The organism is Pseudomonas sp. CFBP13528, from assembly GCF_005233615.1.
GTDB classification, from domain to species: domain Bacteria; phylum Pseudomonadota; class Gammaproteobacteria; order Pseudomonadales; family Pseudomonadaceae; genus Aquipseudomonas; species Aquipseudomonas fluorescens_AM.
Genome location: NZ_QGAJ01000006.1, coordinates 173,015 through 284,781 on the forward strand (window position 1 = coordinate 173,015; position 111,767 = coordinate 284,781).

Genomic DNA, 111,767 nt, shown 5'->3' on the forward strand with positions numbered 1-111,767 from the left:
AGGCCTGGACATCGGCACGCGCGCGTTCCTGCCGCACCTGCCGAACAACCTGGGCGGCGCCCGCGTGGCCGACCTTGGCTGCGGCAACGGCGTACTGGCAATTGCCAGCGCGCTGCAAAATCCTGACGCGCAGTACACCCTGGTGGACGAGTCCTTCATGGCGGTGCAGTCAGCCGCCGAAAACTGGCAGGCCGCGCTGGGCGGACGGGATGTCATCGTGCGCGCCGATGACGGCCTTGCCGGCCAGGACCCGCAGTCGTTGGACGTGGTGCTGTGCAATCCGCCGTTCCACCAGCAGCAGGTGGTGGGCGACTTTCTCGCCTGGCGCATGTTCCAGCAGGCGCGCGAGGCGCTGGTGGTGGGTGGCGCGCTGTATATCGTCGGTAACCGTCACCTGGGTTATCACAGCAAATTGGCGCGCCTGTTTCGCGGCGTCGAACAAGTGGCGGCCACACCCAAGTTCGTCATTCTCAAGGCGCGCAAATAAAAAAAAGCCCCACCCTTCCAGTAAGAAGAGCAGGACTCAAAAAAACCGGGCCGCAAGGCCCGGATAGGGATGTCAGTGCGTGGTCAGCCCGGCCGCGTTCATGAACATGCGCATCAGGCTGGCGACGATAAACAAGGCCAGCACACTGCCGGTCCAGATCATCGCCAGCCATCCAAGGCGCCGCCACAGCGGCTGTTTCTCGGCCTGTTCGATATCGTGCAACGAAGGTTTGCCCGCCATGCTGCGACCCTCCTAGTGATAACCGTCTTCATGGGTGACCTTGCCGCGGAACACGTAGTAGCTCCAGAAGGTGTAGCCCAGGATGAACGGAATGATGAACAAGGTGCCCACCAGCATGAAGCCCTGGCTTTGCGGCGGCGCGGCGGCGTCCCAGATCGAGACTGACGGTGGAATGATGTTCGGCCACAGGCTGATCCCCAGGCCGCTGTAACCCAGGAAGATCAATACCAGCGTCAGCAGGAACGGCGTGTAGTGCGCCCGGCGTGCCACGGCGCGGAACAAACCGTACATCGTCACCAGCACCAGCAGCGGCACGGGCAGGAACCAGAACAGATTCGGCAGGGTGAACCAGCGCGCGGCGATGTCCGAATGGGTCAGCGGCGTCCACAGGCTGACGATACCGATTACCGCCAACACCACGAAGGCCAGCGGGCGCGCCAGGTTGTGCATCTGTTCCTGCAACTTGCCTTCGGTCTTCATGATCAGCCAGGTGCAGCCGAGCAAGGCATACGCCACGATCAACGCCACGCCACAGAACATCGTGAACGGGGTCAGCCAGTCCAGCGAGCCGCCGGCGAACTGGCGGTTGACCACCGGAATGCCATCGATGAACGCCCCCAACGCCACGCCCTGGAAGAACGTGGCCGTCAGCGAGCCGCCGATAAACGCCTTGTCCCACAAGTGACGCTTATGGTCCTTGGCCTTGAAGCGGAACTCGAAGGCCACGCCACGAAAGATCAGCCCGATCAACATCAGGATCAGCGGCAGGTACAACGCCGACAACACCACCGAGTAGGCCAGCGGGAATGCACCGAACAAGCCCGCGCCGCCCAATACCAGCCACGTTTCGTTACCGTCCCACACGGGCGCCACGGTGTTCATCATGACGTCGCGGTCGGTCTTGCCCTTCACGAACGGAAACAGGATGCCGATGCCCAGGTCGAAGCCGTCCATCACCACGTACATCATGATGCCGAAGATGATGATCACGGCCCAGATCAGCGGAAGATCAATGCCCATCTCAATGCCCCTTGTGCTGGATGTCGTCGTGGTCGTTGTCGGTGCCATCATCGGCAGCGGACAACGGACGCGCCGGGGTACGTTTCTGGCCAGGTCCACCCTGGGTCGGCTCGGTGACCTCGTAAACCACAGGCCCTTTGCGCACCAGACGCATCATGTAACCCAGGCCCGCGCCGAACAGCGCGAAGTACACCACCACGAACAGCACCAGGGTGATGGTCATCTGCGCCAGGCTATGCCCGGAAGAGGCATCCGCCGTGCGCATCAGCCCGTAGACCACCCACGGCTGGCGACCGATTTCGGTGGTGAACCAGCCGGCGAGAATCGCGATCAGACCGGACGGGCCCATCCACAACGCCAGGTACAGGAACGGCTTGGACGTGTACATCTTGTCGCCACGGCGCAGCCACAGGCTGAACAGGCCCGTGAAGATCATCAGGAAACCCAGGCCGACCATGACCCGGAACGACCAGAACACCACGGTCGAATTGGGACGGTCTTCAGGCGGGAAGTCCTTGAGCGCCGGCACCTGTTTATCCAGCGAGTGGGTCAGGATCAGGCTGCCCAGGTAGGGGATTTCCACCGCATACTTGGTTTTTTCGGCCTTCATGTCCGGCCAGCCGAACAGGATCAGCGGCGTGGGTTCATTGCCGATGTTTTCCCAGTGACCTTCAATCGCGGCGATTTTGGCCGGTTGGTGCTTCAGGGTATTGAGGCCGTGGAAGTCGCCGATCACCGCCTGAATGGGCGCAACGATCAAGGCCATCCACATCGCCATCGAGAGCATTTTGCGGATCGCCGGGTTGTCCTTGCCGCGCAGCAAATGCCAGGCCGCCGACGAACCGACGAAGAACGCGGTGGCCACGAAGGCAGCGGTGGCCATGTGCGCCAGGCGGTAGGGGAATGAGGGGTTGAAGACCACGGCGAACCAATCGGTGGGGATCACGCGGCCATCGACGATTTCAAAGCCTTGCGGCGTCTGCATCCAGCTATTGGAGGAGAGAATCCAGAACGTCGAGATCAGCGTACCGATCGCCACCATCACGGTGGAGAAGAAGTGCAGGTTGCGCCCCACCTTGTTCCAGCCAAACAGCATTACCCCCAGGAAACCGGCTTCGAGGAAGAACGCGGTGAGTACTTCATACGTCAGCAGCGGCCCGGTGACGGCGCCGGCGAAGTCCGAAAAACGGCTCCAGTTGGTGCCGAACTGGTAAGCCATGACCAGGCCGGAGACCACGCCCATGCCGAAGTTGACGGCAAAGATCTTCGACCAGAAATGGTAGAGGTCACGGTAGGTGTCGTTGCGGGTCTTGAGCCACAAGCCCTCCAGCACCGCAAGGTAACTGGCCAGGCCGATGGTGATCGCCGGGAACAGGATGTGAAACGAGATGGTGAACGCAAATTGAATTCGGGCGAGATCTAGCGCCTCCAAACCGAACATAAGTCTTCCTCTGTCAGGTAATACCGGCTGCGGGCTGGGAGCCTGCACCCACTGCCCCCACGGATATGGAGTGTGGCGAATTTCAATTCGTTTCTTTTTTTACCCGTCACGCAGGGAGTCTGGCCTTTCGGCCACCAGAGCAATCCCGGAGCGGGCGTTGATCTGGATCAAGCATCGTTGAAAGAGTAGTCCCATTTTCGATGGGCAGTTGTGTGGTGTTTTGCCGCGTGACAGCTTGCCTCACCGAGGTTATTGCAACTCTTTGTTACAACATAATGCTAATCTCGACGCTCCCTTCGGCACCGACCTGTACGCCCAATGCCTAGTGAACCCGCGTTGCTGTTACGTCACCACCGCCCTTTCATCGCGTTCTGGCTGGCGCGGATCTTTACCGCCAGCGGTTTCCAGATGCTGACCGTGGCCATCGGCTGGAACCTCTATCAACTGACCGGCAATGTGCTGGACCTGGGATTGGTCGGCCTGGTGGAGTTCGTGCCGCGCGTGTTGTTCATGCTGCACACCGGGCATGTGGCCGATCGCTATGAGCGACGCAAAGTCGCCGCCATCTGCCAGACCGTCCAGGCGCTGATTGCCCTGTCCCTGGCCATCGGCGGGCTGACCGGCAACGTGACCCGCGAGATGATCTTCGTCCTCGCCTTCCTGCTTGGCGCCGCGCGTTCATTCGAAATGCCCACCACCCAGGCAATGCTGCCGAGTATCGTGCCCAGCGCGCTGTTCCCTCGGGCCGTGGCGTCGTCGCAATCGGCCCAGCAATTGGCGACCATCGTCGCCCCGGCCCTCGGCGGCTTGCTCTATGCGTTCGGCAGCGTCTGGGTGTACGGCCCGACCGTGGTGCTGTACCTGATCGCCTGCGGGCTGACCTTGAACCTGCCGGCCCGCCAGACGCCGCTGAACAAAGGCAAGGCCACCCTCGACTCGCTGCTCGCCGGGATTCGCTTTATCCGCAGCCGGCCGGACATCCTCGGCGCCATTTCCCTGGACCTGTTTGCCGTGCTGCTGGGCGGCGCCACCGCGCTATTGCCGGTGTTCGCCAAGGACATCCTGTTGACCGGCCCCTGGGGCCTGGGCCTGTTGCGCTCGGCACCGGCGGTGGGGGCGCTGCTGATGTCACTGTGGCTGGCGCGTTTTTCGGTGGACCGCAAGGTCGGTCGCGTCATGTTCACCGCGGTCGGCGTGTTCGGCGTGGCGACCATCGCGTTCGGGCTGTCGACCTCGTTCTGGTTCTCCCTGGCGGTGCTGGTGGTGCTCGGCGCGGCGGACATGATCAGCATGGTGATCCGGGCTTCGTTCGTGCAACTGGAAACGCCGGATGAAATGCGCGGCCGGGTGAGTGCGGTCAACGGCTTGTTTATCGGTGCATCCAATCAATTGGGTGAGTTCGAATCGGGCATCACCGCGCACTGGTTCGGCACTGTGCCTGCGGTGGTCATGGGCGGGATTGGCACGCTGGTGGTGACCGGGGTGTGGATCAAGCTGTTCCCGACCCTGGCCAATCGCGACCGTATGCATGTTCCGGTGGAAGAGCCTGTGTTGAAAACCACCGCCTGACCCGCGATGACAATAAGGTCAAATGTGGGAGGGGGCTTGCCCCCGATAGCGGTAGATCAGTCGCATCAGCGTCGACTGACACGCCGTCATCGGGGGCAAGCCCCCTCCCACATGGGTTACGCGCTGTCTTTTAGAGCACCTTGTCCAGGGTGATCGGAAACTCCCGGACCCGTTTGCCAGTGGCATGATAGATGGCATTCGCCACCGCCGCCGCCACCCCGACAATGCCGATCTCTCCTACGCCCTTGGACCCCAGCGCGTTGACGATCTCGTCGTGTTCTTCGACAAACAGCACGTCAATCTCGCCGATATCGGCATTCACCGGGATGTGGTACTCGGCCAGGCTGTGGTTCATGTAGCGCCCCAGTTGATGGTCGACCTGGGTCTCTTCATGCAGCGCCATGCCTATGCCCCACACCACACCGCCGAGGATCTGGCTGCGCGCCATTTTCGGATTGACCACACGCCCGGCCGCAATGGCGCTGACCACGCGGCTGACCTTGATGGTGCCCAGGTCCTCGTCCACGCGCACTTCGACGAATACCGCCGAATGGGTGGCGCTGGCATAGCCCTCGCGCTTCTTATCGGGCTCGCTGTCTATCTGCACCTCCAGCGCGTCCTCACCGCTGTCCTTGACCAACTGGGCCAACGACACACTCACGTCACCGGTATGCAACTGGCCCTCTTCGAAGCGAACGGACTGGGCGTCCTTGAACACCGGGTAAACCTGCCGGGCGGTTTCCAGCAGTTTGGCATTGAGGGCTTCACAGGCCTGCTGCACGGCAGTACCGACGGACGACACGGTAAACGAGCCGCCCTGCAATGGGGCTGTGGGCAAGGACGAATCGCCCAGCAGGAAGCTGATATCGGCCATCGCCACGCCGCTGGCCTGGGCTGCGATCTGGGTCATCACAGTGTAGGTGCCGGTACCGATATCGGTGGTGGCGCTGCTGACGGTGAGTTTGCCGTCGCTGTCGATGCGCGCCTTGGCACTGGCTTTCATCTGCATGGCTTCCCACACCCCGCCGGCCATGCCCCAGCCGATCAACTGGCGGCCGTCGCGCATGCTGCGCGGTTCGGGGTTGCGCTGGCTCCAGCCGAAACGCTCGGCGCCTTCGCTGTAACATTCGCGCAGGGCTTTGCTCGACCAGGGTTTGTCCTCGTTCTGGTTACGCTCGGCGTAGTTGATCAGGCGCAGTTGCACCGGGTCGATGGCCAGGGCACAGGCCAGTTCATCCATGGCGCATTCCAGGCCGATCACGCCCAGGGCCGCGCCTGGAGCACGCATGTCCAGTGGGGTGAATACATCCAGCGGCACCAGGTTGTAGGTCAACTGCACGTTATCGCAGTGGTAGAGCATGCCGCTCCATTCCACCACGTGTTCGCTGAAATCCTCGAAGCGTGAAGTCTGGCCGATTGCGGTATGCCCCAGGGCCAGCAGGCGCCCGTTGGCGGCGGCGCCCATCTGCAAGCGCTGCAAGGTGCGAGGGCGGTAGCCGAAGGTGAACATCTGCTGGCGGGTCAGGGTGACGCGTACCGAACGCTTCAGTGCCAGTGATGCCATCACAGCCAGCGGCAATTGGTACTGCGGGCGCAGGCCCGAACCAAAGGCACCGCCGACAAACGCGGCAAAGATGCGCACCTGGCTTTTATCCAGGCCGAACACTTTCTGTACATAGGCCTGGCAATTCTGCGGCCCCTGGGTCTTGTCGTGGATATGCAACGTGCCGTCCGGTTGGTACAGCACGGTGCTGGCGTGGGGTTCCATCGGGTTATGGTGTTCGATGGGCGTGCTGTAGTGCAGATCGAGGCTGATGGCGGCGCCAGCCCATTCGGCCTGGAAGTTGCCACGCGGGCCGGGCGGGGTCTGCGGCGAAGGGTGGGCCGATTCCTGCTGGGTGATCAGGTCCGTTTCGAAGTCTTCGCGCGCGTACTCAATCTCCACCAGCGAGCCGGCATGCCGCGCCAGCTCCAGGTTATCGGCGATCACCAGCGCCAGCGGCTGTCCGCTGTAGAGCACGCGGTCGTTGTACAGCGGGCGAAAGGGCGAGCCGTCGGCGGCATCCGCATCGGCGAAGGCATCGTCGTAGCTGGCGATCCGGGGGCGATTGAGGTGATCGATGACGTCCACCACGCCTGGCAGCGCCAGGGCCTTGGAGGCATCGATGCGGATGACCCGGCCTTTGGCGATGGTGCTCGATACCACGCTGCCATGCAGCAGGCCGTCCTCGGGAAATTCCCCGGCATAGCGTGCTTTGCCGGTGACCTTGAGCAGACCGTCGACACGGTCCAGGGGTTTGCCGATGGCACTCATGGCTGTTCTCCCGCGACCGCAGCGTCGCTCAGTGCTCGAATGATTGCGCGGCGCGCCAGCTTGATCTTGAAGCCGTTGTGTTGCAGCGGCTCGGCATCTTGCAGCAGGGCATCGGCGGCGTTACTGAAGGTTTCGCGGCTGACTGGGCGGCCGATCAGCGAAGCTTCCACCGCACGGTCACGCCAGGGCTTGTGGGCCACACCGCCCAGGGCCAGGCGGGCGTCGATGATCTCGTCGCCGTCCAGCTCCAGGGCAGCGGCAACCGACACCAGCGCAAACGCGTAGGACGCACGGTCGCGGATCTTCAGGTAGTGACTGTGGCGAGCCAGGTTATCGGCAGGCAATTCCACGGCCGTGATCAGTTCGTCATCGGCCAATTGGTTGTCCCGTTGCGGCGCATCACCCGGCAGACGGTGGAAGTCGGCAAACTCGATGACCCGCGCCCCGCCGCGCCCTTGCACATGCACCCGCGCCTCCAGCGCTGCCAGGGCCACGCACATGTCCGAGGGGTGGGTGGCGACGCATTGCTCACTGGCGCCAAGGATCGCGTGGATGCGATTCAAGCCGGTGCGTGCCGGACAGCCGCTGCCGGGCTCACGCTTGTTGCACGGCACCGTGGCGTCATAGAAATAGTAGCAGCGGGTGCGCTGCAGCAGGTTGCCACCGGTACTGGCCATGTTGCGCAGTTGCGGCGAGGCCCCGGCCAGGATGGCCTGGGACAGCAACGGGTAACGCTGCTCGATCAGCGGGTGCCAGGCCAGGTCGGCATTGCTGACCAGCGCGCCGATACGCAGGCCGCCCTCAGCGGTTTCTTCGATGGCGCGCAGCGGCAATCCGGTGATATCGATCAGGTGCTCGGGGCGGCTGATATTCTCTTTCATCAAGTCCAGCAGGTTGGTGCCGCCGGCAATGAAGCGTGACGCCGCGCTGCTCAGGTGGACCGCCTCGTGCACATCGGCCGGCTTGCTGTAATGGAACGGATTCATTGCTCACCTCCCCGGTTGCCGCACGCCGGCAGCGCCTCTTCAATGGCGTCGCGGATATTGCTGTAGGCGCCGCAGCGGCACAGGTTGCCGCTCATCAGTTCCTGGATCTGCGCACTGTCGTGGGCGCGGCCTTCGTTGGCCAGGCCGACCGCCGAGCAGATCTGGCCGGGGGTGCAGTAGCCGCACTGGAAGGCATCGTGCTTGATAAAGGCTTGCTGCATCGGGTGCAGTTGGTCGCCATCGGCCAGGCCTTCGATGGTGGTCAGCTCGGCGCCGTCGCACATCACGGCCAGGGTCAGGCAGGCGTTTACGCGTTTGCCGTCACGCAAGACGGTGCAGGCGCCGCACTGGCCGTGGTCACAGCCCTTTTTGCTGCCGACCAGGTCCAGTTGTTCGCGCAGCAGGTCCAGCAAGGTGGTCCAGGGCAGCACACTCAATTGGCGATCCTGGCCATTGAGGGTCAAGCGTATCGGGTGGGCAACGTACGGCTGGGCCGCCGCGCCATTGGGGGTCGCGCTCATAAACACCTCACGGGTTGGTCTACATCCGCGGCGTTCAGGAAAATCGCCGTCTCAGGGGTACGACTTCCCGGGGTTTTGAGCGTTCAAGATGATTGATCAGTGGATATTGAGCTGGGTTCTCAGGGTGTTTTGCGGGGGATTGATTGACGTATTGGTGAATTCGAACCAACCCTGGGCCTGCACGTTAAGGTCGAACACATAGATGTAGCCCATCAGCGTGCCTGCCCCGTTGCAGGCCTGACTGATGTTTCCCACCTGGCACACCGCCGTGCGTTGCCCGTTCAACTCTGCGCCGTTGAAGCGGCCCATCGGGCTATTGCCCAGGCCGACTTCCATCACTGAGACTTTGGTGGGCCCGCGGTGCTCGCACATCTGAGTGGTCTGCACGCGCTCCGGGATGGCCTCGCTGCACTTCGCCGACTCGACCTTGAACACCCGCACCTCGCTCAAGGCCGGTGCAGTCGCGCCCCACGCCGGTGCTGCGCCCAGCCACAGGCTGATACTGGCGATCAGCGCTAGACTCCACACGTTGGCTTTTTTCATGCTGTCGATGACCTGCTGTTGAACGTCGGCGCAGTATGCCTCAAGGCCATGCGCCATACAGCCTCGGCTGCTGGTATGATGCGCCGCTTTTTCCGATCCTCTCTGAAACCACAGGCGCTTGGCGCAGTTTGTGCTTTGACTTAGAGGTCAACAAATCACGACGCAAGATAGCGTCACAGGGAGCCGGCATGCTGGAAAAGCTGTTTCAACTCAAAGCCCACAACACCAATGTGCGCACCGAGATTCTCGCGGGTATCACCACATTCCTGGCCATGGCCTACATCCTGTTCGTCAACCCGAGCATCCTCGGCGAAACCGGCATGGACAAAGGCGCAGTGTTTGTCGCGACCTGCCTGGCGGCGGCCATCGGTTCCACCGTGATGGGCCTGATCGCCAACTACCCGATCGCCCTGGCACCGGGCATGGGCCTCAACGCCTTCTTTACCTATACCGTGGTGCTGCACATGGGCCACACCTGGCAGGTTGCGCTGGGGGCGGTATTCATTTCGGCGGTGCTGTTCTTCCTGCTGTCGATCTTCCGTATCCGTGAGTGGATCATCAACAGCATACCCCTGCCCCTGCGCTCGGCGATTGCCGCCGGTATCGGCCTGTTCCTGGCGCTGATCGCCCTGCACAACGCGGGTATCGTGGTCGCCAATCCGGCCACACTGGTGGGCCTGGGCGACCTGAAACAACCGGCGCCGATCCTGGCGACCCTGGGCTTCGTGCTGATCGTCGCGCTGGAAGCCCTGGCAGTGCGCGGCGCCGTGCTGATCGGCATTCTGGCGGTGACCATTGTTTCGATCCTGCTGGGCGTCACCCCGTTCGGCGGCGTGACCTCCATGCCACCGTCCCTGGCCCCGACCTTCCTGCAGCTGGACATCAAGGGCGCGCTGGATATCGGCCTGGTCAGCGTGATCTTTGCCTTCCTGTTCGTCGACCTGTTCGACAACTCCGGCACCCTGATCGGCGTCGCCAAGCGCGCCGGCCTGATGGGCAAGGACGGCCATATGCCGAAAATGGGCCGTGCGCTGATCGCCGACAGTACAGCAGCCATGGCCGGCTCGCTGCTGGGCACCTCGACCACCACCAGCTACATCGAATCCGCCGCCGGCGTGAGCGCCGGTGGCCGTACCGGCTTGACCGCCATCGTGGTTGCGCTCCTGTTCCTGCTGGCGTTGTTCTTCTCGCCCCTGGCGGCCAGCGTACCGGCCTTCGCCACCGCGCCGGCGCTGCTGTTCGTGGCGGTGTTGATGACGTCCGGCCTGGCCGAAATCGACTGGGATGACATTACCGTGGCAGCGCCGGTGGTGATCACCGCCCTGGCGATGCCGTTCACTTACTCCATCGCCAACGGCATCGCCTTCGGTTTCATCGCCTGGACCGCCATCAAGCTGCTTTCGGGCCGCTACCGTGAGCTGAACCCGGCACTGGTGATTCTGTCGATTCTGTTCGTGATCAAGCTGGGCTGGTTCAACGCATGACTTTCGACGCCGCACACTACACCGTTCAACTGCAAGACAAGGTCACGCGTTTGCGTGACCTGCTGGCACCCTTCGACGCGCCCGAACCGCAGGTCTTCGACTCGCCGCTGCAGAACTTCCGCCTGCGCGCCGAGTTCCGCCTGTGGCGCGAAGGCGGGGAACGCCACTACGCGATGTTCGCCCAGGACGACAAGCGCACGCCGATCCTCATTGAAGAGTTTCCCATTGCCAGCCAACGCATCAACCAATTGATGCCGCAGCTCAAGGCCGCCTGGCAAGCCAGCGCCGCCCTGAGCCACAAGCTGTTCCAGGTGGAGTTCCTGACCACCCTGGCCGGCGACGCGATGATCACCCTGTGCTATCACCGCCCGCTGGACGAGCACTGGCACGCCGCCGCCAACCAACTGGCGACTGAGCTGGACGTGAGCATCATCGGCCGCTCCAAGGGCAAGCGCGATGTGATCGGCCGCGATTACGTGGTGGAGAAACTCGAGGTCGGTGGCCGCACGTTCAGCTACCGCCAGCCCGAAGGCGCCTTCACCCAGCCCAACGGCATGGTGAACCAGAAGATGCTCAATTGGGCGTACGAGGCCCTGGGCGATCGCCCGGACGACTTGCTGGAGCTGTACTGCGGCAACGGCAATTTCACTCTGCCGTTGGCGACCCGCGTGCGTAAGGTGCTGGCCACCGAAATCAGCAAGACGTCGGTCAATGCGGCACTGAGCAACCTCGATGAAAATGCCGTGGATAACGTCACCCTGGTGCGCCTTTCCGCCGAAGAGCTCACCGAGGCGCTGAATGAAGTGCGACCGTTCCGCCGCCTGCATGGCATCGACCTGAAGAGCTACGAATTCGGCAGCGTATTCGTCGACCCGCCCCGCGCCGGCATGGACCCGGACACCTGCGAACTGACCCGGCGTTTCGACAACATCCTGTATATCTCCTGCAACCCGCAGACGCTGGCGGCGAACATTGCGCAACTGCATGACACGCACCGGATCACCCGGTGTGCAATGTTTGACCAGTTTCCGTGGACGCATCATATGGAATCGGGTGTATTGCTGACCCGTCGATAAATCTGTCAGGCATCATCAACTCCGAAGCTGGAATTCATGTATCCGGCGTGTCGCCCGGATCCAGAACGTCCTTGCGCGGCCGGCCGCCCTTCTTGCCATTGGCCCGGGCGGCAGCTGATTTGGCGGCGCTGCGTTTGCGACCGTTTCGCGAGGCTACCAGGCTTGTAGCGAGGTCCATCAGAGGCTGGCTTGTGGCGATAAGACCCGTGATCGAAACGTCCAGGTCCCGGGCCTCACAGCAAAGCGCCTTGCCGCCGAAACCCACTTCCAACTGCTGAAAGTCCTGCGGGGAAAACCCCGCGAACTCCGGTAGACCGGCTACCGGCAACATGACACGGCTGCCATCGCTGAAGCCAATGGAGATGCAGTCGTCTTGATAGCGCACGTTGCTGGCATTGGCATACAGACGCTTCAGTTTGCGCCCACGGGCTATTGCCTTGTCGACATCGGCATCGCTGAGAGGCACATAGGGTGTGACTTTGGCTGTTACGATTTTTTTCATAATTCAATCTCCACAAACCCCGGTGCCCTGACCAGGCTCAAAACTGTTTTTTGCCCTACGACATCGTGCCGGGCACGTGCGATCACATAAACGCCCCGCTGAATGATCAACCCCGGCAACAACTCACTGGTTTCCCAATCCCAGGAATGGTTCTCCAGGCAAACCGTTTGCAGGTTTTCCCACCAGATCCTGCGTGCCCGCGCCAAGTAGTGCCGCTGCATTATTGCCTCGCGTAATGCCTTCAAGATCGCTGTGGGTGGTCGGCAGCGTTCAGGGTTTACATCCCACAGCTCCACGTCCCCATCCAGGAAACTGAAACGAAAACGTGCATCCCATGCCCTTCCCCTGACATGCACATGAGGCGGGCAATGCTCATCCCTGAGAAATACCGAAATTACATATCCCTTGTAAGTGCCTACTCTCATCGTAACCCATCCGTTAGGTTGTTTTCCGCCAGGTAACAATTTTCCCGTGTCACCCGACCACCGGCTTCATGCTCACGAAGCTGCGTCAAAGATTAGTAATGCCGAACAAACCGGCGAACGCCGGGTTGTAACCACTCATGCCAACGGTTGGGAGACTCCGTCCGCGCTCGCAAATCGTGTTCACTCTGCAATCCGGCGTAACACTTCAGCAGAAGCTGCCGTGCTGATTAACGGTTCGATAATCGAACACATCTACCGCCATTCATTGACCAAACTAACCATTCGGTACATTTTATCTCCACAACCAATAAAAACTGTGGAGACCCCTCTATGCCGCCTATCGTGCTGGTGCTCAACGGCCCCAATCTGAACCTGCTCGGCACCCGCGAGCCCGCCACTTACGGTCACGAAACCCTGGCTGACATCGCCGCCCTGTGTGGCCGCAGCGCCGAAAAGCTCGGGCTGAGCATTGAGTTTCGCCAAACCAACCATGAAGGCGAGTTGCTCGACTGGATTCACGCGGCCCGCGCCCGTTGCGCCGGGATCGTGATCAATCCAGCGGCCTGGACCCACACCTCGGTAGCGATTCGCGATGCGCTGGTGGCCAGCGAAGTGCCGGTGATCGAAGTGCATTTATCCAACGTGCATGCCCGTGAGGCGTTTCGTCATCACTCCTTTGTCTCGCCCATCGCCAAGGCGGTACTGGCCGGGTTTGGTAGCCATGGCTACCACTTGGCCCTGGAGCATTTCAGCCACTCGTTGAAAGGATGCGCCTGATGAAACCCCGCGTTCTCGCCGGCCTGATCGGCGCCGGCATCCAGGCCTCGCGCACGCCCGCCCTGCATGAACAGGAAGGTGACGCCCAGGGCTTGCGCTATTTGTATCGCCTGATCGATCTGGAGGTGCAGCGCCTGGACAGCCATGCCCTGCCCGACCTGCTGCGTGCCGCTGAACAGATGCACTTCACCGGCCTGAACATTACTTACCCGTGCAAGCAAGCAATCCTGCCGTTGCTGGATGAATTGTCCGACGAGGCCAGGGGCATTGGCGCGGTTAACACGGTGGTGTTCAAAGACGGCAAGCGCATCGGCCATAACACCGATTGCCTGGGCTTCGCCGAAGGTTTTCGGCGCAACTTCAATGATGTGCCACGCCAGCGCGTGGTGCAGATGGGCGCCGGCGGTGCGGGCGCGGCCGTGGCGCACGCGCTGCTGGCCGAGGGCGTGGAACAGCTGAGCATTTTCGACGTGGACACCGCCCGTTCCCGCGAGCTTGTGGATAACCTCGCCCGGCGTTTTGGCGAAGGTCGCGCCCAGGTCGGCGGCCACTTGGCCAACGCCGTGACCGAGGCGCAGGGTCTGGTCAATACCACGCCGATGGGCATGGCCAAGCTGCCCGGCACACCCGTGCCGGCCGAGTGGCTACACGCCGGGCTGTGGGTGGCGGAAATCGTGTATTTCCCGCTGCAAACCCAATTGCTGCGTGACGCCCGCGCCCTGGGTTGCCGTACCCTGGATGGCGGCAATATGGCGGTGTTTCAGGCAGTAAAGGCGTTTGAGTTGTTCAGTGGCGCCGCGGCGGATGCAGACCGGATGCTGGCGCACTTCCAGAGCATGAATAGCCAGCAGTAGAAACCGGAGCAAAAATGTGGGAGGGGGCTTGCCCCCGATAGCGGTGTATCAGTGGCACATGCTCATCTGACAGACCGCAATCGGGGGCAAGCCCCCTCCCACATTGATTGCACTCAGCCCTGAAATGGCGGTGCTTCAGGCGGTGAAAGCATTTGAGATTATTCAGTGGCGCGGCGGCGGATGCAGACCGGATGCTGGCGCACTTCCAGAGCATGAATAGCCAGCAGTAGAAACCGGAGCAAAAATGTGGGAGGGGGCTTGCCCCCGATAGCGGTGTATCAGTGGCACATGCTCAACTGACAGACCGCAATCGGGGGCAAGCCCCCTCCCACATTGATTGCACTCAGCCCTGAAATCACGTGTTCTCAGGCCTGAAGGTAGCGCAACACCGATTCGCAGATCATCGCGCGATGCCGCTGCTTGATCGCCTCATCCGACAGTTCGATCTGAAAAATCTCGCTGAACGTATGGCGGTTGGATACGCGGTAAAAACTGAACGAGTTGATCAACAGGTGGACATCCAGGGGCTCCAACCCTTCACGAAACAGTCCCATCTCAGCGCCTCGACGCAAGGTCTCACCGAGACTCTCGAGGATTTTGCTGTTCATGTCCTTGATCGTACTGGTGCGTTTCACATACTCGGCGTTGTGGATATTTTCGATGCTGACGATGCGCACGAAATCCACGTTCTGGTCATGGTGGTCGAAGGTGAACTCCACCAGCCGGCGAATCGCTTCGCGCGGTTCCAGGGCCGTGAGGTTCATGCGGGTTTCAGTGTTGCGGATATCGCCGTAGAGCTTCTCCAGCACCTCGACGTAGAGCTGCTCCTTGCTGCCGAAGTAGTAATAGATCATGCGCTTGGAGGTGTGGATGCGCTCGGCAATGGCGTCCACGCGGGCGCCGGACAGGCCTTGCTGAACAAACTCGACAACGGCTTCCTGGAGAATATTCTCGCGGGTCTTTTCCGGATTGTTCTTGCGACTCTTGCGCGGTGCGTCTGACACGGCAGAGAGGTCGGGAGTCAGGGTCATGGTGCGCTCACGGCGTTTTTATGCAGGCCCGATTATGGGCCGAGGCGCTCCCCGAAGGAAGCACCCCGACTGCCGTTATAAACGTGCCTGGCGCACCGCACCGCTGCGCGACTTGGCCATTGCCGCCAGACGCACGGCCACGTTGGCCGCGCCATAGCCGGCATAGCCGTTCTTGCGCTGGATGATCTCAAAGAAAAACCGGCCCTCGAAGGCTTCGGTGTAGACGTGAAACAGCTCACCGCCCTGGGCGTCGCGGTCGTACAGCACGTTGTAGTACGCCAATTCGCTGAGAAACTCATCGTCGAAATCAAAGCGTGCGGCCAGGTCGTCATAGTAATTGAGCGGGATGTCCAACAGCGGCACGCCGGCCTCCTTGGCCCGGCGCACTTCGGCGAAAATATCCGCGCAATCGAAGGCAATGTGGTGCACGCCCGAGCCGCGGTAGCTCGATAACGCGTGGGAAATGGCAGTATTGCGGTTCTCGGAAATATTCAGCGGCAGGCGAATCGAACTGCAGCGGCTGCGCAATGCGCGGCTTTTGACCAGACCATAGGGATCGGGCAGCACCACTTCGTCGTCGGCTTCAAAATCCAGCAGGCTCTTGTAGAACAATACCCAGCTGTCGAGGCTGTCGGCCGGCAGGGCCATGGCCATATGATCGATGCGCAGCAAGCCGCCGCTGGCGGCAGTCGCGGGCTGCAGGTTGAAATCGGTGTCGTAGAGCCCGCCTTCGCTTCGGTCCACCAGGTAGATCAGGCTGCCATCCGGCGCACGCACGGCGGCCAGCTCGAGTTCGTTGGGCCCAACCAGGCCGCGATAGCGCTGGCCTTTGTAGGCCACCGCTCGCTCCAATGCCTTGGCACTGTCGTTGACCCGCATCGCCATGGCGCACAACGACGGCCCATGGGCCTCGAAAAAATTGTGAGCAAAGGAATAGGGCTCGCAATTGAGGATCAGGTTGATATCGCCCTGACGCAACAGGCTCACATTCTTGGAGCGATGCTGGCCGGCCTTGGCAAAGCCCAGGCGCTCCAACCAATGCGTGAGCTTGGCGCCAAGGCTTTCATCCACGGCAAACTCGAGGAACTCGATGCCATCGTATTCGCTGGCCGCCGGCGTCTCGAACAGGATATCCACGGGCGCGGCAGGTTGTTGCGCGGCCAGGCGCTGACGGGTTTTCTCTTCCAGGTACAGCAACGAGCGCAAACCATCCGCCGCGTTGGCCCGCGTCGGTGCGGCGCGAAAGCCGTCGTTGAAAATCTCCAGGGACAAAGGCCCGGTGTAGCCACTCTGGATGATCGGCGCAAGAAAGCCTGCCAGATCGAATTCGCCCTGGCCGGGGAAGCAGCGAAAATGCCGGCTCCACTCGAGTACATCCATGGCCAGGATCGGCGCGTCGGCCATTTGTACGAAGAAGATTTTGTCGCCGGGGATCTCGGCGATGGCACTCGGATCGCCCTTGAGGGACAAGGTGTGGAAACTGTCGAGCAAAACGCCCAGGCTTGGGTGATTCACCTGGCGCACCAGGTTCCACACCTGTTGCCAGGTGTTCACATGCTTGCCCCAGGCCAGCGCTTCGTAGCCGATTCTCAAGCCACGGCGGCCCGCGTGTTCGGCCAGCAGGCTGAGGTCATCGAGCAGGATGCGTTCATCGCCCACGCAATCGGCCGAGGCGTTACTGCACACCAACACCAGGTCGGTGCCCAGCTCCTGCATCAAATCGAACTTGCGCTCGGCGCGCTCCAGGTTACGGGCCAGGCGGTCACGGCGGCAGCCTTCAAAGTCGCGGAACGGCTGGAACAAAGTGATGGCGATACCGAGGTCGGCGCACATCTGTCTAACTTCGCGCGGGCTGCCGTCGTAATACAATAGGTCGTTCTCGAAAATCTCAACGCCATCAAACCCGGCGGCGGCAATGGCTTCGAGCTTTTCCGGCAGGGTGCCGCTCAACGACACGGTAGCGATGGAACGTTGCATGGGTCACTCCCGGCAATTGTTGTTTATGGCAAATTATTCGCCCCCAGCCTACACGCGGCAATTAAAATGTACGAACCGGTTAGTTTTTGGTGCGATTATCGAACACTATGCCCCTTTGGCGAATTGACGACTTTTTAACCACTGCGCACCATCGACCTTGCATCAAGACCCAGATCTCACCATAAAAATTTCAAAAACGGGTACGACCTCATGCCTCTGCAAAATCCCGCCCTGGCCACGCGCCCCGGCACACCGCACGCCGGCATCGGCGACAAGATCCGCGGCGCCCTGGCCGTGGGTAAAACCCGCTGGGGCATGCTGGCCCTGGTGTTCTTCGCTACCACCCTCAACTACATCGACCGCGCCGCCCTGGGCGTGATGCAACCGATTCTGGCCAAGGAAATGAGCTGGACGGCGATGGACTACGCCAACATCAACTTCTGGTTCCAGGTCGGCTACGCCATCGGCTTTGTGCTGCAGGGCCGGTTGATCGACCGGGTTGGCGTCAAGCGCGTGTTTTTCTGCGCGGTACTGCTGTGGAGCCTGGCCACCGGTGCCCACGGCCTGGCCACTTCGGCGCTCGGTTTCATGGTCTGCCGGTTCATCCTCGGGCTGACCGAAGCGGCCAACTACCCTGCCTGTGTGAAAACCACGCGCCTTTGGTTCCCCGCTGGCGAACGCGCAGTGGCTACAGGCATTTTCAACGCCGGCACCAACGTCGGCGCCATGATGACGCCCATGCTGCTGCCGTTGATCCTGCACGTGTGGGGCTGGCAGGCGGCGTTCCTGTGCATGTCCGCGCTCGGTGGTATCTGGCTGGTGCTTTGGGGCTTGAAGTACTACAACCCGGAAGACCATCCCAGCGTTAAACAATCGGAATTGGACTACGTGCAACAGGAAGTCGAGCCGGAACAACCCCGCGTGCCGTTCAGCCGCATCCTGCGCATGCGCGGCACTTGGGCCTTCGCCCTGGCCTACTCGCTGACCGCCCCGGTGTTCTGGTTCTACCTGTACTGGCTGCCGCCGTTCCTGAACCAGCAATACAACCTGGGCATCAACGTGACGCAGATGGGCATTCCGCTGATCATCATCTACCTCACCGCCGACTTCGGCAGTGTGGGCGGCGGCATCCTGTCCTCGTTCCTGATCGGGCGCGGGATGAACTCGATCAAGGCACGGCTGCTGTCGATGCTGTTGTTCGCCTGCTGCATCGTCGGCGTGATCATGGCGGCCGGCTCCAGCCAGTTGTGGGTCGCGGTGTTCGCCATCTCCCTGGCCATCGGCGCGCACCAGGCCTGGACCGCCAACATCTGGAGCCTGGTGATGGACTACACGCCCAAGCACATGATGAGCACGGTGTTCGGTTTCGGCGGCATGTGCGCGGCCATCGGCGGCATGTTCATGACCCAGATCGTCGGCCACATCCTCACCGTGACCCACAACAACTACACCGTGTTGTTCACCCTGATCCCGGCGATGTATTTCATTGCGCTGACCTGGATGTACTTCATGGCGCCGCGCAAGATTCCTACGGTAGACGTTTAATTTACCGACGCCGCTGCTGCCAGGCAGCGGCCAACCCACTCATGCAGATCACCCCGATGCCGACCACGGTGGTCGTGTCGGGGGTATGGCTGAACACCAGCCAACCCAACAACCCCGCAAACACGATCTGGCAATAGCCGAACGGCGCCAGCAAGGCCGGCGCCGCGAAGCGGAACGCCTGGGTGAGCATCAAGTGCGCGGTCATCCCACAGGTGCCCAGCGCCAGCATCATCACGCCATGCCACAGGGTGGGCACCTGCCAGAAGAACGGCACCATCGCACTCATCACCAAGGTGTTGCACAGGCCGGCGAAAAAGTTGCTGGTGGTGGGACTGTCGTATTGGCTGAGAATGCGCGTGAGCAGTTGGTAGAAACAGAAGAACAACGCCGAGCACAGCGGCAGCAGCACCGCCGGTGTGAACAACTCACCGCCCGGATGAATGATGATCACCACGCCGACAAACCCGCAGATCACCGCCAGCCATTGGCCACGTGTGACGTGCTCGCCGAGCAAGGGCACCGAGAGCGCCGTCACCAGGATCGGCGCGAGGAAGTTCACCGCCGTGGCTTCCGCCAACGGGATGTAATGCAGCGCCGTGGTGAAGAACAGGCTGGTGCCCAACAGGCACAACGCCCGCACCACCTGCATGCCCGGGCGTTTGCTGCGCAGCACGCGCAGGCCCGATTGCGGCAGGAAAATCCCCGCCATCAACAAGGTGTGCACCATGTAACGCGCCCAGACCACCATCACGATCGGGTAGAACCCGGCCAGGTATTTGGACAAGGCGTCGTGGCTGGAGAACAGAAACGTTGCCAGCACAATCAGCAGAATGCCTTTGAAGGGATGGTTGACGCCGGAAAGCGGGGTACTGACAGTCATTGATTTCTCTTGTATGTCGAGCGGAACGCGATAGCACTCAACCTAGTAATCTAGCAGCCGGGCCTGTGTCTGCCCCAAGAGCATAACCAAACACCGGGCGAACAGCGCACTAAATCAGTGGATTTGAGTCCAACGCTGCACGCACGCCCCAGCGTTGCACACTTTTTAACCAAGGCCCTGCCGATATGAAAAAAATCCTGTTTGCCCTGTCTGCCCTCGCCCTGCTCTCTGCCTGTGACAAGACCCCCAAGGAAGCACCAAAGCCTGCACCCGCTTCCGTGCAAGCAACCCTGGTGCCCGAGACCCCGCCAACCGATAAATGGGTGGGCAAGTGGATCGGCGTCGAAGGCTTGAACCTGAACATCGCCAAGGACGACAGCATCGGCCGCGGTCATTACCTCCTGACCATGCAATATGGCCTGGATGCCGATGCTTCCGGCACATTCAAGGGCCAGGCAACCGACGAAGGCATCGCCTTCACTCGCCCCGACGGCCCCCAGTTGCTGCGTGCCGGGGACGGTGCCGCCACGGGCCTGAAGTGGCTGGCAGATAAAAAAGACTGCCTGATTGTGGCTGCCGGCGAAGGCTATTGCCGCTAACTACGACCATACTCCATCCATATTTTTGCCGGACCGTTAACAAGAGGATTGCCCCATGCTATGGAAAAAAGGCCGACGCAGCGACAACGTGGTCGATGCCCGCGATGACAGCGGCGGCGGTGGCGGTGGTATGCGCTTCGGTGGCGGCAAGGGCCTGAGCCTCACCGCTATCGTGCTGATCGTCGGCATCGGCTGGCTCACCGGCCAGGACCCGATGCAGATCCTCGGCCAGTTGACCGGCCAGATGGAGCAGGCGCCGTCGGTCAGCACGCAGCCACAGTCGCGCCAGGCGCCGCCGGCCAACGATGAGCAGGCCGACTTTGTCCGCGCCGTGCTGGGCGATACCGAAGACACCTGGGGCCAGGTATTCCAGGAAAACGGCCTGGCCTACAAGAACCCGAAACTGATCCTGTTCCGTGGCCGGGTGAACTCCGCCTGCGGGGGCGCCACCGCGGCCAGCGGCCCGTTCTATTGCCCGGCGGATCAGCAGGTGTACCTGGACCTGGATTTCTTCCGGGAAATGTCGCAACGCTTCCAGGCCGCCGGCGATTTCGCCCAGGCGTATGTGATCGCCCACGAAGTCGGGCATCACGTGCAAACCCTGCTCGGCATCTCGTCCAAGATCCAGGCCGCGCGCGAGCAAGGTCGACCCATGCAAGGCGACGGTGGCTTGCTGGTACGCCAGGAACTGCAAGCCGACTGCTTTGCCGGCGTGTGGGCCAACCGCGCCCAAAAACGCCTGAACTGGCTGGAGCCCGGTGATATCGAAGAAGCCCTGAACGCGGCCAATGCCATCGGCGACGACCGCCTGCAGCAACAGGGCCAGGGGCGCGTAGTGCCGGACTCGTTCACCCACGGTACCTCGGCCCAGCGCGTGCGCTGGTTCAAGACCGGCTTCGCCCAGGGGCAGATCGCCCAGTGCGATACCTTTAATGCCAAGAGTCTCTAAATGAATAAACGATTGGGGTTGCTGCTGGGTGTGTTGGTGTCCGGTTGCACCCTGGCGGCCGAACACGGCGTCAAGGTGGTCAGCCCCGATCGTTTTCATCTGGAGGCCGGCGACCTCAGCCTCGGCTTGAGCCAGGATTGGCGCCAGCCGCTGCCCAAGGTCACTCGTGCGCTGATCATCGTGCATGGCCGCCTGCGCAATGCGCAGACCTACCTGCAAAGCGGCATCGACGCCGCCAACCATGCCGGGGTTGGCGGCAACACGCTGGTGATCGCGCCGCAGTTTCTCAATCAGTTGGATGTGAAGCGTAACCACTTGGGCGATCAGGTGTTGCATTGGAAGGGTAACGACTGGATGGCCGGCGAACCGTCAATCGGCCCGGGCCAGATCAGCTCGTTTGCCGCCCTCGACCAGATCATCAAGCACCTGGGCAGCCGCACACTGTTCCCGGCGCTCAAGGAAATCGTGGTCGCCGGGCATTCCGGCGGTGGCCAGGTGGTGCAGCGTTTCGCTGTCACCGGCCACACTCACCCGATGCTGGAGGCCGAGGGCATCAGCCTGCGTTATGTGGTCGCCAACCCATCGTCCTATGCCTACTTCAGCCCGCAGCGGCCGGTGCCGTTCGAAATAGCCGATTGTCCAGGTTTCAATGACTGGAAATACGGCATGCAAAAGCTGCCGGCCTACGCCGGCGACCACGGTGCCGAACAGTTGGAGCGGGCCTACGTATCACGCGATATCACCTACCTGCTGGGCCAGCAGGACACCGACCCCAACCACCCAGCGCTGGATAAAAGCTGCGAAGCCCAAACCCAGGGCGCGTATCGGCTGATTCGCGGGCACAACTATTTTGACTACCTCAAGCGGCGGCATCCGCAGCTGGGTCACAGGTTGGTGGAAGTGCCAGGGGTTGGGCATGACGGGGATAAGATGTTGACTTCGCCGCAGGGAGAAAAGGTGTTGTTTGCACCATAATCACTGAAGAAACCCAATCAAAATGTGGGAGGGGGCTTGCCCCCGATGGCGGTGTGTCAGTCAGCACATGTTTAGCTGACAGCCCGCTATCGGGGGCAAGCCCCCTCCCACAGTTGATCTCTATTGCCTGGGCTAAATCATTCGGCGCAGCGCCGAACAGTCCTCGGCATGCCAATCCGCCAACTCCGGCCAGGGGTTCTGCGGCAGGTTCACCAACACGGTCCTGGTCCCCGCTGCCCGGCCACAGTCCAGGTCAAAACGATAATCCCCCACCATCACCATCTCGCGGGGTGCCACGTCCCAGGCCGCCGCCAGTTTCAACAAGCCACCCGGGTCAGGCTTGGGCGGCGCGTCCTCACGCCCCAGCACATCCTCAATGGCAAAGCAGTCCGCCAGGCCAATCGCCTCCAGGGTGATATGGGCCAGCTCCTGGGCATTGCGCGTCAGAATTCCCAGGCGATAACCGCGTGCGGCCAGCTCGCGCACCAGTTCAACCGCACCTTGCGCTGCCACCGAGCCCAGCGCCAGCTCGCGCTCATGCTCCAGCAGCCACGCATGCTTGGCTGCCGCGATGTCCGCCGGCAACGCGGCAAGGTGCGTGAGAATGTCATCTTCGGCAGGAATCTCCAGCGCCACCCGAATGGCCGCGAAATCATGCACCGCCACCGTGAGGGTGCCGTCCATGTCGAACACCCAATGCCGGACGTCGGCCAGGCTCATGCCCAGTCCTTGCGATGGCGAATCAAGCCTTCCTGGGTCACCGAGGCCACCAGTTGCCCGGCGCGGTTGTACACGCTGCCACGGGAAAACCCACGGGAATTGCCGGCCCAGGGGCTGTCCATGGCATACAGCAACCAATCATCGGCGCGCAGGTCGGCGTGAAACCACAGCGCGTGGTCGAGGCTGGCGACTTGCATGTCTTTCTGCCACACGGTCTTGCCGTGGGGCAGCAGCGAGGTGGTCAGCAGGCCGAAGTCCGAGGCGTAGGCCAGCAGGTATTTATGCAATGCCGGCGCATCGGCCAGGGCGCCGTCGGCGCGAAACCACACGTACTTGACCGGGTCGGACGGCTGCGGGTTGAACGGGTCCTTTTCGGTGACCGGGCGCACTTCGATGGGCTTGGGGCACAGCAGCTTGTCGCGCATGTGCTCGGGGATCAGGTGCGCGCGCTGCTGAGTCAGCTCCAGCTCCGATGGCAGGTTCTCCGGGCCGACCACCACGGGCATGGTGGTCTGGTGCTCGAAGCCTTCTTCGTCGTACTGGAACGAGGTCGTGCAGGTGAAGATCGGATGGCCCTTCTGAATCGCGGTGACGCGGCGCGTACTGAAACTGCCGCCATCGCGCACGCGGTCCACCGAATACACCACCGGCAACGCCGCGTCTCCAGGGCGCAGGAAATAACCGTGCAGGGAATGTACGTGACGCGCTTCTTCTACCGTCTGGCTGGCCGCCGACAGCGACTGGCCAAGCACCTGGCCACCGAACAGTTGGCGAAAACCCAGGTCCTGGCTGCGGCCGCGAAAGAGGTTTTCCTCGATCGGCTCCAGGGTCAGCAAGTCCACCAGATCTTCCAATACTTGGCTCATTGAAACTCTCCTCAAAGCAAAACGGTATCTACCTGTAGGAGCGAGCTTGCTCGCGAAAATCGTTAACGATGACGCAGCGCTCTTGGTTTACCGCAGCGCGCTTGCGTCCTTCGCGAGCAATCTCGCTCCTACAGGTTTCTATTAAGTATGACCGCCTGCTTATCCGTGCAGCGTGTCCAACCATTGGGCGCGGGTGATGCGGTACAACACATGGGCGCGCAGTGGGTCATCGGCTGCGACTTTGGGGTGTTGAAAATCTGCCTGCGGATCGTAATGCATACCGATGGCCTGCATGACTTTTTGTGAAGGCAAATTGCCTTCGGTGGTAAAGGCGACGATTTCATCCAGGCTCAAACGATCAAAACCACAACGCAATGCGGTCCATGCTGCCTCGCTGGCATAACCCAGGCCCCAATGTTCGCGGGCCAGGCGCCAGCCGATTTCCACCGCCGGGGTGAAGCTTTCCTCAAAACTGACGTTCTGCAGCCCGGTAAGGCCGATGAATTCGCCGGTGTCCTTGCGCTGCAACGCCCAAAAGCCAAAGCCATATTCGGCAAAATGGCCGCGAATCCGCCCGATCAGTGCGGCGCTTTCCAGGTGGCTCAACCTGGCCGGGAAATAGCGCATCACCTGCGGGTCGGCGCACATCTGCGCAAAGGCCGGCAGGTCGCTGTCACGCCATGGGCGCATGACCAGGCGTGCACTTTCCAATTCCAGTATCGGCTCCATGGTTCCCCCTCCCTTGCCATGTGCGTGAGTGTACAGCGCTGGTAAGATCCGACGCAGATTCCCGTCAGAAAATCCCATGCCCTTGCCATTGATCTACCACGATGACTACAGCCCCGAGTTCCCGGCAGACCACCGGTTCCCCATGGACAAGTTTCGCCTGTTGCGCGACCACCTGGTGGACAGCGGCCTGACCGAGGACAGCCAGTTGCTGCGTCCGCAACTGTGCCCGGGGGAGATTCTGGGCCTGGCCCACGATCCCGGGTATATCGAACGCTATATGAGCGGCGAGTTGTCTCGCGAGGACCAACGGCGCCTCGGCCTGCCGTGGAGCGAAGCCCTGGCGCGCCGCACCGTGCGCGCGGTGGGCGGCTCGATCCTGGCGGCGGAGCAGGCGCTGGAACACGGCCTGGCCTGCCATCTCGCCGGCGGCACCCATCACGCCCATTACGATTACCCGGCGGGCTTTTGCATCTTCAATGACCTGGCAGTGATCAGCCATTACCTGCTGGCCAGCGGCCGGGTCAATCGGGTGCTGATCTTTGATTGCGACGTGCACCAGGGCGACGGCACCGCACGCATCCTGCATGACACGCCGGATGCCATCACCGTATCGCTGCACTGTGAAAAGAACTTTCCGGCGCGCAAGGCCCAGAGCGACTGGGACATTCCATTGCCGATGGGCATGGGCGACGACGACTACCTCAAAGTGGTCGACGACGCGCTCAATTACCTGCTGCCGCTCTACCAGCCGGACCTGGTGCTGTACGACGCGGGCGTGGATGTACACAAGGACGACGCGCTCGGTTACCTCAAGCTGACGGATGCCGGCGTTGCCGCCCGCGATGAAAGCGTGATGCGTCACTGCCTGGGCCGCGATATTCCAGTGATGGGCGTGATCGGTGGCGGCTACAGCAAGGACCGCCCTGCCCTGGCCCGCCGCCACGGCATCCTGCATCACAGTGCGCAGCGTGTGTGGACGTCATCAGGTTGTCATTGATATGTGTGCGTTACCCACAATGCCTGTGGAATCACCTGTGGATAACTTGAGTGTAACGGCCTGCAAGCAAGTAACCGTATGGCGTGTAGGAAAGTGTACATTTTTTGATCAGGCAGGCGTGCCGTCGTCGGGTAGAATGCTCGGCCTATTCACACCACCGTAGCCTTGCCCATGCCTCAGTCTTCTCCCCCCTCTGTCTCCATTATCGGCGGCGGCCCTGCCGGGCTGATGGCCGCCGAAGTCTTGAGCCAGGCGGGCGTACGGGTGGCGCTGTACGACGGCATGCCTTCGGTGGGACGCAAGTTCCTGCTGGCCGGCGTCGGCGGCATGAATATCACCCACTCCGAAGCCTACCCGGCGTTCCTTGCGCGCTATGCCGAACGCGCACCGCACATGGCGCCGTTGCTGCGCCGCTTCGGGGCCGAGGCGTTATGCGAGTGGATTCACGGCCTGGGCATTCAAACCTTTGTCGGCACCTCCGGCCGCGTATTTCCTACGGACATGAAGGCCGCGCCGTTGCTGCGTGCCTGGCTCAAGCGTCTGCGTGATCAAGGTGTGGTTATCCACACCCGGCATCGCTGGGTGGGCTGGAATGCCGAGGGTGATCTGCTTATCCACAGCCCGGACGGCGAAAAAGTTGTCCACAGCGATGCCGTGCTGTTGGCCCTGGGCGGCGGCAGTTGGTCCCGCCTGGGCTCCGATGGGGCCTGGCTGAATCTGCTGGAAGGCCAAGGCGTGCCTTACGTTCGCCTGCAACCGAGCAACTGCGGGTTTGAGGTGTCAGCCTGGAGCAACCTGATGGTCAGCAAATTCGCCGGGGCGCCGTTGAAAAATGTCGCCATTGGACTGGGGGACGATAAGCCTCGACTGGGGGAATGTGTCGTGACGTCCACTGGCATCGAAGGCAGCCTGATCTATGCGCTGTCGGCGCCGATTCGAGAAACGATCAACCGTGACGGCGCCGCCACCGTGCATATCGATCTGCTGCCGAGCAAGCCGCTGCACAAGGTGCAGGCTGCGCTGGCAAAGCCACGTGGATCGCGGTCGATGAGCAAGCATTTGCACAGTCAGCTGGGGTTGGATGGCGTGAAAGCGGCGTTGTTACGCGAGCTGACGCCCGCTGAACACTTCGCCGATCCGGCGCAGTTGGCAGTCGATATCAAGGCGTTGCCGCTGACATTGGTCAAGACGCGGCCCATCGACGAAGCCATCAGCACGGCCGGTGGTGTGCCGTTTGAAGCACTGGATGAGCGGTTGATGCTCAAGCAATTGCCTGGGGTGTTTTGTGCCGGGGAAATGCTGGATTGGGAGGCGCCGACCGGGGGGTATCTGCTGACGGGGTGTTTTGCCAGTGGCAGGGCGGCTGGGCTTGGGCTGTTGGAATGGCTTAACAGCTGAGAGGTGGGGTGGATTCAAGGCCGCCATCGGGGGCAAGCCCCCTCCCACATTTCGAATGTGTTCACAAATCAAAGTGTGGGAGGGGGCTTGCCCCCGATGAGGCCATCAGCCCCACCGCAAAATCACTTCTTCTTACGCGGTCCGGTGTTGAAAACCGGCACCTTGCGCACCGGCTTGATCGACGGTTCCGCCGGCGCCACGTCACCGCTGTCCACCCATTTACCCAGATTGCGCTTACCGCCGCCGCCCGATGTCTTGGGCTTCTTCGGCTTTTTCGGCTTCTTCACCACCTGCCCACTGGCATCGGTATCCGGCACGCGATGCTCGGGTACGAAATCCGCTTCCATTTTGCGGGTCAGGGTCTGGCGCGTGAGCATCTCGATCGCCGACAGCATGTTCACTTCATCGGCACACACCAGCGAAATCGCCTCGCCGGTGTTGCCCGCACGGCCGGTACGGCCGATACGGTGGATGTAGTCTTCGGCGACGATCGGCAGGTCGAAGTTGACCACCAGCGGCAGGTCTTCGATATCCAGGCCACGGGCCGCCACGTCGGTGGCCACCAGGATCTGCACTTCGCTGGCCTTGAAGCGGTCCAGTGCACGTTGCCGGGTCGCCTGGGGTTTGTCGCCATGGATGCCGTCGGCATTGATGCCCAGGCCCTGCAACTTGTCCACCAGCGCGTCCACGCCATTGCGGGTTTTGGCGAAGACCAGCACCTGCTTCCAGCGACCCTTGCGCATCAGGTGCACGAACAGTTCCGGCTTGCGCTTTTTATCCACCGGCACCACCCACTGCTGCACGGTGTTGGCGGCGACGTTGCGCGGGTTGACTTGGATACTCAGCGGGTCATTGAGCATTTGCCCGGCGAGCAGGCGGATGTCATCGGAAAACGTGGCTGAGAACAGCAGGGTCTGGCGTTTTTTCGGCAGCATGCGGTAGATGTTCGCCAGCTCTTCGGAGAAGCCCAGGTCGAGCATGCGGTCGGCTTCATCCAGCACCAGGGTTTGCAGCTGGTTGAGTTTCAGCGCGTTCTGGCGGAACAGATCGATCAGGCGCCCAGGGGTGGCGACCAGGATGTCGACACCCTTGCGCAGCTTCATCATCTGCGGGTTGATGCTGACGCCGCCGTACACCGCGTAAGTGGTCAGCGGCAGGTGCTGGGCGTATTCGGCGACGCTGGCGTGAACCTGCTCGGCCAGCTCGCGAGTGGGGCACAGGATCAGCGCACGCGCCGAGTTGGCGGCGACTTTCGGCCCTTCCATCGTCAGCAATTGCAGCAGCGGCAAGGCAAAGCCGGCGGTCTTGCCGGTGCCGGTCTGGGCGGCGGCCATCAGGTCGCGACCGGCCAGCACCGCCGGAATGGCTTGCGCCTGCACCGGCGTCGGGGTCTGGTAGCCAAGCGTCTCAAGGGCGCGCAGCAAGGGTTCGATCAGGCCAAGGGTGGCGAAAGTCATGTAGTTACCGTAGGAAAAATTCAGCGCAAGGTCGCAATTGCGCCGCAGTTTACCTTATTTCCGGCTTCGGCTTACGCCACTGCGGCAAGCTGATCAGCAACACCGCACTGATGATCACCAGCATCGCCAGGGCCTCTTCCAGGCCAATGCTCTCACCGACGAACACAATCCCCAGCAACACCGCCACCGCCGGATTCACATAGGCATAACTGGTCGCGGCCGCCGGGCGCACGTGCTTGAGCAGGTACATGTAGGCGTTGAAGGCGATGATCGAACCGAACACCGTCAGGTAGGCCAGAGCCAGCCAGCCTTCCAGCGGCGGCATGGCCTGCAGATGTTCGCCGGACAGCGTGCTGACGATCAGCAGCGCCACGCCGGCCACCAGCATTTCCGCGGCACTGGCCATGGCGCCCTGGGGCAGCGGCAAGTGTCGGCTCCATACCGAACCGAAGGCCCAGGAAGCCGCCGCCATCAACAGCAACACCGCCCCCAATGGGCTCGATTGCAGGGTACTGCCCATATTGAGCATGGCGATGCCAATAATCCCCAGAATCACCCCGGCCCATTCCAGCCGCGTATTACGCGCGCCCCAGAAAAAACCACACAGCAGGGTGAACAGCGGCACGGTCGCCACCGCCAATGCGGCCACGCCGGACGACACGCCCATATGCTCCGCCACGCTGACGCCGCCATTGCCTACGGTGAGCAGCAAAATGCCGATCATCCCGGCCGCCTTCCACTGCGGCCACGTCGGCGCCGGCACCCCGCGCCACCGCAGATAGCCATACATCAACACGCCCGCGGTGCAAAACCGAATCCCCGCCAGCAACAGCGGTGGCCAGTACTCCACGCCGATGCGGATCACCAGGTAAGTGGAACCCCAGATCACATACAACGCAAAAAAGGCGGCGATCAACGGTAAGGGAAAACGACGTGGGCCAGGCATTGGGCGGCTCTATGGCAGGAGTTGGGAGGCTTATTCTAGAAACGAAGGCGGATAAACATAAGTTACAAAACCTGTTTAAAGCGCCCATACACTTTTCAAAGCATGGTTATGAAGGCTATAAACCGTGCTTTCGAAAGCCAGGCGTAACCGGAGCCTTATCATGGACAAATACGACCGCATGCTCCTCAGCGCCCTGCTCGAAGACGGGCGCGCTTCCTACGCACAATTGGCCCGTACGGTGAACCTGTCCGCCCCTGCCGTGGCCGAGCGCGTGGCCAAACTGGAGGCCAGCGGAGTGATCACCGGCTACCAGGCCAAGGTAGACCTGTCCAAAGTCGGCCTGCCGATTCAATGCGTGATTGAATTACGGCTGACCAATCACGGCAGTCAAAAGGTCTACGACGCCCTGGCGCAAATTCCCGAGCTGACCGAATGCCATCGGGTCACCGGCGATCCGTGCGTGATCATGCAGGCGGCGGTGGGCACCATGCCGCAGTTGGAAGACCTGATTAATCGAGTGGCGAAGTTCGGGTTCAGCAAGACGTCGATTATTTTGTCCAGCGCAATAGAGCGGCGGGTGCCGTTGGGGCAGTTGGAGGCCAATGGGAAAAGTGGTGGCTGACCCGCCGCCATCGGGGGCAAGCCCCTCCCACACTTGATGTGTGAACACCTTCAAAATGTGGGAGGGGGCTTGCCGCCGATGGCGTCAGTGGCCGCGCTGAAGATCAAATCGACTACCTGCTTGATGGTTGTAATGTGATCCCAATCGTCCTGAGTCGCTTGCAGCTTGAACTGCCACTTGATCTGCATGACGAAGCAGGTCAAGTCATCATCAATGATGTCGAAGTCATGGATGAAATCGGTTTGCTCCGTCACATCGCTTTGGTCGATGAAACCGATGATATCCACGAACAGCTGAATTACTTTTTCGCTGATTTCGGCTCGGGTCAGGCTACCTTCCATTTCTCGCTTCATAGGCACACTTACCAATACTGACTAGATCAAAGACTGCAAGCCCGGCAGCAACGGAGGGTATGCCTCGCCCAATGACGCCAAATACCCGGACCGTACCAAACGTTGCTTTTGCCATTCTGGCCATGGTGGGTTGCCTGATCAATGTACGAGGAAAAAAGCGCATTCCGATCAGGCTAGCCAGGTTCGTGGTTTTGCTGGAGCCGACGTGAACCCACGCACCCACCGCAATTTTGCTTATCGGTATGCCCGCCGCGCCCGTGACAACTGTTGCTGCCGTGAGGCCGTAGTGTTGCTGTGTACATTTCCACAGTTCATCAAACGTCGTATCGGGCACAGCGGGGTCAGCGTGAATCGGCTTGAGTAACTGGTAATGAGGGCCATGACGCCAACCTGGCGAACTCGGCAACACCATGACTGCCGGGCAGCTTGTCATTGTGTTGCCCACATGAAACGCCATGCTTGAACTTGACCCCAGATCAATGCCATTTGATTCGAGTTCGAACTTGCTTCGAATGATCGCCGTATGAAGATCGCTTTCCTGCATGACTGTAATCCCTGTGCGTGAATGACAGACGGAATGGTAGGTCGCAGTAAGACGCGATAGATGAACGAAGGAGAAAACCAGAAAGGTCCTAGGCTACAACCGGATTCGGCCTACCAACCATTCAGAGCTCAAGGGAAAGCGATCTCAAACCGCCGGAATTTCAGTGGCCAGCAAGACCGATCCCTTTCATTTGCGGGACGTTTCCGAGAGAATCCCACAGCCTTGTTTCCGTCGGATTCGGTAGCTAGTCTCGCCCTGTCATCGAATGTTCGGTGACCGGACGTGCAAGTCCGATGGCAAGCAAGATCATAAATAAACCTACAGCCGATATGCCTGTTATGGCGGCTGTGCGTGGGAGGCCTTCGGGCCTGCTGGGTTTGGATCCTTGCCCCGGTCTTGCACACCTACGCACAGTTGCCACCCAAATTCGCGTGCAAGCGAACGGTGTCAACTTCTTCCAGCAAGGAGTTTCACCATGGTCAAAGTCACCCCCGACCCACCCAAGTCCAAACCCGACTTCCTCAGCGAAGACGCCCTGCTCCACCGTCGTGCCATCGACTACTACCTCAAGGCATCCGCCCCGGACGCGCCCATTTTTATCCTGAATGACAACCTGAGCTTCGAAGAGGCCCTGGCCCATGCGGCGGATTTGTTGCATTGCGCGGTGGAGACGGCCCACGCGTCGGGTGAGGTAATGAAGGCGCCGCAGCGGGCGGTGATGCATTTGGTGGAGATGGCGAAGGGGGTGGTGGATCAGGCGTTGGAGTGCACACAGCCTCGATAGGCGACGCATCACCCAATGTGGGAGGGGGCTTGCCCCCGATGGCAGTGTGTCAGTCAGCTTATCTGCAGCTGACCCACCGCTATCGGGGGCAAGCCCCCTCCCACATTTGGATCTTTGGTGTTCTTGAGACTGTGGCGGGTTCAGAACCCGCGATGTTTCTTCAGGTGCTCATTGATCTTCGCCGCCGGCACTTTCTGCAAGGTGCACAGCAAGTCGTGGGACAGTTCGCGCAGGCCGTGGGTCTGGCGCAGTTCCCGCGCCAGGTGCGCCGTCAGGTTGGCTGCCATCTCGGCATCCGCCAGCGCCCGGTGAGCCTGGCCGGTATGGGGCAGCTGGGCGTAGCTGTTAAGGGTGCCGAGTTTGTGATTGGGCGCCGCCGGCATGAGGCGGCGGGCCAGCAGCAGGGAGCAGGCGAATTTCTGCAGGCGGGTGCGGCGGATCAGGCCCAGTTCAAAGTCCCAGAACTTCTGGTCGAACGCGGCGTTGTGGGCCATCAGCGGCGTGGTGCCGACGAACTCATTGACCTCATTCATCACCCGCTCGGCCGGTGGCGCGTTGCGCAGCATGGCGTTGCTGATGCCGGTGAGTTGTTCGATGAAACCGGGCACGCGTACGCCGGCATTCATCAGGCTCTGGTAGCGGTCGACAATGTGCCCGCGCTCAAGGATGACCACACCAATTTCCGTGGCCCGGCAGTGGCTGCTCGGGGTAATGCCGGTGGTTTCAAAGTCGATGACCGCTATACGTTCCAAACCTGTTCCAACTCCGTGTGACAATTTAGTGAGCCGCCGCGCTTATTTGAGCAGCAGCGCGCCTTCGATCGGTACGTAGCGGCTGGCGGCGCGTATCAGTGAGTTGGCCGTCAGCCCCGGCACGCCGTAGGCCACCGCTTGCACGCCATGCTTGTGGATGATGCGCTCGAGCAACATGTCGAAATCCCCGTCGCCGGAAGCCAGCACCACTTCATCGACGTGGTCGGCGGCGTCCATGATGTCGAGGGTGATGCCCACGTCCCAGTCGCCCTTGGCCGAACCGTCGCTGCGCTGGATGTAAGGCTTGAGTTTTACCGTAAAGCCCAGGTTGCGCAGGATTTGCTGGAACTGCTGCTGCTTGCTGTCGCCACGGTCGATGGCGTAGGCGTAGGCCTCGACGATCTGCCCATGGGCACTGATATCAGCCCACAGCGCAGCGTAGTTGAAGTGGCAGCCATAGGCCTGGCGAACGGTGTAATAGAGGTTTTGCACATCGGCGAACACTGCAATTTTCTTCACCGCACATCCTCAATGACCGCCAGGCGCCAGCGCCCGGAAAGGTTGCCAGTATGCCAGCCATGGGGAGGTTTCCGGGAAAAAATCAGACCGGGGCGACGCAGCGCCCCGGGTCAAGTGGGTCAGACGAAGGAATCGTCGTCGCCAAAGGCGGAGGAATCGTCGGCATAATCGCTGTCGGCGAAGCTATCGGTGTTGTTGGCGCCCCAGTTGTCATTCCCGGCGAACTTCTGGTCATCGTTGCCCCAGCCACCTTGATCACTGGCCGGCGCCGGTTGTTCGATGATCTCTTCCACCACCTGCGGCTGCTGGTTGTGGTGGAACAGGCTGCTGATGCCCTCGGCGAGCAATACACCACCGGCCACGCCGGCCGCCGTTTTCATCGCGCCACCGAGGAACCCGCTGCCGGCTGGCGCGGCGGCGGCCGGTTGTTGCGGCGGTTGATAATTCTGCTGCGGCGCCGGCGGGTTGAACGATGGCCGCGCCGGTTCACGCCAGCCGCCGCCCGAATTACCCGGCGCAGGCTGCGCCTCGCGCGAACCGCCGCCAAAGATGCTCGACAGGAAGCCACCACCGCCGCTGGCCGGGGCCGGTTGCGTGGACTTGGCGCGCTGCAATTCTTCCTGCAATTGCTGGATCTGCTGGGCCTGCTGCTTGTTCTGCGCATCCAGGCTTTGCAGCGCGTGTTCCTGCACCAGGAGCGACTGGGTCATGTAGTAGCCGGCGGCCGGTTGGCGAGTCATGTGTTCCTTGATCCGCGCTTCGGCCTGGGCGTCGCGGGGGGCTGAATCCGTCTCGGCTTGCTGCAACCGTGAAAACAGTCCATCGATCAGGGTTTGTTCTTCGCTGTTCATGGCGACCTCGTTAGATTGCCGGTAAAAATCAGGGTCCCGCCTGACATCAGGCAAGGTACGCCCTAGTTATGGGGCTGTTACCAATTGTTTCAATGGTCTTTACTCAAGGTTTACGTTTGCTTGCCCAGGCCGGCTATCGGTTAAAGTGTGTCCCTGCTTTTCGGCCTGTGATGACTCTGATGAATCCGTTAGACGTGCTGCGCGACTCCTTCCGCTTTACCCTGCGCAACCTGGGCGCCATCGTCCAGCTGTGCCTGCCGCTGGTGATCCTCGAAGCCCTGTTGCAACAGGTGCTCGACCATACGCTGGGCCCGGATGCCTTCAGCGGTTACAGCGTGGTGGTGGGATTACTGGTGTATCCGTTGTACACCGGCGCCCTGATCCTGTTCCTCGACGCGCGCACCCGTGGCGAATCGCCACGCACCCGGGATGTGTGGGCCATGGCCCTGGCCATGTGGCCGCGCTTCGCTTTGCTGACTGCCATGAGCACGTTGTTGATTCTGCTCGGGCTGTCGCTGTACTTCCTGCCGGGCCTGTGGCTGATGGTGGTGCTGGCGTTTGCCGAATACTTGCTGGTATTGCGCGGCATGTCGGCGCTTGAAGCGATGAAGGAAAGCCTGCGCCTGACCCGTGGGCATTTCTGGCGCATCCTGGTGTGCCTGCTGTGCGTGATGACCCCGCTGTGGCTGCTCAAGGGCGCCAGCGTGGCGGCGTATCCCGAACCCGCGCCGCTGCTGGGGCTGTTGATGGACAGCGCCCACAGTTTCCTGCAACTGTTTACCAGCGTGGTGCTGTTCCGTTTATTCATGTTGATCGGTGGCGACGCCGACGCGCGGTGATATGCTCCGTGCCTCTTCTGAAACGCACATAAGCCGAGCCGATGACCCGTTTATTGCGCATCACCGTGTTGAGCCTGCTACTGATTGCAGGCCTGTTGGCGGCACTGATCTACAGCCTGACCTGGCGCCCGGCCGACAAGGAGATCCTGCCGGTCAGTTGCGTGGCGCCGCGTGCGCCGACCCTGCTGCCGGGGCAGGCGCTCAAGGTGATGACCTGGAACGTGCAGTACCTGGCCGGCAAGAACTACGTGTTCTGGTACGACACCCCCGACGGCAGCGGCCCGGATGAACGGCCCACGGTTGAAGACATGGCCTTCAGCCTCGATGAAGTGGCGCGGGTGATCCGCGACGAACAGCCCGACATCCTGCTGTTGCAGGAAATCGACGAAGGCGCCAAGCCCTCCCATTACCAGGATCAGCTCGCGCTGTTGCAGGAGCGGCTGGTCGACCTTTACCCGTGCAGCACCCAGGCATTCGACTGGAAAGCCGATTTTGTGCCCAGCCTGCCCATCTTCGGCAGCGTCGGGCGCAAGCTGGCCACCCTCAGCCGCTACCAGATCGAGCACGCCGAGCGCCTGCAACTGCCCACGGCGGATGCCAACTTCATCAGCCGCCAGTTCCAGCCCAGGCCCGCCTTGTTGCTGACGTACCTGCCACTGAGCGACGGTGGCCAATTGGCGGTGCTCAACACACGCCTGGACGGCGGCATGCCTGGGCGCAGTGCGGTGCAGGAGCAGGTGAAGGCCACCGCGAAGTTACTGGATAAACTGGAAGGCCGTGGCACGCCCTGGTTGATCGGCGGGGATTTCAATCTGCTGCCGCTGGGCCAATTCCTGCGCCTGGATGCGCAAAAACGCGGCCAGTATTCGCCGGACAGTGAGTTGCACCTGTTGTGGGACAAATACCCGATGATCCCGAGCAACAGTGAATCCAGTGGCATCGACCGCAAGCAATGGCTGACGCACTTTCCCAATGACCCAAGCCTCGAGGGGCCGGATCGTACGCTCGACTACCTGTTCTACAGCGCACGGATCAAGCGGGTCGAGGCCAAGGTCAGGCAGGAAGACACCTTGCGCATCTCCAACCATTTACCGGTCATCGCCCGCTTCCTGCTGCCCGCCGCGCAATAAAATGTGGGGCTTGCTCCCGATGGCAGTGTGTCAGTCAGTACAGCTGTTACTGGTACACCGCTATCGGGGGCAAGCCCCCTCCCACAGGGGATTTCCAGGGTGGCTACTTTCGGGGTTTGATCCTGGCGGTCGCTTCGGCCACCAGGGGGTCATCCGGCCAGTAATGCTTGGCTGCCCGCCGCGCAATAAAATGTGGGAGGGGGCTTGCCCCCGATGGCAGTGTGTCAGTCAGTACAGCTGTTACTGGTACACCGCTATCGGGGGCAAGCCCCCTCCCACAGGGGATTTCCATGGCGGCTACTTTCGGGGTTTGATCCTGGCGGTCGCTTCGGCCACCAGGGGGTCATCCGGCCAGTAATGCTTGGGGTAACGCCCCTTCAAATCCTTCTTCACCTCGGCATAGGTACTGCGCCAGAAGTTAGCCAAGTCCTGCGTCACCTGCACCGGCCGCCGCGCAGGCGACAGCAGGTGCAACTTGACCACTTGGCGCCCGCCGGCAATGCGTGGCGTATCCGCCAGCCCGAACAACTCCTGCAAGCGCACCGCCAGGATCGGCGGGTGTTCGCTGTAGTCCAGGCGCACTGATGAACCCGACGGCACTTTCACATGCTGCGGCGCCAGTTCTTCCAGGCGCTGGGGCAGCGGCCAGGGCAGCAGGTTATGCAGGTAGCTGGAAATATCCAGGTTGGCGAAATGGCTCAGGCGCGAGACTTTGCCCAGGTAGGGCATCAGCCAGTGTTCCAGGCCGGCAAGCAAAGCGCTGTCGCTGACGTCGGGCCATTCGCTGGTTTTGCCGGCCTCCAGCTGGCGCAGCAACAGCACGCGCGCCTGCCATTGGCGCAGTTCCGGGGTCCAGGGCAACAGCTCCAGGCCTTTGCGCCGCACCAGGTTGACCAGCGCCTGACTGCGGGCGGCCTCGTCAAGACCGGTGAGTGGTTCACGGCTGAGCACCAGTTCACCGACTTTGCGTTGGCGTTCGGCGCGCAGCACGCCTTCGCGCTCGTCCCAATCGAGTTGGTCGACGTTGCGCACTTGCTCGGCAAGCACCGTGTCGAACAGCGCCGGGTCGAAATCCGCCGCCAGGTAGATGCGTTCTTCGCGCTGGCCCTGACGGCTGCCCAGGTCGGCGATCACCAGCCAGGCTTGTTTCATCAAGCTGTCGGCTTCGGCAAACAGCGCGGCGCGCCCATTGGCCAAACGGTATTCGGCGCCACCGGGACGACGCTGTTGGGCGACGCGGTCCGGATAGGCCAACGCCAGCAGGGCGCCGAGCCAGCGAGGGTGGTCGGGTTCGGCCACCGGCTGGGTGGCCTTGCCTCTCAGATAGCCGCGATATTGCCGCGCCAACTGCCTGGCCCGCTGTACCCCGCCCTGGGTACCACGGGCTCGCTCTTCACCGGACAACAGCGCCAGGCGACTGTGCAAGTCGGCACCGCCGCCGCGCAGGATATCGCGCTCGCCCAACAAGGCGGCGACGTCACACGCCATGGCCGCAAGCCCCAGGTCCTGCCCGCGCAACAGCAAATGGGCGATACGCGGGTGGGCCGGCAATTCGGCCATTTTCTGGCCGTGGGCGGTGAGCTTGTCCTTATTCAACGCGCCCAGGCGCACCAGCAAATCCTGGGCCTGAGCGTAAGCGGCGGTCGGTGGCACATCGAGCCACACCAGTTGTGCGGGCGTGACGCCCCAGCGCGCCAATTGCAAGGCCAGGCCGGCGAGGTCGGCGGCGAGAATTTCCGCACTGCCGTAGGCGGCCAGCCCGTCATGCTGGTCCTCGGACCACAAGCGATAACACACCCCCGGCTCCAGGCGCCCTGCCCGGCCGGCACGCTGGGTGGCGCTGGCGCGGGAAATACGTTGGGTGTCGAGCCGAGTCATGCCGCTGCCGGGGTCGAAACGCGGCACCCGCGCCAGCCCGGCGTCGATCACCACGCGCACGCCGTTGATGGTCAGGCTGGTCTCGGCAATGTTGGTAGCCAGCACCACTTTGCGTTGACCGGCGGGCGCAGGGTCGATGGCGGCGCGTTGGGCATTGAGGTCGAGCTCACCGTGCAGCGGGCACAGCAGCACGTTGGGCTGATGACCCAAGGCGTCGGACAGTTGCTGATGGACCCGGCGAATCTCCGCCTGCCCCGGCAGGAACACCAGCACGCTGCCGGACTCGTCATGCAGGGCTTCAAGGATCGTGTTCACCACCCGCGGCTCGATGAATTCCCCAGCCTGGTACGGCCGCCCCCAGCGCATCTGCACCGGGTACATGCGCCCTTCGCTGCGCAGGATCGGCGCATCATCCAGCAGGCCGGCCAGGCGCTCGCCTTCGAGGGTGGCGGACATCAGCAGGATTTTCAGCGGTTGGTCATCGCGAAACAGGTCGCGGCCGTTGAGGCTCAGGGCCAGCGCCAGGTCGGCATCGAGGCTGCGCTCATGAAATTCGTCGAAGATCAGCAGGCCCACGCCGTCCAGCGCCGGGTCGTCCTGCAGGCGACGGGTGAGGATGCCTTCGGTGACCACTTCGATACGCGTGTTGGGGCCAACTTTGCTGTCGAGGCGGATGCGGTAGCCAACGGTCTCACCGACCTTTTCACCCAACTCGCTGGCCAGGCGTTCGGCAGCAGCGCGCGCGGCCAGGCGCCGGGGTTCGAGCATCAGGATGGTTTGCCCGGCGAGCCAGGGCTCATTCAACAAGGCCAGGGGCACGCGCGTGGTTTTACCGGCGCCGGGCGGCGCTTCCAGCACGGCTTCATGGCGAATCGCCAAGGCGTCACGCAGGGCGGGTAAAACATCATCAATCGGCAACGAATTCATACTGGCTCCAAAGCAGAGCGGCGAGTATAACGGCGAACTGCCGGAGGCTGACGCGGGTCTCAAAAACACCCACTGTCTGGACTGTGAATGCAGTCGAGTGTGGGAGCATCGGCGTCTGGCAGAACTGGCTTATAGTCACCCTTAAATATGTTCAGGAGACTTTTTCATGCGTATCGCTTCCCGTGTCATCGGCGGCGTCTTGGCCGTCACGCTGCTGAGCCAACTCACCGCCTGCGGTTCGATTTTCTACCCGGATCGGCGCGGCCAGATCGACGGCAAGATCGACCCGGCGATTGCCGTGCTCGATGCAGTCGGCCTGCTGTTCTACGTGATCCCGGGCCTGATCGCGTTCGGCGTCGACTTCGCCACGGGGGCGATCTACTTCGAACCGGGCAAGACCGCCCAGGTCGCGCCGGAAAAACTGCACGAAGCCATCGGCGCCGACGGCAAGGTCGATAACGCCAAGCTGCAAAGCATCATCCAGACGGAAACCGGCCGCACCTTGCCGCTGGACGACCCGCGCCTGATCCAGTTCAAGGGCAGCGTGCACCAACTGGCGTCCCTGGGCCTGCAACCCGCCGCATAAGGACAGTTCATGACCAGCAGTCCCGAACACGCCAGGCTTCTGCGCCTGGCCACCCGCGCCTCGGTGGGCGTGGCCTGTGTGTTGATCGTCACCAAGGCCATCGCCTGGTGGTTCAGTGGTTCGGTGGCCATGCTCGCCGGGTTGACCGACTCGCTGCTCGATGGCGTGACCTCGCTGCTCAACCTGCTGGCGGTGCACTACGCCCTGCGCCCTGCCGATGATGATCACCGTTACGGTCACGGCAAGGCGGAGTCCCTGTCGGGCATGGCCCAGGCGCTGTTTATCGGCGCCAGTGCAGTGTTGATCGCCCTCCAGGCCTATCAACGCCTGCAGCACCCTGAACCCGTGGGCGCGCCCTGGCTGAGCATTGGCGTGATCGTGTTCTCACTGGTGCTGACCGTAGCGTTGTTGATGCTGCAACACCGGGTGATCCGCGAAACCGGCTCCAACGCCGTGCGCGCCGATTCGCTGCATTACCGCTCCGACCTGATGCTCAACGGCAGCATCCTGGTGGCCTTGGTGCTCGCCGGTTTCGGCTGGCATCAGGTGGACGCCTGGTTCGGCCTGGGGATCGCCGCTTACATCCTGTGGAGCGCCATTCAGATCGCCCGGGAAAGCTTTGCCGTGCTGATGGACGAGGAGCTGCCGGCCGATATCAGCCAGCACATGCTGGACCTGGCCCGTGGCGTACCCGGCGTACTGGGTGCCCATGACTTGCGCACGCGGGTGTCGGGCAACCACTGGTTCGTGCAGTTGCACCTGGAGCTGCCGGGAGAATTGACGTTGTCCGTGGCCCACGGCATCAGCGACCAGGCCGCCGACGCCATTCACCGAGCCTACCCGAAGGCCGAAGTGCTGGTGCATGCGGATCCTGCGGATCAGCTATAAGTCTCAAGCTGCAAGCTGCAAGCCTCAAGCCTCAAGCCTCAAGCTTGTAGCTTGTAGCTTAAAACCCTACTACTGAACCTGATAACCACGACTGCTCAAGCAGTTACCCTGGGCCTGGCGGTAGGTTTGCACCACCGCCGGGTCGGGGGCGTAGGTAGCGGTCTGCGGGTCAAAGCCGCTTTGCTGCGCGGCCCAGCGATAACAGTCGTAACCGTCCTGCTGTACCTGAGCCGGGGATTGCCCGTTGGCAGGATAGGCCACCACGTTATAGCCATTGCCTTGTGGCGCAGGCTGAGGCGCCGGCACCTGCGCCGGCGGTTCCACTACCACGTATTGCTGGGTGTTCTGTTCGTAGGCGTAGTAGGCGCCAGCCGCGAGGAACAATAGCGAACCGCCCACCCAGACTTCACGGGCGTAGTCCGGCAAATACTGCACCCGGATGCCATACGGTGGCCTTACCACCACATAACGAGGGCCTTGTGGACGGTACCAGTAACCGCCGGAGAAAAAGTAATCCTGGCCGCGATACGGCACACGGTAATTGCGCTCCGGGAAACGGTCGACGATATAGCCGGGGCGATACTGCGGGCCCGGGCCCCAGCCGTTGCCATGCCCATCGGGGCGGCCAGGCCAGCGGTTATCCCAGCGGTTATCACTGGGATGTCCATTGTAGCCGGGGCGCGAACCGGGACCGCCGGCCTCCCAGTGCCGGTTGTCGTCGTTACGCCGGGGAATGTCGCGGTAGTAACCCTGGCGCGGCTCCTGGGTCTGGCGCACGGTATCGGGCCGGCCCTGGATCGGCAGGTTACTGGATGGCTGCGGCTGCGGTCGCCCCGGTTCATTGACCGGCGGGCGCCCTTGCCATTGGCCGCCGCCATTGTGGCCGCCGCGATCAACCTGCGGGGCCTGCGGGCGTGGCTGATTGTTTTCCGGGCGACCTCCCCCCTCAGGCCCCCGCTCATGCTGGCCACCGCCCTGCGGCCGCGGCCCTTGGCCCGGTGAGTTATCGCGCTCGTCGCCCATTACCTGCGTGCCGACGCTGACCACCAGCAAACCAACACCTGCCATACGCCAGATGCGCTTCATGCTTTTCCTCACTGCGGGTTAGGGCTTGTTCATGAGACTGGGAAAGCCTCGCCCGGTTCTGAGACAGGTTATCAGTCACGAGCACTATTTTCTTGAACGCAAAAGAAAAGGGGTGACCCGTCGGCCACCCCTTGAGAATTTCGTCCTGGCTCAACGCTTTTGACGTTGGCTCACCTCACGCCGTCTGGTGGACAGTGTGCAGCCTGGAGGCCGGCTCAACCCTGCTGGGGTGGCGGCCGCAGCGCGCCTGATTGGGCGGGCTGCAGTGGACTGTTGTCCAGGCGGTGATTCTGTTGATAACGATACAGGCACACGTCCGACGGATGATTGCGAAGATTGCGTCAATAAACAGTGCTTGCGCAATTTTTAACCCTTCATGGATAATTCACCGCAATAGTTACGACAAAGGCCAACCCAATGAGCAAGCTTGACCGATACGACCTGAGTATTTTGGCGGAATTGCAGCGTGACGCGCGGATCTCCAACCAGGAGCTGGCCGAGCGTATCGGCCTGTCGCCTTCGCCCTGCTCGCGCCGGGTCAAGCAATTGGAAGACGATGGCTACATCGCCCGGCAGGTCGCGTTGCTCGACCGCAAGATGCTCGGCCTGAGCCTGACCGCCTATGTGCTGATCGGCATGGACCGGCATACGCCGGAACGTTTCGAGAATTTCGAAGCGGCCATCCGTACCTTGCCCCAGGTACTGGAATGCAGCCTGGTGACCGGGATGGACGCCGACTATCAGTTGAAGGTGGTGGTGCCGGACATGGATCACTACCAGAAGCTGCTGCTGGGGCACCTGACCCGGATTGAAGGCGTGACCAGCGTGCGTTCCAGCTTTGTGTTGAACCAGGTGCTCAACAGCACCGAACTGCCATTGACCCACCTGCGTACCTGAGAACAACGAAGTTCGAGGGGCTTGCTTGTTGTAGGAGCGAGCTTGCCCGCGAAAAACTCACAGGCGCCGCGTTCATTCAGAAAGCACGCGGTATCGTTGACGTTTTTCGCGAGCAAGCTCGCTCCTACATTTGGATTGTGTTTCGACCCAGGTCAATGTGTGTCTGTGACGCTGCCGTATACTTCCCGCCTGCCTTTGTAGGAAGCGCCCATGAACAACATCGATCCCGCCCTGTTCGAAGAATGGATGATGACCGGCCTGGTCACTGTCCTGATTATTTTCATGGGTTTTATCGTCTGGGACCTGGCGAAGAAATCCAAGGCCGGGCGCTTTGGCTCGTTCATCCTGTTTTTCGTGCTGGGCCTGGGCGTAGCGGCGTTCATCATCAAAAGCGTGGTGATCGGCCTGATCGAGTCCGGCGCCTTATAAACGCGCCGGTACTGCCCTCCACTGGCCCTGATCAAGGCCTTCGATAGACCAGTCGCCTATACGCACCCGCACCAGGCGCAACGTCGGCAAGCCCACGGCCGCAGTCATGCGTCGCACCTGGCGATTGCGCCCTTCACGTATCACCAATTCCAACCAATGCGTGGGCACGCTTTTGCGAAAGCGCACGGGCGGGTTGCGCGGCCATAATTCGGGCTCGTCCAACTGCCGGGCCTCAGCGGGCAAGGTCATGCCGTCGTTAAGCTCCACGCCCTCGCGCAGACGTTGCAGTTGTTCTTCGGTCGGTTCGCCTTCGACTTGCACCCAGTAGGTTTTCGCCAGCTTGTGTCTGGGGTCGGCAATGCGCGCCTGCAACTGGCCGTCGTTGGTCAACAGCAACAGGCCTTCGCTGTCACGGTCCAGGCGGCCGGCCGGGTAGATACCGGGGATATCGATAAAATCCTTGAGGGTCGCGCGCCCGCCGTCGTCACTGAACTGGGTCAGCACATCGAAAGGCTTGTTGAACAGGATCAGCTTTGGCTCGGCCGGCGGCGCCTTGGCGACACGGCGCGGGCCTGCATGCGGGGGTTTCACGCCGGGGCGGCGTGCATCGGGACGGGTGGGACGGGACATGGCAAAGGAACATCTAACGGTCAGGACTCACAATGCTAGTGGCCTGACCGCTAAATGACCATCCCAACCGCTTAGCGGAACGGCGGCTCGTCGAAGCTGCGCAGTTTGCGCGAGTGCAGCGAGTTGAGTTCGGTGCGCAGCAGGTCGACGGCTTCGATGCCAATCTTCAAGTGCTGGCTGACGGCGCGCTCGTAGAACGCGTTGGCCGAACCCGGCAACTTGATCTCGCTGTGCAGCGGTTTGTCCGACACACACAACAACGTGCCATACGGCACACGCAGACGGTAACCCTGGGCGGCGATGGTGCCGCTTTCCATGTCCACCGCCACGGCGCGGGACAGGTTGATCAGCGGTCGTTCCTGGGCCCAGCGCAGTTCCCAGTTGCGATCGTCGTAGGTCAATACGGTGCCGGTGCGCAGGCGTTTTTTCAGCTCTTCGCCTTTTTCGCCGGTGACGTGCGCCGCCGCTTGCTGAAGCGCCAGTTGCACCTCGGCCAGGGCCGGGATCGGGATGTTCGGCGGTACCACGCGGTCGAGAATCCCGTCGCGGCGCATATAGGCGTGGGCCAGTACGTAGTCGCCGATGGTCTGGGATTGGCGCAGCCCGCCGCAGTGCCCGATCATCAGCCAGCAGTGCGGGCGCAGCACGGCCAGGTGGTCGGTGATGTTCTTGGCGTTGGACGGGCCCACGCCGATATTCACCAGGGTCACGCCATGGCCGTCAGTGGCCTGCAGGTGATAGGCCGGCATCTGGTAGCGGTGCCAGACCACACCGGCAGCAATCGCCGAGGCTTCGCCGTGGTCCATGCTCTTGTCGATCACTACGTTGCCCGGCAGCACCATGCGGATAAAGCGAGGGTCACTGCGCAGTTGCTCCAGGCCATGCAGGATGAACTGGTCAACGTAGCGATGGTAGTTGGTCAACAGAATCCACGGTTGCACATGGCGCCAGTCGCTGCCGGTGTAGTGCACCAGGCGGCGCAGGGAGAAGTCCACACGCGCCGCGTCGAACAGGGCCAGGGGCAGCGGGTCGGTGTTTTCCCAGTCATAGAGACCGTCGGCGATGCCATCGGTGGCGGCGGACAAGTCGGTGCTGGGGAACACGCGGGCGAGCGTCGCGGCGGTCACGCCGGAACCGGCCAGTTCGTCGCCCTGCTCCACCACGTACGGGTACGGAATGTTCTGCTGGCTGACGCCCACTTCCACCGTCACAGTGAAGTCGTGCATCAGCGGCACCAGTTGCTCCAGCAGGTACTTACGGAACGCAGCCGGATGGGTGACGGTAACGCTGTAGGTCCCCGGCAATTGCACCTTGGCATAGGCCCGGGTGGTCTGTGGGACTTCGCCGTGGCAGTGGTAGGTCAGGCGCAGTTCCGGGTAGCGAAACAGCGCGCGTTGCTCGGCGTCGGGTTCGACGCGGTCCTTGAGGTATTGCTTGAGGGCTTGATTGAGCGCGCCAGTCGCACGCTCATGCAGGGCCGCCAGCCGATCCACGGCTTCTTCAGCGGTTTGAACGACAACAAAAGCTTCGGTCACGGTAAGCATCCTGTGTTCTGGACTTGCAGGCCTTTATCTTGCCTGTATCCAGGCTCCACTGAAACAGTCGGATTGGAATGCTGTTGATAATGTGGGAGGGGGCTTGCCGCCGATGGCTGAGTATCAGCCACCAGATGCAGTGGCTGACACACTGCTATCGGGGGCAAGCCCCCTCCCACACTTGACCGCGTTCATTCAAGGAAATGGCGGGGTTGAACGGGCTACAAGCGCTTCCACATCCACCCCTCGCGGCAAGGCGCCGTAGACCCGGCCCGATGACTCACCCAACCGACTGGCCACAAACCCATCGCTGACCGCCGCATTGCCGGCCTCCAGCAACAACTTGGCCTGCAACGCCAGGGCGATATCCTCGGTGAGCTGACGGGCGCGGTATTGGATATCCTGGGTGTCCATGAACGCTGACTTCAACCGCTCGATATGGCGCGCCAGTCGGGGGTCGCCATGCCCGTCGCCCAGCTCGACAAACAACGCTTCCAACACACCGGGTTCCTTGGACAATGCCCGCAGCACGTCCAGGCATTGCACGTTGCCGGAACCTTCCCACGTCGAATTCACCGGTGCCTCACGGTACAGACGCGGCAGGATGCTGTCCTCGACATAGCCGGCGCCGCCCATGCATTCGGCGGCTTCATTGATCATCGCCGGCGCCCGTTTGCAGATCCAATACTTGCCCACCGCCGTCACCAGCCGGGCGAATTTGGCCTCCCGTTCATCGTCCAAGTGATCCAGCGCGCGGCCCATGCGCAGGCTCAAGGCCAACGCCGCCTCACTTTCCAGGGCCAGGTCGGCGAGCACGTTCTGCATCAGCGGCTGTTCGCTCAGCACGCGGCCGCCGACCGAGCGATGGGCGCAGTGATGGCTGGCCTGGGTCAATGCCTGGCGCATCAGCGCGCTGGAGCCGACCATGCAATCGAAGCGGGTCATGGCGACCATCTCGATGATGGTCGGCACACCGCGCCCCTCTTCACCGATCATCCAGGCCAGGGCGCCGCGAAACTCCACCTCACTGGAGGCATTGGAGCAGTTGCCGAGTTTGTTTTTCAACCGCTGGATGTAGAACTCGTTGCGCGTGTCATCCGGGCGATGCCGGGGCAGCAGGAAACAGGTCAGGCCCTTGTCGGTCTGGGCCAGGGTGAGGAACCCGTCACACATCGGCGCCGAGCAGAACCATTTGTGGCCGACCAGTTCATAGGCCTGCCCCGGACCGCCCGCGCCCACCGGGTAGGCGCGGGTGGTGTTGGCGCGCACGTCGGTGCCGCCCTGTTTTTCGGTCATGGCCATGCCGATTGTGGCGCCGTCTTTGTGGGCAATGCCGATGTTGCGCGGGTCGTATTGGGTCGAGAGGATCTTCGGCAGCCAGATGTCCGCCAGGTCTGGCTGCAACTGCAGGGCCGGGACGCAGGCGAAGGTCATGGTCAGCGGGCAGCCGCTGCCGGCTTCGGCCTGGGTGTGCAAATAGGTCATGGCCGCGCGCGCCACGTGGGCGCCGGATTGCGGATGGGCCCACGGCAGCGAGGGCAGGCCGTGTTCGACGGCGGTGCGCATCAGTTCGTGGTAGGCGGGGTGAAACTCCACCAGGTCAATCCGGTGACCATAACGGTCATGGCTGCTGAACACCGGCTTGTTCTGATTGGCCAGGAAGCCGGCCTCCATCAGCGGCCCGCCGGCCAATGCACCATAGGCATCGATACGCGATTCGGCCCAGCCGGCGCCAAAGCGACGCGACCACTCTTGCAGGGGCAGATCGATGCGATACAGGTTGGTGCCGTCCAGGGACGGTGGCTGGTTGGTGACGTCGTGGGTTTCGGCAAACCGGTGCAGGTTCATGACGGGCCTCCTGGAAAAAGACCACGTGATATCGAGGCCTGATTTTCAGTTAAGCACGTCTGCGAGGTTAAAAAAGTGGCATACGTGCCGAACTCTCGGCGCTTTCGCCCTCTGGCGGACACAGTACGAGACGCTCCAACACGGCCTGCAACGCCTCGAACCGTACCGGCTTGGCCAAGTGCTCGCTCATGCCGATGCCATGGCAGCGCTCGCGGTCTGTGACATTAGGTGCAGTGCTCATGCCGATCACCGCCAACTCACCGCAGCCCGGCAAGGCACGAATCTGACAGCACAACGAGAAGCCGCCCTCAGGCACATCCAGCACCACCGCATCAAACCTGTTCTCATGCAAAGCCGTCAGTGCAGCCGGACCACCATCCACGGCTTTGACCCGGTAACCCAGTTTGAGCAGCATGCCCCGCACCGCCAGTTGCACCACACTGTTGTCGTCCACCAGCAGCACCGTGCAATCCTGCGGCGCGCGTTGCACAGGGAGCGACTGCCCGGCCGGCTTGGGCGCAGGCGGCATCGGCTTGACGTCCACTTCCAGTTGGAAGCGACTGCCCCGGCGTGGTTCCGAATGATGGGTGAGACGCCCGCCCACCAGCTCGATCAACTGTCGGCAAATCGCCAGGCCGATGCCCAGCCCGCCGTATTCACGGGTCATCGAACCGTCGAGCTGGAAGAAGCGCTGGTACAGCGTGGCTTCGTCGAGGAAGGCGAAGCCGATACCGGTGTCGGTCACGATAAAGCTCAGGTGCAAGCTGCCATCGGCTTGGGGGATGCCCACCACACGCAAGCGCACCGCGCCGTGGTGGGTGAACTTGAAGGCGTTGTCCAGCAGGCAATCCAGGCACTGGATCAGTTTGTCGGCGTCGCCGATCACGCGGTCCGGCACCGCATCGGCGACGTCAATGGAAAACTCCAGGCCCTTGGCCTGGGCACTGGGAATGAACTGTTGGCGCAAGGTTTCAAGCGCGCCGCGCAGGCCGAACGCCTGGGGTCGAGCAACCAGGCGGCCGGCCTGCAATTCCGTCAGGGTGAGAATGCCATTGACCATGCGCATCATGTCCCGCGCCGAACCGGCGGCGGTTTGCTGGTACTGCGCCAGGTCGTCGCCCAGGGATTCGGTTTGCATCAGTTCAAGGGAGCCGATCACGCCGTTCATCGGCGTGCGTAACTCATGGGTCAAGGTGGCGAGGAATTCATCCTTGAGCCGGTTGCTGCGGGCCAGTTGCTGGTTGAGCACTTCGAGCTTCTGGCTGGCGTCGAACAGGATCTGCGCCTGCTGCTCGCGCATACCGTTGATGCGGTCGGCCAGGGCCAGGGACAGCAGCGCGACTTCAATGGCCGAGCCGATCTGGCTGGCATACATCGTGAGGAATACGTTGGGCAAGTAGCCCAGCACCATCAGCGTATTGACCACGCCTCCGAGCAAAAACGCCGACCAGGCGATGATGAAATACCGCGCCATGCGCTGGCCGCAATACCAGGCTTTGATCGCGGTCACGAAGATGGTTACGGTGAATACCAATGCCAGGCCGGTGGCCAGACGCAGGGCCACCGCGTAGCTGGTCAGCAGCGCCAGCGCCATGACCAGCCCGCCGCAGGCCGCCAGCGCCAGCAGGATGCGGTCGAGCCAGCGGCTGTGCTGCGCGGTGTGCAGGAAACTGCGCGCGAACAGGCTGCCGAACAAGGCGGCCGCGCCGATCAGAAACGGCACCGCCGCATTCGCCCACCATGGATTGTTCGGCCAGAAGTATTCCACGGCCACGCCGTTGACCGACAGTTGATACAGGCCGAACGAGGCAATGTAGAGAATGTAATAGAGGTAGCTGGTGTCGCGCACGCTCAAATAAATGAACAGGTTGTAAATCAGCATGCCCAGCAACACGCCGTAGATCGCGCCCAGCACATACAAGCGCAGCGGCTGCTCTTCCATATAGGCGGTGCCCGCCCACAGGGTCAATGGCGCCTGGATCGAGCCCTGGCTTTGCAAGCGCAGGTAGACCGTCTGCCGCTGGTCGGGCACGAAGTTGAGCTTGAACAGGTAGTTGCTCTGTCGCACCTCGCGGCTGGAAAACGCTAACGCGCTGCCGGTGCGGGTGGTGAGGCGGTAATTGCCGGTGCCGTCGTTCTGGTACAGATCCAGGCGATTGAGCGGCGGGTAAGCCAGTTCCAGAAACCAGGTACGCGGGGAGCGTGGGTCAACGGCGGTGTAATGAAGGTTGACCTTCAGCCAGAACACCGAGTGCGAATACCCGGCATTGAGGGTGGGCTTGTCATGGGTCCTGAATTGGGCGGCGTAGGCAGGAGAGCTGACGTCGGCGATGGTGAGGGCGCCGGTTGGGTCTTCGAGCACTTGCATGACCCGGCCCAATGGCAGGCTTCGGGTGCTCTGATTGAACTCGACGGCGCCCGCCAGCAGCGGCAGCCCGCACAATAATAAAATCAGCAAATAGCGCATAGAGCCCCAGCGTGGCCTGACCGGTTATGGCAAAAAGCTCCCCCATTCCTTTTGAGAAGACGTACACCGGCAATACAGTAAGTTGTCTGGATCCACTCTAGCATAGCCGGTAAAGGCCATTGGACACCATTGGAACTATTTTTCGGATGGCCCTGGGACGAGGCTTTCAGCGCATTTGATGACAATTGTCAGCCAAACGAAACGTCTCGGCGCAGCGCAACATTCAGCTATCGCCGGACAGCCACGCAAAAAGCGTTTGGTGGTAAGCTCGCGCACCATGAATATCTACAGCTCTCGCCCCGTTGTTCTCTGTCTCTCCGGCCATGATCCCAGTGGTGGCGCCGGCTTGCAGGCGGATATCGAAGCCCTGCTCGCCCAGGGCTGCCACGCCGCTACGGCCGTCACCGCGCTGACCGTGCAGAACACCGTCAATGTCAGTGACTTTCGTGTGCTCGACCGCGAGTGGGTGCTGGCCCAGGCCAACGCCGTGCTCGGCGACTCCGAAGTCGCGGCGGTCAAGCTGGGCATGCTGGGTTCCACCGCCATGGTCGACACCGTGGTCGAACTGCTGCAGGCGCACCCGCACCTGCCGGTGGTGTGCGACCCGGTGCTGCGTGCCGGCGGCGGTGGCAGCCTGGGCAAGGATGAGGTCGGCTATGCGATGCGCGAGCGGCTGTTGCCCCTGGCGCTGATCGCCACGCCCAACCTGCCCGAGGCACGCATGCTCGCCGAACTGCCTGACGGCAGCGCCGACGAATGCGCCGAGAAGCTGCTGCCCTACATCAAGCACCTGCTGATCACCGGCGGCCACGGCGATGAGCACGAAGTGCACAATCGCCTGTACAGCCGCGACGGCAGCCGTCATACCTATACGTGCCAGCGTTTGCCCGGCAGCTATCACGGCTCGGGATGCACGCTGGCCAGCACCCTTGCCGGGCGAATCGCCCAGGGTGAAGGGTTGGTGAGCGCCGTGCAGTCGGCACTCGACTACACCTGGCGCACCCTGCGTGACGCCGAACGACTCGGTCAGGGCCAGTTCGTGCCTCGCCGTCTGCCGCTGGATTTCTGCTCTTAATACCGAGAGGCCTGCCCGATGAAACTACGTGGCCTTTACGCCATTACCGACAGCCAACTGTTGGCCGGCAAATTCCTCGTCTACGTCGAAGCGGCGTTGGACGGCGGCGTGACGTTGTTGCAGTACCGCGACAAAAGCAGCGACGAAGCGCGCCGCCTGCGAGAGGCGGAAAAGCTGCGGGAGCTGTGCTCGCGCTACAAGACCCAATTGATCATCAACGATGACGCCGAACTGGCCGCGCGCCTGGGCGTGGGCGTGCACCTGGGGCAGACCGACGGCCCGCTGACCCCGGCCCGGGCGCTGCTCGGTTCCAAAGCGATCATCGGCGCCACCTGCCATAGCCAGATCGAACTGGCCGAACAGGCCGCGAAGGAAGGCGCCAGTTACGTCGCCTTCGGTCGCTTCTTCAATTCCACGACCAAACCCGGCGCCCCGGCCGCCACCGTTGACATGCTGGCCGAGGCGCGCAAACGCCTGCACCTGCCCATTTGCGTGATCGGCGGCGTCACCCTGGAAAACGCCGAACCGCTGGTGGCCCACGGGGCCGACCTGCTCGCCGTGGTGCACGGCCTGTTCGGCGCCGACAGCCCCCAGGAAGTCACGCGCCGTGCCCGTGCTTTCAATGCCCTTCTCAAGATTTGATTTCAGAGAGACTTCCACCATGTCCCGTTCCGAAACGCTGTTTGCCAATGCCCAGAAACACATCCCCGGCGGTGTGAACTCCCCCGTGCGTGCGTTCAAGAGCGTGGGCGGCACGCCTCTGTTCTTCAAACATGCCGAAGGCGCCTATGTCACCGACGAAGATGACAAGCGCTACGTCGACTACGTCGGCTCCTGGGGCCCGATGATCCTCGGTCACAGCCACCCGGACGTGCTGGACGCCGTTCGCCAGCAGCTGCAGCACGGTTTGTCCTACGGTGCCCCCACCGCGATGGAAACCGAGATGGCCGACCTGGTCTGCTCGATCGTGCCGTCGATGGAAATGGTGCGCATGGTCAGCTCCGGCACCGAAGCCACCATGAGCGCAATCCGCCTGGCCCGAGGCTTCACCGGTCGCGACAGCATCATCAAGTTCGAAGGTTGCTACCACGGCCACTCCGACAGCCTGTTGGTAAAAGCCGGTTCCGGCGCGCTGACCCAGGGCGTACCGAGTTCGGCCGGCGTGCCGGCGGCCTTCGCCAAACACACCCTGACCCTGCCGTTCAACGACATCGCTGCCGTCGAGCAGATGCTCGCTGACGTCGGCCAGGACGTGGCCTGCATCATCGTCGAGCCGGTCGCCGGCAACATGAATTGCGTCCCGCCGGCCCCAGGCTTTCTCGAAGGTCTGCGCGAGCAGTGCGACAAGCACGGCGTGGTGCTGATTTTTGACGAGGTGATGACCGGTTTCCGCGTCGCCCTCGGTGGCGCCCAGGCGCACTACGGCGTCACGCCGGACCTGAGCACCTTCGGCAAGATCATCGGCGGCGGCATGCCGGTGGGCTGCTTCGGCGGCAAGCGCGAGATCATGCAGCACATCGCCCCGCTGGGCCCGGTCTACCAGGCCGGCACGCTGTCGGGTAACCCGCTGGCGATGGCGGCCGGCCTGACCACCCTGCGCCTGATCAGCCGTCCGGGCTTCCATGCCGAGCTGACCGACTACACCACCCGCCTGCTGGACGGCCTGCAGGTGCGCGCCGATGCCGCCGGTATCCCGTTCGTCACCACGCAAGCCGGCGGCATGTTCGGCCTGTACTTCAGCGGCGCCGACGACATCGTTACCTTTGATGACGTCATGGGCAGCGATGCCGACCTGTTCAAGCGCTTCTTCCACCTGATGCTCGAAGGCGGCGTGTACCTGGCACCGAGTGCCTTCGAAGCCGGCTTCACGTCGATCGCCCATGGCGAAGCCGAGCTGAAGCTGACCCTGGATGCGGCCGAGCGCGCCTTCGCGGCCCTGAAATAAGGGATGGCAATCATCTGACGCTGCCCGTGTCGGCGTCAGATTTGCTACTTTGCCTACAGAGATTTCCCGGTTTTTTCGAGAATTTCCCTGCAATCCGGCAGATAACTTGCCCAAGCAGCAGAAAAACGAGTAAAGACTTTGTAAGCAGAGGCCTGCTTATTTCATAATGCGCGCTTATTGGACTCCACCGAGGGTCCGCGCGCCCCGTCAGAGGTAAGTCGATTCCCATGAAACGCACCGGCCGCACCCTGGTTCTGGGCTGCCTGTTGCTCCTTCAGCCGCTGCTGGCGCATGCACAAGCAGGCGGCAACTCGTTGTTAATCCCAGCGATGGGTCGTTGCACCCTTAATACCCAGCCCGACACCCAGGCCGAAGCCCTGAGCGCGTGCCAGAAACAGGCTGACGAAGGGGATGCGCAAGCGCAATACGAGTTGGGCGAGTACTTCCACGACAGTAAAAACCCGGCCGTCGACCTCAACAAAGCGTTGAGCTACTTCGAAAAAGCTTCGCTGCAGGGCCACGCCCAGGCGCAATTCCAGCTCGGCAACATGTTCTTCCGTGGCGAAGGTGTGCCGGCCAATAACGTCCAGGCCTACATCGTGTTGAAAATGGCGGCAGTCAATGGCGCCGAAGACGCGCTGGACACTGCCGACGAAGTGGCCGAGCACATGCAGCGCGATGAACTGGAAGTGGCAACTCAAGTGCTGGGGCAGATCTTCCGCAATTACCTGCAGGAATTGCAGAGCGCCGATGGGCGTTCGCCCTTTTCACCCCTACCCTGAATCTTCAGTGGCATTGAAAGCCTACTTCTCCGGCATCGGCATCGGAAACGGCATCACATTGCTGGTGCCCCGCGCCTCGCTGATCTTCGGCGTGCCGAGGCGCTCGACTTCATCGATGCGCACGATCGAATGCATCGGCACAAAGCTGCGCACCACGCCTTCGAACTGGGCCTTGAGCTTTTCTTCGCCCGGGTCGACGACCAATTGGGTCCGCTCGCCAAAGACGAACTCTTCCACCTCCAGAAAGCCCCACAGATCACTTTGATAGATCTGCTTGGCGTACATTTCGAACACCTGGCCCTGGTTGAGGAAAATCACCTTGTAGATTGGAGCTTCACGTTTGGTCATGGCGGGCGAGCAACACATCGCGGATATAAAAGAGGGCGCGAACTATAGCATGGCACCCGATGCACAGCGCTAGGAACCAATGGGCATGCCCCCTATAATGCGCGGTTCTTTACCACCAGTTGACGATACCCATGGCCAAGAAGCTTTACATCGAAACCCACGGTTGCCAGATGAACGAGTACGACAGCTCGCGCATGGTCGATCTGCTGGGCGAACACCAGGCCCTGGAAGTCACCGCCCGCGCCGAAGATGCCGACGTGATCCTGCTCAATACCTGCTCGATCCGCGAGCGGGCCCAGGACCGTGTGTACTCGCAGCTGGGCCGCTGGCGCGAATTGAAGCTGGCCAACCCGGACATGGTGATCGCCGTCGGCGGTTGCGTGGCCAGCCAGGAAGGCGCCGCGATCCGCGACCGCGCACCCTATGTCGACGTGGTCTTCGGCCCGCAAACCCTGCACCGCCTGCCGGAAATGATCGACGCCGCGCGCCTCACCAAGCTGCCGCAAGTGGACGTGTCGTTTCCCGAAATCGAGAAATTCGACCATTTGCCCGAGCCGCGCATCGACGGGCCAAGCGCCTACGTGTCGGTGATGGAAGGCTGCAGCAAGTACTGCACCTTCTGTGTGGTGCCCTACACCCGTGGCGAAGAAGTCAGCCGGCCGTTTGACGATGTGCTGTCGGAAATCATCCATTTGGCCGAAAACGGCGTGCGTGAAGTCACCCTGCTGGGCCAGAACGTCAACGGTTACCGTGGCCAGACCGACGATGGGCGCCTGGCTGACCTGGCGGAGTTGATCCGCGTGGTTGCCGCCGTCGATGGCATCGAGCGCATCCGCTACACCACTTCGCACCCGCTGGAGTTTTCCGACAGCCTGATCCAGGCCCATGCCGACGTGCCGGAGCTGGTCAAACACCTGCATCTGCCCGTGCAGTCGGGCTCGGACCGCATCCTGTCGGCCATGAAACGCAACCACACGGCCCTGGAGTACAAATCCAAGCTGCGCAAATTGCGCGCCGCAGTGCCAGGCATCTGCATCAGCTCGGACTTTATCGTCGGTTTCCCTGGCGAAACCGAGAAAGACTTCGAGCAGACCATGAAGCTGATCGAGGACGTCGGCTTCGACTTCTCCTACTCGTTTGTCTACAGCCAGCGCCCGGGCACCCCAGCGGCCGACCTGCCGGACGACACCCCGGAAGCCTTGAAAAAAGAACGCTTGAATGCGCTGCAACATCGGCTGAATCAGCAGGGTTTCGAGATCAGCCGACAAATGGTCGGTTCGATCCAGCGCATCCTGGTGACCGATTACTCGAAAAAGGACCCCGGCGAATTGCAGGGTCGCACCGAGAACAACCGCATCGTCAACTTCCGCTGCGACAACCCGACCTTGATCGGCCAGTTTGCCGATGTACACATCGATGCGGCGCAACCGCACTCGTTGCGCGGTTCGCTGATCAACTGACGACCCCGGCTGCCAAGGCAAGTGCAGAACTGGTGTGAGAGGGGCTTGCCCCCGATTGGGGTGTCTGAGTACCAAATGTGCCGGCTGACACTCCGCCATCGGGGGCAAGCCCCCTCCCACATTGAATCCATGCAACATTCCGATGACGTAAGTGCTTTCGTACCCGCGCCACTGGCGTTATTCTCTGTTTCACCTCAACAGCCAAAGGGCGGCTAAAAGCGACCTTGAACGCACCTACAGTAGAACCCCATCGTTTTCTCCTCGAGCCGTTTGAGGCTCGCCGTTTCGCCAACCTGTGCGGACAGTTCGACGAGCACCTGCGCCTGATCGAACAACGCCTGAGCATCGAGATCCGCAACCGCGGCAATCAGTTCGAGCTTATTGGTGAACCCCAACACACCACGTCTGCGGAAAACCTGCTGCGTCGCCTCTACCGCGAAACCAAGGGCAGTGAGCTGTCGCCGGAAACGGTGCACCTGTACCTGCAGGAATCCGCCGTGCAAGACCTGGCCAACAACCCGGTGGCCGAAGCCAGCGTGGCCTTGCGTACCAAAAAAGGCATGATTCGCCCGCGCGGCTTGAATCAGCAGAAGTACGTCAAGGAAATCCTCGGCAACGACATCAACTTCGGCATCGGCCCGGCCGGTACCGGCAAGACCTACCTGGCCGTGGCGTGCGCGGTGGATGCCCTGGAGCGCGAACAGGTTCGCCGCATCCTGCTGGTGCGCCCGGCGGTCGAAGCGGGTGAAAAACTCGGCTTCCTGCCCGGCGACCTGGCCCAGAAGATCGACCCGTACCTGCGCCCGCTCTACGACGCGCTGTACGAGATGCTCGGCTTTGAATACGTGGCCAAGCTGATCGAGCGTCAGGTGATCGAAATCGCCCCGTTGGCCTACATGCGCGGTCGCACCTTGAACAACAGCTTCATCATCCTCGACGAAAGCCAGAACACCACGGTCGAGCAGATGAAGATGTTCCTCACCCGTATCGGTTTCGGCTCCACGGCCGTGATTACCGGTGACGTCACCCAGGTCGACCTGCCCAAGGGCACCAAGTCGGGGCTGGCGCAGGTGATCGAGGTGCTCAAGGATGTACCGGGCATCAGCTTCACGCACTTCATGCCCAAGGACGTGGTGCGCCATCCACTGGTGCAGCGCATCGTAGAAGCCTACGAGCGTTTCGACCACAAGGACGACGTACCGACCCAGGACACGCGCCGCGATGCTTGAGCTTGACCTGCAACTGGCCAGCGAAGCGCCCGCCCCCAGCGAAGCACAGTTTCGTCAATGGTGCGCCCTGGCCCTGCGCCAGCGCACTGCCGACTCGGAACTGACCATCCGTCTGGTGGATGAGCCGGAAGGTCGAGCACTGAACCACACCTGGCGTCAAAAGGACTACGCGACCAACGTGTTGTCCTTCCCCGCCGACATCCCCGACGAATTCCTGGATATCCCGCTGCTGGGCGACCTGGTGATCTGCGTCGACGTGGTGGAACGCGAAGCGCGCGAACAAGGCAAGGAACTTGAGGCCCACTGGGCCCATCTAGTCATCCACGGCTGCTTGCATCTCTTGGGTTACGACCATATAGACGATGACGAAGCCGAGGAAATGGAAGCACTGGAACGAACGTTGCTTGCAGAACTGGGGCATCGCGACCCGTACGCAGACGACGAAAACTGATCAACACTCAACTGTCATATCAAAGGATTTAGAGTAATCGCTATGAGCGAAGACCGATCGAGCAACGGGCAAAAGTCATGGCTGGGTAAACTGACCCAGGCTTTTGCCCACGAGCCGAAAAACCGCCAGGAGCTGCTGGAGCTGCTGCGCGAGGCCCACCAGAACAAGTTGCTGGACAGCGAAGCGCTGGCCATCGTCGAAGGCGCCATCCAGGTGGCTGACCTGCAAGTACGCGACATCATGGTGCCGCGCTCGCAGATGATCAGCATCAAGGCGACCCAGACCCCACGGGAATTCCTCCCAGCCGTGATCGACTCGGCGCACTCGCGCTACCCGGTGATCGGCGAAAGCCATGACGACGTCATGGGCGTCCTGTTGGCCAAGGACCTGTTGCCGCTGATCCTCAAGGAGAACGGCGACAACTTCAACATCAAGGACCTGCTGCGCCCGGCCACCTTCGTGCCTGAATCCAAGCGCCTGAATGTGCTGCTGCGTGAATTTCGCGCCAACCACAATCACATGGCCATTGTGATCGACGAATACGGCGGCGTGGCCGGCCTGGTGACCATCGAAGACGTACTGGAGCAGATCGTCGGCGACATCGAAGACGAGCACGACGTCGAAGAAGACAGCTACATCAAGCCACTGCCCAGCGGCGACTTCCTGATCAAGGCATTGACGCCCATCGAGAACTTCAATGAGTTCTTCGACAGCGAATTTTCCGACGATGAGTTCGACACCGTCGGCGGCCTGGTGATGAGTGCGTTCGGGCACCTGCCCAAGCGTAACGAGACTACTGAGATCGGCGCCTATCGCTTCCGCATTTTGAATGCCGATAGCCGCCGGATTCACTTGATTCGCCTGACACCTGTTTCCCGCTAAGGATTGATATGCGCCGTCTGACCCGCCCCGGCTGGCCCGGTAATTTGCTGGCCGTGGTGGCCGGCGCCATCACCACCCTGGCGCTGGCGCCGTTCGATATTTGGCCGCTGGCGCTGGTAGCGGTCGGTCTGTTCTATATCGGCCTGCGTGAGCTCACACCCCGGCAGGCCCTGGGCCGCGGCTGGTGTTTCGGTTTCGGCCTGTTTGGCGCCGGCACCAGCTGGATCTACTACAGCATCCACCACTTCGGCGGCGCTTCGGTGCTGCTGGCGGGGTTCCTGATGCTGCTGTTCACCGCCGCCATCGCCTGGTTCTTCGCCCTGCCCGCCTGGTTGTGGGCGCGCTGGCTGCGCCGCAATGAAGCGCCATTGGCCGATGCACTGACGTTCGCGGCCTTGTGGGTCGGCCAGGAAGCCTTTCGCGGCTGGTTCCTCACCGGTTTCCCGTGGCTGTATTCGGGCTACAGTCAACTCGATGGCCCGCTGACCGGCCTCGCGCCATTGGGCGGAATGTGGCTGATTTCGTTCGCACTGGCGTTGACCGCCGCCCTGCTGTGCAACCTGCCGCGCCTGCTGGCGGGCCAGCGCAACAGCTTTATCGCGGCCGGCCTGGTGCTGCTCGTCGCGCCGTGGGCCATCGGCCTGGCGCTCAAGCATCACGCCTGGACCTCGCCCTCCGGCCCGCCCCTGAGCGTGGCCGCCATTCAGGGCAACGTCGAACAAAGCATGAAGTGGGACCCCGAGCAGCTCAACGCGCAACTGGCGCTGTACCGCGACATGAGTTTGAGCTCCAAACGCGTCGATCTGCTGGTGTGGCCGGAAACCGCCGTACCGGTACTCAAGGAGTCGGTCGAAGGCTACCTGGGCATGATGGGCAAGTTTGCCGCCGAGCGTAATACCGCACTGATCACCGGGGTACCGATTCGCGAGGAGGTGCGCCACGAGAAGCGCTACTTCAACGGCATCACGGTGGTCGGCGAAGGTGACGGCACCTACCTCAAGCAGAAGCTGGTGCCGTTCGGTGAGTACGTGCCGCTGCAGGATATGCTGCGCGGGTTGATCGCCTTCTTCGACCTGCCGATGTCGGACTTCGCCCGCGGCCCATCCGACCAACCCATGCTCCAGGCCAAGGGTTATCAGATTGCGCCGTTCATCTGTTATGAAGTGGTGTACCCGGAGTTCGCTGCCGGCCTGTCGGCCCAGAGCGACCTGCTGCTGACGATCAGCAACGATACCTGGTTCGGCCGCTCGATCGGCCCGCTGCAGCATCTGCAAATGGCGCAGATGCGTGCACTTGAAGCCGGACGCTGGATGATCCGCGCCACCAACAACGGCGTGACCGGCCTGATCAACCCGTTTGGGCAGATCACCGCCCAGATCCCGCAATTCGAGCGCGGCATTCTTTATGGGGAAGTGGTGCCGATGCACAACCTGACGCCTTACCTGCAATGGCGCTCGTGGCCGTTGATCATTGTGTGCCTGCTGCTGTTTGGCTGGGCGCTGCTGGCCGCCCGCATGGCCAAAACCGTCTGACGGCCAACACATAACCAATGTGGGAGGGGGCTTGCCCCCGATTGCGGTGTATCAGTATCAAATGTACTGACTGACACACTGCTATCAGGGGCAAGCCCCCTCCCACATTTGTCCTGCGGTGTTACCTGTAGAACAACCTATACCCCACCTGCCCCACCGCCTCATTGATCAACTGCCCGCTCTGCCACACCGACTTGACCTCCGGCATCCACCCGCCAAGCGGTCGACCGTGATCCACGCCTAGAAACCCCACCGGCCCGGGCACCACGGTGAAGCCGGCCTTCTCAAAGCTCCACACCGAACGCGGCATGTGCCACGCCTGGGTCACCACCACCACGCGCTTGATGCCTTGAGGCAACAGAATCTCGGCGCTCATCTGCGCATTTTCCCAGGTGGTGCGGCTGCGCTCTTCCTTCCAGCGCACCGTGACGCCGAAGTCATCCTGCATCGACACCGCCATCAGCTCCGCCTCGCTGGGCGGTGTGCCGTAGTGCAGGCCGCCGGTGGTCAACACCGGCAACCCGGATGCCTTGGCCAGACGCGCCGCGTAACGCTCACGCTCCAGGCCGATACCGGTGGGCTGGTCAGAGCCCCACGCAAGGTCGCCGCGCTCACGACCGGAGCCCAGCACCACAATCGCATCGGCGCGCTGGGCCAGGTTTGCCCAGTCTTCGCGGGCCAACGGCGGCGCTGTCTCCAGGGCATGTGCGCCCCACTGCACCATCACCGGCAGGCTGATCAACCACATCCCGCCCAATCCCAAGGCAAAGCAACACCCGGCCAGGCGCGGGCGACTGCGGCGAAACCACCAGGCAAGCGCCAGCAACAGCAGGAAAATACCGGGTGGCAACAACAATTGTTTAATGAAATAACGAAAAGGCATCGGGCATCTCCAAAGATGCCCGAAGCCTAGATGCAACGGGGTTCAGCAACAATCCTTACGAGCATATTTTGTAAACATCAACGGATAACGCGGGGTCACTTGCACCGTATCGACCGGACATTTTCCGGGCTGCGACCGGCCGCCAGATCCTTCAGCCACACTACCTTGGCCGAACGAGGCGACTCGTGGACTGGCGGGGATGCCGGCCCATGAGCGGCGCGCTGGTGGTGCAATTCCAGATAGCGCTTGATCAGTTCAAGCTCTGCCTGGCTCAAGCCTCGCAACTCCAGTTCCAGAGGCCGTTCATCACGCAATCGGCCTGCGGTTCTTGCGGCATCCAATGCCCGACCCAAACGGTCGATCAGTCCTTCATATAACTGCGGTTTCGTCAAAGTTCGCTGCGATTCAGCCATCCCCTCACCTCATTGAAGAAATACTTGCTCCCCAATAAACAGCGTAGCCCCCGTGGCTGCACCTGCCCGGTGCCGCGACAGACGGCCTGGCCTGCGCAATCAGGGTTTCCCTCGATAGAGTGGGGTCATGTATGCTACGGCGCTTCCTGTAACTCCACTTCCCGCAGGGTTTGGGCATGGACGCGCCGCTTTTGGTGTCGATCAACCCGAACGTTGCACCGAAGAGGATTAGGCCACCCCTATCCAGTTCAAAAGTAGCCATGCACGAACAATATCAGCCCCGCGAAATAGAAAATGCCGCACAAACCTTCTGGGACGAGCAAAAGTCCTTTGAAGTCAGCGAACAGCCAGGCAAGGAGACGTTCTATTGCCTATCGATGTTCCCTTACCCCAGCGGCAAGCTACACATGGGGCACGTGCGTAACTACACCATCGGCGACGTGATTTCCCGCTACCAGCGCATGCTCGGCAAGAACGTTCTGCAACCCATGGGTTGGGACGCTTTCGGCATGCCGGCGGAAAACGCCGCGATGAAAAACAACGTGGCGCCCGCCAAGTGGACCTACGAAAACATCGCCTACATGAAGACCCAGCTGCGCAGCCTGGGCCTGGCGGTGGACTGGTCCCGCGAAGTGACCACCTGCAAGCCGGACTACTACCGCTGGGAACAATGGCTGTTCACTCGCCTGTTCGAAAAAGGCGTGATCTACAAAAAAAGCGGCACCGTGAACTGGGACCCGATCGACCAGACCGTACTGGCCAACGAACAGGTCATCGACGGTCGCGGCTGGCGCTCCGGCGCGCTGATCGAAAAACGCGAAATCCCGATGTACTACTTCAAGATCACCGCTTACGCGGATGAACTCTTGTCGAGTCTGGACGACTTGCCGGGCTGGCCTGAACAGGTCAAGACCATGCAGCGCAACTGGATCGGCAAATCCAAGGGCATGGAAGTGCAGTTCCCGTACAACGTCGACTCGATCGGCGAAGCGGGCGCACTCAAGGTCTTCACGACCCGTCCCGATACCCTGATGGGCGCGACCTACGTTGCCGTGGCCGCCGAACACCCGCTGGCTACCCAGGCCGCACAGAACAACCCCGAGCTGCAGGCGTTCATCGCCGAATGCAAGGGCGGCAGCGTGGCCGAAGCCGACGTCGCCACCCAGGAGAAAAAAGGCCTGCCGACCGGGCTGTTCGTCGAGCACCCGCTGACGGGCGAGAAATTGCCGGTCTGGGTCGCCAACTACGTGCTGATGCATTACGGCGATGGCGCTGTAATGGCAGTCCCCGCTCACGACGAGCGCGACTTCGAATTCGCCACCAAGTACAGCCTGCCGATCAAGTCGGTGGTACGCACCAGCGCGGGCGACACCAGCCCGGCCCCGTGGCAGGACGCCTATGGCGAGCACGGTGAGCTGATCAACTCCGGCGAATTCGACGGCCTGGACTTCCAGGGCGCTTTCGACGCCATCGAAGTCGCCCTGATCAAGAAAAATCTCGGTGCCTCGCGCACCCAGTTCCGCCTGCGCGACTGGGGCATCAGTCGTCAACGCTACTGGGGCTGCCCGATCCCGATCATCCACTGCGAAAGCTGTGGCGACGTGCCAGTACCGGAAGACCAATTGCCGGTCGTCCTGCCCGAAGACGTCGTACCGGACGGCGCCGGTTCGCCATTGGCGCGCATGCCCGAGTTCTACGAATGCAGCTGCCCGAAATGCGGCCAGCCTGCCAAGCGTGAAACCGACACCATGGACACCTTCGTGGAGTCCTCGTGGTACTACGCCCGCTACGCCTCGCCGCACTATGAAGGTGGCCTGGTCGAGAAATCCGCAGCCGACCACTGGTTGCCGGTGGACCAGTACATCGGCGGTATCGAACACGCCATCCTGCACCTGCTGTACGCACGTTTCTTCCACAAGCTGATGCGTGACGAAGGCCTGGTCAGCTCCGACGAGCCGTTCAAGAACCTGCTGACCCAAGGCATGGTGATCGCCGAGACCTACTACCGCCGCGAAGCCAATGGCGCCTACACCTGGTTCAACCCGGCGGACGTCGAGCTCGAGCGTGACAGCAAAGCCAAGGTCATCAGCGCCAAGCTCAAATCCGACGGCCTGCCGGTGGAAATCGGCGGCACCGAAAAGATGGCCAAGTCGAAAAACAACGGCGTCGACCCGCAATCGATGATCGATCAGTTCGGCGCCGACACTTGCCGCCTGTTCATGATGTTCGCCTCGCCGCCCGACATGAGCGCCGAATGGTCCGACTCCGGCGTCGAGGGCTCGCACCGCTTCCTCAAGCGCGTCTGGCGTCTGGCCCATGCCCACGTCAGCCAGGGCTTGCCGGGCAAGCTGGACGTCGCGACCTTGAATGATGAACAGAAAGCCATTCGTCGCAGCACCCACCTGGCTATCCGCCAGGCCAGTCAGGACGTAGGGCAGAACCACAAGTTCAACACCGCCATCGCCCAAGTGATGACGCTGATGAACGTGCTGGAAAAAGCCCCGCAGGCCACGGCACAGGACCGCGCATTGATCCAGGAAGGCCTGGAAACGGTTACCCTGCTGCTGGCGCCGATCACGCCGCACATCAGCCACGAACTGTGGAGCCGCCTGGGCCACAGCGGTGCCGTCATCGACGCCCGCTGGCCGGTGCAGGATGACAGCGCGCTGGTACAGGACACGCTGCAGTTGGTGATCCAGGTCAATGGCAAACTGCGCGGCCAGATCGACATGCCGGCCAGCGCCAGCCGTGAAGAAGTCGAAGCGGCTGCACGCTGCAACGAGAACGTGCTGCGCTTTACCGAAGGCCTGACGATCCGCAAAGTGATCGTAGTGCCCGGAAAACTGGTCAATATCGTCGCCAGCTAAATCGGATCGGGCGCAGGGCTTGAGCCCTGCGCCGAACTAAACCTTCAGGGCCTCGATAAGGCCCGCCTGGTTTCAAGGGGAGCAACAACATGATCAAACGCAATCTGCTGGTAATGGGCCTGGCCGTTCTGTTGAGCGCTTGCGGCTTCCAGCTGCGCGGCACCGGCACCAATGAATTGTCGCTCAAGGAACTCGACGTCAGCGCGCGTAACGCCTATGGCGAAACCGTGACTCAGCTGCGCCAGAGCCTGGAAAACGCCGGCGTGCATGTCTATACCGGCGCTACCTACAAGCTGAACCTGGTCGATGAGCGCGAAACCCAGCGCAACATCAGCTACGCCAGTGCCGGCCGCGCGTCCGACATCGAGTTGGCCACCACCGTCAGCTTCGAAGTACAGGGCCGCGATAACTTGCCGCTGATGGGCGACAAGATCCAGGTGCAGAAAGTTGTGAGCCACGACGGCAACAACCTGGTGGGTTCGGACTCCGAGACCCTCCAGGTCCGCAAGGAAATGCGTCGTGAGCTGGTTCAGCGCATGATGACTCGCCTGCAACTGCTCACCCCGGAAAAACTGGCGGAGTTGCAGCAGATCGCCGACAACAAGGCCAAGGCTGACGCCGATGCCCTGAAGGCTGCGCAAGAGTATGAAGACAACACGCCGAAACAGTCGCCTGTTGAAGTACCTGTCGAGTAAGCCAAACGGGGCGCTGCTGGCGCCCCGTTCGCCCTGCCTATGAAGCTCGCCCCCGCCCAACTCGCCAAACACCTGCAAGGTGGCCTCGCGCCTGTCTATATCGTCAGCGGCGATGACCCGTTGCTGTGTCAGGAAGCAGCCGACGCCATTCGCTCGGCGGCGCGCCAGCAAGGTTTCGATGAACGCCAGGTGTTCAGTGCCGACGCCAGTTTCGACTGGGGAACGTTGCTGCAAGCCGGCGCGAGCATGTCGCTGTTTGCCGAAAAACGCCTGCTGGAACTGCGCCTGCCCTCGGGCAAGCCGGGCGATAAAGGCGCGGCAGCGTTGATCGAATATTGCTCGCGCCCTGCTGAAGATACGGTGTTGCTGATCAGCCTGCCCAAGCTGGATGGCAGTGCGCAGAAAACCAAATGGGGCAAGGCGCTGGTGGAAGGCCCGCAGACCCAGTTCGTTCAGATCTGGCCGGTGGACAGCAGCCAGCTGCCGCAGTGGATTCGCCAACGCCTGTCACAGGCGGGGATGGCGGCCACGCAAGAGGCCGTCGAGCTGATCGCCGCCAGGGTCGAAGGCAACCTGCTTGCCGCCGCCCAGGAGATCGAAAAGCTCAAGCTGATGGCCGAAGAGGGGCAGATCACCGTCGAAACCGTGCAGGGCGCGGTGGCTGACAGTGCGCGCTTTGATGTTTTCGGGCTGGTGGACGCGATACTCAACGGTGAACCCGCTCACGCCCTGCGAATGCTCGAGGGGCTGCGTGGCGAGGGTGTGGAACCGCCGGTGATTCTCTGGGCCCTGGCCCGGGAACTGCGGGTACTGGCCAACATTGCCTTGCAATACAGCCAGGGCACGCCGCTGGACAAATGCTTCAGCCAGGCGCGGCCGCCGGTGTGGGACAAGCGCAAGCCCCTGATGAGCAAGGCCCTGCAACGGCACTCGGCGCAACGCTGGGCGCAACTGTTGCTGGAAGCGCAGCGCATCGATGCACAGATCAAAGGCCAGGCGGCCGGTTCGCCCTGGATGAGCCTGAGCCGCTTGTCGCTGCTGATGGCCGGCCAGCGCCTGGCGTTGCCTGCCGAGTAACCTGTCCATCAGTAACACCGCGCAACAATGTGGGAGGGGGCTTGCCCCCGATAGCAGTGGACCAGTCAATTCATCAGGTGACTGACACACCGCAATCGGGGGCAAGCCCCCTCCCACATTTTGATTGCGTTTACAATTTTCGGGCTTTACAGCACCGCTACTTAGGCAGATTATTTTCCCCGCTCCATCCATCCAGCGAGAGACCGACCATGAGCAAAAAGCCATCCAAGCATGGCCCGAACAAGGCCAAATCCATCATCGCCCAGCCACTGTTCCGCAGCCGTCAGGAACGCGCCGGCAAGGGCAAAGGCAGCTACCGCCGCGAAGCCTTCCAGTCTGACAGCTGGGAGGCTTCTTACTTTGTGGCTGCCTGAAGGCAAGCGCCCCTCTGGCATGATAAGGTCTGCACTGGATTTGTAACCCCCTGGACCTGTGCATGCCCTCTAGTCTTTCCCGTCGCTGGCACCTTCGCCAGTTGATTGCTGCCTCCAGCCTCATTCTGCTAGTCGCCTGCGCGGAAAAACCCACCGCCGCGGACGCTCAACCCCTGCCCGCGCTCAAGACCGCACCGGCCGTCGCGCCTGCCGTCGTGGCGCCGCTGGCGGTGGACAACCTGAACATCCAACCGACCCAGACCTTCGCCGAATGGCAGGCCGGGTTCCGTGCACAGGCCCTGCAAGCCGGGATCACCGCGCAAGTCTTCGATAACGCCTTCGCCGGCGTCAGCCCGGACATGGCCGTGATTCGCGCCGACCGCAGCCAGCCGGAGTTTTCCCGTCCGGTGTGGGAATACATCGATGGCGCGCTGTCGCCGCTGCGCGTGCGCAACGGCCAGGCGTTGCTGGTCAAATACGCCGATATCCTGCAGCGCATCGAGGAGCGTTACGGCGTTGATCGCCAGGCACTGGTCTCGGTGTGGGGCATGGAAAGCAACTTCGGCCAGTTCCAGGGCAATAACTCGGTGATCCGCTCCCTCGCGACCCTGGCCTATGAAGGCCGCCGCCCGGCGTTTGCACAGGCGCAACTGCTGGCGGCGTTGCAGATCATCCAGCACGGCGATATCCCGGCCGACCAGATGAAAGGTTCCTGGGCCGGTGCGATGGGCCAGACCCAATTCATCCCCACCACCTACAACACCCACGCGGTGGATTTCGACGGTGACGGTCGCCGCGATATCTGGAACAGCCCCGGTGACGCCCTCGCCTCCACCGCCCATTACCTGCAAAGCTCCGGGTGGCAGAAAGGCCAGCCGTGGGGCGTCGAGGTGCAGCAACTGCCCTCGGGCTTCGACTATTCCCTGGCCGATGGTGGCATCCGCAAGACCGTCGCCGAATGGCTCAAACTGGGCATCCAACTGCCGCCCGGCGTGAGCCTGCCGGCCAACGTCGAGCAGCTGTCCGCCGCCCTGCTGCTGCCGGCCGGCTACCGTGGCCCGGCATTCCTGGTGCTGGATAACTTCCGTGCGATCCTCAAGTACAACAATTCGTCGTCCTATGCGCTGGCCGTTGGCCTGCTGTCGGAGCGCTTTGGTGGCGGTGGGGTGATTCGCGGGAGCTGGCCAAAGGATGAGCTGCCGCTGAGCCGCTCACAACGTATCGACCTGCAGACGGCGCTCAGCGCCAAAGGCTATGACGCGGGCAATGCCGACGGGATCATCGGCGCCAACACACGCAAGGCGATTCGGGCGGCGCAGCAAGCGTTGGGCTGGCCGGCGGATGGGTATCCGACGGTGAAGTTGCTGGAGGCGGTGCAGGGCCTATAGATTGGCGTATGGCGACTACCGTCATCGGGGGCAAGCCCCCTCCCACATTTGACTGCATTCCAAAGGGTGTACAGGGTCCAATTGTGGGAGGGGGCTTGCCCCCGATAGCGGTTTAGCAGTCGACGATTATTTCAAGGGTTGAACACCACATCCTGCTCCAACACCACCCACTGTTCCCCCGCATCCAACCGCACCAGCGCGCCCATCGGCAGCGTCAGGTTCGGGTCGCAGTGCCCGCTGCGCCAACCAGCCAGCACCGGAACGCACAGCGGTTCGAAGGTCTGTTTCAACAGTCCTTCAAGCGCCACCTGATCCACACCGGCCACATCCCCCACCAACACTCCCGCAACCTGATCCAGTTTGCCCGCCAGGCGCAGATGCGTCAGCAAGCGGTCGATGCGATAGAGCGGCTCGTTGACGTCCTCGATAAACAGGATGATGCCTTCAGCGTCAATTTCATAAGCGGTGCCCATCACCGCCGCAATCATCGATAAGTTACCGCCCAGCAAGCGCCCGCAGGCGATGCCTGGCTCGATCGCGGTCAAGGGGTAGGCCACCGGGTGCGCGAGCACACTGCCGGCGCCCAACTGGCCGCGCAACAGGCTGAACAGCGAGGTCTCGGTAGGGGGTTGCTTGTCACCGAGCAGGTCTGCATTGAGCATCGGCCCGTGGAATGTGACGAAGCCGGCATAGCGGTTGATCGCCAGGTGCAAGGCGGTGATATCGCTGTAGCCGACGAAAGGCTTGGGGTTGGCGCGCAGCAGGTCGAAGTCCAGTGCATCAAGTAAACGTGGCGAACCGTAGCCGCCGCGCAGGCAGAAGATGGCATCGATTTCGGGGTCGGCGAAGGCGGCGTGAAGGTCGTTCAGACGCACTTGATCGCTGCCGGCCAGGTAGCCGTCGCGTTCATACACACCGGGGAAAATTCGCAGTTCATAGCCACGGGTGCGCATCCATTGCCCGGCTTTTTCGACGTCCAGGGCAGCAGGACCGGCGGGGGCGATCAGGCCAATGGTGCCTTCGAGGCGCAATGCAGGTACGGCGGCAGTCATGCACAATTCTCCCTAATATGACGCATAACGAAATGTGGGAGGGGGCTTGCCCCCGATGGCGATGTATCAGTCACTCATGTATTGACTGTCACACCGCAATCGGGGGCAAGCCCCCTCCCACATCGGACCTGCGGTGTTGCACAGGCCTGTGTTACGAAACCAGGCTCGCCTTGACCAGCTTGGCCTGCTCATCGGCGTGATACGAAGACCGTACCAGCGGGCCCGATGCGACGTTCTTGAAGCCCATCTTGTAACCTTCCTCGGCGAACCAGGCGAAGGTGTCCGGGTGCACGAAACGTTGCACCGGCAAGTGGCTGCGGGACGGTTGCAGGTATTGGCCCAGGGTCAGCATGTCAATGTCATGCTCGCGCATGCGCTTCATGACTTCGATGACTTCTTCGTCGGTTTCGCCCAGGCCCAGCATCAGGCCGGACTTGGTCGGAATGTGCGGCATCATCTGCTTGAACTTCTGCAGCAGGGTCAGCGACCACTGGTAATCCGAACCCGGACGCGCAGCCTTGTACAGGCGCGGCACGGTTTCCAGGTTGTGGTTGAACACATCCGGCGGCTCGGCGGCGGTGATTTCCAGCGCCACGTCCATGCGACCGCGGTAGTCGGGCACCAGGGTTTCGAGCATCACGTTGGGCGACAGCTTGCGGATTTCGCGAATGCAGTCGGCAAAGTGCTGGGCGCCGCCGTCACGCAAGTCGTCACGGTCGACCGAGGTGATCACCACGTATTTGAGTTTCAGGTCGGCGATGGCGATGGCCAGGCTTTGCGGCTCGTTGACGTCCAGCGGCTTCGGCCGGCCGTGGCCCACGTCGCAGAACGGGCAACGACGGGTGCAGATGTCACCCATGATCATGAAGGTGGCGGTACCGCCGGAGAAGCATTCACCCAGGTTCGGGCACGACGCTTCTTCGCACACGCTGTGCAGCTTGTGTTTGCGCAGCAGCGCCTTGATACGGTCGACTTCCGGCGAGACCGGGATACGCACGCGAATCCAGTCAGGCTTTTTCGGCAGTTCGGTGGTCGGAATGATCTTCACCGGGATGCGTGCAACCTTCTCGGCGCCGCGCAGCTTGACGCCGGCTTCCACCTTGGCACGCGGGGCCGGGGCTGGACGCTCGGTGATGTCCAGCGTCGGGATCATGGTTTGCACAACATCAGTAGTCATATCAATCGATTCCGCCCGTCAGGGTCGTCTGCTCAGCATAGTCGAGGTGTTTGACGAGCTGCGCGCGCAGCCGGGCACTTACCTCGGCAAATTCTATGGGTGTTGCATGGTCGCTCAACTGGGTCATCGCCAGCCCCGCATAACCGCACGGGTTGATCCGTCGGAACGGGGCCAGGTCCATGTCCACATTCAGGGCCAGGCCATGAAAGGAACAACCGTGCCGGATACGCAATCCGAGGGAGGCGATTTTCGCGCCATCCACATACACACCTGGTGCATCGGGCTTGGCCGCGGCGGTCACGCCGTAACTGGCCAGCAGCTCGATCAGGCAAGCCTCCATGCGGCTGACCAGATCACGTACACCAAACCCCAACTTGCGCACATCCAGCAACAGGTAGGCAACCAGTTGGCCAGGCCCATGGTAAGTCACTTGACCCCCTCGGTCGACCTGCACCACCGGAATATCACCCGGCAGCAGCAGATGCTCAGCCTTGCCGGCCTGGCCCTGGGTGAACACCGGCGGGTGCTCGACCAGCCAGATTTCATCCGCTGCCGCGCTGCCGCGCTCGTTGGTGAAGCGCTGCATGGCGTGCCAGACGGGCTCGTAGTCCATCCGGCCGAGCTCGCGAACGCCCAGGACGTGCGACATCACAGCACCATGTGCACGAAGCCGGTAGCCCGCAGTTCGCTGTTGATGTTGTAGAGCTGGTCCTGATCCGTCGCAACGATGTGCAACTGGATCGTCGTGTACTTACCCGTGGAGCTGGAACGTTCGTCCACACGGTTGTCGTTGATCGTCGCATGTTTGCGCACAATCTCAAGAATTGTGTCTTTGCGACCTACGCCGGTATCGCTGATCACCTTGATGGGATAATCCGTCACCGGGAATTCGATCTTTGGCGCCTTTACTTCTTTATCGGTCATGGCAGAACGGCCTCGTAAGCGGTAAGCCGTGGCGACGGCAAAGCCCCGCGTCGGATCAACGCGGGGCTTTGCAGGTGCACACAATCAGTTGAACAAGCCGTAGAAGAATAGACGGATGCTATCCCACACGCGGCGGAAGATACCACCTTCGTCGACGGCGTCCAGTGCGATCAGGTCGGCGCTGTGCACCACCTTGTCGTCCAGCTTGACTTCAACCTTACCGATCACATCACCCTTGGCGATTGGCGCAACCAGTTGCGGGTTCAGGGTCATGCTGGCAGCGAGCTTTTTCAGCTGGCCTTTAGGCATGGTCAGGGTCAGGTCATCGGCCAGGCCGGCCTTGACCTGGGAGGTCGCGCCCTTCCATACCGGCGCGGTCGCAAGCTCGGTGCCCTTCTGGTAGAAGGTCTGGGTTTCGAAGAAGCGGAAGCCGTAGGTCAGCAGTTTTTGCGTCTCGGCCGCACGGGCCTGCTCGCTGTTGGTGCCGAATACCACGGCGATCAGGCGCTGGCCATCACGTACGGCGGACGACACCATGCAGTAGCCGGCTTCGTCGGTGTGACCGGTTTTCAGGCCGTCGACGGTCTTGTCGCGCCACAGCAACAGGTTGCGGTTAGGCTGCTTGATGTTGTTCCAGAAGAACTCCTTCTGGGAGTAGATCGCGTAGTGCACCGGGTCGACACGGATGATCGCGCGGGCCAGGATTGCCATGTCGTGAGCCGACGAATAATGCTCCGGGTTCGGCAGGCCGGTCGGGTTCATGAAGTGGCTGTTGGTCATGCCCAGGTCGCCGGCCGTCTTGTTCATCATGTCGGCGAACGCATCTTCGCTGCCGGCGATGTGTTCGGCCAGGGCTACGCTGGCGTCGTTGCCGGACTGGATGATGATGCCGTGCAGCAGGTCGCTGACCGTAACTTGCGAGCCGACCTTGATGAACATCCGCGAACCACCGGTACGCCAGGCGTTTTCGCTGACGGTCACCGGATCGTTCTCGCCGATCTGGCCCCGACGGATTTCCAGGGTCGCGATGTAGGCGGTCATCAGCTTGGTCAGGCTGGCAGGCGGCAGACGCACGTCACCACCGTTTTCGACCAGCACGTTGCCACTGGCGGCATCCATGAGGACCCAGGCCTTGGCGGCCAGTTGCGGGGAAGCCGGCACCATCTCAACCGCCCAGGCGGCCGGGGTGATGATCAGCGAGATAAGCAGGCACGTACGTTTGGCTAAGGTGGTGATGTTCATCCGTCTCTCGAAATTGCTTATGGAAACTTGCCCTCGCGGGCAAAACTATTCAGACAGCCCGCTTCCAGACTGTCACGTGTTCGGTTGCCCGCTCACCCCTTGCCCCTGGGTTTTTATTGTTCAACGAGCCAACAACCAGGGCCCGGGCACGCGCACGCGCCTGAACCTTCAATCCTGTATTGCCTTATTCCGCGGTCACTACGCTGGGTTGCCCCAGGTTAGCCAGGCGCACGCTGTTCTGCACTTGCGCAACTTCGCTCGGCGAGCCGATCGGCCCCATGCGCACACGGTGCAGGGTCTGCTGGTTACGCACGATGGAGCTGATGAACACCGGCGCGCTGACCATGCCGCTGAGCTTGGACCTTAACAGTTCTGCCGCATCCGGGTTGGCGAAAGCGCCCACCTGCAGGTACTGCCCGCCCACCTTGGAGGCACCGGGCGCCGCATGGGGCACGACCACGGTGTCCGGAGCATGCTGCGCCGGCGGCGGTGTCCATTGTTCGATCTTGCCGGTCGACGCCGTCACTTGCGGTTGCGGGGTTTGCGGCTCGTTGAGCATCAACGGCGCCGGCTTGCCACGCTGGGCCCAGTACTGCGCCGGGTCGATGCCTTCGACTTTCACCCGTGCGGTACCGATTTCGGCGTAACCGAGTTTCTTCGCAGCGGCATAGGAGAGGTCGATGATCCGGTCCGAATAGAACGGCCCACGGTCGTTGACCCGCAGGATCACGGTGCGGTTGTTGTCCAGGTTGGTCACGCGCACGTAGCTGGGCAGCGGCAGGGTCTTGTGCGCCGCACTCATGCCGTACAGGTCATACACTTCGCCGTTGGCGGTGTTCTGGCCGTGGAACTTGGTGCCGTACCAGGACGCCGTGCCCGACTGCACGTAGGTCCTGGATTCCTGCAGCGGGAAGTAATTCTTGCCCAGCACGGTATAGGGGTTGGCCTTGTAGGGGCCGGAGTGCAGGGTTGGCGTGGCATCCGGGATCTTGGACACATCCACATCCCACCACGGCGCGCCGTCCTTGTGCGCACGGTTGATGTCCAGGCCCGGCTGGGCGCGAACCACCGCGCCGCCGGCCTTCTTGGCTGGCGCTCGATTCGGCGTCGTGGAGCAACTGGCGACCAGCAGGGACAACGCGGCGAACGCCACCAGCTTGAGCGGTTTTTTGAACGGCGATACCCGCATTACTTGTTGCCCCGTGCTTGAACCAGCTCGTCTGACAGCTGATGCACGGCCATGGCGTACATCACACTGCGGTTATAACGCGTGATTGCGTAGAAATTCTTCAGGCCCATCCAGTATTCCGGGCCATTTTCACCTTCGAGGCGGAACGCCGTCACCGGCATATCATCGCGTGGCGCATTCTGACTCGACCAGCCCAGCGCTCGCAACTCCCCGACGGTCTTCACCGGGTCGATACCCTGGGTCAGGCCTTCATCGGCGCGCTCGCCCGTCACATCGGCGCGCACCACCACCGGTTCTCCGCCCACCCAGCCGTGACGCTTGAAGTAGCTGGCCACGCTGCCGATGGCATCGTCGGGGTTGCTCCAGATATTGATATGCCCGTCGCCGTCGAAATCCACCGCATAGGCGCGAAAGCTGCTCGGCATGAACTGCGGCAAGCCCATCGCCCCGGCGTACGAGCCCTTGAGGGTCATCGGGTCGACCTGTTCTTCGCGGGCCAGCAGCAGGAATTCGCGCAGCTCCTTGCGGAAGAACTCGGCGCGCGGCGGGTAATCGAAGCCCAGGGTCGACAACGCGTCGATCACCCGGTAACTGCCGGTGTTGCGCCCGTAGAAGGTTTCAATGCCGATGATCGCGACGATGACCTGGGCCGGCACGCCGTATTCCTGCTCGGCGCGGGCCAATACCGCCTCGTGCTGGCGCCAGAAGTCCACGCCCCGGGCCACGCGGGCGTCGGTGAGGAACATCGGGCGATATTCCTTCCACTGCTTGACCCGCTCGGCAGGGCGCGAGATGGCGTCGAGGATCGCCTGCTTTTTGCGGGCTTCGCGAAACACGCCCATCAGCTGTTCACCGGCGAAACCGTAGTCGCGGGTCATCTCACCGACGAATTCGGCGACCTGAGGTGAGCCATCGTAGTCACCGGCCTGCGCCTCCTGCGTGGCGCCCAGCAGCCCAATCAGGCCCATCCAGGACGCATGCCGAGTGGCCCAGCCGCGCATTACTTGCATTGACATCTTCACCTTATTCAAACCTGAGCGATCCATTTGCGATGCGTATGAATCGACATCAAAACCCCAAACGCTGACAGCAATGTCACCAGCGAAGTTCCGCCGTAGCTAATGAATGGCAACGGCACCCCAACCACCGGCAGCAGGCCACTGACCATACCGATGTTGACGAAAACATAAACAAAAAACGTCATGGTCAGACTGCCGGCCAGCAACTTGCCGAACAGCGTCTGCGCCTGTGCGGTAATCACCAGCCCGCGCCCGATCAACAGCAAATAGATCAGCAGCAGCGCGCAAATGCCTACCAGGCCGAACTCTTCGCCCATCACCGCGATAATGAAGTCGGTGTGGCTTTCGGGCAAAAAGTCCAGGTGCGATTGGGTACCCAGCAGCCAGCCCTTGCCGAACACGCCGCCGGAGCCGATGGCGGCCTTGGACTGGATGATATTCCAGCCCGTACCCAGCGGGTCGCTTTCGGGGTCGAGGAACGTCAGGATCCGCTGCTTCTGGTAGTCGTGCATAAAGAAGAACCACATGGCCACCGCCACCGGCACGGCAGCGGCCAGCACGCTGAGAATCCAGCGCCAGCGCAGGCCGCCCATGAACAGCACGAACGCGCCGCCCGCCAGGATCAGCAACGAAGTGCCGAGGTCCGGCTGGCGCACGATAAGAATGAACGGCACGCCGATCAGGACCAGGCTGATCCCCACATGCTTGAGCTGTGGCGGCAAGGTGCGCTTGGACAGGTACCAGGCGATGGTGGCCGGCATCAGGATCTTCATGAATTCCGACGGCTGGAAGCGAATCACCCCCGGAATGTTGATCCAGCGGGTCGCGCCCATGGCGTTGTGACCCATCACGTCCACCACCACCAGCAGCAACACTCCGGCGACATAACCCAGCGGCACCCAGCGCGCCATGAAACGCGGCTCGAGCTGGGCGATCACCACCATCGACAACAGGCCCAGGCCGAATGACGACGCTTGCTTGATCAGCAGGTCCCAGTTCTTGCCGCTGGCCGAATACAGCACGAACAGACTGCCAGCCGCCAGTATCAGCAGCAGCACCAGCAACGGGCCATCAATGTGCATGCGTTGCAGCAACGTCGCACGGCGACGCATCACATCTTCACTGGAGAGGATGCGGTCAAAATTACTCTTCACGGGCCGTAACCTCGGGGCTTGAAGGGGGGCCGCCATATTCGGGCTTGAGCTTGCCGTCGGGGGCCAGCAGCCAGGCATCCATGATCTGGCGCACCACAGGCGCGGCCACACCGGAGCCGGACTCGCCGTTCTCCACCATCACCGCCACCACGATTTTCGGGTCATCGGCAGGGGCAAAGCCGACAAACAAGGCGTGGTCGCGGTGGCGCTCCTGCACCTTGGAGCGGTCATATTTTTCACCCTGCTTGATCGCGACCACCTGAGCGGTACCGCTCTTGCCGGCGATGCGGTATTGCGCGCCGAGCGCCGCCTTGCGTGCGGTGCCGCGAGCGCCATGCATCACCTGCTGCATGCCGTGATTGACCTTCGCCCAGTCGGACGGGTCGCGCAGCACGATGTCGGGGATCGGGTTCTCATCCACCGGTTTCTCACCTTCGATGGTCCTGGCCAGGTGCGGCCGGTTCCACACGCCCTTGTTCGCCACCAGCGCCGTTGCCTGGGCCAGTTGCAGCGGGGTGGCCTGCATATAGCCCTGGCCAATGCCGAGGATCAGGGTTTCGCCGGGGAACCACGCCTGCCGGCGCGTCGCGCGCTTCCATTCGCGCGACGGCATCAGGCCGGGAGACTCTTCGAACATGTCCAGGGAGACCTTCTGACCTAGGCCGAACTTGCCCATGTAGGCCGCCAGGCGATCGATCCCCAGCTTGTGGGCCAGGTCATAAAAGTAGGTGTCGTTGGAGCGCATGATGGCGGTGTCCAGGTCGACATAGCCGTCACCGGAGCGGTTCCAGTTACGGTATTTGTGATCGTAGTTGGGCAGCATGTAATAGCCGGGGTCATAGACCCGGCTCGACGCGGTGACCACCCCTGAATCCAGGCCGGCAATCGCCACCGCCGGCTTGATGGTCGACCCCGGCGGATACAGGCCGCGCAGCACCCGGTTGAACAGCGGCCGGTCGATGGAGTCGCGCAACTCGGCGTAGGCCTTGAAGCTGATACCGGTCACGAACAGGTTGGGGTCGAAACTCGGCTGGCTGACCATGGCCAGTACTTCGCCAGTCTTCGGGTCCAGCGCCACCACCGCACCGCGACGACCGCCCAGCGCCATTTCGGCGGCTTCCTGCAACTTGATGTCCAGGCTCAGCACGATGTCCTTGCCCGGCAATGGGTCAGTGCGCTTGAGCACGCGCAGCACGCGGCCACGGGCGTTGGTCTCGACCTCTTCGTAACCCACCTGGCCGTGCAGTTCGGGCTCGTAGAAACGCTCGATGCCGGTTTTGCCGATGTGATGGGTGCCGCTGTAATTGACCGGATCGAGGCTTTTCAGCTCTTTCTCGTTGATGCGCCCCATATAGCCGACCGAGTGGGCAAAGTGCGGCCCCTGCGGGTAATGCCGCACCAACTGCGCCACCACTTCCACGCCGGGCAGGCGGAACTGGTTCACTGCGATCCGCGCGATCTGCTCTTCGTTGAGCTCGAACAGGATCGGCACCGGCTCGAAAGGCCGGCGGCCCTGCTTCATGCGCTTCTCGAAAATCCCCCGGTCTTCCGGCGTCAGCTGCAGCACTTCGACAATCACATCGAGCACTTGCTGCCAGTCGCCGGAACGCTCGCGGGTCATGCTCAGGCTGAAGCTGGGCCGGTTATCCGCCACCACCACGCCATTGCGGTCGAAAATCAGCCCACGGGTCGGCGGGATCGGCTGCACATGCACCCGATTGTTTTCCGACAAGGTGGAGTGATACTCGTACTGGATCACCTGCAGGTAATACAGACGGGCAATCAGCACACCAATCAATGCCACCACCATGACCGCGCCAAACACCACGCGCGCGCGTACAAGACGTGCGTCCTTCTCGTGGTCCTTGATGCGGATTGGCTGGGTCATCGACAATGGCGCAGATTATTTGTGATAAGGGTGCCCGGACAGAACTGTCCAGGCGCGATACAGCTGTTCACCGATCAGGATCCTTACCAACGGGTGCGGCAGCGTGAGCGCCGACAGCGACCAGCGCTGATCGGCCCGCGCACAGACTTCCGGCGCCAGCCCTTCGGGACCGCCGACCATGAAGTTGACGGTGCGCGAATCCAGGCGCCAGCGGTCCAGTTCCACCGCCAATTGCTCGGTGCTCCAGGGCTTGCCGTGCACTTCAAGAGTGACGATGCGCTCGTTGGGGCCGACCTTGGCCAACATGGCTTCGCCTTCCTGACGGATAAAGCGCGCCACGTCGGCGTTCTTGCCCCGGGTATTGAGCGGTATTTCCACCAGCTCAAGCGAAAGCTCGGCAGGCAGGCGCTTGGCATACTCGTGCCAGCCCTCTTCCACCCACTTGGGCATGCGTGAACCGACAGCGATCAGACGCAGGCGCACAGCCGTTCCTTATTCCTGGTCTTTGTTGAGCTTGTCGAAGTGCGCGTGGCCCACTTCCGGGCTGTGGTGCTTGCCATCGGCGGCACGGCTCTGCTCGGCGCCTTTCCACAGACGCTCCAGGTCGTAGAACTGACGGGCGTTGGAGGTCATCATGTGCACGATCACGTCGTCCATGTCCAGCAGCACCCAGTCGCTGTCGCCCTTGCCTTCTTCACCCAGCGGCTTCACGCCCTGGGCTTTGACGGCTTCGCGCACCTTGTCCAGCATCGCGCCGATCTGGCGGTTGGAGGTACCGGTGGCGATGATCATGTAGTCGGTGATGCTCTGCTTGTCGCGTACGTCCAGCACCTGGATGTCCTGGGCTTTCACGTCTTCCAGGGCCGCCACGGCGACTTTTACCAGCTCTTCGCCAGCCAGTTCCGGGCCAACGTGGGCTTCTACCGGCAGCGGTGCGCTTTTGAAGGTGCCTTTGCGCTTAACTTTGCTTACGTCTTTGTTCGTCATATAAAACTCGTTTTGCTCGTATGTTCGGGCGCTCGCTGCACGATGGTGCGTAGCGACAAGCGCGCCTTTTCAGTTCGACGCACGGTAAAGCCCGTGCGCATCGATGTAGGCCAGGACCGCGTCAGGCACCAGGAAACGTACCGACTTACCGCTGGCCAGCAGTTGACGGATCTGGGTGGCGGACACCGCAAGCGGGGTCTGCCAGACGAATGCAATATTCCCGTTCGGCCCGGTCAGGGCCAAGGGGTCACTTACCGACCGCGCAGCCAGCAGGTTGCGCAAGGCATCCGGCGGTTCGCTGTCGGCATCCGGGCGTTGCAGAACCAGGATGTGGCAATGCTGGAGGAGTTCCTCCCAGCGGTGCCAAGAGGGCAGGCCGCAAAATGCGTCCCAGCCCAAAAGCAGAAACAACTGGTCATCGGCGGCCAACTCGGCGCGCATCAGCTCCAGGGTGTCGACAGTGTAGGACGGTTTATCGCGCTTGAGCTCGCGATCATCCATCACCAGTGGTGCTATGCCCTCCACCGCAACGCGCACCATTTCCAGGCGCTGCTGCGCGGACACCTGCGGCGTATCGCGGTGGGGCGGCCGGAAATTGGGCATCAGGCGCAATTCATCCAACGCCAGGGCATCCGCGACTTCCAGGGCACTGCGCAAATGGCCGATGTGCACGGGGTCGAAAGTACCGCCGAGCAGCCCGATGCGTTTAGCCATCAAGTGCGCACGTGACCGTCGCCGAACACCACGTACTTCTCGCTGGTCAGGCCTTCCAGGCCGACCGGGCCGCGTGCGTGGAGCTTGTCGGTGGAAATGCCGATTTCCGCCCCCAGGCCGTACTCGAAACCATCGGCAAAGCGCGTCGAGGCATTGATCATCACCGAAGCGGAATCCACTTCATTGAGGAAACGCCGGGCATCGCTGAAATGCTCGGAGACGATGGCGTCGGTATGCTTGGAGCCGTAGGTATTGATGTGTTCGATGGCCTGGTCCAGGTCGTCGACAATGCGGATCGACAGGATCGGCGCCGTGTATTCGGTGTACCAGTCCTGCTCGGTTGCCTCGATCACGTCCGCCCCCAGCAGCGCACGGGTACGCTCGCAACCGCGCAACTCCACGCCCTTGTCGCGGTAGATGGCGGCCAGCGGCGGCAGCACGCGCTCGGCAATGCCGGCGTGCACCAGCAGGGTTTCCATGGTGTTGCACGGCGCGTAGCGATGGGTCTTGGCGTTGTCGGCGATGCGGATCGCCTTGTCGAGGTCGGCGGCGATGTCGATAAAGACGTGGCACACGCCGTCCAGGTGCTTGATCACCGGCACCTTGGCGTCGCGGCTGACGCGCTCGATCAGGCTCTTGCCGCCACGGGGCACGATCACGTCAACGAACTCGGGCATGGTAATCAGCGCGCCAACCGCTGCGCGGTCGGTGGTTTCCACCACTTGCACCACCTCGGCGGGCAACTCGGCCACGGCCAGGCCCTGCTGGATGCAGGCCGCGATGGCACGGTTGGAATGGATCGCCTCGGAACCGCCGCGCAGGATGGTGGCGTTGCCCGACTTCAGACACAGGCTCGCGGCGTCGATGGTCACGTTCGGACGCGACTCGTAGATGATGCCGATCACGCCCAGGGGGACGCGCATCTTGCCGACCTGAATGCCGGACGGCAGGTAACGCATATCGCGAATTTCACCGATGGGGTCAGGCAACTTGGCCACCTGACGCAAGCCTTCGATCATGTCGTCGATACGCGCCGGGGTCAGTGCCAGACGATCCAGCAGGGCCGGTTCCAGGCCATTGGCGCGGCCGTTGGCCAGGTCCTGTTCGTTGGCGGCGGCCAACTCGGAGCGCGCAGCATCCAGAGCATCGGCGGCGGCCAGCAGGGCACGGTTCTTCTGCGCAGTGCTCGCACGGGCGATCAACCGCGAGGCCTGACGGGCAGCGCGACCCAGGCGGGTCATGTAGTCAAGAACGGACTCAGTCATGGGTCAGGAAGTCTTGGCAAAGAGGAAAGCGGCAGATTATAGCTGTGACGCCGCCTGACTGACAGCGGTGAGGGGCGGATGGTCGAAATGAACTGTAAAAACCTGGGGTTCAGCGGTAATTAAGGTGAGAGTTGTTATGATTCCGTCACATTTAGCCGTAATAACCCTGAACGTTATGCCCACAATGACGCCCGAACGCCCCACCCGCGCCCTCCCCGACAGCTTCTTCGACCGTGACGCCCAGTTGCTCGCGCAAGAACTGCTGGGAAAAGTCATTCGCCATCGTGTCGGCGAAACCTGGCTTTGCGCGCGCATTATCGAAACCGAAGCCTATTACGTGGCCGAAAAAGGCAGTCACGCTTCACTCGGCTACACAGAAAAGCGTAAGGCTTTGTTTCTGGATGGTGGGCATATCTACATGTACTACGCCCGGGGCGGTGATTCGCTGAACTTCAGCGCCCATGGCCCGGGCAATGCCGTGCTGATCAAATCGGCCTATCCCTGGGTCGATGAGGTGTCCGGGCCGGCGAGCCTGGCGCAAATGCTGTTGAACAACCCCAACCCCGACGGTAGCCCGCGCTCCTCGCAGAAACTCTGTGCGGGCCAGACGCTGCTGTGCAAGGCGCTGGGCCTGAAGGTGCCCATGTGGGATGCCAAGCGCTTCGATCAGGAACAGTTGTATGTCGAGGACGTGGGCCAGGTGCCCACGCAGATTATCCAGACCACACGGCTGGGCATTCCCAGTGGACGCGATGAGCATTTGATGTACCGCTTCGTCGATGCTGGCTATGCGCCTTATTGCACACGGAACCCGCTGCGGCGCGGGCAGGTCGAAGGCCGCGATTATTTTTTGATCTGAACAGACTGAACCGGCTGGAATCGATACCTGTCGTACAGAGATTTTAATGTGGGAGGGGGCAAGCGCCCCCTCCCACACTTGATGGAGTGGAGTGTATGGGCCAATGGCTCGATAGCATTACCGGCTGGCTGACCCTCAACCCACAATGGCTGGCGGCGGCGGTGTTTATCGTCGCGTGCGTGGAATGCCTGGCCATCGCCGGGCTGATCGTGCCGGGCACGGTGCTGCTGTTTGCGATTGCCGCGCTCGCCGGCAGCGGCGCGCTGTCGTTGAGTGACACCCTGCTGCTGGGCTTCCTTGGCGGGTTATTGGGCGACGGGGTTTCCTACTACCTGGGCCGACATTTCCATCAGAATATCCGGCGTCTGCCCGGCCTGCGTCACCATCCGGAGTGGATGGATGGCGCGCAAACCTACTTCCATAAGTACGGCATCGCCAGCCTGCTGGTCGGGCGCTTCATCGGCCCGTTGCGCCCCATGCTGCCAATGGTCGCCGGCATGTGCGACATGCCGTTCCCGCGCTTCGCGATCGTGAGCGTTATCGCGGCGGCGGGTTGGTCAGTGGCTTATCTGTTGCCGGGCTGGGCTGCCGGTGCTGCGTTCCGCCTGCCCCTGCCCGAAGGTTTCTGGCCGGAAGCGGCGATTGTCGCGGCCTGCCTGGCAGCACTGCTGGGGCTGAGCTTGAACAGCAGCTTGCGCGGCCATCGTCGAGCCACCCTGTGGACCGGCTGCGCCAGCCTGACGTTGCTGGTCGCGCTGTTTATCGGCTACCCGCATCTCAACGATTTCGACCAGGGCCTGAGCGCATTGGTGCAGGAGCATCGCAGCCCGTGGCTCGACGAGGTGATGGTGCGGATCACCCAGTTGGGCGAATTCAAGAAAATGTTCGTCGCCAGCGCGGTGTTTACCGGCCTGTTGTTGCTGGCGCGACAGTGGCGTCATGCCATATTCGTCGGCGCCACGCTGGCGGGCGCCGCCGTGATCAATACCGGCACCAAGCTCTTCTTCGCCCGCGGGCGCCCGGAGATCCTGACCGACCCCCTTACCAGTTTCAGCATGCCCAGCGGCCATGCCTCCGGCGCGTTTGCGTTCTTCCTGGCCCTGGCGGTACTGGCCGGCCGAGGCCAACCCACGCGACTGCGCCTGACCTGGCTGCTGCTGGGCTGCATACCTGCCGCGTTCATCGCGTTGTCGCGGGTCTACCTGGGCGCTCACTGGCCTACGGATATCCTGGCCGGTACGCTCTTGGCCATGAGCGTGTGCGCATTGAGCCTCACCCTTATTCAATACCGCAGCCCGTTGCCGCCGATGACGCAAAAAGCCTGGTGGCTGGTCTTGCCCGTGGTGGTGGCGGTGCTCGGCTTTATCGCGTTTACCGGTACGTCCCACGCGCTGCTCAGGTACGCCTACTGACCTTTGGCCGGGCCAATCCAGTCCACCGACGCGCTGCGACGTTCAACACAACGCTCGCGTCGTTCCAGCAGCATTTCATCGGCAATGTCGGCGGCGTGCTCGGCGATGTATTGCGCGCCCCGCGTGGGATCGTGCTGGAGCAGGTGGGTGGCCACGCTGACAAAATACGCGTCCCAGGCGACTTGTTCCGAGGGTGTCAGCTGAAGCATGGTCATCTCCGATCATTGGGGTGTGATCGGAAAATAGTGCGGGTCGGGGGCCCAGGAAGCGACCAAACAAAGTCTGAAAACCCCGCCAGGAAAGTCCGAAGTTCAGGTGAACAATTCACCTTGCAATTCATCCAGCAACATCTGGATCGCATCCAGCCGCTGCTGCGGATCGTCGAGTTGCAACAGGTCGACTTTATCCGCCTCGGTGAACGGCAGCAGATACGCCAACTGATGACTCAGGGCCTGCTGGCCCTCGGCATGGGCGTCCATATCCAGCGCAGCGACCATCGGGTGCTCGGCCAATGCCTGCAGCAGCGCCAGCAGGTCGGCATCTTCTTCTTCCAGCGGCTGGTCCGGCAGCTCTTCCAGCCATTGCACCTCGGCCACCAGCAACTGGTCCTTCTGCACCTGGGCATCGCGCACGCGAAAACGCCGCCCGCCCTCGACGCGAATCCCCAGCAGGCCGTTATCCTGTTGTTTAAAGTCGCGGATCAGCGCTTCGCAGCCGATCAGCGCATAGCCATCCGGGGCCAGGCCGACTTCCTTGCCATCGAGAATGCAGACCACACCGAAGCTTTCGCCCTTTTTCATGCAGCGACTGATCATGTCCAGGTAACGCGCCTCGAACAGTTGCAAATCGAGGGTGCAACCAGGGAACAGCACGGTGTTGAGTGGAAACAGCGCCAGACTCATAAAGGTTTCCTTAAACCCGGTTTAAACGATCACCGACACAGCCAGCGGCAGGAACACTGCCGTGGCCACGCCCATCAAACTCATGGCCAGCGCCGCAAAGGCGCCGCATTCTTCGCTTTCCTGCAGGGCCACCGAGGTGCCGACAGCGTGGGCCGTCATGCCCAGGGCCATGCCGCGCGCCTCGGGGCTGTAGACACCCAGGCGCGACAGGAACGCCGGGCCGATCATCGCGCCGGCCACCCCGGTGATCAGCACGAACACGGCGGCCAATGCCGCCACCCCACCGATCTGCTCGGCCACCAACATCGCAATCGGCGACGTCACCGACTTGGGCGCCATGGTCATCAGCACCCTGTGCTCGGCACCGAACCACCAGCCCAACAACACGCACAGGCCGGTGGCCAACACCCCGCCTATCACCAGCGTAGTAAAAATCGGCCAGAACAATTGGCGAATCCGTCGCAGGTTCAGGTAAAGCGGCACCGCCAGGGCCACCGTCGCCGGCCCCAGCAGAACGCCCATGATCTCGGTGCTCTTGCGGTATTCGGCGTAGCTCAGGCCGCAGATCAGCAACACGCCAATTACCAGCAACATGGAGACCAGCACCGGCTGCAGGAAAATCCAGCGGGTTTTCTCGAAAGCCGCCAGTACCAGTTGATAGGCGCCCAGGGTAATGCCGATACCGAACAACGGGTGATGAATGACGGCCACCCAGGCGCCCTGCCAGTCGAAGATCATTGATTCTTCTCCTTGCGCCGGACCATCTGTTCCATCAGCACGCCGACAACCCCCATCGCGATGACCAGCGACAGCACCAGCGCGCCGACGATGGCCCAGAAGTCGGCAACGATGTCCTTGGCATACACCATCACGCCCACGGCCGGCGGCACCAGCAGCAACGGCAAATACCGCAGCAGGCTGCCGGCCGCCAGGCTCAGCGGCTCGCTGACTTCGCCGCGCCAGATCAGGAAGCCGAGCATCAGCAGCAGGCCGATGATCGGCCCCGGCAATACCGGCAACAGCAGATGATTGAGCGCAGTGCCGATCAATTGAAACAGCACCAGCCAGGTCAGGCCACGTAACAGCATCCTCTCTGCCCCCCTCAAAGTTCGTGCGCATTATAAGCACGCCCGCCCTATGCTCCGGCATTCGCCAAAAGCATGTTGGGTTGACCGGGCCGATTGCCCATGATGATCTACATTGGTTCTCTGTACCCCATAAAAACCCCTCGTCAGCGGGGATAAAAATGATGAACCCGGGAGAAACGCAATGCCCTGTGTACCCGTAGCGCAGCTCAAAGATTATGTCGGCAAGGAACTGGGACGTTCCGAATGGCTCACCATCGACCAGGCCCGCATCAACCTGTTCGCAGAGGCCACCGGCGATCATCAGTTTATCCACGTAGACCCGGTCAAGGCGGCGCAAACCCCGTTCGGCAGCACCATCGCCCATGGGTTCCTGTCGCTGTCGCTGATGCCCAAGCTGATGGAGGACATCCTGATCATGCCCGAGGGCCTGAAAATGGCAATCAACTATGGCCTGGACAGCGTGCGCTTCATACAGCCGGTGAAGGTCGACTCCAAGGTGCGCCTGAACGTCACCCTCACCGACGTCCACGAGAAAAAACCTGGCCAGTGGCTGTTCAAGGCCACCGCCACCCTGGAAATCGAAGGTCAGGAAAAACCGGCTTACATCGCTGAGTCATTGTCACTCTGCTTCGTGTAGGACGTTGCCTGTGGCGAGGCCACAAACCTTGCCACAGTGTATGTAAATTTATGTATGAAACGCGCAGCTGCGGCATACTCGGCGCTCAATTATCCGGATCCCGCTATGCGCCCACTCGCTCCCCTTGCCCTTGCCCTGTTGCTCACCGCTTGCGGAGATGGCGAATCGCTGTTGCCGCCCGATGCGCGCCTGCCCGATGGCGGCCGCTACCGGGGCGATGTGGTCAACGGCTTGCTGCAAGGCCAGGGGCGCGTCGACTACCCCAACGGCAGTTGGTACGCCGGCGAGTTCGATAACGGCCAGTGGCACGGGCAGGGCGAATGGCATGGCAGCAACGGCGAAGTCTACAAGGGCCAATTCAAGCAAGGCCTGTTTGACGGCCAGGGCAGCCTGACCACGGCGGGCAGCAGCTACGTGGGCGGCTTCAAGAACGGTCGACGCAACGGCGAAGGCACCCTCAAAGAAGGGCAGATGACCTATCGCGGCGAGTTCAAGGACGACCAGTATTCCGGCCTCGGGCGCCTGGAGCTGGCCGACGGCAGCCAATACCAGGGCCAATTCGCCCACGGCAAACCCAATGGCGAAGGCCAGCGCAACGACGACAGCGGCAATCAGTTCAGCGGTCACTTCGTCGATGGCCAGCTGGAAGGCAATGGCACGTTCAACAGCGCGGATGGCGATATCTACGTCGGCCAGTTCAAACAGAACCAGCTCAACGGCAAGGGACGCTATGAAAACGCCGATGGCGACGTCTGGATCGGCCAGTTCAAGGAAGGCGCGCTGAGCGGCAAAGGCGAACTGATCGGCGTCGATGGCAGCCATTACGTCGGCCAGTTCAGCGACTGGCGCTTCAGCGGTGAAGGTCGCCTGAACCTTACCGATGGCAGCTTCTATATCGGCGGTTTTGACAGCGACAGCTACCAGGGCCGCGGCACACTGGTGCTGACCGACGGTACGGTACAGGCCGGCACCTGGGTCAACGGCATGCGCGTGCGCGACGCCGAAGGCAAGCTGCTGCCCGACCCACTGGAAATCGGCGTATTGGCCCAGGGCCACTTGCTGGCCGAGGCCCTCGCCGCCGTCCCCGCGTCCACGCCTGCCGTCGAGCTTTACACCCTGGCGCTGGCCGGCGACGGCAAGCAAAGCGTGTTCCTGCGCGAAGCCGATTACGTCAGCAACATGCTCGCCACCCGCTTCGGTGCCCATGGGCAGATTCGCCTGGTCAACCACCGCGACCATATTGCCGACCGGCCAATGGCCACCCGCGAAAACCTGCGCCGGGCCGTACAAACCCTGGCCGAACGCAGCGGGCCGGAAGACCTGGTGTTCATCTATATGACCAGCCACGGCACCCACGAACACGAACTGGTGCTCGACCAGCCGCGCATGGAACTGGCCGACCTGCCGGCCGATGAGCTGGCCGCCGTGCTCGCGCCACTGAAAAACCGCGACAAGATCATCGTGATTTCCGCCTGCTACTCCGGCGGCTTCATCCCGGCATTGAAAGATGAGCGCACGTTGATCATGACCGCCTCGCGCGCTGATCGCGTGTCGTTCGGCTGTTCGGAAGAGGCGGACTTTACCTACTTCGGCGATGCCCTTTTCGCACAGGCTTTCAACCAAACGGACGATTTGCAACAGGCCTTCAAACTGGCACAACTGCACGTGGCCGAGCGCGAACAGGCGGACAACTTCGAAGCCTCCGAACCGCAGATCTGGGCCCCCAAGGGCGTGATCGCCCACTGGCAATTATTACGTAAACAGCAGGCACGAAAGGCGCTCGAAAGCGTCTCAATGAATAGCAAGGAAGCCAAAGGCAACTAAGCTGTAACGTGTAACAAGGGGGAAACACCATGTACCTGACACCGCAGCATATCTTACTGGCCGGCGCTTCCGGCCTCACCGGCGAACACTTGCTGGACCGCCTGCTCAACGAACCCACCGTAACCCGCGTGCTGGCACCGAGCCGCAAACCACTGGCCGAACACCCACGCCTGGAAAACCCGGTAGGCGACCCGGCAGTGTTGCTGCCCCAGTTGAGCGGCCAGGTGGATATCGCCTTCTGCTGTTTGGGTACCACAATCAAGAAGGCCGGTTCCGAAGCGGCGTTCCGTGCGGTCGACCTGGATATGGTGGTGGCCTTCGCCAGGCGCGCTCGGGAACTGGGCGCACGGCACCTGATCGTGATCAGTGCGATTGGCGCCGACCCGAAATCCTCGGTGTTCTACAACCGCGTCAAAGGGGAAATGGAACAGGCGTTGAGAGCCCAGGATTGGCCGCAACTGACCATCGTGCGGCCATCATTATTGTTGGGGGAACGACTCGAACCTCGGCTGGCCGAACAACTGGCCGGGCCGCTGTCTCGGTTGATTCCCGGCAAGTACCACGGTATCGAAGTGTGCGAACTGGCCCGCGCCATGTGGCGTCTGGCGCTGGAAGAGCAGGATGGCGTGCGGGTGGTGGAGTCGGATGAGCTGCGCAAGCTCGGTAAATAAATAAAGGCGAACACTGAACCCAATGTGGGAGGGGGCTTGCTCCCGATGGCGGTAGTCCAGTCAATCTCTTCAGTGACTGACACTCCGCTATCGGGGGCAAGCCCCCTCCCACATGAGTTTGTGGTGCTGTTGAGGTTTGCGTTACAGGCCGCCGGTGGCGTTGAAGCCGACACCCAGCACGGTCAACAATGACAGTGGCAACAGCAGCGTATCGAGCAACGCGCTGGCGGGCAGGTCGATATGGGGATAGGTGGGGGCCTCGGCGCCGAACCTGTCCCTGGCGCAGCAGCCCCCGTTGATCGCGTACATATCCAGCCGGGTCCCGGCGTACACCACTGGCGCGCCCGGTTGCGCCGCATCCAGCGTGCGCGCGGTGGCGCAGCCTGTCAGCTGCAGCACCAGCACAACCCACAGCGCCTTATTCATCGCCACTCAAGTGATGCTCGCCCCAACGCGGCAGCATGTCCTGGGGGATGTTCAGCAGGTTGAGAATACGCGCCACCACAAAGTCCACCAGGTCATCAATGGTTTGCGGCTGGTGATAGAAGCCTGGCGACGCCGGCAAAATGGTCACGCCCATGTTCGACAACTTGAGCATGTGCTCCAGGTGAATGCTGGAATAAGGCGCCTCGCGTGGCACCAGAATCAACTGGCGCCGCTCTTTCAAGGTGACGTCCGCCGCGCGCTCGATCAAGTTATTGCACGCTCCGGTGGCAATCGCCGACAGGGTGCCGGTGGAGCACGGCACTACCACCATCGCCGCCGGCGCACCGGAGCCGGACGCCACTGGCGACATCCAGTCCTCTTTGCCATACACCTTGATCTGCCCCGCCGCCGCACCGGTGTATTCGGTGAGAAACGCTTGCATCATCTGCACTTTGGCCGGCAGCTCCACGTCGGTCTCGGTCGCCAACACCAACTGCGCGGCCTTGGAGATCAGGAAGTGCACTTCACGGTCTTCACGCACCAGACAATCCAGCAGGCGCAGACCATACGGCGCACCGGACGCGCCGGTCATCGCCAGCGTGATACGTTCCGGGCCGCTCACTGGAGTGCCTCAGCCAGCTTGCCGTGCAAGCCGCCAAAGCCACCATTGCTCATGATCACCACGTGGGTGCCCGGCTTGGCCAGGTGTTTGACGTGCTCGATGATGCCCTCCAATGAGTCACATACTGTCGAGGGCACGCTGCACAGCGCGGCGATGGCCGGCAGGTCCCAGCCGAGGTTGGCGGGCGCGTACCAAATCACTTGGTCGGCGTCATTCACGCTTTCGGGCAGGCCATCGCGGTGCGCCCCCAGCTTCATGGAATTGGAGCGCGGCTCGACGATCGCAATGATCTGCGCATCACCCACGCGTTTGCGCAGGCCATCCAACGTGGTGGCAATCGCCGTGGGGTGGTGGGCAAAGTCGTCGTAGATAGTAATACCCTTCACGTCGGCAACCTTTTCCATCCGCCGCTTCACGCTCTTGAACGCGCTCAATGCGGCGACGCCCACGGCGGGCGTCACGCCCACATGTCGCGCAGCCGCCAGGGTCACCAAGGCATTGGCGACGTTATGCTGGCCGGTCATGCCCCAATCGACGATGCCTTGAGCTTCGCCTTCGAACAGTACCTCAAATCGGGAACCGTCTTCGCTGAGCAACTTGACCTGCCACTGTCCGCCTGCGCCGGTGGTTTGAACCGGGGTCCAGCAGCCCATGTCGATCACACGCTGCAACGCCGGCTCGGTCGTCGGATGGATCACCAGGCCCTCGCTTGGGATGGTACGCACCAGGTGATGGAATTGCCGCTCGATGGCCGGCAGATCGGGAAAGATGTCAGCGTGATCGAATTCCAGGTTGTTCAGGATCGCCGTGCGTGGGCGGTAGTGGACGAACTTGGAACGCTTGTCGAAAAAGGCGCTGTCGTATTCATCGGCCTCAATCACGAAAAACGGCGTATCCCCCAGACGCGCCGACACCGAGAAATTCTGCGGAACGCCGCCGATCAGAAAGCCCGGGCTCATACCTGCGTGCTCCAGCACCCAGGCAAGCATGCTGCTGGTGGTGGTCTTGCCGTGGGTGCCGGCGACGGCCAATACCCAGCGGCCTTGCAGCACGTGATCAGCCAGCCACTGAGGACCTGAAACGTAAGGCAAGCCTTTATTCAGCACGTATTCGACCGCCGGGTTGCCGCGCGACATCGCATTGCCAATCACCACCAGGTCCGGCACCGGGTTGAATTGCGAAGGATCGTAACCTTGGGTCAGTTCAATCCCTTGCGCCTGCAGTTGCGTGCTCATCGGTGGATAAACGTTGGCATCGGAGCCCGTCACGTGATGGCCCAGCTCTTTGGCCAGAACCGCCATCGAACCCATGAACGTGCCGCAGATACCCAGAATATGAATGTGCATAGTTGACCTCGTAAACATCGAGGCAGGTTAGCGTAGGGTGGGAAAGTTCGCACGCTTTAGCTGAGGGCGAAACGCCCGTCGCTGGGATACGACGGGCGCGTAGGCAGGGTTAACGCGGCGCCAACCCTGCAAGGCTATTGGATGGCCACCAGCCGCTGCGAAGCGTTCCCTATCGGCGAAACCGGCGTATTGGACTTGGGCGCGGGTGTGATGCTAATGGCCCCCAGCAACGCTGAAAGAGCTGCCATCCGGCTCTCCAAATCGATCACACGCTCCTTGATGGCGTCTTTTTCAGGCCCCGTGGACGCCGGCTGAAAATCAATGTTCTGGGCCTTGGCCTCTTTACCCAGCTCCCGCTCGACATAGCCAATCATGGCCTCCAGCGAGTCAAGGCGCTCCTCTCTGGTTTGCATCATCCAGTTCAGGTTCGGCTCGACAAGCTGCTCTCCACGCAGTTTCGACAAGGTATTGACCAACAGAAAAGTAGTGTTTTGCGCGTAATCGACGAGCCGCCCTTCTTCGATGCTTTCTGGTGTCACGGGTGCAGGCGGCGGATTGATCAGCGGCTTGAGCGCTTCGTTGACACTCCCGACCACGACCAGGCCGATCGACGTCACAGGTACGCTGATCGCCGTCGTGATCGCTGCGGTCTTGAGCAGGGTCGTGTTAGTCGGCGGCAGCGCGGTCTCCTTCGCCTTGACCGCCGTCTTGGCATTCTCTTCAAGGGTTCGCGCCGAAAAAGGTTCGACATCCTGCCCATTGACGCGCCCCGGACTGGGCTGACCGAACAACTGATCGCGGATTTGCACATCCCTCGCGGCTTGCCAGGCTCTTCGCTGGCTTTCTACATACGCGGCCATTTCGGGCGTTTGCCCGGCGCCTGACGCAGCGTCTCCCGCCTGCCGCGTACCACTGGCGTGACCTGGGCCGTCGAAGCCATTGACTCTTGAGTCCACGAACCCTTGATCGAACGGTCGGTGGCCTGTATCCACGCTACTGCGTGTGGTACCTCCGACATTGGGCGCGTCAACCCGTGTCGGGCTCGGCAAACTCTCTCTGGAACCGCCCCTCAGCAGGCCGCCAATGGAATCGCCTATTCTTGAACACTGTATCGTACGATACGAATTTTTATGATGGATACGGCCCTTGACTACAATCGAAGTGCGGACAGGACGTAACGCCGTTGTTATTGTTGTTGAACGCTTCATCGTCATTTACCTTATTCAGGACAGATACAAACCATTCACATTCCCTGTCGAATGAATATTAAATAATGAAAATCCGGTTATCTGAACACGTCCGTGTATCAGCGTTGCAATGAACTCACCGCACCAAACTGTGCCAACTGAACACCAAACGGCGTTTTAGTGACAACGTTATAGGCATACCAGGCACCTTTCTTGAAGACGGCCACGGCAGGTCGCCATACAGTGTCCTCAGCGGCGTAAAAAAACCCTTTTACAACATCGCCCTCCTTATAGATCTTAGTAACATCGTAACTTCCATAATGCCCTCTCAAACGCGACAAAACATCATGCCCCTTTTCAGCCAAGAACTTCGCATCCTTATAACCGGCGCGCGCGCCCTTATTTAAGTTCTTCGCAATATCGACTGAGTCGGTATAGCCTACGGACGCACCAATACCCGCAACGACACCGCTTTTAATTGTATTCAGAACACCTCTGCCCGCTTTGGCGGCTTTGCGCGCGGCATTCGCGCCGGGAATGACAAAGCCGAGAATGTCGAACCCGAGATTGAATACCGCCCCGCCTATGTCACCTTTGATAGCGTCTTTGACACCGTCATAAAAAGGCACGAGGCTCAGAAAAAATCCCTTCAGCTTTTCGTCGTAAGCCCGTCCTTTTTCAATCTCGGTGACGCCCGCCGCCTCCTTCTGCAGGGGTCCGTAGTCCTTGGTGAAATAACCACCCGCCATTTGTGCGAGCGCACCCGATTTATCAGCAAAGTAGTCACCTTGTTTTTTCCCGTCCGGCGCAGGCGGATCGCGCGTTTTATCCGTGACCCCATATTGCGCGTAGGTATGCGGTAAACCCGGGATATAACCTTCGCTCTCCCCGCCAAAATAGGCACGATCGTCCAGGTCGATTCGCCCGCCCGGAAAGCCGTCTTCCTTGACGATCTTGCCTTCGGCGGGAAAGTAACTGTAGGCGCTGACACTGCCACCAGGCTCCACCACTTTCATCAGCAACCCGTGCCTGCCCTTCAGCGCTTCAAGCTCCTGCGCAGTAGGCGTCGGTGGCAGGCATTCCCTGGGGGTGAACAACCCTGAGGTACACGGTCCGTTCTTGATATAGGCGCGGGACACCTCATAAAAACTGACGTCCGATTGGCTGATACGTACCCTGTCCGCCATGGGCAGCAGTGACAGCTGATATTTGAACTGGATAGCCCAGGCACTTTCCTGAACCTTGCGATATTCCTGAAACTTCGCTGTAAACACTTTATTAATGTCAGGTGCCAGCTCAGACAGGCGCGACTTCAAACACTTATAGGGAAAACGCTGCTCATCCTTGGATATCCAATAGTCCGGTTGGATCGGCCCCGTCATGTAAATATCCAACAGCGACATTGGCTTATGTTTGATGGAGGCCTGCTGCATCACCTCAAGCGTCGGGTCCACCTGGGGAAATACCCGTTTCAACTCTGCCAGCGCCAATTCCCGGCGCGTCGTCGGCGGTGTCTTCATGGCATTACTCGCCCAGCGAAGTTCTTTTTGCTGCTTGTTGAGTGCCTGTTGCGCCTGCTCGGCCTGCGCATCCGAATAAGTCTGCGTCGGGCTGGTGTCGATAACACGGTTGGCAATGCCCCAGGCAATGATCGGGTCGCGCGCGGCGACGTTCAGTTGATCCTCACCCTCGATGGACACCGGCGGCGTATTACCGAAACCCATCACCTGGCTGAAGGTCATGTTTGCCGCCGCGCCAGGCACTTGCAGCTCTATGCGCGACACCTCTATACAAAAATTCGTCCAGGTGTGGGAGCCGTATAGCAAATTGGGCGGGATGTCTTTGACCAGAAACTCAGGGGCTGCCGCCGATAATAAAAGATGGGCGGCGACGGCTGCGCCCTCGTTGCCGACCCTGCCGGCGAGGTGTGCCGTAAAGCGTTTGACGATCGTTGCCGAAGAAGCGCCTGCATTGTCAGCGCTATACAGGTTGTAGCCCGCCAGGTTGAACCGCGACTTGCCCAAGCCAGGATCGAGTTCCTGGACCAGGGCTACGCCAAGACTTTCAATCGCGCTCGTGGGTGTGTCGATAACCTTGAGCACCTCCTGGATCAACTTACCCAGCCGCTGCGCCTCGGGTGTGCGCAGGAGCTGGTCAAGGGCAATTGACGGATAATCAGCCATGGCCTTTCTCAGGTTGGCTGGAAGATGATCGATCAACCGACTCAAGAGGCTGCCCGTTCCAGGCGCGCTCGTCGTGCCTGGCGCGATCTGCGCCTTTACGAGCTTTCCCATCTTGCGCAGTGAAGTAGACGACAGCCCCTGACCGATGTGCCTTACGCCACCTGAGTCGACGCCCGGCGCCCTGTGCGCCAGGTCGAAGGAGAGTGCCGAGGCCAACGCATGGGCCTGAGCACTGTTGGCGGGCACCTTGTAGCCTTCCAGCTTGAGCATCTGGGCAAGGCTCGGCGTTTTGCTCGGCGCTCGCTCAAACAGCGCAGAGCGAGGATCGATGGGCACGTTGATCGGCTCCAGATCAACACGCCCGTCAGCATCGTCGACCAAAGCGTTCAATGCGCTCATCAGGCTGTGCCGATTGGCCTCATCGCCCAGCGCCTGCCGATGCGCCGCCAACGCCGCGTCGGAGTGGGTCGAGAGGGGGCGCTCATGCAGATTGAAGCCGGGATTATCCGTGAACTGTTTGCGGCGAACGCTGGCTTGGTCGCCCTCAAAAAGATCAGGCGCCTTGTAGAATTGCGCGACCAGCGTCATCGATACGCCGCCCTGCCCGCTCCCTGGGTATCGCACCGCTTGACCGTGTTCGGGGGCGAATACCTTGCCAAGGGCCAAGAGCGTGCGGGAAACATCAGACCAGCCCGAATCGTCTGACAGATAAAAGGTTTTGCGCCGGCCGTCTACATAGCCTTTTATTTCCCCGCGTGCGGGAATCAACGTCAGATAACGCGTGTCCAGCCCCTGCTTTTTAGCCCAGGCTGAAAACCCTTCGCTTTTAAATGCACTGTCCAGTTGGGCATACCAGAGCGCTACCGTCGAGTGGGGCGGGACCTGCATATCAGGTGGCCGGATTGAAGTTCTATAACTGCCGTCGAGCAATAATGCGGCGAATGAGCTGGCAACTTCAGCATCGGCCTCGGCGCGACGTGTTGAAGGCGTTTTACGTGCTTGAGTTGCAGGGTGGGCATTATCGATCGCGATGGAAACCTTGTGATCTGCATAGACTTCGCCTCCTTCAGCAAGAGAGCTGAAGGACACTGTGATTGGGGACGCATACGCCGTTGGAATACTCATAATCCACCCTGAATACCGTGATCAAGCTGCTAAACAACCGAAGCTTCAATGTACTCAATGAGTGGGACAAACATTCAAAATAAGCGACATTTAAAATTGACATAATATTACTGAACTCAACAACTTACACACCCCAAACTACTTATTAACCAAGGCACCTGTAAAACTTCAAAAAAACTGTAGGCTAAACTACCGAACCGCGTGAAATTTCATACTTCCTCAACTTGCGGTACAACGTGTTACGGCTGACGCCCAAATGCGTTGCCGCATGGCTCATATGCCAGTGCTGTTGCTCCAGAGCAGCCAGCAGGGTTGACCGTTCGGCCTCTTCAAAGGGCGACAGCGAAGAAACACTTGATTGAGCGTCATGGGTAGGAGCGTGACGAATCATCGGCGGTAAATTCTGCGGACCGACCTTCCCGTCTTCGCACAGCGCGACCAGCGTGCGCAATACCGTACGCAACTGTCGGACGTTGCCCGGCCAGGCAAACGCCAACAACGCGTCGCGCGCAGCCGGCTCCAGATCTACCGCCTGGTCACCGGCTTCCTGAGCCAGCAGCAGGTCCAGCAACTGTGATTTGTCACTGCGTTGACGCAACGCCGGCAGCGCAACTTCCAGGCCATTGAGCCGATAATACAAATCCTCGCGAAAGCCGCCGTCCTTTACCCGGGCCAGCAGATTGCGGTGGGTAGCGCTGATAATTCTGACGTTTACGGCGCGGGGCTCACCACCGATAGGCACCACCAGGCGATCTTCCAACACTCTGAGCAGCCGCGTCTGCAAGGCCAGGGGCATGTCGCCGATCTCGTCAAGGAACAGGGTGCCGCCATCGGCTTGCTGCAGCTTGCCTTGCATGCCTTCTTTGCGTGCGCCGGTAAAACTGCCGCCGCGATAGCCGAACAATTCGCTCTCGATCAGGTTTTCCGGGATAGCGGCGCAATTGAGGGCAACGAAGGGTTTGTCGGCACGCTGGCTGGCCAGATGTACCGCCTTGGCAAACGCTTCCTTGCCCGAGCCGGTTTCGCCATTAACCAGCAGCGGCACGTCACGCTCGAACACCCGCACAGACTGGCTGAAAGCCTGCCGCAGCGCCGGGTCATCCAGGCAGACGCCGGGCAAGCGCGAACGGCCGGGAACAGTCGGTTTGGCGCTGGGCGCCGGGGCCGGACGCCCCTGCCCGCGTAACGCTGCGAACAACGGGCGGCCATCGCGGGTACGTAGCGGCCAGCCGGCCGTGGCGTTGGCGCTGGCGCGCCCCAGCAACTGATCCAGGGAACAGTCGAAAACCGCTTCCACCGGCTGACCCAACACGCTGCCACGAAGCTGCCCCAACAGGTTCAGTGCGCTCTGGTTGAGCGCACAGATGCGCCCTTCGCCATCAAAGGCCAACAGCCCTTCACTGAACAACCCGACCGACTCCGCCTGCAGGTGAAAGCGCAGCAACCAGTGCTGTTCGAAGTGGCGCAAAAAGTAGCAGCTTTCAATCATCTTGGCCGACAGGTTGACCAACGCCATGGTGTGGAACTGACTCTGGCGCGACACGGCTTCGCGGGCCGACGACACGTCCAGCACCGCCAGCAACTCGCCGTGGGGGTCGAACACCGGGCTCGCCGAACAGGTCAGCCCGGTATGGCGACCGCGAAAATGCTCGTCACGGTGGATGGTCAGGGATTGGCGCTCGACCAGACAGGTGCCGATGCCATTGGTGCCTTCGCAGGCTTCGCTCCAATCAGCGCCCAACCACAGCCCGGCGCGTTCGAAAATCCTGCGCTCGGACGGCGCGGTGACGCAGTTGAGGATCACCCCACGCGCATCGGTGAGCAGCACCGCGTGGCCCGCGCCCGAGAGCTGCTGGTGCAGGCTGTTCATCTCGGCGCCGGCGATGTGCAAGACTTGGCGCAGGCGTTCGCGGCTTTCCAGCAGGCGGCCATGCTCAAGCACGGTGGGGGCGACGGTCAGCGCAGGATCGAGGTGGTAGTCCTCCAGGCAACGCAACCAGGAGCGGGCAATGGACGGGTCGCTGCCCGGCCCGTGAGGCGGCTCTTGCCCACGGGTGACGGTGAGCACCTGCTGGGCATGGCGACTGAAATGATCGTTGTGCATGTTCTTATTATTCTCCCTGCGTGAGAACGCCCAGCATCCCCCAGGCATCCGGCCATTGCAATCCCGCGCCGACCCATCGGTCACAGGCTGTACCGTTTATGGCACACAGTGTCACCCACCTGTATCGATCCGGCCACAGTCACGCCTTGTAAACAAAACCAAACCCTTGATTTACCTGGCCCGCACGCAGTGGCCCGACCTTTGCTCTACGCTTTATAACGCGCTTGCCGCGCTGTACTCCGATAAACATAAAAGCAGGAGATGCCCACCATGCGTTATGCACACCCCGGTACTGAAGGCGCCATCGTTTCGTTCAAGGCCAAGTACGGCAACTACATCGGTGGCGAATTCGTTGCGCCGATCGATGGCAATTACTTCACCAATACCTCGCCGGTCAACGGCAAGCCTATCGCTGACTTCCCGCGCTCCACCGCCAAAGACATTGACAAGGCGCTGGACGCCGCCCACGCCGCCGCTGACGCCTGGGGCAAGACCTCGGCCCAGGACCGCTCGCGGGTCCTGCTGAAAATCGCCGATCGCATCGAACAGAACCTCGAACTGCTGGCCGTCACCGAGACCTGGGACAACGGCAAGGCCGTGCGCGAAACCCTCAACGCCGACATCCCGCTGGCCGCCGACCACTTCCGCTACTTCGCCGGCTGCATCCGTGCCCAGGAAGGCAGCAGCGCCGAAATCAACGAACTCACCGCTGCCTATCACTTCCACGAGCCGCTGGGCGTGGTCGGCCAGATCATTCCGTGGAACTTCCCCTTGCTGATGGCCGCCTGGAAACTTGCCCCGGCCCTGGCCGCCGGTAACTGCGTGGTGCTCAAGCCGGCCGAGCAGACACCGCTGGGCATCAACGTGCTGATGGAACTGATCGGCGACCTGCTGCCGCCCGGCGTACTCAACGTCGTGCACGGCTTCGGTAAAGAAGCCGGCGAAGCCCTGGCTACCAGCAAGCGCATCGCCAAGATCGCTTTCACCGGCTCCACGCCGGTGGGTTCTCACATCATGCATGCGGCGGCCGAGAACATCATTCCGTCCACGGTTGAGCTGGGCGGCAAGTCGCCGAACATCTTCTTTGCCGACATCATGAACGCCGAACCGCAATTCATCGAAAAAGCCGCCGAAGGCCTGGTGCTGGCATTCTTCAACCAGGGCGAAGTGTGTACCTGCCCGTCCCGCGCGCTGGTGGAAGAATCGATCTACGACGACTTCATGAAAGTGGTGATGAAGAAAGTCGAGTCGATCAAACGTGGCGACCCGCTGGACACCGACACCATGGTCGGCGCCCAGGCGTCCGAGCAGCAGTTCGACAAGATCCTGTCCTACCTGGAAATCGCCAAGGGCGAAGGCGCGCAACTGCTCAGCGGCGGCAAGGTGGAGAAACTCAGCGGTGACCTGGCCACCGGCTATTACATCCAGCCGACCCTGCTCAAGGGCACCAACGAAATGCGTGTGTTCCAGGAAGAAATCTTCGGCCCGGTGGTGAGCATCACTACCTTCAAGGACGAAGCCGAAGCCCTGGCGATTGCCAACGACACCGAGTTCGGCCTGGGCGCCGGTTTGTGGACCCGCGACATCAACCGCGCCTACCGCATGGGCCGCGCGATCAAGGCCGGCCGCGTGTGGACCAACTGCTACCACCTGTACCCGGCTCATGCCGCGTTTGGCGGTTACAAGAAGTCCGGTGTGGGGCGCGAGACGCACAAGATGATGTTGGATCACTACCAGCAGACCAAAAACCTGCTGGTGAGCTACGACATTAATCCGCAGGGCTTCTTCTAACTAACCTGCCCTCCCACATTTAAAATGCACTCAAGTGTGGGAGGGGGCTTGCCCCCGATTGCAGTGGATCAGCCAATACTGAATTGATTGACACACCGCCATCGGGGGCAAGCCCCCTCCCACAGTTTTAGATCTTCATAAGCACTTGCGATGCGCATTCGGCACACAGAGGCCGAGTTAAAACAATAAGAATGGAAGGTACTTCCCATGCCCAGCGAACCCACGAGTTCTTCCGTCGACTTCGAAAAAGTCGACTCCCAATACTTCCAACAACGCGAACTTAAAAAAGGCGCCGCCGGCTGGGTGTTATTAGTTGGCCTGGGCGTTGCCTATGTCATCTCCGGCGACTATGCCGGCTGGAACTTCGGCCTGGCCCAGGGCGGTTGGGGCGGGATGTTTCTCGCCACGCTGCTGATGGCCACCATGTACCTGTGCATGTGCTTTTCCCTGGCCGAACTGTCTTCAATGATCCCCACCGCCGGAGGTGGCTACGGCTTTGCCCGCAGCGCGTTCGGCCCCTGGGGCGGGTTCCTGACGGGCACGGCGATCCTGATCGAATACGCCATCGCTCCCGCCGCCATCGCGGTGTTTATCGGCGCGTATTGCGAGTCGCTGTTCGGTATTGGCGGCTGGATGATCTATCTGGCGTTCTACATCATCTTTATCGGCATCCACATCTTTGGCGTCGGTGAAGCGTTGAAGTTGATGTTCGTGATTACCGCCATCGCGGCCATCGCGCTGGGTGTGTTCCTGGTATCGATGGTGCCGCACTTCAACGTCGCCAACCTGCTGGATATCCCGCTGACCGACGCCAAGGGCGCCAGCAGCTTCCTGCCATTCGGCTACGTCGGCGTGTGGGCGGCGATTCCCTACGCGATCTGGTTTTTCCTCGCGGTAGAGGGCGTGCCACTGGCTGCGGAAGAAACCAAGAATCCCAAGCGCGACCTGCCACGCGGGCTGATCGGCGCGATTGTGGTGCTGACCAGTTTTGCCCTGTTGATCCTGGTGATCGCGCCCGGCGGCGCCGGCACTTACGCGCTGATCAAATCCGGCAACCCGCTGGTGGAAGCCCTGGCATTGGCCTACGGCGGTTCGACCTGGATGGGCAGCTTCGTCAACCTGGTGGGCCTGGCCGGCTTGATCGCCAGCTTTTTCTCGATCATCTATGCCTATTCGCGGCAGATATTCGCCTTGTCCCGCGCCGGCTACCTGCCGCGCAAACTGTCCGAGACCAACAAGAGCAAGGCGCCGGTACTGGCGTTGGTGATTCCCGGGATTATCGGTTTTGGCCTGTCGCTGACCGGCCAGGGCGATCTGCTGATTCTGGTGGCGGTGTTCGGCGCGACCATTTCCTACGTGTTGATGATGGCCGCCCACATCACCCTGCGCATCCGTCGCCCCAAAATGGATCGCCCGTACCGCACGCCAGGCGGCATCTTCACCTCGGGCGTGGCGCTGGTACTGGCCTGCGTGGCCGTGGTGGCGGGCTTTCTGGTGGATCCACGGGTGGTGATTGGCGCCGCGATCATCTATGGAGTATTAATTGCTTACTTTGCTTTCTACAGCCGGCATCACTTGGTAGCAGGCACGCCGGAAGAAGAATTTGCGGCGATCCAGGCCGCAGAGGCCGCCTTGCACTGATTGCCGAAAACCTCGACGCGGGCGGCTTTTCCACGCTTGCCCGCGTCATTCAGGAGACACTGTATGGCAAGCTTTTCCCACGCGGTGGGTGCACACACCTACCGCTTCGACAGCCTCAAGGATGTGCTGGCCAAGGCCAGCCCGGCGCGTTCCGGGGATTTCCTCGCCGGTGTTGCCGCGCAGAATGACGGCGAGCGGGTGGCAGCGCAGATGGCGCTGGCGAATATTCCACTCAAGCACTTTCTGCAGGAGGCGCTGATTCCCTACGAGAGCGATGAAGTCACCCGACTGATCATCGACACCCACGATAAACAGGCGTTTACACCGGTCAGCCACCTCACCGTCGGCGGCCTGCGCGACTGGCTGCTCAGTGATGCGGCCGACGAACAGTCCCTGCGTTTATTGGCACCGGGGCTGACACCGGAAATGGCCGCCGCCGTGTCCAAGATCATGCGCGTGCAGGACCTTGTGCTGGTGGCGCAGAAGATCCGCGTCGTCACCCAGTTTCGCGGCACCCTGGGCCTGCGCGGGCGTCTGTCCACGCGCCTGCAACCCAACCACCCCACCGACGAACCGGCGGGCATCGCCGCCAGCATTCTCGACGGCCTGCTCTACGGCAACGGCGACGCCATGATCGGCATCAACCCGGCCACTGACAGCATCGCCTCGATCTGCGCCATGCTCGAGATGCTCGATGCGATCATCCAGCGCTACGAAATCCCCACCCAGGCCTGCGTGCTGACCCACGTCACCACTTCCATCGAGGCGGTCAACCGGGGCGTGCCGCTGGACCTGGTGTTCCAGTCGATCGCCGGCACCGAAGCGGCCAACGCCAGCTTCGGCATCAGCCTGAGCCTGCTGCAGGAAGGTTACGATGCCGGCCTGAGCCTCAATCGCGGCACCCTGGGCCAGAACCTGATGTATTTCGAAACCGGCCAGGGCAGCGCCTTGTCAGCCAACGCGCATTCTGGCGTCGACCAGCAAACCTGTGAGACCCGCGCCTATGCGGTGGCCCGGCATTTCAAACCGTTTCTGGTCAACACCGTGGTCGGTTTTATCGGCCCCGAGTACCTGTACAACGGCAAGCAGATCATCCGCGCCGGTCTTGAAGACCACTTCTGCGGCAAGTTGCTCGGCGTGCCGATGGGTTGCGACATCTGCTACACCAACCACGCCGAAGCCGACCAGGACGACATGGACACCCTGCTGACCCTGCTCGGCGTGGCCGGGATCAATTTCATCATGGGCATCCCTGGCTCTGACGACATCATGCTCAATTACCAGACCACCTCATTCCACGACGCGCTGTACGCCCGCCAGGCACTGGGGTTGAAGCCGGCGCCGGAGTTCGAGCAATGGCTGGCGAAAATGGGCATTTTTACACAAGAAGGTGGCAAGGTACGCTTTGGTAACAGCCTGCCACCGGCGTTTCGCCACGCGTTGGCGCAATTGGGATGAAGGAGCCGCCTGTGCAACTCGACCTGCCTGACAATCCATGGTTGCAACTGCGCCGCCTGACCCCGGCGCGCATTGCCCTGGGCCGCACCGGCACCAGCATCCCGACCAACGCTCAACTGGATTTCCAGTTCGCCCACGCCCAGGCGCGGGACGCGGTGCACCTGCCCTTCGATCATGAAGGGCTGAGCCGTCAATTCGCCGAACGCGGCCGCGACAGCCTGTTGCTGCACAGCGCCGCACCCGACCGGCATACCTACCTGCAACGCCCGGATCTTGGACGCCGATTGAGTGATGAATCGGCCCAGACCTTGCGCGATTACGCGGCAGCGCATCCGAATGGGGTGGACCTGGCGATCGTAGTGGCCGATGGCCTGTCGGCGCTGGCCGTGCATAAACACACCGCGCCTTTTCTGACACGCCTGGAAGAACAGACCCACGCTGAAGGCTGGTCTTTGTCACCGGTAATCCTGGTAGAACAGGGCCGCGTCGCAGTGGCCGACGAGATCGGGCAACTGCTCGGCGCCAAAATGGTGGTGATCCTGATCGGCGAACGGCCGGGGCTCAGCTCGCCGGACAGCCTGGGGCTGTATTTCACCTACAACCCCAAGGTCGGCCTCACCGACGCCTACCGCAATTGCATCTCCAATGTACGCCTGGAAGGCCTGAGTTACGGCATGGCGGCCCATCGCCTGCTGTACCTGATGCGCGAGGCCTGCCGCCGGCAGTTGTCCGGGGTCAACCTCAAGGACGAGGCGCAGTTGCAGACGATTGAATCAGATGATTCGGGCTTGATGAAAAGCAACTTCCTGCTCAGCCCACCCATAGACTGATCGCCGCACGATTGCGCTTTTTCGTGGCTTTAGGCAGCATCAAGCGAAGACCGCGCGCGTGGTCGTACCCATTTGGAAGTTGAGGCCTGGCATGCGGATTACTCAAGCGACCCTGGAACACCTGGACCTGCTCACTCCGCTGTTCGTCAAATACCGCGAATTCTATGGCGCCTTGCCGTTCCCGGACTCGTCGCGGGCCTTCCTGGAAAAGCGCCTGCGCCGCAAGGAATCGGTGATCTACCTGGCGCTTGCCGATGATGATGACAAGCGGCTGCTGGGGTTCTGCCAGCTGTATCCGAGCTTCTCTTCGCTGTCGCTCAAACGTGTGTGGATCCTCAATGACATCTATGTGGCAGAGGACGCGCGTCGACAACTGGTCGCCGACAACCTGATGCGCGCGGCGAAGAAGATGGCCAAGGAGACCCACGCCGTGCGGCTGCGGGTATCGACCAGCAGCGATAATGACGTGGCGCAGAAGACCTATGAGTCCATCGGTTTTCGCGAAGACACCGAATTTAAGAACTACGTGCTGCCGATCAGCGAAGACTGACCTCCAACCACCGCAAATCCCCTGTGGGAGGGGGCTTGCCCCGATGGCGGCGTGTCAGTTAACGAATCTGTCCCTGACCCACCGCCATCGGGGGCAAGCCCCCTCCCACATTTAAACCAAGCCCCACCGCTTCACACTTTCACGACACTCCCCGCTACAAAAGCCACACGCTTTTCACCATTCAATCCGTATAATGCGCACCTCTCAGGGTTGTAAGAATCTCGACATACACGTGTAGTCTTATTACCCGTCGTTCCCGCACTGGCCTGCTGAGCCGGGCCATTGACACAGGTGCCATCCATGGATTTCAACCCGCTTGACCTTATCCTGCATCTCGACGTTTACCTCGACATGCTGGTAACCAACTACGGTCCGTGGATCTACGCCATTCTGTTCCTGGTGATTTTTTGCGAGACCGGCCTGGTGGTCATGCCGTTCCTGCCGGGTGATTCGTTGCTGTTCATCGCCGGCGCCGTTGCCGCAGGCGGCGGCATGGACCCGGTGTTGCTGGCCGGCCTGCTGATGCTGGCGGCCATCCTCGGCGACAGCACCAACTACGTGATAGGGCGAACGGTGGGCGAACGCTTGTTCAGCAACCCGAACTCGAAAATTTTCCGTCGCGACTACCTGCAAAAAACCCACGACTTCTACGACAAACACGGCGGCAAAACCGTGACCCTGGCGCGCTTCCTGCCGATCCTGCGCACCTTCGCGCCGTTCGTCGCCGGCATCGCGAAAATGCCCTACCCGCGCTTCTTCGGTTTCAGCGTGCTGGGCACCATCCTCTGGGTCGGCGGCCTGGTAACCCTGGGCTACTTCTTCGGCAACGTGCCGTTCATCAAGAAGAACCTGTCGTTGCTCGTCGTGTTCATCATCCTGCTGTCCCTGGTGCCGATGATCATCGGCGTGGTGCGCAGCCGCTTTGGCCGCACCTCCTCCGAAGCCAAACCGCACTGATCGCCCATGTGGTCCCTCAGCGCCTGGCGTCGCCGGCGCCTGCTGGCCAAGCACCCGATTGCCGATGACACCTGGCAGCGGGTGCGCCACCACCTGACCTTCCTCGATGGCATCACGGCCGAGCAAGACCAATGGCTGCGCGAAGCCTGTGTGCTGTTCCTCGCCGAAAAACACCTCACCGCCTTGCCCGGCGTCGAACTGCACCAGCAACAACGCCTGCTGCTCGCCGCCCAGGCGCAACTGCCGCTGATGAACCTCGGCGATCTGGATTGGTATCAGGGCTTCCATGAAATCGTGCTGTACCCCGACGACTTTCTCAGCCCGCAGCGCCATCGCGATGCCAGCGGCGTGGAACACGAGTGGGACGGCGAACACAGCGGTGAAGCCTGGCAGCAGGGCCCGGTGATCCTCGCCTGGCCCGGGGTACTGGCCAGCGGCCAATGGGAAGGCTACAACCTGGTCATCCACGAGCTGGCGCACAAACTGGACATGCTCAACGGCGACGCCAACGGCCTGCCACCGCTGCACAACGACATGCGTGTGCAGGACTGGGCCAGCGTGATGCAAAGCGCCTTTGACGACCTCAATCGCCAACTGGACGCCAACCCGGACGCTGAAACCGAGATCGACCCCTACGCCGCCGAAAACCCGGCGGAATTCTTCGCCGTCACCAGCGAGTATTTCTTCAGTGCCCCGGATTTGCTGGCCAACAGTTATCCACAGGTGTACGCCCAACTCAGCCGCTTCTACCGCCAGGATCCCCTGGCCCGCCTGAATCAACTGCAAGCCCGCGACCCGCGTTACCAGCCGCAGGGCGAATGACCGTACGACGCTTGGCGCATGGCATCGGCGTCAGAATATGCCTATAATCGCCGCCACTTTTAGGCCAATCCGGCCATGTCATATGGCCAACTAACGGGGGCAACGCCCAATGAGCTACAGCAAGATTCCGGCTGGCAAAGACCTGCCGAACGACATCTACGTCGCCATCGAAATTCCGGCCAACCACGCGCCGATCAAATACGAAATCGACAAAGACAGCGACTGCCTGTTCGTTGACCGTTTCATGGCCACCCCGATGTTCTACCCGGCCAACTACGGTTTTATCCCCAACACCCTGGCTGACGACGGTGACCCCCTCGACGTGCTGGTCGTGACCCCTTACCCGGTCACCCCAGGCTCGGTCATCCGCGCCCGTCCGGTCGGCATCCTGAACATGACCGACGACGGCGGCGGCGACGCCAAAGTCATCGCAGTGCCACACGACAAGCTGTCCCAGCTGTACGTCGACGTGAAGGAATACACCGACCTGCCGCCCCTGCTGCTGGAACAGATCAAGCACTTCTTCGAGAACTACAAAGACCTCGAAAAAGGCAAATGGGTGAAGATCGACGGTTGGGGCGACGCAGAAGCCGCCCGCGCCGAGATCATGAAGTCGGTTGCCGCCTACAAAGGCTGATACCCGCGCCTCATTGCCACGGCAAGCAAAAAGCCCCGATTATTCGGGGCTTTTTTTTGGGTAAAATTAAACATCAAGTTCAGCGCTTAAGTTCAGGCGTTCAACTAACCAGCCACCCTGAAGAATCAGGCTACAACTAAGCAAAAACCTACACGCGCAAATCAACGCATGGTTTATTTGAATGGTTTTCCCGGCCAGTAAACTCTGCGTTCATGAATACATCAGGTGATCGTTTAAAAGCGCTACTACGGGAAGTTCATCTTTCCGCCTCCGACTTCGCCAAGAACCGCGGCGTCACGCCTCAACACGTGAACAACTGGTTCAAACGCGGCGTCCCCATGGGCCGACTCAACGAGATCGCGGAACTGCTGTGCGTCTCAAGTCGCTGGCTAAGCGACGGCCGTGGCCCCAAACACCCACCGGCCAACTACCTGCTGGACGGCCCCACTGCAAGGATTGCATCCACCCGCGAAGACATCGGCAAATACCTCACAGGCCCCGCCTGCCGCCCGGAAAACAACGACGTGGAGATCCCCCTCCACCCCACATTCACCTCAACCGAACGCATCCGCGTCACCCAACACACCCTCCAGACCCTCAACGTAAACCCCGACCGCGCCGTGGGCGCCTACATGGTCGACAACAGCATGATCGACATCATCCAGCAAGGCGCCACCCTCGCCATCGACCGAGGCCGCACCCAAATCATCGACGGCGAAATCTACGCCGTCGAACACGACGGCATGCTGCGCATCAAATACCTCTACAACCGCCCAGGCGGTGGCCTGCGCATGCGCAGCCACAACGCCAGCGAACACCCGGACGAATACCTCACCTACGACGAACGCTTCGAGCAGAACTTCCAGATCGTCGGCTGGGTATTCTGGTGGTCCACCCTCAACAACCGCCGCCCACCCGTCCCACTGGATGACCACCTGCTGGGCTGGGAAGGCGCTGAACCGGAACCGGAGGTGGGCAACTGAGGTGAATGTGGGTATCATGCGCCGCACATTTGGCAGGGGATGGTTTCAAGCTATTACCCTGCCAGGCGATGCGGAGGAGTTCCCGCGGATGCCCCTACTATTCAGCCCGACGCAATGTGGGCTGAGCGATTTGAAGGCTGGTGAGGCTTGTCAAAAACAAGCTGAGGCAGTCACAGAGAAGCCGGCCATAAGCCGGCTTTTTAATATCTTTTTGAAAGCTATTCTCATCTATTAAAATCCGCGAGAGCCCTGCTAGATCAAGGGTTTCAGCCTACTTTTGTTCCTATGACTTCCGTTTTGATCCGAGGCGTTCCACGCGTAAGTTGGGGGGAGCAAGTGGGGGAACAGAGGGCGAGAAAATGGGTAAACTGACCGCCAATCAAATCAAGAATTTAGTTGTGGCCGGGACGTACGAAAACGGTGACGAGCTTCGCCTTTTAGTGAAACCCTCAGGACGAAAAACCTGGGTGCTCCGCTTTCAATTGAACTGCAAACTCACGGAGACGGGTCTGGGGAGCTACCCTCAGCTCGACCTGAAAAAAGCCCGCGCAGCCGCCTATGAAAATAAAGTTCAGATACTCAATGGCACTGATCCACTCGCGAAACGACAGGCTGAACAAGTCGCTCAGCGGGAAGCCGCACGCCGGGAACTGGCGCAGCTGATTACCTTCGAGAAGCTGGCCTCTGACTACCTAGACGCCCATGGATCAAGCTGGTCGGAGAAATGGCGCAAGGGCTGGCAGATGTTTCCGACCCAGACTTGATCTTCGATTTGTTTGAGAAGCTCAACGCGTCAGGCATTTACAAGTCCAGCGAGGTTGAGCAGTTCTCCGCAGCCTTTTTCATCAAAAACAAAAGCAATGCGGCGATTGCCAACATTTGCAAGCCTGCGGTCGAACGCTGGACGAAACGCTACAAGTTGGCGGTTGATGCCTACGGACACTCGAAAGACATATTTGAGAGAATCAAAAAGACTCAGGATGCAGTGTTGATCGCCAACGCTGAAAACGACCTGAAGGAATGCAAGCAAGCCAAGGACGCCTTGGACATCTTCAAAAAGGATCTGGGCACCTTTGTGCGTTTCTATGAATTCATGTCGCAGATCGTCGATTACGATGATAAGCAGCTGGAAAAGCTCAGCCTGTACGCACGCAATCTAAGCCCAATGCTGCGTGAAGCCGCTGTGGATGAGGATGATATTGACCTCACTGGTGTCGTGCTCAGCCATTACCGCGTTTCGAAAATACGCCAGCAAGACCTGAAGCTAAAAGAAGACTCGCCCGACTATAAGCTCGTGCCAGGTGAGGGGCTTGGATCAGCGGCTGCGAAGGACAAAAAGGAAGAGCTGCTTTCACAGATATTAGAACGGCTCAATGAGCTGTTTTGTGACGGACCAACTGACTGAAAAAGGCATGGTAAATTACGCCTATACCGTCCCCGTGACAAGGTCAGTGAAAACCAGTTAGTTATGCAACAACTGGCAAACAATACTCCCGAACAGGCATTGCTTGGAAACTTCGCCAATGCGGTTGATGACGCGATTATGGACAGTGGCGATGTCCAACAGAACCAGATGATGCAACTGCTCTCTGACCCTGCTAAGGCCAGTAAATTTGCCAGAGTGGTTTTCGATTTACTTAAGCTGGCAGACCAATAATCGCATGTCCCACCGCAGGTGGGACTTTCTCCAGACTAGAAAAGAGATACTGACTGTAGGTGCTACTGAACAAGTAATTGGGCAGCAGGCTGCTGCCCAATTTATCAACTGCCAGGTACGCTCGCGATCTCAGTAGCTGCCACTTCATCGAAACGCGGAAATCGCTGCTTTAATCGCTCAATCGTCCACCGCCACTTCGGCGTAGTCGGACGGCAAACCGTATTCTGATTCCCAAACATCCCAATCTCTCGTACTGCCTGGCTCACCGGCACGCTTTGCAGCCATTGGATCGGAACAAAATAGTCGCAGCGCTCCGGATCGTCAGCAAATTCTGCATGATAGTTGGCGCGCGTTGCGACCTCTAGCACCGGCCGCTCTTCGCCGTCTTGCATCACTGTGAACTCGTTCGCAGGTGTGGACGTGCCAAGAACGCGTCCTACGCCGACATAGCCTTGCTGCGGAATGTTTACCCAGATCCGATCTCCCGGAGACAGGAGCTGCAGGGTCTTGCTGTACCACGCGCCTCCACCGCCGGAAATAAAACCGAACTCCACAGCATCGGCCCATGAGCGCGAGGCAGAATCGCCGAACGAACAGTAGAACTCGCCGTTCCAAGGCTCGCTATGCCCTTCGCTCGTCGATGCGGCGTTCACTTGAGTCTGAACAGGATCGAGTAACCAGGATCGACTCAGTAGCTGTTGGTCGCCCACCTGGAAAATTTGAAAACAGAGAACGTTGATCGGAATATCTCGCTTGCTGAGGTACTCAACGATTCGCTCGCTGCTGACATCCAACTCCGTGGCGACGATGATCAGTTGGTGGCTTTTATTCAAATCATCGTCGTCTAGCACACGACCAAAGCGCGCTAGAAAATCTGCATACAAGCTGCTTCCGGGGCGGAACCGTTGGTAAATCGCCGCGATTTCGTTCTCACGCAGACTCTCGACCCACACGGCGTAATCGAGGGTCTGAGCAACGACTTCACGGGGCGTGCGGTCTCGTTTGAGCTCAATTAGTACCAGATTTCCATCAGGAGCAATGGCCAATAGATCAATGCGCCCCCCCATACCAGTGCTTTCTTGCCTACCTATCAGCATCCACTCATCCGAGAGAATGCTTGGGGAGCTGATGATCATTTCTTCCAGTAGCTGCTCACTGGCCAATCGGCTTTGACGAAGCTTGTTCGGTGTAAGGCCGACGGTCCAAACGTCCGTTTTGATAGGCAAGTTTTGAGTCCTTTGAGATCTTCATAAGCGAAATTGAAACATGTATTGCAGTGCTGGTGATTGGTCACAGCGGCCCTTATGACACGCCATATGATATAAACTCCGCAATATTAGTCACCAGCAGTGCATACAACGATTCTGGTATATATTTAAAATAGGCGCACAGACCATATTCGGCATCTGCGCGCGCATTTAAAACTATCCGACAAGACCATTAAAAATCTAAAGAAGGTCCAACACGATACTTTCTTTATACTTACTCTCTTCTGCCTCGTACTCGATAGAAGAATATTCTATAGATAGATCGCATTGATACCCCTCCCCAGTCAAAGACAAGCAAACCTTTGTCGCACCATCAACCCACATGGTAAAACGCGACATGTGACCAGCGCTTACAGCCATTCCCCAACTTTGATATTCATCCTGATAAAGATCATTGAGCCAATACTCATTATCACTATCGGGCACTCCATACTTTTTCTGCAACATATCCTTAAATTCGTCAAACTTCGACAAATATGTATTATCGTTCGCAAACTTCTGACTAAAGACATATTTTCCGCGAACCAACATGTCATTCAAAAAAACAAAAACCACCAAACACTCATTTCCACCAAGCGCCGACTCAAAACCTAGGTAACCATCACCCTCTAACCAAGAGACACTGGGCTCGGACTGTTTCACATCTAAACGATGCGCCCCCCAAGAGAGCTTTCGAAAACCCCGACTCCCCTCTTCTGCACTAGTAACGACATCCTTATGATATACCCAAGTCCCGTCCTCATTAAGTACAACCTTTCGTCCATCATCTGCTACACCAAACATTCCCACCTCCTAAACCCAAGTAAACCACTCGTTAGTCTTCCCATTAGGGAACACCGCAACAAACGCTCACTGCTCGCCAATTAATACCAGCACATCATCTATGTAATGACCTTCCGCGCTATGGGTTCCGGTGCGCAAATATCCGGGAATCATCTGTTGAAACTCAAGACGATCTGAAGGCAGAAATTCTAATAACGCTTCTAACATCGCAGGCCTCAATAAGCGCTGACTGTCAGGTACATCAGGCAAATTCGGACGAATAACATTTTCGTCGAGCCAGATTAGCTTTTCTCGCAGACTGTAGTTCCCTTCGACGGTTATACGCTCAGCGTGCTCGCTCTGCTCATCAGCCACTTGTTGAATAGTCAGCTCTTCCGGCTCCTCAATCGACTCTTTGACCACTTCAACCCGCTCGGTACGCAACCGCGCGAGCTCCTGAAGTATTGGTTCGATTTGCACGCGCGCGTTGCGGAACCAGTCCACCGACCAAATGCGGCGAATATTCCAGCCCAGTTGCTCCAGCACACTTTGACGCAGGCGATCACGGTCACGTGCCGATTTGGCCGAATGGTATGCGGCTCCATCGCACTCAATACCCATCAGGTAGCGGCCAGGCTGCCCAGGATCGCGGACGGCCAAATCGATGAAGAATCCAGCTACGCCAACCTGAGGTTCGCATTGATAGCCATGGCGCGCCAACATATCAATGACTGCCACCTCGAAATCACTGTCAGGGGCACGCTCATTTTCTTTGATGTGTGGCATCCGGCCAGACTCGGCGAAGTGCAGAAAGTCACGCAGTGCCTGCACGCCTCTGCTGGAGGTTCCGGTTACTACGACATCGGTCGAGCCAAACGAGGAGAAAACCTGCATGCGTTTCTTGGAGCGGGTATACAGCACGTTCAAACGTCGCCATCCGCTGGCACCGTTAATCGGGCCGAAGCGCTGAGGAACGGTACCGCCTACTTCCATAGGGCCGTAGGTGCCGGAGATGTAAATAACATCTCGCTCATCACCCTGGACGTTTTCCAGGTTCTTGATAAACAGTGGCTCATCCTGACTTTGATTACGGTCCAATGCGACTTGCAGTTGCGGGCTTTGTTTGGCCAGATGCTCAAGCATCCGCTCGATTTGATCAGCCTGTTTTACGTTCATGGCCACCACACCTAGCGATTCATCAGGGCGGTGAATAACGTGGTGCTCGATGGCTTTGGCGACAACCTCAGCCTCTTCGATATTGCGTTGTTCGACAAAACGCCCGCGAGGCACTCTGACAAACTTGACGCCAAATTCGGTTGATTCACGGTGCGGTGATGGGTACACCACTAGATTGCTTTCATAGAAGGCTTTGTTGGAGAAGGCAATCAGGCTCTCGTGACGGGAACGGTAGTGCCAACGCAGACGTCGCAGTTTGAATAGCGGCATGGCGGCTTCCAAAATGCTTTCTGAGTCCTCGGCCAATGAAGCATCAGTTTCATCGGTGTCCGAATCGCCACCGTTGCGGGAGAAGAAGTTCGTCGGCGGCAACTGTTTCGGGTCACCCACGACTACTAACTGTTTACCTCGGGCGATGCTACCCAATGCTTCTTCCGGGCGCATTTGAGAGGCTTCGTCCATGACAACCAAATCGAACTCGATGTGGCCAGCTGGCAAATATTGAGCGACGGCCATTGGCGACATCATGAAGCAGGGTTTGAGGCCCTGTAGCGCTTCAGCTGCACGGTTCATCAGGCTGCGGATCGGAACATGCCGTGTCTTTTTCTCAGCCTCACGCTGCAGCAAAGCCAGTTGCGTAAAGTCTCTGACCGCTCCATGACTATTTCCAACAGGAATATTGTTCTGACTGATACGTGACGAAACCTGCTCACGTTGAAGATGCTTAAGCTGCTCATCGATATCAGCAAACCGAGCGCGGATGGCCTCCTGTTCCTTGCCCGAAAACTGACCCAGCGCGGGATCAAGCTCAAGAATTTTCAATGCCCAGCTGTCAAGAAGCCCGAGCAGACAGGCATCGATGCAGCGCTCAGACACTAGCTTTTGCTTCTCGATTGCTTCGACGACAGTCTCGAACCCCAACTCGACCAGGTGCAAACGCAAACGGCGGTACTCGAACCAATGGTCGAGTAGATCGGGGTTCTGAACGGCCCAGGCCAGACGACTGGCCATGGGTTCGAAATCTGCGCTCTCAATGGACTGCCACCACTGACCAGCAATAACCGCAGCGCTTTGGAAAAAATCTTCCAGTGCCTGCTCCCAGATATCTACGGCTTGCGCGAGCGCTGTACCTTGTTGATGCCAATGGAGTATCAGCTCCTCAGCTTCCTTTGGTGTGCACGCGGTCAACTGCGGAACGAGAATATCCCGAATCGGCAACGCCAAAATGGGCTGAACGAATGCAACCGTATGCCGCCAGGTCGTCAAGCGAGGTCGGGCCGCTGAAAGGTTTTCTATCCGAGGGAGCTCTTCACCTAACAAGCAGGTTTGTAGCACTGCGTCGCTTTGCAGTGCCGCCGAGCGGGTCTGCCAGCTCTCCACGGCCTGAATCAACTGCAGCAGTTGCCCCATCGTGGGCTTCTCTTCGCTGACTACGGGTAATAAAGAGCGTAGAGGGATTCCGATATCTTGGATAAGGCGAACATACAGTCCCTGTGGAGCAAGCAAATCTTCCGAACGCAAATCATGACTGTCAAAAGGCAACAGTTCTTCCAGGTCAAGACGATGCTCCAGGACATCCATCAGATAGGGTTCGAGGTCCGCTCTATCGCCCGAAACACCGGCCAATTGCTGCTGATCGACCTTAAGCAGGTATTCCGCAACCCATACCTTTGCACCGAATCCACGTCCGCATTCTGTCCGCAAGAGCTTGTACCAGCCCCGCAAACGCTTGAGTGCGTCGATCGGAGTATCAAGCCCTTGGAAATGTTCACCCAGCTTTTCGGTAAACACTTTATTTTCATTCAGTTGACTGTGTTTTTTCAAATAGGCAATGACATCAGGCAAGACCACCAGAAGCTGGTTCAGCTTGAGCCCTGGTCGCGCCATGGCCAAGATTTCGGCTTTAGCAGAGCGCCATTGTCCCTTGAACCAGCGGAAAAGTGATTTATCCGCCAGAACCCGAC

109 protein-coding genes and 1 pseudogene (2 of these 110 running past the window's edge) are annotated in these 111,767 nt (G+C 61.0%); 53 read left to right on the forward strand and 57 right to left on the reverse strand.

Translation table 11 applies throughout. The features are described from left to right. Positions 1–487, forward strand: the final stretch of a protein-coding gene (locus tag PspCFBP13528_RS14535) for a class I SAM-dependent methyltransferase (protein WP_137200464.1). 638 nt of this gene lie to the left of the window's left edge; the window shows 487 of its 1,125 coding nt (coding positions 639–1,125); its start codon lies off the left edge, out of view; it ends in the stop codon at positions 485–487. Between the two features lie 72 nt (positions 488–559). Here the strand turns inward: PspCFBP13528_RS14535 and PspCFBP13528_RS14540 are convergent, their stop codons facing one another. The 3 genes from PspCFBP13528_RS14540 to PspCFBP13528_RS14550 are packed head-to-tail and all read right to left on the reverse strand — an operon-like array spanning position 560 to position 3,188. Continuing rightward, positions 560–727 carry a DUF2474 domain-containing protein gene (locus tag PspCFBP13528_RS14540; protein ID WP_065886906.1) on the reverse strand — a complete coding sequence of 56 codons (168 nt, stop codon included), beginning with the start codon at positions 725–727 and terminating at the stop codon, positions 560–562. Between the two features lie 12 nt (positions 728–739). After that, positions 740–1,747 (reverse strand): cytochrome d ubiquinol oxidase subunit II, encoded by a 1,008-nt coding sequence (gene cydB / locus PspCFBP13528_RS14545; protein WP_065952111.1) that lies wholly within the window; start codon positions 1,745–1,747, stop codon positions 740–742. A gap of 1 nt (position 1,748) precedes the next feature. Beyond that, the gene (locus PspCFBP13528_RS14550; RefSeq protein ID WP_065895210.1) at positions 1,749–3,188 is read right to left on the reverse strand and encodes a cytochrome ubiquinol oxidase subunit I; all 1,440 of its coding nucleotides are present in this window, start codon (positions 3,186–3,188) and stop codon (positions 1,749–1,751) included. A 318-nt stretch (positions 3,189–3,506) separates the two neighbouring features. Here PspCFBP13528_RS14550 and PspCFBP13528_RS14555 point away from each other — a divergent pair, with 318 nt between their 5' ends. Continuing rightward, on the forward strand, positions 3,507–4,757 hold the full coding sequence (locus PspCFBP13528_RS14555) for an MFS transporter (RefSeq protein ID WP_137200465.1): 1,251 nt from the start codon (positions 3,507–3,509) through the stop codon (positions 4,755–4,757). Positions 4,758–4,887: 130 nt separating this feature from the next. Here the strand turns inward: PspCFBP13528_RS14555 and PspCFBP13528_RS14560 are convergent, their stop codons facing one another. The 4 genes from PspCFBP13528_RS14560 to PspCFBP13528_RS14575 form a co-directional block, all read right to left on the reverse strand. Continuing rightward, a complete protein-coding gene (locus PspCFBP13528_RS14560) occupies positions 4,888–7,071 on the reverse strand; it encodes a xanthine dehydrogenase family protein molybdopterin-binding subunit (RefSeq protein ID WP_137200466.1) in 2,184 nt (727 codons plus the stop codon). Beyond that, positions 7,068–8,057: a xanthine dehydrogenase family protein subunit M gene (locus tag PspCFBP13528_RS14565; RefSeq protein ID WP_101219587.1), complete on the reverse strand. Its 990-nt coding sequence runs from the start codon at positions 8,055–8,057 to the stop codon at positions 7,068–7,070. The genes PspCFBP13528_RS14560 and PspCFBP13528_RS14565 overlap by 4 nt, the downstream gene beginning before the upstream one ends. Then, the gene (locus PspCFBP13528_RS14570; protein WP_065952106.1) at positions 8,054–8,578 is read right to left on the reverse strand and encodes a (2Fe-2S)-binding protein; all 525 of its coding nucleotides are present in this window, start codon (positions 8,576–8,578) and stop codon (positions 8,054–8,056) included. The genes PspCFBP13528_RS14565 and PspCFBP13528_RS14570 overlap by 4 nt, the downstream gene beginning before the upstream one ends. Before the next feature lie 96 nt (positions 8,579–8,674). After that, positions 8,675–9,121 (reverse strand): DUF4879 domain-containing protein, encoded by a 447-nt coding sequence (locus tag PspCFBP13528_RS14575; protein WP_065952217.1) that lies wholly within the window; start codon positions 9,119–9,121, stop codon positions 8,675–8,677. Between the two features lie 188 nt (positions 9,122–9,309). On the opposite strand from PspCFBP13528_RS14575, the gene PspCFBP13528_RS14580 reads away from it, so the two are divergent. Both PspCFBP13528_RS14580 and trmA read left to right on the forward strand, forming a co-directional pair. Beyond that, positions 9,310–10,605 (forward strand): NCS2 family permease, encoded by a 1,296-nt coding sequence (locus PspCFBP13528_RS14580; RefSeq protein ID WP_065952105.1) that lies wholly within the window; start codon positions 9,310–9,312, stop codon positions 10,603–10,605. Continuing rightward, positions 10,602–11,681: a tRNA (uridine(54)-C5)-methyltransferase TrmA gene (gene trmA, locus PspCFBP13528_RS14585; protein ID WP_137200467.1), complete on the forward strand. Its 1,080-nt coding sequence runs from the start codon at positions 10,602–10,604 to the stop codon at positions 11,679–11,681. Before PspCFBP13528_RS14580 ends, trmA begins: the two co-directional genes overlap by 4 nt. Positions 11,682–11,715: 34 nt before the next feature. Here the strand turns inward: trmA and PspCFBP13528_RS14590 are convergent, their stop codons facing one another. Then, positions 11,716–12,183, reverse strand: coding sequence for a DUF2442 domain-containing protein (locus tag PspCFBP13528_RS14590; protein WP_137200468.1), 468 nt, complete (start codon positions 12,181–12,183; stop codon positions 11,716–11,718). Beyond that, positions 12,180–12,608: a DUF4160 domain-containing protein gene (locus PspCFBP13528_RS14595; RefSeq protein WP_065952102.1), complete on the reverse strand. Its 429-nt coding sequence runs from the start codon at positions 12,606–12,608 to the stop codon at positions 12,180–12,182. The genes PspCFBP13528_RS14590 and PspCFBP13528_RS14595 overlap by 4 nt, the downstream gene beginning before the upstream one ends. Positions 12,609–12,938: 330 nt before the next feature. Between PspCFBP13528_RS14595 and aroQ the strand changes: the two genes are divergently transcribed. From aroQ to PspCFBP13528_RS28090, 3 genes and pseudogenes are all read left to right on the forward strand, one after another. Then, positions 12,939–13,385 (forward strand): type II 3-dehydroquinate dehydratase, encoded by a 447-nt coding sequence (gene aroQ, locus PspCFBP13528_RS14600; protein ID WP_065895204.1) that lies wholly within the window; start codon positions 12,939–12,941, stop codon positions 13,383–13,385. Continuing rightward, a complete protein-coding gene (locus PspCFBP13528_RS14605) occupies positions 13,382–14,239 on the forward strand; it encodes a shikimate dehydrogenase (protein WP_162515429.1) in 858 nt (285 codons plus the stop codon). The genes aroQ and PspCFBP13528_RS14605 overlap by 4 nt, the downstream gene beginning before the upstream one ends. A 124-nt stretch (positions 14,240–14,363) precedes the next feature. Beyond that, positions 14,364–14,469 (forward strand): annotated as a pseudogene (locus tag PspCFBP13528_RS28090) (shikimate dehydrogenase); the annotation flags it as partial. 135 nt (positions 14,470–14,604) lie between these two features. On the opposite strand, the gene PspCFBP13528_RS14615 reads toward PspCFBP13528_RS28090, so the two are convergent. Next, a complete protein-coding gene (locus PspCFBP13528_RS14615; protein WP_065933063.1) occupies positions 14,605–15,270 on the reverse strand; it encodes a TetR/AcrR family transcriptional regulator in 666 nt (221 codons plus the stop codon). A 75-nt stretch (positions 15,271–15,345) separates the two neighbouring features. Further along, on the reverse strand, positions 15,346–17,247 hold the full coding sequence (quiC, locus tag PspCFBP13528_RS14620; RefSeq protein ID WP_137200470.1) for a 3-dehydroshikimate dehydratase QuiC: 1,902 nt from the start codon (positions 17,245–17,247) through the stop codon (positions 15,346–15,348). 210 nt (positions 17,248–17,457) lie between these two features. Here quiC and PspCFBP13528_RS14625 point away from each other — a divergent pair, with 210 nt between their 5' ends. Continuing rightward, positions 17,458–18,792 (forward strand): MFS transporter, encoded by a 1,335-nt coding sequence (locus tag PspCFBP13528_RS14625; protein ID WP_065952100.1) that lies wholly within the window; start codon positions 17,458–17,460, stop codon positions 18,790–18,792. 1 nt (position 18,793) lies between these two features. On the opposite strand, the gene PspCFBP13528_RS14630 is transcribed toward PspCFBP13528_RS14625, so the two are convergent. After that, positions 18,794–19,672: a DMT family transporter gene (locus PspCFBP13528_RS14630; RefSeq protein ID WP_065952099.1), complete on the reverse strand. Its 879-nt coding sequence runs from the start codon at positions 19,670–19,672 to the stop codon at positions 18,794–18,796. A gap of 185 nt (positions 19,673–19,857) precedes the next feature. On the opposite strand from PspCFBP13528_RS14630, the gene PspCFBP13528_RS14635 reads away from it, so the two are divergent. The 3 genes from PspCFBP13528_RS14635 to PspCFBP13528_RS14645 are packed head-to-tail and all read left to right on the forward strand — an operon-like array spanning position 19,858 to position 22,195. Beyond that, positions 19,858–20,271 carry a lipoprotein gene (locus PspCFBP13528_RS14635; RefSeq protein WP_065952098.1) on the forward strand — a complete coding sequence of 138 codons (414 nt, stop codon included), beginning with the start codon at positions 19,858–19,860 and terminating at the stop codon, positions 20,269–20,271. Between the two features lie 55 nt (positions 20,272–20,326). After that, positions 20,327–21,220, forward strand: coding sequence for a neutral zinc metallopeptidase (locus PspCFBP13528_RS14640; protein ID WP_137200471.1), 894 nt, complete (start codon positions 20,327–20,329; stop codon positions 21,218–21,220). Further along, positions 21,221–22,195 carry an alpha/beta hydrolase gene (locus tag PspCFBP13528_RS14645; protein ID WP_137200472.1) on the forward strand — a complete coding sequence of 325 codons (975 nt, stop codon included), beginning with the start codon at positions 21,221–21,223 and terminating at the stop codon, positions 22,193–22,195. Between the two features lie 132 nt (positions 22,196–22,327). Here the strand turns inward: PspCFBP13528_RS14645 and PspCFBP13528_RS14650 are convergent, their stop codons facing one another. From PspCFBP13528_RS14650 to PspCFBP13528_RS14660, 3 genes are all read right to left on the reverse strand, one after another. Beyond that, positions 22,328–22,915 (reverse strand): HAD family hydrolase, encoded by a 588-nt coding sequence (locus PspCFBP13528_RS14650; RefSeq protein ID WP_137200473.1) that lies wholly within the window; start codon positions 22,913–22,915, stop codon positions 22,328–22,330. Further along, a complete protein-coding gene (gene tesB, locus PspCFBP13528_RS14655) occupies positions 22,912–23,781 on the reverse strand; it encodes an acyl-CoA thioesterase II (RefSeq protein WP_065895199.1) in 870 nt (289 codons plus the stop codon). Before tesB ends, PspCFBP13528_RS14650 begins: the two co-directional genes overlap by 4 nt. Before the next feature lie 159 nt (positions 23,782–23,940). Next, positions 23,941–24,510, reverse strand: coding sequence for a GNAT family N-acetyltransferase (locus PspCFBP13528_RS14660; RefSeq protein ID WP_065952094.1), 570 nt, complete (start codon positions 24,508–24,510; stop codon positions 23,941–23,943). 76 nt (positions 24,511–24,586) lie between these two features. Here PspCFBP13528_RS14660 and PspCFBP13528_RS14665 point away from each other — a divergent pair, with 76 nt between their 5' ends. Together PspCFBP13528_RS14665 and PspCFBP13528_RS14670 are read left to right on the forward strand one after the other, a co-directional pair. Next, positions 24,587–25,507, forward strand: coding sequence for a histone deacetylase (locus tag PspCFBP13528_RS14665; RefSeq protein WP_137200474.1), 921 nt, complete (start codon positions 24,587–24,589; stop codon positions 25,505–25,507). Positions 25,508–25,678: 171 nt separating this feature from the next. Further along, a complete protein-coding gene (locus tag PspCFBP13528_RS14670) occupies positions 25,679–26,905 on the forward strand; it encodes a TIGR03862 family flavoprotein (RefSeq protein ID WP_137200475.1) in 1,227 nt (408 codons plus the stop codon). A 122-nt stretch (positions 26,906–27,027) separates the two neighbouring features. On the opposite strand, the gene PspCFBP13528_RS14675 is transcribed toward PspCFBP13528_RS14670, so the two are convergent. Beyond that, positions 27,028–28,362 carry a DEAD/DEAH box helicase gene (locus tag PspCFBP13528_RS14675; RefSeq protein ID WP_137200476.1) on the reverse strand — a complete coding sequence of 445 codons (1,335 nt, stop codon included), beginning with the start codon at positions 28,360–28,362 and terminating at the stop codon, positions 27,028–27,030. A gap of 49 nt (positions 28,363–28,411) precedes the next feature. Then, positions 28,412–29,308 (reverse strand): drug/metabolite exporter YedA, encoded by an 897-nt coding sequence (gene yedA / locus PspCFBP13528_RS14680; RefSeq protein ID WP_065952091.1) that lies wholly within the window; start codon positions 29,306–29,308, stop codon positions 28,412–28,414. Between the two features lie 160 nt (positions 29,309–29,468). Here yedA and PspCFBP13528_RS14685 point away from each other — a divergent pair, with 160 nt between their 5' ends. After that, positions 29,469–29,930, forward strand: coding sequence for an Lrp/AsnC family transcriptional regulator (locus PspCFBP13528_RS14685; protein WP_065952090.1), 462 nt, complete (start codon positions 29,469–29,471; stop codon positions 29,928–29,930). Between the two features lie 50 nt (positions 29,931–29,980). On the opposite strand, the gene PspCFBP13528_RS14690 is transcribed toward PspCFBP13528_RS14685, so the two are convergent. Continuing rightward, a complete protein-coding gene (locus PspCFBP13528_RS14690; protein ID WP_065952089.1) occupies positions 29,981–30,271 on the reverse strand; it encodes an acyl carrier protein in 291 nt (96 codons plus the stop codon). Beyond that, complete coding sequence (locus tag PspCFBP13528_RS14695) at positions 30,261–30,827, reverse strand: hypothetical protein (RefSeq protein ID WP_137200477.1); 567 nt, start codon at positions 30,825–30,827, stop codon at positions 30,261–30,263. The genes PspCFBP13528_RS14690 and PspCFBP13528_RS14695 overlap by 11 nt, the downstream gene beginning before the upstream one ends. Before the next feature lie 475 nt (positions 30,828–31,302). Here PspCFBP13528_RS14695 and PspCFBP13528_RS14700 point away from each other — a divergent pair, with 475 nt between their 5' ends. Further along, positions 31,303–31,611, forward strand: a complete 309-nt coding sequence (locus PspCFBP13528_RS14700) for a DUF3077 domain-containing protein (RefSeq protein WP_065952087.1) — start codon at positions 31,303–31,305, stop codon at positions 31,609–31,611. 140 nt (positions 31,612–31,751) lie between these two features. Here PspCFBP13528_RS14700 and PspCFBP13528_RS14705 read toward each other — a convergent pair whose 3' ends face one another. The 3 genes from PspCFBP13528_RS14705 to PspCFBP13528_RS14715 all read right to left on the reverse strand — a co-directional run bounded on the left by PspCFBP13528_RS14705 (position 31,752) and on the right by PspCFBP13528_RS14715 (position 33,733). Further along, positions 31,752–32,363, reverse strand: a complete 612-nt coding sequence (locus tag PspCFBP13528_RS14705) for a 3'-5' exonuclease (protein ID WP_057724934.1) — start codon at positions 32,361–32,363, stop codon at positions 31,752–31,754. A 42-nt stretch (positions 32,364–32,405) separates the two neighbouring features. Beyond that, positions 32,406–32,882 (reverse strand): NYN domain-containing protein, encoded by a 477-nt coding sequence (locus tag PspCFBP13528_RS14710; RefSeq protein ID WP_057724933.1) that lies wholly within the window; start codon positions 32,880–32,882, stop codon positions 32,406–32,408. 119 nt (positions 32,883–33,001) lie between these two features. Further along, positions 33,002–33,733 (reverse strand): DUF2076 domain-containing protein, encoded by a 732-nt coding sequence (locus tag PspCFBP13528_RS14715; protein WP_137200478.1) that lies wholly within the window; start codon positions 33,731–33,733, stop codon positions 33,002–33,004. A gap of 179 nt (positions 33,734–33,912) precedes the next feature. On the opposite strand from PspCFBP13528_RS14715, the gene PspCFBP13528_RS14720 reads away from it, so the two are divergent. Next, positions 33,913–34,572: a YciC family protein gene (locus tag PspCFBP13528_RS14720; RefSeq protein WP_065952085.1), complete on the forward strand. Its 660-nt coding sequence runs from the start codon at positions 33,913–33,915 to the stop codon at positions 34,570–34,572. A 41-nt stretch (positions 34,573–34,613) separates the two neighbouring features. Next, positions 34,614–35,702 (forward strand): endonuclease/exonuclease/phosphatase family protein, encoded by a 1,089-nt coding sequence (locus tag PspCFBP13528_RS14725; RefSeq protein ID WP_065952084.1) that lies wholly within the window; start codon positions 34,614–34,616, stop codon positions 35,700–35,702. Between the two features lie 297 nt (positions 35,703–35,999). On the opposite strand, the gene hrpB is transcribed toward PspCFBP13528_RS14725, so the two are convergent. Beyond that, on the reverse strand, positions 36,000–38,507 hold the full coding sequence (gene hrpB / locus PspCFBP13528_RS14730) for an ATP-dependent helicase HrpB (protein ID WP_137200479.1): 2,508 nt from the start codon (positions 38,505–38,507) through the stop codon (positions 36,000–36,002). A gap of 166 nt (positions 38,508–38,673) precedes the next feature. On the opposite strand from hrpB, the gene PspCFBP13528_RS14735 reads away from it, so the two are divergent. Together PspCFBP13528_RS14735 and PspCFBP13528_RS14740 are read left to right on the forward strand one after the other, a co-directional pair. Further along, positions 38,674–39,093: a polyribonucleotide nucleotidyltransferase gene (locus PspCFBP13528_RS14735; protein ID WP_065952082.1), complete on the forward strand. Its 420-nt coding sequence runs from the start codon at positions 38,674–38,676 to the stop codon at positions 39,091–39,093. A 9-nt stretch (positions 39,094–39,102) separates the two neighbouring features. Then, the gene (locus PspCFBP13528_RS14740; RefSeq protein ID WP_065952081.1) at positions 39,103–39,981 is read left to right on the forward strand and encodes a cation diffusion facilitator family transporter; all 879 of its coding nucleotides are present in this window, start codon (positions 39,103–39,105) and stop codon (positions 39,979–39,981) included. A gap of 69 nt (positions 39,982–40,050) precedes the next feature. On the opposite strand, the gene PspCFBP13528_RS14745 is transcribed toward PspCFBP13528_RS14740, so the two are convergent. After that, a complete protein-coding gene (locus PspCFBP13528_RS14745; protein ID WP_137200480.1) occupies positions 40,051–41,067 on the reverse strand; it encodes a DUF6515 family protein in 1,017 nt (338 codons plus the stop codon). Positions 41,068–41,484: 417 nt separating this feature from the next. On the opposite strand from PspCFBP13528_RS14745, the gene PspCFBP13528_RS14750 reads away from it, so the two are divergent. Further along, positions 41,485–41,964, forward strand: coding sequence for an Lrp/AsnC family transcriptional regulator (locus tag PspCFBP13528_RS14750; protein ID WP_003194418.1), 480 nt, complete (start codon positions 41,485–41,487; stop codon positions 41,962–41,964). 219 nt (positions 41,965–42,183) lie between these two features. Continuing rightward, positions 42,184–42,393: a DUF2788 domain-containing protein gene (locus tag PspCFBP13528_RS14760; protein WP_032884769.1), complete on the forward strand. Its 210-nt coding sequence runs from the start codon at positions 42,184–42,186 to the stop codon at positions 42,391–42,393. Here PspCFBP13528_RS14760 and PspCFBP13528_RS14765 read toward each other — a convergent pair. From PspCFBP13528_RS14765 to PspCFBP13528_RS14780, 4 genes are all read right to left on the reverse strand, one after another. Next, positions 42,388–43,023 (reverse strand): pseudouridine synthase, encoded by a 636-nt coding sequence (locus PspCFBP13528_RS14765; protein ID WP_065952079.1) that lies wholly within the window; start codon positions 43,021–43,023, stop codon positions 42,388–42,390. The two genes, PspCFBP13528_RS14760 and PspCFBP13528_RS14765, sit on opposite strands and share 6 nt — an antisense overlap. Before the next feature lie 71 nt (positions 43,024–43,094). Beyond that, the gene (amn, locus tag PspCFBP13528_RS14770; protein WP_162515428.1) at positions 43,095–44,567 is read right to left on the reverse strand and encodes an AMP nucleosidase; all 1,473 of its coding nucleotides are present in this window, start codon (positions 44,565–44,567) and stop codon (positions 43,095–43,097) included. A 186-nt stretch (positions 44,568–44,753) separates the two neighbouring features. Further along, positions 44,754–46,406, reverse strand: coding sequence for an acyl-CoA dehydrogenase family protein (locus tag PspCFBP13528_RS14775; protein WP_137200482.1), 1,653 nt, complete (start codon positions 46,404–46,406; stop codon positions 44,754–44,756). Between the two features lie 67 nt (positions 46,407–46,473). Then, on the reverse strand, positions 46,474–48,873 hold the full coding sequence (locus tag PspCFBP13528_RS14780) for a hybrid sensor histidine kinase/response regulator (protein WP_065952077.1): 2,400 nt from the start codon (positions 48,871–48,873) through the stop codon (positions 46,474–46,476). Positions 48,874–49,150: 277 nt separating this feature from the next. Between PspCFBP13528_RS14780 and PspCFBP13528_RS14785 the strand changes: the two genes are divergently transcribed. From PspCFBP13528_RS14785 to PspCFBP13528_RS14800, 4 genes are all read left to right on the forward strand, one after another. Continuing rightward, positions 49,151–49,948, forward strand: coding sequence for a hydroxymethylpyrimidine/phosphomethylpyrimidine kinase (locus PspCFBP13528_RS14785; protein WP_065952076.1), 798 nt, complete (start codon positions 49,151–49,153; stop codon positions 49,946–49,948). An 18-nt stretch (positions 49,949–49,966) separates the two neighbouring features. After that, positions 49,967–50,590 (forward strand): thiamine phosphate synthase, encoded by a 624-nt coding sequence (thiE, locus tag PspCFBP13528_RS14790; RefSeq protein WP_065952075.1) that lies wholly within the window; start codon positions 49,967–49,969, stop codon positions 50,588–50,590. A 19-nt stretch (positions 50,591–50,609) separates the two neighbouring features. Continuing rightward, positions 50,610–51,893 carry a glutamate-1-semialdehyde 2,1-aminomutase gene (gene hemL / locus PspCFBP13528_RS14795; RefSeq protein ID WP_065952074.1) on the forward strand — a complete coding sequence of 428 codons (1,284 nt, stop codon included), beginning with the start codon at positions 50,610–50,612 and terminating at the stop codon, positions 51,891–51,893. Positions 51,894–52,120: 227 nt separating this feature from the next. Continuing rightward, a complete protein-coding gene (locus PspCFBP13528_RS14800; protein ID WP_065886862.1) occupies positions 52,121–52,675 on the forward strand; it encodes a tetratricopeptide repeat protein in 555 nt (184 codons plus the stop codon). A gap of 21 nt (positions 52,676–52,696) precedes the next feature. On the opposite strand, the gene PspCFBP13528_RS14805 is transcribed toward PspCFBP13528_RS14800, so the two are convergent. Continuing rightward, positions 52,697–53,023 carry a DUF1820 family protein gene (locus PspCFBP13528_RS14805; RefSeq protein ID WP_003194436.1) on the reverse strand — a complete coding sequence of 109 codons (327 nt, stop codon included), beginning with the start codon at positions 53,021–53,023 and terminating at the stop codon, positions 52,697–52,699. A 131-nt stretch (positions 53,024–53,154) separates the two neighbouring features. Between PspCFBP13528_RS14805 and miaB the strand changes: the two genes are divergently transcribed. From miaB to lnt, 5 genes are all read left to right on the forward strand, one after another. Further along, positions 53,155–54,483: a tRNA (N6-isopentenyl adenosine(37)-C2)-methylthiotransferase MiaB gene (gene miaB / locus PspCFBP13528_RS14810; RefSeq protein WP_065952073.1), complete on the forward strand. Its 1,329-nt coding sequence runs from the start codon at positions 53,155–53,157 to the stop codon at positions 54,481–54,483. Positions 54,484–54,707: 224 nt separating this feature from the next. Beyond that, positions 54,708–55,712: a PhoH family protein gene (locus PspCFBP13528_RS14815; protein WP_065952072.1), complete on the forward strand. Its 1,005-nt coding sequence runs from the start codon at positions 54,708–54,710 to the stop codon at positions 55,710–55,712. Continuing rightward, the gene (ybeY, locus tag PspCFBP13528_RS14820; RefSeq protein ID WP_137200483.1) at positions 55,705–56,163 is read left to right on the forward strand and encodes an rRNA maturation RNase YbeY; all 459 of its coding nucleotides are present in this window, start codon (positions 55,705–55,707) and stop codon (positions 56,161–56,163) included. Before PspCFBP13528_RS14815 ends, ybeY begins: the two co-directional genes overlap by 8 nt. A gap of 42 nt (positions 56,164–56,205) precedes the next feature. Continuing rightward, positions 56,206–57,045 carry an HlyC/CorC family transporter gene (locus PspCFBP13528_RS14825; protein WP_065952070.1) on the forward strand — a complete coding sequence of 280 codons (840 nt, stop codon included), beginning with the start codon at positions 56,206–56,208 and terminating at the stop codon, positions 57,043–57,045. 8 nt (positions 57,046–57,053) lie between these two features. Further along, positions 57,054–58,577, forward strand: a complete 1,524-nt coding sequence (lnt, locus tag PspCFBP13528_RS14830) for an apolipoprotein N-acyltransferase (protein WP_101219633.1) — start codon at positions 57,054–57,056, stop codon at positions 58,575–58,577. A gap of 121 nt (positions 58,578–58,698) precedes the next feature. Here lnt and PspCFBP13528_RS14835 read toward each other — a convergent pair whose 3' ends face one another. Both PspCFBP13528_RS14835 and PspCFBP13528_RS14840 read right to left on the reverse strand, forming a co-directional pair. Then, positions 58,699–59,460 carry a YdcF family protein gene (locus PspCFBP13528_RS14835; protein WP_065952068.1) on the reverse strand — a complete coding sequence of 254 codons (762 nt, stop codon included), beginning with the start codon at positions 59,458–59,460 and terminating at the stop codon, positions 58,699–58,701. A gap of 95 nt (positions 59,461–59,555) precedes the next feature. Beyond that, positions 59,556–59,873 carry a hypothetical protein gene (locus tag PspCFBP13528_RS14840; RefSeq protein WP_137200484.1) on the reverse strand — a complete coding sequence of 106 codons (318 nt, stop codon included), beginning with the start codon at positions 59,871–59,873 and terminating at the stop codon, positions 59,556–59,558. Between the two features lie 260 nt (positions 59,874–60,133). On the opposite strand from PspCFBP13528_RS14840, the gene leuS reads away from it, so the two are divergent. From leuS to PspCFBP13528_RS14865, 5 genes are all read left to right on the forward strand, one after another. Beyond that, positions 60,134–62,740 carry a leucine--tRNA ligase gene (gene leuS, locus PspCFBP13528_RS14845; protein WP_065952066.1) on the forward strand — a complete coding sequence of 869 codons (2,607 nt, stop codon included), beginning with the start codon at positions 60,134–60,136 and terminating at the stop codon, positions 62,738–62,740. 89 nt (positions 62,741–62,829) lie between these two features. After that, complete coding sequence (lptE, locus tag PspCFBP13528_RS14850) at positions 62,830–63,435, forward strand: LPS assembly lipoprotein LptE (protein WP_065952065.1); 606 nt, start codon at positions 62,830–62,832, stop codon at positions 63,433–63,435. 39 nt (positions 63,436–63,474) lie between these two features. Further along, a complete protein-coding gene (gene holA / locus PspCFBP13528_RS14855; RefSeq protein WP_101219635.1) occupies positions 63,475–64,512 on the forward strand; it encodes a DNA polymerase III subunit delta in 1,038 nt (345 codons plus the stop codon). A 209-nt stretch (positions 64,513–64,721) separates the two neighbouring features. Continuing rightward, complete coding sequence (gene arfA / locus PspCFBP13528_RS14860) at positions 64,722–64,886, forward strand: alternative ribosome rescue factor ArfA (protein ID WP_065952063.1); 165 nt, start codon at positions 64,722–64,724, stop codon at positions 64,884–64,886. Positions 64,887–64,948: 62 nt separating this feature from the next. Next, a complete protein-coding gene (locus PspCFBP13528_RS14865; protein ID WP_101219637.1) occupies positions 64,949–66,274 on the forward strand; it encodes a lytic murein transglycosylase in 1,326 nt (441 codons plus the stop codon). A gap of 131 nt (positions 66,275–66,405) precedes the next feature. Here the strand turns inward: PspCFBP13528_RS14865 and PspCFBP13528_RS14870 are convergent, their stop codons facing one another. The 13 genes from PspCFBP13528_RS14870 to PspCFBP13528_RS14930 form a co-directional block, all read right to left on the reverse strand. Further along, the gene (locus PspCFBP13528_RS14870) at positions 66,406–67,326 is read right to left on the reverse strand and encodes an LD-carboxypeptidase (protein ID WP_137200485.1); all 921 of its coding nucleotides are present in this window, start codon (positions 67,324–67,326) and stop codon (positions 66,406–66,408) included. Between the two features lie 151 nt (positions 67,327–67,477). Further along, positions 67,478–68,479, reverse strand: coding sequence for a lipoyl synthase (lipA, locus tag PspCFBP13528_RS14875; RefSeq protein WP_162276339.1), 1,002 nt, complete (start codon positions 68,477–68,479; stop codon positions 67,478–67,480). 25 nt (positions 68,480–68,504) lie between these two features. After that, on the reverse strand, positions 68,505–69,152 hold the full coding sequence (lipB, locus tag PspCFBP13528_RS14880; protein ID WP_065952060.1) for a lipoyl(octanoyl) transferase LipB: 648 nt from the start codon (positions 69,150–69,152) through the stop codon (positions 68,505–68,507). After that, the gene (locus tag PspCFBP13528_RS14885; protein ID WP_065886843.1) at positions 69,152–69,427 is read right to left on the reverse strand and encodes a DUF493 domain-containing protein; all 276 of its coding nucleotides are present in this window, start codon (positions 69,425–69,427) and stop codon (positions 69,152–69,154) included. Before PspCFBP13528_RS14885 ends, lipB begins: the two co-directional genes overlap by 1 nt. An 84-nt stretch (positions 69,428–69,511) precedes the next feature. After that, entirely contained in the window at positions 69,512–70,669 is a 1,158-nt protein-coding gene (locus tag PspCFBP13528_RS14890) for a D-alanyl-D-alanine carboxypeptidase family protein (protein WP_065952059.1), read from the reverse strand. A gap of 184 nt (positions 70,670–70,853) precedes the next feature. Then, complete coding sequence (locus PspCFBP13528_RS14895) at positions 70,854–71,858, reverse strand: septal ring lytic transglycosylase RlpA family protein (protein ID WP_065952058.1); 1,005 nt, start codon at positions 71,856–71,858, stop codon at positions 70,854–70,856. Next, on the reverse strand, positions 71,858–72,868 hold the full coding sequence (gene mltB / locus PspCFBP13528_RS14900) for a lytic murein transglycosylase B (RefSeq protein WP_065952057.1): 1,011 nt from the start codon (positions 72,866–72,868) through the stop codon (positions 71,858–71,860). Before mltB ends, PspCFBP13528_RS14895 begins: the two co-directional genes overlap by 1 nt. A gap of 17 nt (positions 72,869–72,885) precedes the next feature. Further along, positions 72,886–73,989, reverse strand: a complete 1,104-nt coding sequence (gene rodA / locus PspCFBP13528_RS14905; protein ID WP_065952056.1) for a rod shape-determining protein RodA — start codon at positions 73,987–73,989, stop codon at positions 72,886–72,888. Between the two features lie 31 nt (positions 73,990–74,020). Then, the gene (gene mrdA, locus PspCFBP13528_RS14910; protein ID WP_137200486.1) at positions 74,021–75,919 is read right to left on the reverse strand and encodes a penicillin-binding protein 2; all 1,899 of its coding nucleotides are present in this window, start codon (positions 75,917–75,919) and stop codon (positions 74,021–74,023) included. 15 nt (positions 75,920–75,934) lie between these two features. Then, positions 75,935–76,402 (reverse strand): 23S rRNA (pseudouridine(1915)-N(3))-methyltransferase RlmH, encoded by a 468-nt coding sequence (rlmH, locus tag PspCFBP13528_RS14915; RefSeq protein ID WP_003176297.1) that lies wholly within the window; start codon positions 76,400–76,402, stop codon positions 75,935–75,937. Positions 76,403–76,411: 9 nt separating this feature from the next. Further along, a complete protein-coding gene (gene rsfS / locus PspCFBP13528_RS14920; protein WP_003237041.1) occupies positions 76,412–76,906 on the reverse strand; it encodes a ribosome silencing factor in 495 nt (164 codons plus the stop codon). Between the two features lie 69 nt (positions 76,907–76,975). Further along, a complete protein-coding gene (nadD, locus tag PspCFBP13528_RS14925) occupies positions 76,976–77,620 on the reverse strand; it encodes a nicotinate-nucleotide adenylyltransferase (protein ID WP_065952054.1) in 645 nt (214 codons plus the stop codon). Beyond that, entirely contained in the window at positions 77,620–78,885 is a 1,266-nt protein-coding gene (locus tag PspCFBP13528_RS14930) for a glutamate-5-semialdehyde dehydrogenase (RefSeq protein ID WP_137200487.1), read from the reverse strand. The genes nadD and PspCFBP13528_RS14930 overlap by 1 nt, the downstream gene beginning before the upstream one ends. 175 nt (positions 78,886–79,060) lie before the next feature. Between PspCFBP13528_RS14930 and PspCFBP13528_RS14935 the strand changes: the two genes are divergently transcribed. Continuing rightward, the gene (locus PspCFBP13528_RS14935) at positions 79,061–79,744 is read left to right on the forward strand and encodes a DNA-3-methyladenine glycosylase (protein WP_065952052.1); all 684 of its coding nucleotides are present in this window, start codon (positions 79,061–79,063) and stop codon (positions 79,742–79,744) included. 95 nt (positions 79,745–79,839) lie between these two features. Beyond that, complete coding sequence (locus tag PspCFBP13528_RS14940; RefSeq protein ID WP_137200488.1) at positions 79,840–81,156, forward strand: bifunctional DedA family/phosphatase PAP2 family protein; 1,317 nt, start codon at positions 79,840–79,842, stop codon at positions 81,154–81,156. On the opposite strand, the gene PspCFBP13528_RS14945 is transcribed toward PspCFBP13528_RS14940, so the two are convergent. The 4 genes from PspCFBP13528_RS14945 to PspCFBP13528_RS14960 form a co-directional block, all read right to left on the reverse strand. Next, complete coding sequence (locus PspCFBP13528_RS14945; RefSeq protein ID WP_137200489.1) at positions 81,150–81,365, reverse strand: hypothetical protein; 216 nt, start codon at positions 81,363–81,365, stop codon at positions 81,150–81,152. The two genes, PspCFBP13528_RS14940 and PspCFBP13528_RS14945, sit on opposite strands and share 7 nt — an antisense overlap. A gap of 102 nt (positions 81,366–81,467) precedes the next feature. Next, positions 81,468–82,058 (reverse strand): LON peptidase substrate-binding domain-containing protein, encoded by a 591-nt coding sequence (locus PspCFBP13528_RS14950; protein WP_065952050.1) that lies wholly within the window; start codon positions 82,056–82,058, stop codon positions 81,468–81,470. 21 nt (positions 82,059–82,079) lie between these two features. Next, positions 82,080–82,796, reverse strand: a complete 717-nt coding sequence (locus PspCFBP13528_RS14955; protein ID WP_137200490.1) for an LrgB family protein — start codon at positions 82,794–82,796, stop codon at positions 82,080–82,082. Then, the gene (locus tag PspCFBP13528_RS14960) at positions 82,793–83,146 is read right to left on the reverse strand and encodes a CidA/LrgA family protein (RefSeq protein WP_065952048.1); all 354 of its coding nucleotides are present in this window, start codon (positions 83,144–83,146) and stop codon (positions 82,793–82,795) included. Before PspCFBP13528_RS14960 ends, PspCFBP13528_RS14955 begins: the two co-directional genes overlap by 4 nt. 181 nt (positions 83,147–83,327) lie before the next feature. Between PspCFBP13528_RS14960 and PspCFBP13528_RS14965 the strand changes: the two genes are divergently transcribed. From PspCFBP13528_RS14965 to PspCFBP13528_RS14975, 3 genes are all read left to right on the forward strand, one after another. Beyond that, the gene (locus PspCFBP13528_RS14965) at positions 83,328–83,783 is read left to right on the forward strand and encodes a MaoC family dehydratase (RefSeq protein ID WP_065952047.1); all 456 of its coding nucleotides are present in this window, start codon (positions 83,328–83,330) and stop codon (positions 83,781–83,783) included. A gap of 105 nt (positions 83,784–83,888) precedes the next feature. Continuing rightward, a complete protein-coding gene (locus PspCFBP13528_RS14970) occupies positions 83,889–85,607 on the forward strand; it encodes a C13 family peptidase (RefSeq protein ID WP_065952046.1) in 1,719 nt (572 codons plus the stop codon). Positions 85,608–85,636: 29 nt separating this feature from the next. Then, a complete protein-coding gene (locus PspCFBP13528_RS14975) occupies positions 85,637–86,278 on the forward strand; it encodes an oxidoreductase (RefSeq protein WP_137200491.1) in 642 nt (213 codons plus the stop codon). Positions 86,279–86,419: 141 nt separating this feature from the next. On the opposite strand, the gene PspCFBP13528_RS14980 is transcribed toward PspCFBP13528_RS14975, so the two are convergent. From PspCFBP13528_RS14980 to PspCFBP13528_RS15005, 6 genes are all read right to left on the reverse strand, one after another. Further along, positions 86,420–86,704 carry a YceK/YidQ family lipoprotein gene (locus PspCFBP13528_RS14980; protein WP_065886827.1) on the reverse strand — a complete coding sequence of 95 codons (285 nt, stop codon included), beginning with the start codon at positions 86,702–86,704 and terminating at the stop codon, positions 86,420–86,422. Continuing rightward, positions 86,697–87,326: a flavin prenyltransferase UbiX gene (gene ubiX, locus PspCFBP13528_RS14985; protein ID WP_083208103.1), complete on the reverse strand. Its 630-nt coding sequence runs from the start codon at positions 87,324–87,326 to the stop codon at positions 86,697–86,699. Before ubiX ends, PspCFBP13528_RS14980 begins: the two co-directional genes overlap by 8 nt. Then, on the reverse strand, positions 87,323–88,672 hold the full coding sequence (mpl, locus tag PspCFBP13528_RS14990; protein ID WP_101219647.1) for a UDP-N-acetylmuramate:L-alanyl-gamma-D-glutamyl-meso-diaminopimelate ligase: 1,350 nt from the start codon (positions 88,670–88,672) through the stop codon (positions 87,323–87,325). Before mpl ends, ubiX begins: the two co-directional genes overlap by 4 nt. 134 nt (positions 88,673–88,806) lie before the next feature. Beyond that, complete coding sequence (locus tag PspCFBP13528_RS14995) at positions 88,807–89,532, reverse strand: hypothetical protein (protein WP_137200492.1); 726 nt, start codon at positions 89,530–89,532, stop codon at positions 88,807–88,809. Positions 89,533–89,978: 446 nt separating this feature from the next. Next, positions 89,979–93,167: a hypothetical protein gene (locus tag PspCFBP13528_RS15000; RefSeq protein ID WP_137200493.1), complete on the reverse strand. Its 3,189-nt coding sequence runs from the start codon at positions 93,165–93,167 to the stop codon at positions 89,979–89,981. Positions 93,168–93,351: 184 nt separating this feature from the next. After that, on the reverse strand, positions 93,352–95,271 hold the full coding sequence (locus tag PspCFBP13528_RS15005; RefSeq protein ID WP_137200494.1) for a sigma-54-dependent Fis family transcriptional regulator: 1,920 nt from the start codon (positions 95,269–95,271) through the stop codon (positions 93,352–93,354). Between the two features lie 270 nt (positions 95,272–95,541). Here PspCFBP13528_RS15005 and PspCFBP13528_RS15010 point away from each other — a divergent pair, with 270 nt between their 5' ends. The 13 genes from PspCFBP13528_RS15010 to PspCFBP13528_RS27705 all read left to right on the forward strand — a co-directional run bounded on the left by PspCFBP13528_RS15010 (position 95,542) and on the right by PspCFBP13528_RS27705 (position 106,597). Next, positions 95,542–97,062 (forward strand): aldehyde dehydrogenase family protein, encoded by a 1,521-nt coding sequence (locus tag PspCFBP13528_RS15010; protein ID WP_137200495.1) that lies wholly within the window; start codon positions 95,542–95,544, stop codon positions 97,060–97,062. A 207-nt stretch (positions 97,063–97,269) separates the two neighbouring features. After that, positions 97,270–98,703, forward strand: a complete 1,434-nt coding sequence (gene eat / locus PspCFBP13528_RS15015) for an ethanolamine permease (protein ID WP_065952038.1) — start codon at positions 97,270–97,272, stop codon at positions 98,701–98,703. Positions 98,704–98,766: 63 nt separating this feature from the next. Continuing rightward, complete coding sequence (locus tag PspCFBP13528_RS15020; protein WP_065952037.1) at positions 98,767–100,161, forward strand: ethanolamine ammonia-lyase subunit EutB; 1,395 nt, start codon at positions 98,767–98,769, stop codon at positions 100,159–100,161. After that, a complete protein-coding gene (gene eutC / locus PspCFBP13528_RS15025; RefSeq protein ID WP_137200496.1) occupies positions 100,158–100,991 on the forward strand; it encodes an ethanolamine ammonia-lyase subunit EutC in 834 nt (277 codons plus the stop codon). The genes PspCFBP13528_RS15020 and eutC overlap by 4 nt, the downstream gene beginning before the upstream one ends. A gap of 91 nt (positions 100,992–101,082) precedes the next feature. Beyond that, a complete protein-coding gene (locus PspCFBP13528_RS15030; RefSeq protein WP_065952035.1) occupies positions 101,083–101,541 on the forward strand; it encodes a GNAT family N-acetyltransferase in 459 nt (152 codons plus the stop codon). 300 nt (positions 101,542–101,841) lie between these two features. Further along, positions 101,842–102,498 carry a DedA family protein gene (locus PspCFBP13528_RS15035; RefSeq protein WP_057724876.1) on the forward strand — a complete coding sequence of 219 codons (657 nt, stop codon included), beginning with the start codon at positions 101,842–101,844 and terminating at the stop codon, positions 102,496–102,498. 6 nt (positions 102,499–102,504) lie between these two features. Then, positions 102,505–103,320, forward strand: coding sequence for a M90 family metallopeptidase (locus tag PspCFBP13528_RS15040; RefSeq protein ID WP_137200497.1), 816 nt, complete (start codon positions 102,505–102,507; stop codon positions 103,318–103,320). 109 nt (positions 103,321–103,429) lie between these two features. Then, positions 103,430–103,957 carry an inorganic diphosphatase gene (ppa, locus tag PspCFBP13528_RS15045; RefSeq protein WP_049711351.1) on the forward strand — a complete coding sequence of 176 codons (528 nt, stop codon included), beginning with the start codon at positions 103,430–103,432 and terminating at the stop codon, positions 103,955–103,957. A 212-nt stretch (positions 103,958–104,169) separates the two neighbouring features. Continuing rightward, positions 104,170–104,940, forward strand: coding sequence for a S24 family peptidase (locus PspCFBP13528_RS15050; protein ID WP_065952033.1), 771 nt, complete (start codon positions 104,170–104,172; stop codon positions 104,938–104,940). Positions 104,941–104,956: 16 nt separating this feature from the next. Further along, on the forward strand, positions 104,957–105,175 hold the full coding sequence (locus PspCFBP13528_RS15055; protein ID WP_241669089.1) for a hypothetical protein: 219 nt from the start codon (positions 104,957–104,959) through the stop codon (positions 105,173–105,175). 124 nt (positions 105,176–105,299) lie between these two features. Beyond that, a complete protein-coding gene (locus tag PspCFBP13528_RS15060) occupies positions 105,300–105,704 on the forward strand; it encodes an Arm DNA-binding domain-containing protein (RefSeq protein ID WP_241669090.1) in 405 nt (134 codons plus the stop codon). After that, positions 105,665–106,345 (forward strand): hypothetical protein, encoded by a 681-nt coding sequence (locus PspCFBP13528_RS15065; RefSeq protein ID WP_197986831.1) that lies wholly within the window; start codon positions 105,665–105,667, stop codon positions 106,343–106,345. The genes PspCFBP13528_RS15060 and PspCFBP13528_RS15065 overlap by 40 nt, the downstream gene beginning before the upstream one ends. A gap of 63 nt (positions 106,346–106,408) precedes the next feature. Then, the gene (locus tag PspCFBP13528_RS27705; RefSeq protein WP_197986830.1) at positions 106,409–106,597 is read left to right on the forward strand and encodes a hypothetical protein; all 189 of its coding nucleotides are present in this window, start codon (positions 106,409–106,411) and stop codon (positions 106,595–106,597) included. Between the two features lie 104 nt (positions 106,598–106,701). Here PspCFBP13528_RS27705 and PspCFBP13528_RS15070 read toward each other — a convergent pair whose 3' ends face one another. From PspCFBP13528_RS15070 to hhe, 3 genes are all read right to left on the reverse strand, one after another. After that, a complete protein-coding gene (locus PspCFBP13528_RS15070) occupies positions 106,702–107,823 on the reverse strand; it encodes an endonuclease NucS domain-containing protein (protein ID WP_137200498.1) in 1,122 nt (373 codons plus the stop codon). Between the two features lie 222 nt (positions 107,824–108,045). Continuing rightward, positions 108,046–108,648, reverse strand: a complete 603-nt coding sequence (locus PspCFBP13528_RS15075; protein ID WP_137200499.1) for a hypothetical protein — start codon at positions 108,646–108,648, stop codon at positions 108,046–108,048. A gap of 66 nt (positions 108,649–108,714) precedes the next feature. Continuing rightward, positions 108,715–111,767, reverse strand: the 3' portion of a protein-coding gene (gene hhe, locus PspCFBP13528_RS15080) for a DUF4011 domain-containing anti-phage protein Hhe (RefSeq protein WP_241669091.1). It continues 2,692 nt past the right edge of the window; 3,053 of the gene's 5,745 nt are visible here — the last part of the coding sequence; the start codon falls outside the window, past its right edge; it ends in the stop codon at positions 108,715–108,717.

Excerpts from the sequence above, each read along its gene's own strand:
- PspCFBP13528_RS14560 (WP_137200466.1), bottom strand. The coding sequence starts at position 7,071 with ATGAGTGCCATCGGCAAACCCCTGGACCGTGTCGACGGTCTGCTCAAG.
- lipA (WP_162276339.1), bottom strand. The coding sequence starts at position 68,479 with ATGATCCCGACGCTGGACATCACCGAGCGTCCAGCCCCGGCCCCGCGT.
- PspCFBP13528_RS15065 (WP_197986831.1), top strand. The coding sequence starts at position 105,665 with ATGGCGCAAGGGCTGGCAGATGTTTCCGACCCAGACTTGATCTTCGAT.
- PspCFBP13528_RS15005 (WP_137200494.1), bottom strand. The coding sequence starts at position 95,271 with ATGCACAACGATCATTTCAGTCGCCATGCCCAGCAGGTGCTCACCGTC.
- rsfS (WP_003237041.1), bottom strand. The coding sequence starts at position 76,906 with ATGACGAACAAAGACGTAAGCAAAGTTAAGCGCAAAGGCACCTTCAAA.
- PspCFBP13528_RS14765 (WP_065952079.1), bottom strand. The coding sequence starts at position 43,023 with ATGTCCCGTCCCACCCGTCCCGATGCACGCCGCCCCGGCGTGAAACCC.
- PspCFBP13528_RS14550 (WP_065895210.1), bottom strand. The coding sequence starts at position 3,188 with ATGTTCGGTTTGGAGGCGCTAGATCTCGCCCGAATTCAATTTGCGTTC.
- ybeY (WP_137200483.1), top strand. The coding sequence starts at position 55,705 with ATGCTTGAGCTTGACCTGCAACTGGCCAGCGAAGCGCCCGCCCCCAGC.
- quiC (WP_137200470.1), bottom strand. The coding sequence starts at position 17,247 with ATGCAACGTTCCATCGCTACCGTGTCGTTGAGCGGCACCCTGCCGGAA.
- PspCFBP13528_RS14775 (WP_137200482.1), bottom strand. The coding sequence starts at position 46,406 with ATGAACCTGCACCGGTTTGCCGAAACCCACGACGTCACCAACCAGCCA.
- PspCFBP13528_RS14725 (WP_065952084.1), top strand. The coding sequence starts at position 34,614 with ATGACCCGTTTATTGCGCATCACCGTGTTGAGCCTGCTACTGATTGCA.
- PspCFBP13528_RS14670 (WP_137200475.1), top strand. The coding sequence starts at position 25,679 with ATGCCTCAGTCTTCTCCCCCCTCTGTCTCCATTATCGGCGGCGGCCCT.
- PspCFBP13528_RS14785 (WP_065952076.1), top strand. The coding sequence starts at position 49,151 with ATGAATATCTACAGCTCTCGCCCCGTTGTTCTCTGTCTCTCCGGCCAT.
- miaB (WP_065952073.1), top strand. The coding sequence starts at position 53,155 with ATGGCCAAGAAGCTTTACATCGAAACCCACGGTTGCCAGATGAACGAG.
- PspCFBP13528_RS14865 (WP_101219637.1), top strand. The coding sequence starts at position 64,949 with ATGCCCTCTAGTCTTTCCCGTCGCTGGCACCTTCGCCAGTTGATTGCT.
- tesB (WP_065895199.1), bottom strand. The coding sequence starts at position 23,781 with ATGAGCCAAGTATTGGAAGATCTGGTGGACTTGCTGACCCTGGAGCCG.
- PspCFBP13528_RS14570 (WP_065952106.1), bottom strand. The coding sequence starts at position 8,578 with ATGAGCGCGACCCCCAATGGCGCGGCGGCCCAGCCGTACGTTGCCCAC.
- nadD (WP_065952054.1), bottom strand. The coding sequence starts at position 77,620 with ATGGCTAAACGCATCGGGCTGCTCGGCGGTACTTTCGACCCCGTGCAC.
- PspCFBP13528_RS15050 (WP_065952033.1), top strand. The coding sequence starts at position 104,170 with ATGAATACATCAGGTGATCGTTTAAAAGCGCTACTACGGGAAGTTCAT.
- PspCFBP13528_RS14895 (WP_065952058.1), bottom strand. The coding sequence starts at position 71,858 with ATGCGGGTATCGCCGTTCAAAAAACCGCTCAAGCTGGTGGCGTTCGCC.
- PspCFBP13528_RS14695 (WP_137200477.1), bottom strand. The coding sequence starts at position 30,827 with ATGCAGGAAAGCGATCTTCATACGGCGATCATTCGAAGCAAGTTCGAA.
- PspCFBP13528_RS14995 (WP_137200492.1), bottom strand. The coding sequence starts at position 89,532 with ATGGCCGCGTATGTAGAAAGCCAGCGAAGAGCCTGGCAAGCCGCGAGG.
- PspCFBP13528_RS14675 (WP_137200476.1), bottom strand. The coding sequence starts at position 28,362 with ATGACTTTCGCCACCCTTGGCCTGATCGAACCCTTGCTGCGCGCCCTT.
- PspCFBP13528_RS14935 (WP_065952052.1), top strand. The coding sequence starts at position 79,061 with ATGCCCACAATGACGCCCGAACGCCCCACCCGCGCCCTCCCCGACAGC.
- PspCFBP13528_RS14975 (WP_137200491.1), top strand. The coding sequence starts at position 85,637 with ATGTACCTGACACCGCAGCATATCTTACTGGCCGGCGCTTCCGGCCTC.
- PspCFBP13528_RS14870 (WP_137200485.1), bottom strand. The coding sequence starts at position 67,326 with ATGACTGCCGCCGTACCTGCATTGCGCCTCGAAGGCACCATTGGCCTG.
- PspCFBP13528_RS14630 (WP_065952099.1), bottom strand. The coding sequence starts at position 19,672 with ATGACTGTCAGTACCCCGCTTTCCGGCGTCAACCATCCCTTCAAAGGC.
- lptE (WP_065952065.1), top strand. The coding sequence starts at position 62,830 with ATGATCAAACGCAATCTGCTGGTAATGGGCCTGGCCGTTCTGTTGAGC.
- PspCFBP13528_RS14700 (WP_065952087.1), top strand. The coding sequence starts at position 31,303 with ATGGTCAAAGTCACCCCCGACCCACCCAAGTCCAAACCCGACTTCCTC.
- PspCFBP13528_RS27705 (WP_197986830.1), top strand. The coding sequence starts at position 106,409 with ATGCAACAACTGGCAAACAATACTCCCGAACAGGCATTGCTTGGAAAC.
- PspCFBP13528_RS15020 (WP_065952037.1), top strand. The coding sequence starts at position 98,767 with ATGGCAAGCTTTTCCCACGCGGTGGGTGCACACACCTACCGCTTCGAC.
- PspCFBP13528_RS14715 (WP_137200478.1), bottom strand. The coding sequence starts at position 33,733 with ATGAACAGCGAAGAACAAACCCTGATCGATGGACTGTTTTCACGGTTG.
- eutC (WP_137200496.1), top strand. The coding sequence starts at position 100,158 with ATGAAGGAGCCGCCTGTGCAACTCGACCTGCCTGACAATCCATGGTTG.
- PspCFBP13528_RS14965 (WP_065952047.1), top strand. The coding sequence starts at position 83,328 with ATGCCCTGTGTACCCGTAGCGCAGCTCAAAGATTATGTCGGCAAGGAA.
- mpl (WP_101219647.1), bottom strand. The coding sequence starts at position 88,672 with ATGCACATTCATATTCTGGGTATCTGCGGCACGTTCATGGGTTCGATG.
- yedA (WP_065952091.1), bottom strand. The coding sequence starts at position 29,308 with ATGCCTGGCCCACGTCGTTTTCCCTTACCGTTGATCGCCGCCTTTTTT.
- PspCFBP13528_RS14660 (WP_065952094.1), bottom strand. The coding sequence starts at position 24,510 with ATGGAGCCGATACTGGAATTGGAAAGTGCACGCCTGGTCATGCGCCCA.
- PspCFBP13528_RS15075 (WP_137200499.1), bottom strand. The coding sequence starts at position 108,648 with ATGTTTGGTGTAGCAGATGATGGACGAAAGGTTGTACTTAATGAGGAC.
- PspCFBP13528_RS14740 (WP_065952081.1), top strand. The coding sequence starts at position 39,103 with ATGACCAGCAGTCCCGAACACGCCAGGCTTCTGCGCCTGGCCACCCGC.
- PspCFBP13528_RS14980 (WP_065886827.1), bottom strand. The coding sequence starts at position 86,704 with ATGAATAAGGCGCTGTGGGTTGTGCTGGTGCTGCAGCTGACAGGCTGC.
- trmA (WP_137200467.1), top strand. The coding sequence starts at position 10,602 with ATGACTTTCGACGCCGCACACTACACCGTTCAACTGCAAGACAAGGTC.
- PspCFBP13528_RS14650 (WP_137200473.1), bottom strand. The coding sequence starts at position 22,915 with ATGAGCCTGGCCGACGTCCGGCATTGGGTGTTCGACATGGACGGCACC.
- PspCFBP13528_RS14800 (WP_065886862.1), top strand. The coding sequence starts at position 52,121 with ATGAAACGCACCGGCCGCACCCTGGTTCTGGGCTGCCTGTTGCTCCTT.
- PspCFBP13528_RS14840 (WP_137200484.1), bottom strand. The coding sequence starts at position 59,873 with ATGGCTGAATCGCAGCGAACTTTGACGAAACCGCAGTTATATGAAGGA.
- PspCFBP13528_RS14595 (WP_065952102.1), bottom strand. The coding sequence starts at position 12,608 with ATGAGAGTAGGCACTTACAAGGGATATGTAATTTCGGTATTTCTCAGG.
- PspCFBP13528_RS15035 (WP_057724876.1), top strand. The coding sequence starts at position 101,842 with ATGGATTTCAACCCGCTTGACCTTATCCTGCATCTCGACGTTTACCTC.
- rodA (WP_065952056.1), bottom strand. The coding sequence starts at position 73,989 with ATGCGTCGCCGTGCGACGTTGCTGCAACGCATGCACATTGATGGCCCG.
- PspCFBP13528_RS15030 (WP_065952035.1), top strand. The coding sequence starts at position 101,083 with ATGCGGATTACTCAAGCGACCCTGGAACACCTGGACCTGCTCACTCCG.
- mltB (WP_065952057.1), bottom strand. The coding sequence starts at position 72,868 with ATGCAAGTAATGCGCGGCTGGGCCACTCGGCATGCGTCCTGGATGGGC.
- PspCFBP13528_RS14825 (WP_065952070.1), top strand. The coding sequence starts at position 56,206 with ATGAGCGAAGACCGATCGAGCAACGGGCAAAAGTCATGGCTGGGTAAA.
- PspCFBP13528_RS14565 (WP_101219587.1), bottom strand. The coding sequence starts at position 8,057 with ATGAATCCGTTCCATTACAGCAAGCCGGCCGATGTGCACGAGGCGGTC.
- PspCFBP13528_RS15010 (WP_137200495.1), top strand. The coding sequence starts at position 95,542 with ATGCGTTATGCACACCCCGGTACTGAAGGCGCCATCGTTTCGTTCAAG.
- PspCFBP13528_RS14805 (WP_003194436.1), bottom strand. The coding sequence starts at position 53,023 with ATGACCAAACGTGAAGCTCCAATCTACAAGGTGATTTTCCTCAACCAG.
- PspCFBP13528_RS14590 (WP_137200468.1), bottom strand. The coding sequence starts at position 12,183 with ATGAAAAAAATCGTAACAGCCAAAGTCACACCCTATGTGCCTCTCAGC.
- PspCFBP13528_RS14580 (WP_065952105.1), top strand. The coding sequence starts at position 9,310 with ATGCTGGAAAAGCTGTTTCAACTCAAAGCCCACAACACCAATGTGCGC.
- PspCFBP13528_RS14640 (WP_137200471.1), top strand. The coding sequence starts at position 20,327 with ATGCTATGGAAAAAAGGCCGACGCAGCGACAACGTGGTCGATGCCCGC.
- aroQ (WP_065895204.1), top strand. The coding sequence starts at position 12,939 with ATGCCGCCTATCGTGCTGGTGCTCAACGGCCCCAATCTGAACCTGCTC.
- PspCFBP13528_RS14685 (WP_065952090.1), top strand. The coding sequence starts at position 29,469 with ATGGACAAATACGACCGCATGCTCCTCAGCGCCCTGCTCGAAGACGGG.
- arfA (WP_065952063.1), top strand. The coding sequence starts at position 64,722 with ATGAGCAAAAAGCCATCCAAGCATGGCCCGAACAAGGCCAAATCCATC.
- PspCFBP13528_RS14575 (WP_065952217.1), bottom strand. The coding sequence starts at position 9,121 with ATGAAAAAAGCCAACGTGTGGAGTCTAGCGCTGATCGCCAGTATCAGC.
- PspCFBP13528_RS14955 (WP_137200490.1), bottom strand. The coding sequence starts at position 82,796 with ATGATCTTCGACTGGCAGGGCGCCTGGGTGGCCGTCATTCATCACCCG.
- thiE (WP_065952075.1), top strand. The coding sequence starts at position 49,967 with ATGAAACTACGTGGCCTTTACGCCATTACCGACAGCCAACTGTTGGCC.
- PspCFBP13528_RS14960 (WP_065952048.1), bottom strand. The coding sequence starts at position 83,146 with ATGCTGTTACGTGGCCTGACCTGGCTGGTGCTGTTTCAATTGATCGGC.
- PspCFBP13528_RS14945 (WP_137200489.1), bottom strand. The coding sequence starts at position 81,365 with ATGCTTCAGCTGACACCCTCGGAACAAGTCGCCTGGGACGCGTATTTT.
- holA (WP_101219635.1), top strand. The coding sequence starts at position 63,475 with ATGAAGCTCGCCCCCGCCCAACTCGCCAAACACCTGCAAGGTGGCCTC.
- PspCFBP13528_RS14690 (WP_065952089.1), bottom strand. The coding sequence starts at position 30,271 with ATGGAAGGTAGCCTGACCCGAGCCGAAATCAGCGAAAAAGTAATTCAG.
- PspCFBP13528_RS14555 (WP_137200465.1), top strand. The coding sequence starts at position 3,507 with ATGCCTAGTGAACCCGCGTTGCTGTTACGTCACCACCGCCCTTTCATC.
- PspCFBP13528_RS14750 (WP_003194418.1), top strand. The coding sequence starts at position 41,485 with ATGAGCAAGCTTGACCGATACGACCTGAGTATTTTGGCGGAATTGCAG.
- PspCFBP13528_RS14635 (WP_065952098.1), top strand. The coding sequence starts at position 19,858 with ATGAAAAAAATCCTGTTTGCCCTGTCTGCCCTCGCCCTGCTCTCTGCC.
- PspCFBP13528_RS14940 (WP_137200488.1), top strand. The coding sequence starts at position 79,840 with ATGGGCCAATGGCTCGATAGCATTACCGGCTGGCTGACCCTCAACCCA.
- PspCFBP13528_RS14625 (WP_065952100.1), top strand. The coding sequence starts at position 17,458 with ATGCCTCTGCAAAATCCCGCCCTGGCCACGCGCCCCGGCACACCGCAC.
- PspCFBP13528_RS14615 (WP_065933063.1), bottom strand. The coding sequence starts at position 15,270 with ATGACCCTGACTCCCGACCTCTCTGCCGTGTCAGACGCACCGCGCAAG.
- cydB (WP_065952111.1), bottom strand. The coding sequence starts at position 1,747 with ATGGGCATTGATCTTCCGCTGATCTGGGCCGTGATCATCATCTTCGGC.
- eat (WP_065952038.1), top strand. The coding sequence starts at position 97,270 with ATGCCCAGCGAACCCACGAGTTCTTCCGTCGACTTCGAAAAAGTCGAC.
- PspCFBP13528_RS15040 (WP_137200497.1), top strand. The coding sequence starts at position 102,505 with ATGTGGTCCCTCAGCGCCTGGCGTCGCCGGCGCCTGCTGGCCAAGCAC.
- PspCFBP13528_RS14720 (WP_065952085.1), top strand. The coding sequence starts at position 33,913 with ATGAATCCGTTAGACGTGCTGCGCGACTCCTTCCGCTTTACCCTGCGC.
- mrdA (WP_137200486.1), bottom strand. The coding sequence starts at position 75,919 with ATGACCCAGCCAATCCGCATCAAGGACCACGAGAAGGACGCACGTCTT.
- PspCFBP13528_RS15000 (WP_137200493.1), bottom strand. The coding sequence starts at position 93,167 with ATGAGTATTCCAACGGCGTATGCGTCCCCAATCACAGTGTCCTTCAGC.
- PspCFBP13528_RS14885 (WP_065886843.1), bottom strand. The coding sequence starts at position 69,427 with ATGACCGATAAAGAAGTAAAGGCGCCAAAGATCGAATTCCCGGTGACG.
- PspCFBP13528_RS14645 (WP_137200472.1), top strand. The coding sequence starts at position 21,221 with ATGAATAAACGATTGGGGTTGCTGCTGGGTGTGTTGGTGTCCGGTTGC.
- PspCFBP13528_RS15060 (WP_241669090.1), top strand. The coding sequence starts at position 105,300 with ATGGGTAAACTGACCGCCAATCAAATCAAGAATTTAGTTGTGGCCGGG.
- PspCFBP13528_RS14745 (WP_137200480.1), bottom strand. The coding sequence starts at position 41,067 with ATGAAGCGCATCTGGCGTATGGCAGGTGTTGGTTTGCTGGTGGTCAGC.
- PspCFBP13528_RS14665 (WP_137200474.1), top strand. The coding sequence starts at position 24,587 with ATGCCCTTGCCATTGATCTACCACGATGACTACAGCCCCGAGTTCCCG.
- PspCFBP13528_RS14950 (WP_065952050.1), bottom strand. The coding sequence starts at position 82,058 with ATGAGTCTGGCGCTGTTTCCACTCAACACCGTGCTGTTCCCTGGTTGC.
- PspCFBP13528_RS14735 (WP_065952082.1), top strand. The coding sequence starts at position 38,674 with ATGCGTATCGCTTCCCGTGTCATCGGCGGCGTCTTGGCCGTCACGCTG.
- lipB (WP_065952060.1), bottom strand. The coding sequence starts at position 69,152 with ATGTCGCACGTCCTGGGCGTTCGCGAGCTCGGCCGGATGGACTACGAG.
- PspCFBP13528_RS14930 (WP_137200487.1), bottom strand. The coding sequence starts at position 78,885 with ATGACTGAGTCCGTTCTTGACTACATGACCCGCCTGGGTCGCGCTGCC.
- hrpB (WP_137200479.1), bottom strand. The coding sequence starts at position 38,507 with ATGAATTCGTTGCCGATTGATGATGTTTTACCCGCCCTGCGTGACGCC.
- amn (WP_162515428.1), bottom strand. The coding sequence starts at position 44,567 with ATGCTTACCGTGACCGAAGCTTTTGTTGTCGTTCAAACCGCTGAAGAA.
- PspCFBP13528_RS14780 (WP_065952077.1), bottom strand. The coding sequence starts at position 48,873 with ATGCGCTATTTGCTGATTTTATTATTGTGCGGGCTGCCGCTGCTGGCG.
- PspCFBP13528_RS14835 (WP_065952068.1), bottom strand. The coding sequence starts at position 59,460 with ATGCCTTTTCGTTATTTCATTAAACAATTGTTGTTGCCACCCGGTATT.
- PspCFBP13528_RS14970 (WP_065952046.1), top strand. The coding sequence starts at position 83,889 with ATGCGCCCACTCGCTCCCCTTGCCCTTGCCCTGTTGCTCACCGCTTGC.
- PspCFBP13528_RS15055 (WP_241669089.1), top strand. The coding sequence starts at position 104,957 with ATGCGCCGCACATTTGGCAGGGGATGGTTTCAAGCTATTACCCTGCCA.
- lnt (WP_101219633.1), top strand. The coding sequence starts at position 57,054 with ATGCGCCGTCTGACCCGCCCCGGCTGGCCCGGTAATTTGCTGGCCGTG.
- PspCFBP13528_RS14890 (WP_065952059.1), bottom strand. The coding sequence starts at position 70,669 with ATGAACATCACCACCTTAGCCAAACGTACGTGCCTGCTTATCTCGCTG.
- ppa (WP_049711351.1), top strand. The coding sequence starts at position 103,430 with ATGAGCTACAGCAAGATTCCGGCTGGCAAAGACCTGCCGAACGACATC.
- PspCFBP13528_RS14540 (WP_065886906.1), bottom strand. The coding sequence starts at position 727 with ATGGCGGGCAAACCTTCGTTGCACGATATCGAACAGGCCGAGAAACAG.
- hemL (WP_065952074.1), top strand. The coding sequence starts at position 50,610 with ATGTCCCGTTCCGAAACGCTGTTTGCCAATGCCCAGAAACACATCCCC.
- leuS (WP_065952066.1), top strand. The coding sequence starts at position 60,134 with ATGCACGAACAATATCAGCCCCGCGAAATAGAAAATGCCGCACAAACC.